We start from the raw sequence: 92,177 nt of genomic DNA on the forward strand, positions 1-92,177 counted from the left end.
AGCAATAAGCAATTGCAGCTTCCGCTTTAAATATTCAACGATAAAAAGGCAGCCCTCTCAAGTCATGAACATGTCTTGCAGAGGGCTGGCTTTCTTATGCTTTTATACGAACGATGTTCACAACGTACTAAGCCGCAGTTCATAGAAATACTGAACGACCGGATGCTTTAACTTAATCTTCTCGCTCATGTTTACCATTCGTTTTCGTCCAACGCGTCGGTCAACCAAGGCCAGAATATTTAGCAAGATATCCTTGCTCTCTAAGCTCTCCTCAATCGGACGGGACAAAAATTGAGTAGCGACCGCCATAAAGTTGGATTTACTTAATGCAGACTGTGCGGACAAAAGCTCCTTTGCAAGTACTGCTATTATTCTACCTCTTGCAATGACTTGGAGACGTTCCTCCGGAACTAGTCCCTTGGTATCACTTCTGACCGACTCAATGTCTTCCTTGCTGATCGGAATTTGGATATGCGGGTCATTCTTAATTTCCTGCTCCGTCTGATACCATCTGATTGATGTCGTTGGATCATTCATATTCATGACGTTCTTTTTATCTACGGCAATATAACATAGTCCTGCTTTGTCGGGTAAATATCGGTAGCTGGTTGCCCGGTATTCGAACTTCCCCACTAACGCAGGACAAAGAAAACTCTCCAGTTGCTGCTTCAATTTGCTCCAGGACATGCCATCCTCCTATATTCACTACTTCGAGCTCTTATTATAGCGTCACGCTATTAACCATCATACAATAACCAACACCTCAATCCTAACTTGATTTTGCGAACAAGCACATAAAACAAATAGCGGCCGACCAAGACAAAACGTCTTAGACGGCCGCTATTATGATAGTGTAGATTCCGGACTAATCGTTTAAAGCCTGATAGCGATTTCGTTTGCTTAAGTAATGGGCAAACAGATAGATACAAATTTGTATCGGAACCGAATAGGTATGCCTCCAGTGTGGGGTGGTGTAAATTCCAAGCCAGTGAATCAAAGGCTCTGCAATATAGGCTGTGCCTAATGCAAACATAAGCGCTTTGGGAAAGGGGTGAGCTTCCGGCTTGATCTGCAGCAAGAAAATAACCGCTACCGGCATCAAGGTTAGATCCCAGGGGAGATACGTGGGCAGGATTGGCAATACGTTAAATCTGTAATGCCATAACCCCCATTGATCGCCTAGGACGTCGAAGGTCAGCGAAATCGTCATGATGGAAAAAGCAATGTATAAGAGCCCTGTCGCTGCTTTCTCTCTTCCTGAACAATAGCCATAAAACCCAAGGGAGAATGGAAAGAATGACGCCAAACCACCATAGGCCGGAAAATAAAACATATTCTCTCCAGATTCGTATCTTCTCCCCGATCACCTTCTCGGCATCAGCGTAGTTCTCATCAATTAATGCAATAATTTTCTCTTTATCCAAATCGCTCCCCCCATTGCCTTAGCTACGCCGATTCATGATCTATGGACTGACCTTCGATAAGTAAATGCTCGGAGCCAGGGAACGCAGCGGATCACCGCTAAATAGTTAAGCATATATTTCCATCCGGAACCCGTATTTATTCGCGAGTAATAAAGCCCCTCTGCCCGCAGACCCGCACGCTTCGGAATAAAACAAAACCGACTTCCATCCTTAGATGGAAATCGGTTTATTTACACCCGCAACCCCCTCCGAGCGTTAAAAGCCAACCCCAGGTGGGAGAGCGTGGAGATCTCATCAACACGCCTACATCAAGTTGAAGCCGCAAATTCTCCCGAATGTTGGCGTTGATAATCGCTTAACAGCTGCTGCATTTTTTCCACCGTGCCGTCCCGATGGGGAACGTGGATGGAGACCGTCAAGCTTGGGTCCTCCAAATATTGAAACGAAACATGATCGAAATTTAAGGTCCCGAGATTCGGACAACGAAGCGCCTTTGGGGCATCAATGGCGTCGAGAACCTCATGCGACTTCCAAAATTCCTGAAATTCCGGGCTAGTCTGACAGAGCGCCTCGAACTGTTCAGACCACCAAGGGTCGTCAACGTGACGCGCATACCCCGAATGGAAATGAGCGGCAATCCGACGCGCGTGCATCTCCCATTGATCTCCCTTGATATAGCGAAATCGGGGAGAGGTGAACGTCATCCAAACCAAATTTCGCTCCTTGTCCGACATGGCGGCGAGATCCCCGTTCAATGCGCAGTAGGCCGTATTCCAGGCGATGATGTTCATGCGTGCATCCATGACATTCGCCGGAGAAGTAGGTTGGCTATCCAAAAAACTTTGAAGCGCCTGGCTCCCCTTAGCAGATCCCCTCGTTTCTGTTAAGGGGAGTTGTTTGCGTGCAAGAAGAAAAAGGTGCTTGCGTTCCGATTCATCAAGTCTAAGCACAGTGGCTATTCGCTCAAGGACCTCGGCGGATACGTTGATAGGACGGCCTTGTTCCAAATAGGTATACCAATCCAATCCTACGTCCGCGAGCAGGGCAACCTCGCCGCGGCGAAGTCCGGGCGTGCGTCTGCGTCCGGATTCCGGCAATCCTACTTGTTTAGGGGTTAGCCGTTCCCGACGCGTGCGCAAAAAACGGGCTAATTCCTCATAACGGTCCAACTTGACCGACATGATCGCATCCCTCCTATCTAACGATCAAAGTAGGATTCCCAATCCTACGATAACCAGATCTCTTCCTAGCTTTGTCGAGTCCATATACACTAGCTTAAGTCATCCTTCGGGATGAACGCAACTGCAACCCATGAATGAACATTCTCAGCAGAAACCAAGGAGGACCTAAAGATGTATGAACATATCGTATTATTGAAACTTAAGCCTAATGTTCCGATTGACGAACAAGAAGAAGCAGTGAAGCAAGTCCAAGCCTTCAAGAACAAGATCCCGGGCATTGTAGACCTTAGCGTCGGGATTAACATTACAGAAGAAGTGGAGCATACGCAAGGCTATACGTTAGGCATTCGGGTATCCTTTGCGGACCGGCAGGCTTGCCGGGATTATATCCAGCATCCGCTGCATCAGAGCCTATTGCAGAGAGTCGGCCCCTTTGTGGAAGGGATCGCTGTCGTGGACTACCCGTTTTCTTGAGCGCATCTGAAGACGCGAAGGATTCGCAGACGCTGGACGATCTCATGCCGTGGTCACCGTAGATTCCGCTGACCTGCCGCGTGTTTCGAGCATAGCAAAGCCCGCACCCTGATGGTTAGGTGCGGGCTATTGACGCTTACTATGTATTTGTGTTATCCCTTGGGCGTGTGTTTGTCTTCGTTTGGGTTGCTACTTTGCGGTTTGCAATTATGCTTTTGGTCTGGCACTCGCCGTCTTACGATATTGCATACTTCACAACAAAGATAACAACAGCTATAACGATAGGTAACAACCAGGCCAATCGAGCACGCAGGGGCGAACCTGCCTCAGGCTGTCCATGCCCCGGCCCTTCCATTGGGTTCATTCTCCCCAGTAACCATCGACATGCGAAGAAAGCGGCAACCGAAGCTGCACCAGTTAGCAGTACCGCATAAAACGTTGGCCCCTGCTCTTCTGTCAGCCCTTGCAGCATCCATAGAACAGCCGGTAATGCATTCAAAGCGATCTGGCCTACAGCCACATAGTGCAGGAACAATCCCGGGTTATCGTGATGATGGCCGCCGTTCATGGTCATATAGGCGGTCAACAAGATGCCCGTAAAATAAGAAATTAGGAAAATCCAACCGGCATCCGTTTCTTTTAAGCGAAGGCGCACGATCCCGCTCCTTTCCGATGACGCATACCATGCGCAGCAAGCGCAACTCTAGCCAAAATAGCGAGATTGAGAGATTATCGCGGTCATCTAATCATTCCATATTCTTGTTACTTCTTCTAATTCCAAGTCCTCGAATTGCATTTTATAGATATCTGGTTTCTTTAATTGATTCAAGAACTCCAAGCCAAAAGCTGGATCAAAATGATTCATCATCAACGTCATGACAAGACCATGAGTCCCGATTGCGATTTTCTTCCCTCTGTGCTCTTTTAATACGGGTTTTAGAACTGAGATTGCTCGTTGCTGACAAGCAGCGTTAGACTCTCCACCCGGCAAGGTATAATTAGGGTCATTAAAACTCTCTCTGATACTAGACATTAACGCTGCATTCTCAATAATATCAGATGCAAAATGACGTTCTCTAAGATCTTCAAATACTTTAATATCTAACTTAAAGTGCTCGGCCAACCCCTCAACACTAAGAATTGCTCGAGTATAAGGGCTTGATATAATCATGTCTATTCCTTCGCCTATAAGTAACTTTGTTACTTTTTCGATATCGCTCTTTCCTTTTGGGGTAAGCCCTCTTGTTCTTTCATTTCCTTCATTGTAGGGTGATTCTCCATGCCTAACCATATAGATGATTGTCTTCATACAGACCTCCTTTAGACGCTTTCTTTTTACAGGTAAGCGTCTATACATTTTTTCATAATGATAAGGTAGTCTGTTATCGCCGTCCTCCTTATCATTCAATTTCCAATTATAACCTAATACGCTGAAGACAACGGTATTTTGCGGTAAACTGCCCTTTAATTCAACGACGAACGGCGACCGATCGAGTGGCCGGCCGCCGCATGTCATGATTGAGCTAACGTCTCCAGTTAGCTTAACAACTCACCAGAACTTACTTTTGCAAATAGCTCTTTGTAATGAATTAATCCAAAGTCTCTTTCAAGACCATTAACTCTACTCCAGAAGTCATCTTCATTAAAGCCAACAAAATCCTCCATAATGAAGAAGCCTAAATTATGAAAAGCATGTGCAATTCGAAATACTTGATTGTAGTTATTAGCGCTGAACTCACCACTGTTTTTGATATCCAGCAATGCTTGATAATTAAGGGCTAAGTAAGCTTTCCTTCTGCTTGCCTCCACCATTAACCACTCATTTCAAAAAGATTTTGTTAGTATTATTCGCACAGATGCTATTAACCTCCTCTAAATGGCATGAGATCATTAGCGTAATTTGCCCTTTAGCTTAATGAACAGGGAGCAGCGCCGCGGCGATCTGCTCCCTGTTTTGGTTGAACTATCGTTTCCCGTTTGTTCAAGGATAAAGTTATTTTTCATTCTCAAATTGGCTAAGTGTTTCTAAAAGCAAATCGATTCTATCTTCATAATCATCAATGGACTTTTTGATTTTATTTATCAGATTTTCTGGGATTCGAATATCCAATTGCTGCAGCAAATAGTTGGCCTCATGACGAACTTCAAAATTTCCGTTAATCACAAAATCGATTAATAACTCTAGATGGGATGAATAGTCAAATGGTCTCAAGGCATACAGCAAGGAGCCCCTGCTACCTAAAGTCTTTGGGTTCTTGAGTAGATCGATAATAGGTTCCACTGCTGCCGGATCTCTAATATCGCTTAAGGCCAAAGCTATTTCATTTCTAAGTATTTTGTTTTCCGTATTTTTTAGATGGTATATTAGGATTAAGGCAACTTCTTTATTATTGCATCGGCTTACCTCAGAAATCGCTGCAGATGCTTCGTCTTGACTACCGCTCACTAGAGCCTGTTCTAAATGCATAAGATCCATTTCATTTCCTCACACCTTAGATTTAATTACCATAATAATTCTACCATTCATTGGAACTATCCTGCCCGTTACTTCAATGAAAATGGGGGCAGCGCCGCGACGACCAGCCCCCTCGCTTTATTCAACTAACGTTCTCCGTTAGTCCAAAGATCCGATTCTTCCTTTCATTTCTTTTAGGGTTTTACGTCCCATCAACTTTATCGCATTTGTCCGAATGACAGGATTCTCTTCATAAGCTAACCACTCTGCAATTTCTATCGCGGCGAGTGTTTGAACATCATTGTGCTTACTTTTCATCATTATCTCTATAAAGTCAAAAATCCGTTTTAACACTGGGCTTTGCCAATCATATTTAAGTAGTTCTTCCATTGTTGGAACAACAACAAAACCAAAGACCACATATGGCAGATAGTCGTCGAACCACAAATGCGTATTTTCAGCGTAGAGTGGTTTTAGTTCAGGGATTGTATTTAAGAGTTCTTCTATAACAGTGGTGTACACCAATTCGTTTGCCAAATTCACATTCTCCTTTTCAAACAAATCTGCCCTTTAGTTGAACGGCGGCGGAATTCTAAATGGAATCCGCCGCCATGAATTAATAAAGCTCTCTCCGACGTTCGCCGCGGAGTTGTGCGTAAATGTGTGTGGTCGATGCCTTCTCATGACCGAGCATACCTTGGATAAAATCTAAGGGGGCACCGTTATCAAGGAGCTGGCATGCATAAGTATGTCGAAAGCGATGCGGGTATTCGTTCGCTTCAATTTCTCCCCGATTTGCAAGCCGTTTTAAGGCCCATCTAATCGTAGGTATGGCCATTCGTTTTCTTGGATGCGTATCAGTAATAAATAAGGCTTTGCAGGAGTCCTCACGGCTGGCCAGGTACTTCTTTAACCATACTTTGCACTCTGTCGTAAAGTAAACTTCTCTTTGCTTCGATCCCTTGCCGTTAACGATTGCTGAGCAGTTCTCCCAGTTCAGATCCTCGATGTTGATCTTCTCCAACTCTCCAACCCGGCAGCCGGTGCTGTAGAGAAACTCCAGCAGGATGGTGTTAGGTGATGTTGCTGGCATCTTTGAATCTACTTTATATTCCTTTCAAGATTTCTAGGAGCCTTCACGTATAGTGGTTACACCATCAAATCGTAATTTCTTTAAGTCAATATCTTTAACCCAAAAATAAACCCTTCCAGTATCATCCCAATCCATATTAGTACTGTCTTCCGAATCTATTTGAAGAAGAAGCCTCCACCCTTCGCCCATATGTTCACCCTGCACAGGATCATGATGCCCAAATAGTCTATTCATCCCTACATGGAATTCTGAAGTATGTCCTTCTTTATATTTATTTGAGAAATTTTCTTGGAATACTTTCCAGTACTTTTCGTTATCTTCATCACCCCAAGATAAGCCAAGCACTTCATTTACTTCGAAAGATTCCGAATCAGGAACAGTCCATTCAAGTCTTGGTGCAACTCTCGCACTAAAAAACTGCAATTCATTCGATAGTTCTTTAGGTGGTCGAGTTCTTACTAAGTTCTTGATTTCTCCGTCGTAAAATAAAACTTTAGAGGTCTCAGGATTATTGTCATAATCGCCTTCTTCATACGCCGCTTCAGGATTTGCTGTATAAAAAAAATAAATAATGCCTCGAGTTGGGTAGATGTCATTATCTGTCTGAATGATAGGCATTTCTTGCAAATTGATTTGCGCAATAAATGACATAGGGTACTGTTTCCAATAAGGCCATTCAATATTTGGCGGCAAATCAGGTTGGCCCCCTAATTTTGTTTGACCAACTTTTGACTTTTTCTCCGACTCTCTTTCTGTTATTAAGCGGATAGATGGCTTGATCATTCTTTGAAATGTTTCTGAATAATCTTCTAGTCCAGCTTCTCGAAACATAGATAATATGTCTGATTTTGCATCCATTACTGAGCTCACCTCTTCATTACCATTATTATTTGTGTATCTTTTGCCACATCCAGATAATATCAAACAAAATATTAATAGAAAGAATTGTATACGTTTCAACTAGTTGCTCCTTAAATTTGTCTTTATTGTCCCAGCAATTTCACCTAACTTCATTTTTACGAACTTCGTAAATTCTCCACAACTTAAGTTATTCGCAACTTAATTCCACTATCCTGCCCGATAACTTAGCGACAATGGAGCAGCTCCCGTAATGGGCAAACTGCTCCCGAATGCTCTGGAGGACTACCGTTCCCAGATATCTTTAACTCGAGCCCGGCTTCCTCGAGCGAGTCCCCAATAGCGAAGATAAGCGCGCTGAAATAAGCAACGAATGGCCTAATTATAGACCCGTGCTGCTAGGCACGATCATTCTCCCTTCAAATGTCAGGCCGCCCGGTATGCGTACCTCTTGCTAGTCCAATGCTGGAATCTTCACCGTCACGGTCGTCCCATGGCCGTATCGGCTTTCGATGTGGATCCCATACCCCTGTCCGAACAGCAGCCGGAGCCTGTTATGGATGTTGGTCAGTCCGATGCTGCTCTCCGATTGCCCGTCTGGCGCACGCTTCGGATACGCCATGGCCAGCTTCGCCTGAAGGGCGGCCAGTTCCTCCGGTTCCATTCCCTTCCCCGTATCCATAATGCGGAAGCATACATCCCCATTCGCATCCATGCTCCCGCTTATTTGGAGCCGCCCCCCTTGGTCCATCCGCTCCAGCCCGTGGTAGACGGAATTCTCCACGATCGGCTGGAGGATCATCTTGGGCGATCTCATCTCCAATAGCCGCTCATCGACATCCATGCCCACGGCGAATTTATTCTCATACCGAATGGAGATGATTTTCATATAAGCCTGAATACAATCCAGCTCTTCCCGGATCTGTACAAGCTCATCTTTCTTTATGCTGTAACGGAAAATCTTAGACATGCATGACGTCATCTGCGCGATCTCTCTGCTTCCGTATTCCAATCCGATGCTGCTGATACAATTGAGCGTATTATAGAGGAAGTGGGGATTGATCTGGCTCTGCAGAGCCGAGAACTCCGCCTGCCTCTGGCTCAGCTCGGATTCGTATAATCTAGCCTGGGTATTGAACATATCCCTGGCCATCTCCTCCATCTCATCCATCATCCGGTTGATATCGCGGGCCAGCGAGCCTACTTCATTCGTAGACCGGACTTTAATTCGGAAGCCCATGTCTCGTCTCCCCACCCGCTTCATATCCATCACGAGTCCCATGACCGGACGCATCAGATTATTCATGAAGAAGCTGCCGATCAGGATCAAGCTGACAATTATCCCGAACATCACGATCAGGCTGACCTTGCGCATCGGGCTCATGTCCGCTGTCAGTTCCTGCACCGGAATCATGCTCACCACCCGCCAACCGTCCGCTTGCTCCAGCCCTTTGACCTGGACAAGAACGGATTCCCCGTCGATGGTGGTTTTGACGCCTTTCTGCAAGGTGGCCTTATCCATCGACAGCACATCCCGGATCAAGGTGCCGCGGACATTCGAATTCGTGGACGCAATGACCTCATCCCGGCTATTGAGAATGTAAAGGATCGAGTTCGGCGTCAGCTCCGTATTCTCCACCAGCCCCTGCATTCTGTCCATATTCACCATCACGGTACAATAACCCGTAATTTGAGAGAAATAGACGCCCCCGATGGATTCCACGATCGGCTCTATATAGAAGAACTGTTGCGTGTCCGTGTTGTCGTCTTTGAACAGGGTGGTGAACATCCCCTTCTCCCGAAGCGAAGGATCATCCTTATAGGCTTGGATAAAGGTTTTATAACGAGTGAGATAAAAAACATCGGCGCTTGAAGACGTAAGACTCATGCCCCGAATGTCGTTAATCACAATGCCGTCCACATACGAATTAAAGGATCTCATATATTCCATGAGATCCAGTGCATAATTACCGCTATCGAACGCCCTTTTGTAATCATCCGCCACGACGGCGAATTCCTGAATCAGCTTGCTGTTGACCGCAATACTGGTGCTGGCCCTGATATCATAAAACACGGAATCAATCTTGCGGCGTGTCTGCTCAATCATCTGGTTGCTGAAATTGGCTGCCCTATTCTGGGTTAAATTCGAGAAGCTATAGAAGAAATAAACTTCCATGACGGCGAATAGAAGAATAGAGAACAGAAAGATCAGCCATAACTGATGTTTCAATTTCAGTTTGCTTGTCCGCATCGCCCGCCGCCCCGTTTCGATCAACTTTTTCTGAATTTGGCTGGCGTCATCCCGCAATGCTTCTTGAACACTTTATTGAAATAGTAATATTCCACGTACCCGGTCTTGATCGCAATTTCCTCAATCGACAATTGCGTTTGCTTCAGGAGCTTGCGGGCTTTTTTGATTCGGAGCTCCGATATATATTCGGAGAAGGTTTTGCCCAAATTTTTCTTGAACAATTGACAACAATAGACCTGATTGATGAAGAATTGGGCGGACAAATCCTTCAGATACAATTTCTGATCAAAGTGACCGTCGATGTAGGCGATCATCCGGTTAAAGCAAGACAGGATGTCCCCTTCCTGCATGGAGCGGCTGTTCCCTTCCCTGATGGAGGCGAGGACGTCGCGCAAAAAGCTGCACAGCGATTCAAAGTGTTCGAATCGGTCCTTGATCTCGGCATAATTCAGAAATTCCAGCTCCATATCCTTCAATTCCATCGCATAGGCGTTGGTTAGGATCCCGACTGCCTGATTCCACAAATGGACGACCTCGCACATGCCCAGACGGTGATCCCGGAAGTAGTCCTGCAGCCCATTCATATACGCATCGATGTCGTCGAATTGATTCTCCTGAATGATGCGATAGATCTCGTCAATACAGGGTTTCACCAGATGGAGCTTGGGCTCGTAGAGAACGGCGCCTGCAGTTGCATCTAGGAAAGCCTGCGAGGCGGACAGATCTGCTTCTTTAATCAGCTTGCTCATCTGGTTAAGCTGGCACCCGACGCTGCTGATGCCCACGGTATGGATGCCAGATTGGACGAGCGTATCCCAATGGCCTTCCAAACAAGCGCTATGCTCGGTCATCAGCACAATCAGCCTTTTGCTGGCTCCAGCTTCGACTTCCATTGCATAAACAGGCTTTCCCTCCAATGACAGCAGCTTCCCGAAATCCTTATGCTCCCCTTCGAAATGGATGGCAAGCACCCGGTAATAGTAGACCGCCGCATCGTCGGAATGCGGTAGAAAGCGCTTTAATTCCTTCTTATCCGAACAGGTCAGCGCATCCAGAAGGAGGTGATTGCGCGCGGTCCTTCGCTGGGAGAAGTGCATGGCCAACTTCGCCATGAACTCATCCGCCGCATCGATATCAAGCGGCTTCAGGAAATAATTCAATGCCCCGTGGCGCAGCGCTTCCTGCGCGTATTCGAATTCCGCATATCCGCTAACGATGACGAACTCAATGTCGGGGTCTTGTTCTTTGGCCCGCTTCATCAGATCCAGTCCGGATATGTCCGGCATCCGGATATCCGTAAACACCAAATCGGGCTTCGTTTCTTTTATCGCATCCCATGCTTTGTAAGCGCTTGTAAACTGTCCTGTGATTTCAAAACCATGCTTATCCCAGTCAAAGGCGTTGCGGATTCCTTTAATCGCCCACGACTCATCATCTACGATCATGACCTTGTACATGGGGTTCCTCCTGAACCTATGGATTTCTCCGAATATAGCAAAGCTGCCTTGGAATAGCAAAAGAAATACGGATAAACCATGGTGAAGCGCAATCGATGGCTTATCCGTATGCGATGGATTATCTCTTGTTGGCTATAATTTCTCTGTAATTCTTGATATTCTCATCTTGGACAGCCTTACCGCCGGCGTCCATATATTCTTTCACCAGCTTGTCGTACAAGGCGTCGAATTCTGCCGGCTTAGCCACGATAAGTCGATCCGTCATTTGTTTGTTCATATCGCCTAGCGTTTTGCCGTACTTGATATTCGCTTCGTTCGGGACGCCATAATAGAAGCCGGTATAGCCGTCTGTCGTATTGATTCGGTAGGCATCGATAGCTAGTTTCTCATAGCGCTCTTCCCCAGTTGCTAACGCTGCCGCATACGTTCTGACATTCTTCTCGGTGTCGCCCAGCTCTGCGCCGTTCACAATGAGCGTATAATCCAAATTCAGATTGCTCATTTGCATATTTTCGCCGGTCTGCGCAATCCCTTGCGGGATGCCGTTCACCAGCTTGTGGTTGACGCCTTCTTCGCCGAACTGCAGGAAGAACAGCACTTCCGGGTCCGCCATCCAGTTCAGATACTTGATCGCCAATTCCGCATTTTTGCTGCTTTTCGGAATGAAGGAGAACAGCCCGTTCTCATTGTACACCTCTTTCAAATATTTCCCTTCGTAGTTTTTGAACGCATCGATCGGAACAAAGTTGGCCTCCGGCGCATTTTGCTTCAGCGGATCGCGAATTTTTTGCAGCAGCGGGTAATCCCAGTTGGCCGCGTAGAAGCCTACTTTACCGTTCGTTACATCGGCATCCGCTTGCTTGACTGTCTTGTCTAGCGCAAAGTCGGGGCTGATCAACTTCTCGGCGTACAATTTGTTCAGCCATTTGAACGCCTCCTTGTTGCCGGGCTTCAGCCAGCTGGTGGTGGTCACGAATTCCTCCTCGGACATAGGGCCCCAGAAGGATGGGAACAAGTTGCCGAAGCCGTAGTTCATGCCGGATGCCGCGGTCGCCCACGGAATGACACCGTTTACATTTCCGGGATTCTTGTCGCGGAAGGCAACCAGCGCCTCATATAATTCCTCCTGGGTCGTCGGAACAGGCAGGCCCAGCTTATCCAGCCAATCCTTGCGGATAAACATGCCGCTCCAGGCAAGCAGCGTCCGCTTGGCAGGGATGGAGACTTGTTTGCCCTCATAGGTCCCGTAAGACAGCACTTTGTCGCCCAGGTAAGCCTTCAATTGCTGGCCATGCTTCTCCAACAATTCGTCCAGCGTATAGAGGCCTTTGTTTTTGGCGAAGCGGGTTACGGTGGTGCCGTCATAGGTAAAGGAAATATCCGGAGCTTCGTTGGCCGCCATCAACACGTTCAGCTTGTCGACCTCCTGGGAACGGGGGACAGGGACAAATTTGACGATCGCGTTATTGGGCTTGCCGAAATGTTCATTGACGTATTTGGTCCACGTGTTGTTGTTCAAGTCCGGCTGTCCCTGTATTCCCCTGTCGAACACTTCCACCGTCAACGTTACAGGAGGATCGGAAGGCGCTGGCGATGTACCGCTCGTTGCCGCCGGAGCGGTGTTGTCGTTATTGCCACAGCCTGCCGCAGCACTTGCCAGAAGCACGGTACTAAGCAGAATTGCCGCTTTCTTCTTCATGCCCGTATTCACGCTTAACCACCCTCTCAACATGTATAGGATATCATCCATCCGCTTAAACCCCATGCATCGTAAGATCCATCTTCCAACAGCCCGGCGATCACCCCTTTCATCCTGATCGGGATCGGGGTCCCCATTAACCTTTGATCGCTCCGGTCATCACGCCATCGACGAAATACTTTTGCAGCTTGGGATAGATCAACAGGATCGGGATGGTCGTAAACATCACGCTGGCCGCTTTCAGCGACTCCGGCACAATGTAGGCGCCGACGCTTCCTTCGCCTCCTTGTTGGCTATCCAACTGCTGATTGGCCGATATGATCTGGTACAGCTTCATCTGCATCGGATACAAATTTTTGTCGGTAATGTAGAACAGCGCATCTTGGAATCCGTTCCACCTGTCCACCGCATAGAAGAGACTTAAGGTGGCAATCGATGGCAGCGAGAGGGGAAGCACGATCTTGAGGAGAATGCCCATATCCGAACATCCGTCAATGGCAGCCGACTCCTCCAGACTCTCCGGAAGATTGGTGAAGAACGTCTTCAGGATGATCATGTTGAACACGCTCATGGCGCCCGGCAGAACCAAACTCCACATCGTATTCATCATGCCGAGGTTCTTCACCAGCATATAGGAAGGAATGAGACCGCCGCTGAAGTACATCGTGAAGACCAACGCCGACAACATAAAGTTTCTTCCCATCAGCCGCTTCTTCGTTAACGGGTACGCTGCGCAAATGGTCAGGAACATGGCCGCCACGGTGAATACAATCGTAAGCACGATACTGTACCCCAGCGTGTACAGCATCTCCGCATCGCTCAAGATCGTTTTGTACGTTTCCACGGTGAAGTCCACCGGCCACAGCCCCACCCTCTGGGAAATAATCGCTTCGTTCGAGCTGAAGGATAGCGCGATCATGTAGAGGAACGGAACGATACAGGTGAAGGACAACGCCGCAATACATGCCATGATCACGATATCCGCTGCGCTCGTTTTGCTCTTCTTGCCCGCATTGCTCGCCATGCTTACCATATCCCATCCTCACCCAATCTCTTCGCAATATAGTTCGCCGCAACCAGCAGGATAAGGCCAACCACAGATTGAAACAGCCCTACCGCCGTTGCCTGGGAGAAGTCCCCCGAGCTAATACCAACCCTGTAGACGAACGTACTGATCACATCGGAGTAGTCGCTGACCAGGGAATTCCCCATTACGAAGGGACGATCGAACCCGATCGACACCATCCGGCCAATTTGGAGAATGAGCAAAATATTGATCGTGGCCTTAATGCCCGGCAGCGTAATATGCCACATTTTGCGCAGCCGGGTGCAGCCATCCATTTCGGAGGCTTCATACAATTCCTTATTGATTCCGGTCATGGCCGCCAGATAGATGATCGTGCCCCATCCGATATTTTGCCATACGCCAACGGTGATATAAGTGATCAACCAAGGGATTTTCTGCGATAGAAACTCGAGTTTCTCGAAACCGAGGCTCGACAGGAATGTGTTGACCATGCCGGTGGTAGAGAACATCAGATAGACCATGCCGCCAATAATGACCCAGGACAGGAAGTGAGGCAGATACAACACGGTCTGGGTGATCTTCTTGAATCGGGCCAGTCTCACTTCATTGAGCAGAATAGCCAGCAGTATAGGCGCCGGGAATCCCGCGACCAAGTCCAGCACATTCAGGAGCAGCGTATTCTTGAGCGCCCGGTAGAAGCTGTCCTGCTGGAAAATAAACTGAAACACCTCGAGTCCTACCCATTCGCTCCCCCTGATTCCTTCGAAAATGTTGTAGTCCTGGAAGGCCATAACGACGCCGTAGATGGGGGCATACCGGAAGATGAGGATATACGCAAAGGGCAGCAGCAAGAGACCGTATAACCATGCGTCTCTTTTGATATTGCGCAGAAATTTGTTATTCTTCCTTATGGCGGCGTACTCTCGAGATGGGTCTAAAACCGCTTTCATTTCTCGCATCCCTCCGGTCGTAATAAGGAGCTATCTTGTTCTCATTATATCTGCCTGCGGAATTTAGAAAATGTACTCCCTTAAATGAAATTGGTAATAACTTAAAAGAGCGGGAACGGCTTGGATATGAAAAAAAACCAAGGAGCGGGGCGGAACAAACCGCTTGGCGCCTTGGTTTACGTGTATACTATACCTAACAGCAGCGAATGTAATGTTCTCTGACAGAGCCCTGCATTCGCTTGACGCAATTGGAGGATGTCATGTCGAAAATCAAAATCTTTGCAGGTACGTCTAACCCGTCCTTGACCGCCGCGATTTGCGAAAATCTCGGCGTCGCGCAAGGACAAGTCCAACTCTCGCGGTTTAAGAGCGGCGAGATTTATGTTCGATATTTGGAGCCGCTTCGCACGTGCGACGTCTTCCTCGTCCAATCGCTCTCCCACCCGGTGAATGATCTGTTGATCGAGCTGCTGGTCATGATCGATGCGGCCAAACGCGCTTCCGCGAAAACCATCAACGTGCTCATCCCATACTTTGGCTATGCGAGACAACTGCAGAAGGTTGCGCCGCGCGATCCGATCTCCGCCAAGATGGTGGCGGACGTCTTGACCTCCGTCGGCGCAAACCGCGTCATCACGATGGATTTGCATGCGGACGCGATTCAAGGCTTCTTCAAAATTCCCGTCGACCACTTGACTACGCTCGATGTCCTTACCAAGTATCTTATGGAAGCCAACATTCCGAGCCCCGTCGTCGTTTCCCCGGACGCCGGGCGCGCCAAGATCGCGGAGAAGCTGGCGGAGAGCCTCGACGCGCCGTTCGCGATCATGCTGAAGGAACGCCATAAGGCAAGGCCCCCGGAAGAAGCGCATGTCATCGGGGATGTACGCGGCCGAACGCCGATTATCATCGAGGACATTATCGATACCGGTAGAACGGTACTCGAAGCCGTAGCGGCCTTGAAGCGGCAAGGCGCGAACGAGGCGTACGTCTGCGTGGCACACGGTCTGTTCTCCGGCGGCGCGTTGGACAAATTGCATCAAGCGCATATCCAAGAGATCGTCGTCACGAATACGATCGAGCAGACGCCGGAGCGGCATCCGAAGCTGCGCGTCCTCTCCGCTTCGCAGCTCCTTGCGAACGCGATTCGCATTATTTACGAGGGCGGATCGATCGACACCCTCATGCACAGTCCCCGTTAACCCGCCGGAACGGGCATCACGTCGGAGTCGGCTCAGCGACAGCATCAAATGGAGCTGCCGCGGGGTCAGCTCTAGCACTTGGCATTTATCCATGCTCCTTTTCATATTTATATCGTAGTACGATACAAGTTCATGGTTTCCGATCCCTTGTTGCCGCTCACATTTAATGACACGATGCCGTTGGCTTTGGCTATGCGATTTGTCTTCAACATCCTATGTAAATATGGAGTTGGTTTGATGAGAGCAGACGAGATTCTGAGAAACATTTCCTTTGGATTACTGTTTGCTATTCTTGCTATTGGTCTCTTACCTTTTTTAGTCGTCTATTGCTTTGCTGAGACCTACGGTTTAGTTGAATTCTACGAATGGGGAGGGGTATCGGCTCTCTTCGTGCTTCCCAGAATGAAAAAGAAAGAGAAGAAAGCCAAGCAGACTCTATAGCAGAGCACGGAGGCGACCGTGTGGCTGGTCGCCGCTGCCTCTGAAGAGGCTATCGCCGTAATCTATAAAACGCTACTGACATACCGGTGTCAGTAGCGTTTTTTTATACTCGGAGATCGCGACGCAAATTAAGCCGACTTCCGCCACGAGACGGGATTCGGCTTATATCCGGTGTTATCTTCCCATTCCGTTTCGACTCATTCACCTAGTTGTCATCGTCTTTGGGAATCGTTATATAGTAGGCGGGAACTAGCAATCCGACAAGCACCAAAGCAAGCATACCGAAGAAGTAAAGGTATATGGCCATTGCATCCATTATTTCACGCCTCCATTCAATGTTTGACCGCTCGGATAGGTTTTATCGATCGGTTCCATGTCCAATGCGCCCTTTACAAGAATACCCATTACAACGATCAGCGCTGCGTTGAATCCCATGATTACGAACACAACTTCCATTTCCCCCACTCCTTAGTCAAGGTTGAAATTTATTATTGCCGCCCACTTAAGCTCTTTCTAAAACTATTGTAGCCCTACCTCGACGTCAGGGATGTGATGAATATCACAATCGAAGATAATTGTAGAAACGGCGCTTTCATTGAACTGCCGTGCCCTCAATGAAAATGGAAACAGCGGCAGCCTTAGACGTAATCGTCCAAGACTGCCGCTGCTTATTAAACTAAAGTTCTCCGGGATTAAGGTCATCTCGGTCGAATCAAAATCAGCGCATAACATCCATCTGCTAATCCTTTTGAAGCGCAAGCTCGAAAAGGGATATGCAGTAACCAAATCTCCGTTCGTTGAGCGATGTGCAATTAGTTTTCACGGATATGGTTAAAATAATTCATCTTCACGACCGGAAACGGGCTGATAGTTGAACGCACGATCCTAATTATCAATACTGCTACTGCGGATACATTCGCTGTCTTAAATGAGTTCGGACGTTTGAAGCAGCCGATACATAATCGCCGCCACTTCCGCTCGCGTGATATCCTCTTTCGGCGCAAGCTGCATGCTGCTGCGGCCCGAAACGATACCGGATTGCACGCTGTCGGCCATACTGCTCAGCGCCCATTCGGACGCGCTTGCCGCGTCGTTATAGGAGTGGAGCACATCGGCATCCGATTGAACAGGGCGTTCAGCTTTTAATCCCGTCAATGCCATGGCTCTTGCGATCATAACCATCGCTTGTTCCCGGGTAATCTTGTCATTTGGCCGAAACGTCCGGTCTTCTAAGCCGCTGATCAGCTTGTATGCATAAGCCGTGTTTACTGCGCTGCTGTACCAAGCCGATTCGTTGACATCCGAGAATGCGCCCGGGCCTTGTTCGAGCTTCAACCCCAAAGCACGGACCAAGATGGCGGAGAACTCGGCGCGCGTGATATCTTGGTCAGGGCTAAACTTGCCATTATCCGTACCGTTGAGGATGAACCGCGAACCTAAATCATTAACCACGGATTTGGCCCAATGGTTCGTTACATCGCTGAATTCCACAGGGTGCGAAACGATGGCGTACGTGCTGTTCGTCAAGCTGTTCGCCGCTGCATAGTACTTGCCATCGGCCATTACAAGCTTGGTCGGTACATGACGAACCGTCCCGTCCGGTTCAATGACGACCCCCGTCGTCATTTGGTTCGGATCCACGCCTTCCGGAATCGCAATGCTGCGCTCCACGTAAGCGTCAAATTTCGATACTTCGACGGCGGCGTCTTCATAGATTGCTCTTACATTGAATTCGACCGCCGGCGCGATCAAGGTTAGACCTTCGTTCGCCGACGCTTTGTCCACGATCTTCATCGTTTGATCTGAAGGTGCCGCAATTTCAACTTGGACCTTAATATCCGCCAAGGATACCGCATTGCCAAGTTGGCTGGATACGGAACCGATATTGATTTGCTCGGCTGGCAGGGTATAGGTCGCCGACTCTGTTTTGATTTGCAGAATGGCCTCTTTGTCTTCCATGCTTTTCACCATTTGGCCGTTGAGCTCGCTGATGACGATATCGGATTTGGCGCTGACCGGAATCGTGAGCACCGCGTGCTGTCCTTCTGTGGCTAGCATGTTTTCCAGCTTTTGCTGATCAACCGCCGTCGTGATGACGGTTTGGTTATTCAGCGTGCTTGTTGTAGCTGTTCCTGCATTCTCCAGCTTGCCATTGACAAGCACATTCATCGAGGAAGTCGAGCTGCTGTTAATGCTTGTGCTTGTGCTTGTGCTGCTACTGCTGCTACCGCTACTGCCTCCCTTACCCGAACTTGGGATCACTTTATTGGATTCCGCGGAAGGCGCGCTGCTGCCAATAAGATTCACGGCTTGAACCGTAAACGTATAGCCGGTCCCGTTGTTCAAACCGGTAACGGTAATTGGACTGGATACACCCGTAACGACGGTGTTTCCTGGCGAAACGGTCACCTTATATCCGGTTATAGGGCTCCCGCCATTGTCGGTCGGGGCTGTGAATGTAATCGTTGCTTGTTTGTTGCCGGACGCTGCTTTAATATTCGTCGGCGCGGCCGGAACGGTAGCCGGCGTCGCCGCTGTTACCACTTGCGTGACGGCAAACGAAACACTCGTCATATTGTCCGCCGAAATCGTCACGGTCGCTTCATACGTTCCAGCTGGCAAGCCGTCCTTTGCCTTCACCGTGAAGCTTGTTGACGGCGTGCCGCTATTTAACGTAGACGACGTTGGCTGCATAACTTCAAAGTCAGCCGCATGAGTGCCGCTCAGCTGGGCTGACAGGTTAAGCAAATCCCCCGTACCGGTTTTCGTGACCGTAATGGTTTTCGTCTCCTGCGTTCCGGAAGCATAGCCTTCCGTAAGCGGGGCGGCCGTTTGATCCGCAAGGGATGCAATCGTATAGGTACTCCCCGACCCAGACCCGGTTCCTGCGCCTTGAGAACTCCGATTCAAGGTTACGGTATACGTCTTCAAGGTTCCGTCTGCAGCCGTAACTACGGCCTTCAGCACATTCGTCCCTGGGGATAGCGGAATATTATACTTGGTTGAAGTGACATCGTTATTACCCAAGTAGATTACGGGAAACGTTGCCAAATAAAGGTCATCATTCATTGCGTTCGCCGATAAGCTGGTCTCATTCGCAGGAATGTTTGCCGTATACTCGGTAATGTCGGGTTTAAAGGCAGGCGTTAACGTAACCACGTCCGACGGCGTTGCCATCCTGAGCGAACTCAAATACGCGTTGTGGCTTGGACCGGTCACTTGCTTGAATGAGTTGGATCCCCAACCGAAATAAGCGTTATCGCTTAGGATCGCCGCATTGTGAACAAAACCGGCAGATACTTTAGTCACGTCGGCAAGTTCGCCAGGGACTGGCATAAGCGGGCTGCCATTGCTTGACCCCCAAGTGACGACCGTGCCATCGGATTTTAATGCAACCGTGTAATCCCACTTTGAATCCACCGCGACGACGTCGCTTAATCCTGCCGGAACAGCTACGCTCTCCGGCCAGCGTCCGCGTCCCCATACGTCGACGGTACCGTCCAGCTTGACGCCGACCAAATGGGAATAACCGCCTGCGATCGCTTTGTATTTAACGCCTTGCGGCGGATTGTACTCCCCGCCGTTCGGATTCATGCCGAATACAACGACCGATCCGTCCGCTTTCAACGCCATGCTGAAGTTGCTCCCTGCATCGATTGCAACCACATCCGTCAATCCGTTCGGAACCGTGGACTGATTGTATACATTATAGCCCCATGCCACTACGGTCCCATCTTCTCTTAGGGCCAGCGTATGGTAATCTCCGGCGGAAATCGCTTTGACATGGGCTGTCGCGGGATCCTTCAATTCCGCCGGGACATTAAGCACCCCATAATCCTCGCCCCCCCATGCTACGACGGTGCCGTCTGTCTTCAATGCCACCACGTGCGTTAATCCGGTGGTGACTGCCTTCACGCCTGTCAACCCGGCTGGCGGCACCGTCACCGACTGATAAGTATAACCCCAGTAGCTGAGCGTTCCATCTTCCTTAACGCCGATCGTAAACGGGTTATAGCTGCCTCCTGCGGCTACATCGATAAATTTGTGCGTGCCTGGCATGACGATGCCCCTGACTTCTCTGGTGTAAGACAAGTCGGAGGACGAATCCTGGCCAACAGCCACGATATAGGCCGTATAATTGACATCCTGAGACAGCCCCTTGATCGTAAGCTGCGCTCTTTTGTTGACTACCGCTTGATGCCCGTGAATATCGAATCCGGTCCCTTCCACGATACTTTGGCCTGTCGGCTCCGTTTGATCGTAGGTGCCCGTCGGCACCACGCCATAATACACCTCGGACGCCACGCCGCTGTAATCGCTTAGTTCTACGGCAATATTCACGGCGTTGCTCTGCGTATAAATGCCGTCTGAAATCTCGGCTCTAGAAATGTAAGGCGCCTGGGCATACACGCTGCCGGGCAAGCTTACTTGCAGCAGCAACGCAAGCCCGATCATGCTGCCTAGCAATCTCTTTGTCTTCCTCATTCGATTACCGTCCCTCTTCCGATGTTTGTGCATTCTTAGCTGATAGTAGAGCGGTTATTGCGATCCTCCCAGATATCATTCCTTCTTTCAAGCGAATCACATCGTAACTCTATCACACTCCTAGTCCAAAAAGCTTTTGGTAAAATCGAACTTTGTCAAAAGCCGAGTCTCTGGATTATTCTAAACCTATCTAGAGCCCGTTCTTTCTAAGCGGATCTTGCAAACCAGGTCAGTCAACATGAAAACAAGAAGGAGTCAACTATGGGACTGCTCACGATCAAAAGAACAAAGAATCCGTTTTATGTATTGGTTATTGTTAGCCTCATCCTGAATGCCGCTGCCTTTAGTTCCAACGCCTATGCCGCGTCAAACACGTTCACCGGCGAACTGGTGAACGGAGATAACATGTTCAACCGGTGCGATGTGTACGGTCTGGATGAGGACACGACCAAGGTGTTCAACAGCGTGGACTTGGCCGCTTGTACGCCGAGCTCGGGTCAGTACAACTACTTTACGCGAGACATTACGCCGACCGTCACGGGGAATTATACCCTCTCGGTATCTTCAGCCACATTTGATACGGGAACAGACGGTTATGGTTATTATGATGACAATACTGGAGACGGCAGGCCGGCGTATGATGACACGACCATGTATGTGTACAGTCATTTCGATCCCGCCCGCCCCTTAGACGGCTTGCTTTGGGCGAATGATGACCGGGCATTCGTTGGAGGTTACTCGAACGATAACGACTTTAAGTCCCAGCTCCCCAATATTCCGCTTACCGCGGATACGACCTATACCGTCGTCATCACGAGCTTCGCCGCAGGGATCAACGGAACGATCAACAGCGAGGTGACCGGCGACGGTTCCGTTATCATTAGCGCTAACGCCTATTCAGCGGATGTAGCCGCATCGCCGTCCGCTAACCCTGCAGGGGGCGCCGTTGCCTCCGGTACTAGCGTCGCGTTGTCTACCGCTACGGCGGGTGCGTCCATCTACTACACGACGGATGGAAGCATGCCAACGGCAAGCAGTACGCTCTACAGCGCGCCCATCCTAGTTAACGAGGCGATGACCGTGAAAGCGATCGCCGTGAAATCGGGATTAACGAACAGCGACGTGATGACGCAAAGCTACACGATCATCGCCCCGCAGAACAGCTCGATCGCCCCGACAACGGGCGGGTTCGACAAGAACGCCTCGAACCAAGCCGATGTCGCGACTGTGATGACGCTGAACGGGAACAACCTGAGCAGGATCGCCAACAACGGGGACGATCTGGTCCTTGGCACGGATTATACGGTGTCTGCGAATACCGTCACGATCAAGAAGGAATACTTGGCCCAACTGTCGACCGGAACCGCGACGCTGACATTGAACTTCAGCGCAGGTTCCGCGCAGACGCTGACGATTACCGTAACCGATACGACGCCTGCGCCTCCGCAGAACAGCTCGATCGCCCCGACAACAGGCGGGTTCGACAAGAACGCCTTGAACCAAGCGGATGTCGCGACCGTGATGACGCTGAACGGGAACAGCCTGAGCGGGTTCGCCAACAACGGGGACGATCTGGTCCTTGGCACGGATTATACGGTGTCCGCGAATACCGTCACGATCAAGAAGGAATACTTGGCCCAATTGTCGACCGGAACCGCGACGCTGACATTGAACTTCAGCGCAGGTTCCGCGCAGACGCTGACGATTACCGTAACCGATACGACGCCTGCGCCTCCGCAGAGCGGTTCGAATTCGTCGTCATCGTCTTCTTCGCAGGGTAATGCGCAGCTGCCTGTTGTAAGTCCGGCGGGTACAACGAACACAGGCGTTAACATTCTAGTCAATGGCAAGGTTGAGCAAGCAGGTACCGCAACGACGACTCAGTCGAACAATCAAGTCGTCATTACGGTAGCCGTCGACCGAAAGAAGCTGGAAGAGAAGCTTGCGGCGGAAGGCCAAGGCGCTGTCGTCACGATTCCCGTCGATACCAAGTCCGATGTGATCGTCGGCGAGCTTAACGGTCAAATGGTGAAAAATATGGAGCAAAAGCAGGCGGTTGTGGAGATCAAGACAAAAAATGCCACCTACACGCTGCCGGCTCAGCAAATTAATATCGATTCGATCTCGGAGCAAATCGGACGTGCCGTAGAGCTTCAAGATATCAAAATCCAGATCCAAATCGCCACGCCATTGTCGAATACATTACAAATCGTCAATAGCGCGGCAGCACGGGATAAATTCGCTCTTGTCGGGCTGCCGGTCAATTTCACGGTAAACGCCGCCTATGGCGATACTCAACTTGAAGTGTCCAAGTTCAATGCTTATGTGGAGCGTACCATTGCCCTCCCGGAAGGAGCAGACGCCACGAAGATCACCACGGCGGTTGTCGTGGAACCAGACGGAACCGTTCGTCACGTGCCTACGAAAGTGGTTGTAATCGATGGCGTGTATTACGCCAAAGTGAACAGCTTAACGAATAGCACGTACTCCCTGGTATGGCATCCGCGCGAATTTGCCGATGCGAATGGGCATTGGGCGAAAGACGCCATCAATGATATGGGTTCAAGAATGATCGTGAACGGCTTGGAGGATGGTTCGTTCCGGCCGAATCAGGATATGACCCGGGCTGAGTTTGCGCAGATGATGGTTCGCGGACTTGGTCTGAAGCTTGAGAACGGCAAAGCGCCGTTCGGCGATATCAACGAATCCGACTGGTACAACGAAGCGGTTAAGACGGCTGCCGGTTACGAATTGATCAACGGGTTTAAGGACGGGACTTTCCGACCGCAGGATAAGATCACGCGCGAGCAGGCGATGACGATCCTTGCAAGGGCCATGAAGCTCAGCGGGCTTAAAGATAAGCTGCAGACAACGAACGCCGATACCCTGTTGTACCCATTCAAGGATTCGGGGGATGTCTCGGCTTGGGCGAGAAGCAGCGTAACGGAAGCGCTGCAATCCGGCATTGTTACCGGCAAAAGCAACCAAATGCTTGACCCCCAAGCCAACATAACCCGGGCAGAAGTTGCGGTCATGATTCGTAATCTGCTAAGCAAGTCCGGATTGATTTAAACGGATAACGTCCTTGCCGGGCGTACAGGAGAAGAGGGGGCCGACTCAATAGGGTTAAAGTAAATGCTCTCTAACCCCTAAGCTTCCCTAATCACAAAAAAATGGCGTTACAGGGCCTTATCCCTGTAGCGCCATTTGCCGTTTTCGGTCCACTGCCGCTTTCTTCAGCAGATTATGGGCAAGCGAAAGCCACCCGCGTAGACGATGATCTTCGTCAGCATTTTGGGATGGTAACTGTCCCGGCCCCCGCCGGGGTAGGCTTTGGTGAAGATTTTGTTTTGATATTTTACATAAGGTTACCCTGAACGGAGAGGACGCATGATTCTGGAGAAGCGTTAGCGTTCGCCTTTGTGAGCGGATTCCTACCTTCACTCATTACACTCAGGGAATCCGGGAACAACAGCGATCGGAAGAACATGCGACCGCGCAGTGGATGCAGTAACCCAAACATTGTATTTAAAAAAGGAGGTGCCCCAACGTTATCTTTTTGATGACTTTTGGGACAGCTCCCTCAGGCTGTCGAGGAAGTCTCGACAGCCTTTCTTATATCCTATCCATTTAAAACGACACCGATTTTCTCTCAAACCAACCGTATTGTTAAAGGTGCCGTACCTATTTCGCAGCCTTCAACATGGAATAAAATTGATCATTGAAATGCATTTCATTGGTATATATTTTTCTCAATAAGCCCATACACTTGTCGATCATTTCCTTGGTGAACTTTTTGGAATTGATGGCTTTAGTCGCATATATCCTTACTAACTTCCAGTCATCAATAATTTGGTCCAATAACGGGTCAATTGTAGTTTTCGTATGAATAGGAAGCGTTTTGTACTTATAGAGCATATGTAATCTATATTTCTCCGAACATTTTCTATAAATCGTACTGCTTAGTGTTTCTATAATAGTTTCATTCGTAATAATGTCTTCAAAGTGCTCCGCCAACAACAATATACTATTCAAACCTTCAACTATTTCATTTTGATACCTGAACATGTTTGCTATAAAGGCATGGATATTGGTTTGTGCAAGCTTGTTGTTATTCGAGGGATTAGGATCAGCGGGAGACTCTAGTACGTATTCCCAAAAATAGTTCGGCATTTTTTCGTGCTCCGAACTCAAGCAAGAAATTTTAAATTCCGAGAATGGCAAGGCGTATCGCGTGTATTCCGTAATATCATCAACCGTATAGATGTCCTGTTTAGTAAGATTGAAGCCATAGACAAAAACAGGATGCAGTCCATGACTTTTGTTATAGTAAAATTCCCGCCCGCGTTGATAAAATAAATCAATAAAAATGGATATCGGATTACCATTGGAAATAGAGCGTATGATTTCCTCTTGCAAGGCATCTAATTCAGGAGATTTTTTGCGAATAGAGATCCCCATTTCCTCAAGTATCGTATCCCACTCTTTGAGATCCAACACTTCCAGCTTGAAGTACCCTTTTCTTTTCGTTTTTTGTTGATCGAATCGATAAATAGTCACGACATTATTTAATATCGCCAGCTCATCTTTTTTATAATAGTTCGCAAGCGTTAATAGCAAGTTGTAGCCACAATTAAAATAAGGGAAATTATGATGAGGAAACATTTTTTTCATCCCGTCGAATGGTTGGAAGGTATCCAGAGAAACAATGTCCTCCATAAATTTCTCCTCCTATAAAAATGATTAAAGCCAGATCACCTCTTAATAAGGTTCATCATCCGGTATTGCCGCCTGCCATCCTTCATCTCTTCATATTTCCTCGAGCCGGGCAATGCGATGAAATCGTCGATGTCCCCAATATTGGCGCTCGCGTTGGCGTTGTTCGCGATCCCTTGCGCGCCCGTACGCTGCTTGGCGTTCTCGTCGCACGATAGAAGGACATTCGGGGTCACATCCTGGTTGCGGATTACGGACAGACCCGCTTCCTCCATCAGCCTCACGTTCTGCTCGACCTGTTCTTCCAGCATCAGCTCCGTATACAGGAATACGCCGCCATGTCTCAAGATCCGGTACACCTCTTCATAGAATCGCGCTCGATTCGGATAGGCATGCGCGGATTCGATATTCAACGCGACATCGAAACTATCATCCGCGAACGGGATATTTTCGGCATCGCCGACGAGGAAGGAAGCTTCCGTCAGCTTGGATTTGGCACTGCAATAGGCGATATTCGACGGGCAGATGTCAAGACCGACAAGGGAGAGCGGCTTGAAATATTTATGCAAAGCCGCTATATTCCCTCCCCTGCCGCATCCGATGTCGATGACGTCCCGCTCCCGGATCGCCGTCCCGCCCGCTACCTCGAGCAGCAGCTTGACGGAATTGCGATTCCATACCTCGTCGGGTTCGATCACGGCATGCTGCTCATTCCCTATCGGGACGTACCCATAGTTTAAAAATGTCGCGAACCGCCCTATGCCGGAAAGCGCAAGGGAATTCGCAATCTCGGAATAATCTCGAATCTCGCCCTCTTTACGCTTCCAATCGGAAGGGCGGTCAACCTGCTCGCGCCGGTCGAGCATCGATACATAACGATGCTCGATCGTATAAGCCGCTTGGCAGCGGCGGCATTGCAGAGCGGTATCCGATTGGGCCAGTTCACCCTTGCAGCTGGAGCATACCAACTTTGCAAGCAGATGCTGTAACATGGCTATCCCCCATCATCGCTTCTCATACGTCACTCACGGCCGGCTTGCCCATTTGATTCAACGCGTACACATTGTAGTAATCCGGGATGTTCAAGTCTTCGTAGTAATCGATCAAGACATGGAAGCCGTTGGTTCGGAATATGTTCTCGAGCCTGCCGATCTGCTCCCCGTCCAGTCCGTGTACCTCCATCACAATTTGCTTGATTTTCCCCCAATCTTCCGGATGGATGCCTTCCAGCACCTCGAACTCGCTTTTTTCCACATCGATTTTGAGCAGATCAATCTGGTTCAGATCGTATTCGCGGATCATTTCGGAGATCGTCGTTAGCTTGCATGAGTAGATCTGTTCATTAAGGAACTTCGGCGTCATCAAATGATCGACAAACCGGTTCAGCACGCGCGGATCGGCAAAATCGTCCCGGTAATGGTTGATTAATCCGTATCGGAGATCTTGATCGTGGTTCTCCCGGTATTTGATCTGGACGGAATCCGTCGACATCGTAGGGAAATAGGCAAACTCCGCTTCCTTGATCTCGTTGGAAAGCCCGACGTTAACCGTCGTTACGCCAGGCAGCGAGCTCGTATTCATCCTCAAGAGATTAAATGTCGGAGGGAGCGGCTCAAAGGCATATACCCTGCAGTTGCTCTTGCTGCTGACGAACAGGGTAAACATGCCGATATTAGCCCCGACGTCCAGGACCGTGCCGTTATCCGGGAGCGTAATGCCGTGCTTGAAATACATCTCCTTGCGGAAAATCTCGTTGTAGAGGAACTCGGTCTCGCCTTCGTTGTTTTGATAGATTTCGATCCCGTTGGGCAGCCGTTTCTTTGCGATAGCCCTTGTCTGCGACAGATGGCGCTCATGCTCCGTTCTGCTCATTCGAATCCCCTTCTCCTCGATCTGTTTATTGGGCATTTCGCTAACTGCTGGCGCTTTCATAGCGTTTGACGGCCAGCTTCCAGAACAGCCTAACCGCGATAAGCGATAAGACCGGAGCTGCAAAAATCCATATACCGAGGAACACATTCAATCGCTCGATCAAATAAACCGACGGCATGTTGACCATGAACAAGATCGGCACGACATACAGCCCGATTCTCCGCAGCCATTTGGGATAGATGTACATGGGCATATTGTTCAAGTCCCAGCATTTGTCGAGCATGTCGAAAATCGCGCCGGATTTCACCGTCCAGAAGGCCAGCAGCTGCGGAACCAGAAGCACCGCATACATCACGACCGTGCCGCTCAAGATCGCGCCGATATAACCGGCCAGGTGGATAAAGCTGGGTTCGATGTCCAGACGCCGCCACGCCAGCACGACCATCGTAATTCCGGCGATCAGGTTCGGAATCGGAAACGCGTAGTTGACATGGCGGAATGATATCATGAACTGCAGCGAAAGCGGCTTCGTCATATACAAGTCCAGCGTCCCGTTGCGGATATGGCCGGCGAATCGATAGAAATTATCCATGAACAGCCCCGTATAGATCGCGATCATGATCGTATAGGTCCCGGTGAAGATCATCATTTCGTCCGGGGAGATCCCGTTGATTTCGATCCCGAGATGGAACACAAAGAAGATATAGATCAGCTTGGAAAACAGAAATACGGTCTCCATGATCAAGCCGGAGTAGAAATTCGCTCTGTATTCCATGTAACCGACCAAGCTGTTCTTGGCGAAAATAAAAAACATGCGCACATGCTTCCGGATCTCCGTTAAGCTGACAATCACCGACCTAACCTCCAACGGCTACATATTTCCTCATCCCGGCATCCCACGAGAACTTGGAAATGATCATAAGCACAATCACCCAGACCGCCTGTACGAGAAGCCCGCGCACGATCTCATGATCCGTCAAACTCCCGTTGATGATGTTAACCGGGAAGAACACGACATATTGAAACGGCAAATAGCTCGAGATGCTAGACACCGTATCTCCGAAAATAGTAAGCGGAAAGATGGCGCCGCTGAGCAGATAGACGCCTTGTCCGAACGCGATAAAAACGCCCCAAACCTCTGTAATGATGAACGCGAGAGCGCTAATCGAATAGAAAAGGAGGAAGTTGATAAGCAGTCCGAACAAAATGCCAACCATGAACAGCACGATCTGCTCCCCTCTAAGATGAAACTCCCAAATCCGGCTAAAGACGATCATCAAGATCACGAATAGAATAAGGACGACCCCGGTTTGAACCGTTTTCCCCCCGAAAAAATTACAAATCCGATAGCTGAAATAATGGATGGGCTGAGCAATAAATTTGCTCAGTCCGCCCGTCTTGATATCATTCGCGATTTCCCCTTCGAAGCCGGCAGAAACCAGCTTGGAGACGACGCCGGACAGCACGGAATACATCATCATCTGGGAATAGGTATAACCGTTGATGATCTCATGCGGCGAGCTGTTGTACACGGCCGTCCAAAGGAAGCATTGGACGAGAATGATAAAGCTCGCGCTGACGAGGCTCAGCAGGAAATCGGTCCGATACTCCATCGCGCTCTGAAGAGCCAGGATGTACGTCCTTTTATACTTCCGCAAAGCTTTCATGGCTGACCCCATCCTTCTGATACAAGCTTTCGATCCCTTGCTCGACCGGGATATCCTCAATCGTGAAGTCCAGGATCGGGAACCGGTCCAGCATCATCTTGGAAAGCCGCTGGAGGTCTTGCTTATCGATCTCCATGACGGCATTCATGCCGTCATGCTGCATGATCGTGCCATAATCGAGCAGCGCTTGCCTCGGCACCTCGTCCGTAAATTGCAGCTTGATGATCTTCTTGGCATGAAACAACTCGTTCACGCGCCGCAGATCGCCGTCGTATACGATCTTCCCTTGATTGATGATGATCGTTCGTTTGCACAGATCCTCGATATCCGCCATGTAGTGGCTCGTCAGAATAACCGTTGCTTTCGTCTGCTGGTTATAATGCCTCAGGAACTCCCGAATGCGCTTCTGCGAAATCAGATCGAGTCCGATTGTCGGCTCATCCAGGAAAATGACCTTGGGCCGGTGGATCAGCGACGCGATCAGCTCCATCTTCATCCTCTCGCCAAGCGAGAGCCTCCGCACCTGGATATTGAGCAGGTCCTTTACGTCAAGCATCTCCGTAAGTTCTTCCAGGACAAGGTTATATGGCTTATCCTCGACCTCATAGATGCATTTATTCAGATACAACGATTCGTTCGCCGGCAGATCCCACCACAACTGCGATTTCTGCCCCATCACGATCGAGAACCGCATCTTGAATTCTTTCTTGCGTTCCCAAGGGACATAGCCGAACACCTTCGCCTGGCCGCTTGTCGGATACAAGATGCCGGAGAGCATCTTCAGCGTAGTCGTTTTGCCGGAACCGTTCGGCCCCAGGAATCCGACCATCTCGCCAGGCTCGATCGCGAACGATATGTCGCTGACCGCTTCTTTGATCAGCGTATTTCGCTTCACTAAATTTTTCAGGGATTTTTTGAACCCCAATTCTTTTTCATAGTAGTTGAAGCTCTTGGATAAGCGTTCGACTTGGATGATGCTCACCGGTGCACCCCATTCATGTTGATCTGGAATAACTAAACACCGTGCAAATGCAAGACGCTGCACTTGGAACATGCCGGTGTCAGTCGTTCGTCCATCAGTTCCCTTATCCTTGTGTAGGTCAGGCTATGCCATAATTCTTGCACGGAGGCTTCCTGTAATCGGCCGATCTCGAATTCCTTGAAAAATTTACACGCGATAACCGTTCCATCGGGCGTAATGTCCATCCGGTTCGACAGCGCAAGACACTTCTTGTTCATCGTGCCTTTGCCCACGACCTCTTTGCCGAGCACGAAATCTTCGATCTGGTCCTGATCCAGATTCGGCTGGTAACGCAACCGCATCTTCCAGACCCGGTTGTTCACCCGATCCAACTCGCTCATCAAAGCAGGTATGCGCTCCGGGTCCAGCTTGTAGTTAAAGGCGTGCCAGCTTCGTTCATCCTTGTGCTCGCTCGCCGGAAGGAAGTCGAACGTCCGGTCGAAGTAATCGTCCATCCCCTGCGTGCATTCATCCGAGATATACCACGGGAAGCAGACCATGACCAGATCTACGCCGACGCCCTCCAGGAAGTCTAACAGATCGTAAAGCTTGTCGGTCATGGCATCGTTCACGACGGTATGGATCGAAATTTTGCCCCTGAACCGGTTTTCCTTACGCAGCTCGATGAGCATCCGGATGGCGTCTATCGCCTTGTTGAACACCCCTTTGCCGCGAAGCGCATCATTCTCCTCTTCGAATCCGTCAAGCGCAATGAGCAGCTCCAAGTTGTCGGAAATACGCAGCAAAGCGTCCAGTTTTCGCTCGATCAGCATCGCGTTCGTGCAGATCGTCGTTTCGCGCGGGTAGGTTTCAAGCAAGGCGGCCAAACGGTCGAAATGGCTGTATACGAGCGGCTCGCCGCCCCAGATGTAGAGCCTCGACTTGGCCGGTTCCGTCTCGAGAATCAGCTTCTCCAGCAGCCCGTAATCGAGCTGTTCCCGCTGCTGCTCCGGCGTCATGAAGTGGTGGTAGCCGGTGTCGTTCCATTGATAGCAATGCTTGCAGCGCAAGTTGCATTGGTTGGTCAGTTTAATCCCGACCGACTCCGGCAACGGCGTCGCGTAACCCTTCACTTTCTCCATGTTCCGCTTGGTTTCCACGGTATTCTTGAGGGTACGTTTCAAGATTTGCAAGTCCTTGGGTGAATGTTTAATCTCCGACTTCGGATTCATAGGAACACACCCTTCCAATAAGTATGGGGTCGCTTACTCGATCAGTAGATATAATACCGTGAACAAGCCGTACAAATCGGAAGCATATTTTTTTTCATATACGCGCGATAATCCTTGTACTTGCCGCTATTCCAGATATCGAGCAGATTCTCGTCGTTCACGTTGCCAAAGGTCAGGTCATAGAAGGCATGGCAGGGCGAAACGTCGCCCCTTGCCGTAATCTCCGCATACACCCATGGCAGCGAGCACCGGTTTCGTTTATCGGCCATCTGATCGAATTGCCCGGAGAAATAGTTGCGCAAATTCGGTTCATCAATCGTCTTTGGATAGGTAATGACATGAATGCTATTCTTCAAGCAATACTCCTTCACCGTATGGAGCTGTCTCGTCAATTCCGGGATATCGATCTGGCTGAACGAACTGATGTCCCGCCATACCATCCCCTTGGCATAAGGAGCGCCATGAACATCGAATTCCTCTCGCAGAACCTCTACATATTGGGCATACTGCTCTTCCGTTGCATAGAGCTGTACTTCCATGCTGATATGGTCCAGCATCGACAAGTCGAGATGCTTGAAGAAGAACTCCTCGATGTACATATAATTCAGTGGCGTAATGATGAACGAAACGCCCATCTTCGGGAACTGCTTGCCTTTGCTTTCCCGAAGCTCATAGAGCTTCTCGATCCCCTTGATCACTTTCTTGAACACGCCTTTGCCCCGCTGCCGGTCGTTGATTTCCTCGGGGCCGTCGAGCGACATCCAGATTTTATTGGGGGCCGTCTCGACGAGCATCTCGGCATGCTGCTCGAGCAAGGTGCCGTTCGTGGGGAAGTCCGCGACGCTTCCATAGTGCTTGATCATGGCCAGAATGTCGCTTAGCCACGGGTACATCAGCGGCTCGCCGCCGAAGAAATCGTAATACGGCTTGCCCGGGCTGCACGCGACGATGATCTTCTTGATCACCTCCGGATCGAGCTGCGCTAACGTTTTCTTGCTTTTGTAGGGCCCTTCGAGTCCCCACTCATAGCACATCTTGCATCGTAGATTGCATTCCTCCAGCAGCTGCAAGACGATCCATCTCGGGTAGCTTGTGGTTTCTTGGGCAACGCTTAATTGGTTTGCGCTCATCGTATGATCCCTTCCGCCATGGCAATCTTATCCGTTCGTTAACGCGACTCTCGAACAATAATGATCCACGTAATTCGTCCGTCCTCCGGGTCTGTTCATGATCGCATGATGCATCTCCTTCAGGACCTCTACGGCAAAATCCATCTCCCGCCACTTCTCGTAGCGTATCCCGAACCCCAGCGACTCCCACAATTCCAAATTGCGCTGCTCGTGACTTCCGAACGGCTCCAGCAGAATAAGCGGGGTAGCGGAGGCAAGCGAATCAATCAATGTGCCCGCCCCCGGCTTGGCCACGATGGCCATCGCCTCCGAAGCGACGTCGAATAGCCAATGATGATCGGCCTTTGCGGCGTATGCGTTCGTCTCTTCTCCCGATATCTCGATGTAAGGCGGAAACCCGTGCAGGCCGTTCGCGCTCTTCACCCATGCGCACCACTTCGGATCGTTCATCCAATACCGGTGATCGGGATCGGGCTTCGCTTCCTTCCAATCGTAAGCGACGATATCAAGCCCGTAGTTTCTGCCCGCAAGCTCCGGCACTTTACTTTGATAAGTGCCCATCCCCCAGCCGCCGCCATGGACGACGAGCCTCTGCTTCCTCGAATCGAAGGGCAGCGGCGCGTCATGGGTGACCGGGATTTCGCATCGAATCTCCATCTTGTCGGTATCGTAGAGGCATGCGTCGTCATAAAACTCGTTATAACGAGGATGAAACTTCTTCAGGCTCTTCCAAGAAGGGGCCAGGTCCGAATCGACGTAGAGCAGGTCGACATGAATGGGTTTGGGCAGCATCTTCTCCCGATACAGGTCCAGAATATAGACCCAATGTCCGGATAGCGAGATGAATTCGCGCCGGTCTTCCGCTTTCCACGCGTCCAGCAATAGCTCGACTCGGGCATCATCCATGCTGCCCCGGATATCCATCGGCATGCGGGCCGATACATTCGCCAGCGCGAAATTATGGTGGTAAGCGTTCCTGCTGTCCGCAATATGATCCATCTTGTCTGGTTCCAAATAGCTCTCGAACACCAGCACTTCCGTCGCGATATCCCTTATGTTGAACGCGTTCGCAGCTAACAGACCGGGGATATAGAAGCCCAAACCGAAACCCGAGCATAGGATCGTTATTTTCCGCCCGCCCATAAGCTTTCTTCCTCCATTCGTGGTTTCCATCGCTTCGGACTGCATCAGCCGACGATTTTGAAGGATAGCGACGCCAGCACGTCCTTGACCTTAGCAGACAATCGTTCGTTATCCTGTTCCCCCTCAACCAATGAATAATACAATCTGCCTTTCACCTGCTTATTCCGGACCCCCTTGCCTTCGCTGACGATTTTGTTAATAAGGAGCGTATTCGCGCTTAACGGCAAGATGCCGAACCCTCGATCAGGCTTGTATAGCACTCCTTCGCGATCCAGCGTTTCCAGTAATTGCTCGAACGTCGCCTCGCATGCGAACTGTACCGTCACATGCGTCATGCTCCCGGCGGCAGCGTGTTTCTCCAAGTAACGGTCTACGTAATGCTTGATCAGACTCATCGATCTTCTCGCATTCACCTCGACGATCGGAACGATGCGGCCGTCTGTCAACAGCATGGAATCGACGCATACGTCGCCGTAATAACCAGCCCGGTAAAGCTCGCGAGCCGCCAGTTTCATTACTTCAAAATACTCCGCTTCCCGCAACACCTGAAGCAGCGTATCGTCGGCCGTAAAGGAGCCTTGGTAAGCAAAATTGCGATTGACCAATTGCTGCACCGAGATAAATCGGTATGTACCGTCCTCCTCGATGTGGAATTGACAGGAGAAATCCAGTTCCTTGCGGAGGAACGGCTCTACAATAAACCGGACCGTTCTTCCCTTGCCGTACTGTTCGCCCAGATAGGAGGTCACGCGTCTCAATATCGCTTCCGACTCGATCAGCAAATTCCCTTTCCCGGAAACGCCGAACTCATCTTTGATCAAGAAGGGTCCCTGACGCAGCAGCGTCAAGCCGGTTGCCAGCAGCTCTTCATGCGAATAGATTGTCTGGCTGTCGGACCGAAGACCGAGGCGACGGTTCAATTCCGTTGAATACAGCTTCGAATTTACCGTTCGAACCGTCTCGATAGCTGCAAAATTCTGTTTCAAACCGTAACGCGCGGCAGTACGATCCGCTCCCGGAATAACGGCAAAAGGGGACAACCGGGCGCCATCCAGCCATTGCGGATCCATGTCGCCCATACGATCGGCTGATGTGATCAGGTCGAATACATTGGCCGTTCTGGCCGCGCTTCCTCCTTCAGGACTCTCGAGATCGGTTGAGTTGGAATGAAACTCAAACCCGATCGCATGCAAATACGCTTTATGGCTGGCGTTCATTCGATAGCGAGTAATGAGCCTATCCTGCGCCTCGCAAAAGGGGAAGAGCAGCTCATCCATGGCCATCACGACATTCTCCATTTCGGGATCGTGAAACGCCGGCAGCCTGGCTAGATTAGGATCGCGCCAGAAGCGTTCCGCGTCGAACGTTCCGATGATGAGTTCGCGCTGGCGTCTATCGTTCATACCGATGCCGTCTTCTTCAGCTCGGAGATATAGCGGGAGAAGGTCGCCACCGATTCCATAAGCGTGAAGTCGAATTGTTCAAAATCGATTTCAATACCGAACTGCTCTTCCACTTTCAGAATGAGCGTTATGAGCTGCAGGGAGTCCAGTCCCCCGTCTTCCATCATGTTGGAATGCTCGTTCAAGCTTAGCGCCAGCTCAGCGTCGTCCTTGATTTCGCTTATCATCGCAATGATCTGTTGTTCCATAGGTATCCCCCATTTAATGGATATATTGGCTTTGGTAATAATGGATCGTTCGAGCGAGGGCCTCACGCAAACCGATCGTTGGTTCCCAGTCCATAATCGTCCGCGAAACGGTAATATCCGGCTTCCTTCTCCGGGGATCGTCTTCCGGCAGCGGGAGAAACTCGATCTGCGCGTTGGACTTCATGAGTTCCTTTAAGAGTTGAGCGACCTCAAGTACGGTGACCTCCTCCGGATTCCCCAAATTGACGGGCTGTTCGTACGCGGTACGCATCAATCGCACAATCCCTTCCAGCAGATCGTCGATATACTGAAAACTTCTCGTCTGTCTGCCGTCGCCATAAATCGTGAGGTTTTGCTTGGCCAGGATTTGATTAATGAAATTGGTAATGACCCGTCCGTCATTCAAATCCATCTTCGGGCCGAATGTGTTGAAAATCCGAATGACCCTTACCGGTATGCCGTATTTCCTGTTCATCCAGTAGGTGATCGCTTCCGCATACCGCTTCGCTTCGTTGTAGCAGCTTCTTGCTCCAACCGAATTCACGTTGCCATAGTAGCTCTCCGGCTGCGGGTGAACGCTTGGGTTTCCATAGATCTCGCTGGTTGAAGCCAGGAAGAAACCGGCCTGCTTTTCTTTGGCCAGATGCAGCAGATGCAGCGTTCCTTCGCTGCCTACCCGCATCGTTTCGATCGGAAAGGCCAAATATTTGGGCGGGCTGGCCGGACTTGCGAAATGCATGACCCAATCGACAGGTCCTTCAACACCGAACGGAACAATAACGTCATGCTCGATGAACTTGAAATTTGGCGACTGCAAGAGATTGTCCATGTTGGCGGTCGACCCGGTCAGAAAATTATCGACCCCGATAACGGTATGGCCTTCCCGCAACAACCTCTCGGCAAGATTCGATCCGATGAACCCTGCGACTCCTGTTAATACAATGATTATTATTATTCCCCCTTGTGCTTGAGGTGTCGTGAAACCGTTATCCATGCCATCGATGTACCAGCCAGATGATTGGATCACTCCAAATGTAGAGGTGTTCTATAGTAGTTGAGACACGGGAGCGCGATAAATAAGTTATGATGAGACGAAGGAGAAAGGAACTGCGCAGAGGGATATCGAGGAAGCTTTTTTATTCCTCTTACGCTTATCTTAGCGTGGGCGACTCACGTTCAATACCCACTGGATTCTTGAAAATCGCCTTACAAATTATAGGTTTTAATCAATAAACTAGAGAAGACAATAGGGGGGCGGTCGATGTTGGGGCTTACTGAATGTCTACCTCTTTCAGGAATCGATCAAGGAATATCGATTCTTCATTTTCTATACGAATGATCATCGCATGCAGCCTTTCTAATATGTGCCTATCCCTAGTCAGGTTATATTTAAGCACGACATTCACCATAATCTTGGCCTGAACTTCAATGGATAAGAATTTTTCTATATGTTCATGACTGAAATGATTTAAAAGCCGATTATCGTACAAGTACCTAAGTCTTAATGTCATGATTTTCTTATGGTCATAAAGTAGATGAAAGGGTCTTATGTCGAGTTTGGACTCATGATTACAGGTGTCCTTCACATAGTTCCCTAATGTAGTGTATATCTGCATACCGAAGTCGAGTTTATCCCGATCTCCTCCATAGTTGAACATATCCCAGTACTCAGGTGGTTTGTTCGTGAAATAATGCCTTATCGAATTTAATAGGGTATCTACGCTGAAATGATCCTGAACCCGATGATTAAATTGATACAAATAAACCATTTCGTTCAGATAATCATGATTTGTAGTTAAATGATTCATGGAGAAAGCAAGACTGAAATCCGAAAATGATAGTTCAGCTTGACTATAAACCCCATTCTTAAAAAAATCTGAAACATACAATATTTCTCTATTGAGATCATACCCATAAACAAATATGTCATGATGCAAATGGAGTCTATTATATCGTTCGCTTAAAGGGACGTAGAAGTAATTCACCATGGTGTGGACATAAGTATTTAAATTAATATTTTCTATAATAAAACTGATGATTGAGCCCCATTTACTTGTCACATGATCTCTATGCATCTTTTGAGTAATAATCCATTTGCATGCATCGGAAGGCCGCAACTCATAAGGTAATGGGAAATAAAAATCTCCCCATTTATGTTTGTAATCCTTGTTAATATATAATTGAATGTAATTATTGAATATCCATGGATATGCGCGCTCGTAATGGGTAAGGATGGACAGAAGATGAGCATGTTGGGTATAGGTTGTAATCATTGGATACCTTACCGGTAATACTTTTCCCCCTAGTTGAATGGTATTTTCCAATATTCAGTTCACCCCTCGTCATCTATTCGATTAGCGCTTATACGCCTAACTCATTTAGCAGTAATCGCTTCGTACTTGCCCTGTCCAGTTTTCCTGTTTTTGTTTTTGGGATTTCAGCAACAATCCTCCATTGTCTAGGCACTTTATACGACGACAAATGCAAGCGGCAATGTTTTTTCAGCGCATCGATATCAAGCAGACATCCTTCTACCCCTTTCAGAAATGCGATGGGTACTTCGCCTAATAGATCATCGTGCACGCCTACAACGATGACTTCCTCAATTTCTCTCATTCCATATAAAAACGCTTCGATTTCTTCCGGATAGATATTGATACCGCCGGAAATAATGATATTCTTCTTCCTGCCTGTAAGGATCAAACAACCGGATTCATTCCAATATCCCAAATCTCCCGTCTTTAACCAACCATCGACAAGGGTTTCGTTTGTTAACGTTGGGTTTTTGTAATAACCGAGCATCACATTGGGGCCCTTGACCCAAATTTCTCCGGCAGCCGTTCCCTCAACCTCCTTCTCTTCTTCGTCCACGATTCGAATCGAAACATCACGGATAGGCGATCCACAGGATATTCGGCGATCTCCCCGTTCCATCATGCTCACCCGTGGAGAAGCTTCGGTCAATCCATAGGTCTGAATAAGGTCTGCTTTAGGAAATACAGTCCGAATCTTGTCTACTAGTTTGGCCGGAACCGCCGCGCCGCTAACTACAATGAATTCAATTGAATCAAAGACGCCCCGGTTTGGGGTCTGATGAAAATCCGAAATGAAGTGCATCAATTGCGTAGGCACGGCCGAAAAGCCCGTCACCGCCTTACGCTCAAACAGCTTAAACGCCGTGCGCGGCAGCATGGGCAGGCTGATAAGCGTCATGCGGGTTCCGCAAAGCATACAAGAAATCAATTGCGTGACAATCGTAGAACTGAAATGAACGGGCATCGTGACCAGAAACGAATCTTGGTCCGTATAACCTAATTTTTGGCCATGTGCCAGCGCATTCGTCCATACATTCCGATGGGATAACATTACGATTTTAGATTTACCGGTTGTGCCCGATGTAGGCAACAGAATGGCGCAATGATCGGGATCAGGCTGATTGGTTACTGTGATCGATTCAAATGAAGACAACGATTCTTGGGATAAATCCTGAGCGGTAACCCACGGGATGTCGCACTTTAAGCGTGCAGGCTGTGCATATTTGCTAATAACCAGTTTGGTATCGGTGGCAATTAAGTTCTGTTCAATTTCGGTTGTGGATGCTGAGTAGGGGATCGGTACGAGTACATAGCCGCAGAACTGAATGCCGAGCGCCGCGAAAATGAAAAACGGCTCATTATTTGTGTATAAGGCGAGATGGCTGCCTGCCTCCAGATCAAAGTTCTTCTTCATATAGGAAGCAATCAAATAGGCTTCTGTCATCACCTCCGCGTAAGTCCAATTTTGCTTGATATCTTGAAGGATAATTTGTTCTTTACGCTCGCAAGCTTCCTTCCATAAGCACTCAATGATAGTCATATTCTCCTCCTTTATAGGATCTATCCGACTTCGCCGCAGGTTTAGGACATCGTTTTCTCGGTCAAATAATGAATGATTAATCCAGCCGTGGAGAAGTTTTCGAACAATAGATCCTCATCGGGGACGGCGATGTTGAATTTCGATTCCATTAAAACAACAAGCTTGAGGAAGCCAGCCGAATCCATCCCTTGCTCCAACAAATTCGTATTGCGGTCATCGGGATACTCGATTTCAAGTTCAGTAAAAATTTCGTCTCTCAGGATAACTTCAATTGCTCTAGACATCCTATCTCCTCCGTTCGATGATCTTGAATTTCCAGACAACCCGCAGCTTTGTGACAAGACGAACAGCAATACCATTTAGATAACGCACGCGTTATGGTATCATTTTCCTGCTGTTTTTTTAACCCGGCAAAATATAGTTTTTATACCCCGCGACATGCTGGTTCCCCTCCTTCGGTTTTCATTATAGATGCGGGCGTGGCCGCGGAAAGATCGCCCTGAACATCGATCGGGTCGTGCAGTAACGGAACAAAAATAAACCGATCTCCGCTTCGAGACGGAAATCGGTTTATACCCGCTTATTATTTCTAATGTTAATCGAGGCTAGTGTTATTGGGTGGCTCGCGTAACTAAACGTATACTTGAAATAAGCAATCCGTTATTTAATGGTTTTTATTACGAATTCGTTTCACCACTAGCCTTGTTAATGCAGCCAGCGACAAACCGATTACAAAGGTGTAGGCGTTAAAATAAATTCTGTTGGTATATTGATTCAACCAACCGAAATTGTAAATAACAGAGTCGGGATTTCCTGGGCCTCCCCTTAAGTGGCGAATAAGATTATCAACATATACATATTCGCCAAGGATGCATAGCAGTATGACTAGCGGTAATCCCATAGCACCCCATAGCATAGTTTTTGCGCCATCGAGCAAAGGCCCGACAATTCGATATGTAAAGATCAACGCAATAAGATATAGGGGAATAGCCGGAATAATGAACAGAATACCTAGGTTGCCATTACCTGAAGCGCCGTGGCCATCCCCCCTATAGGTTAGCGTGAAAATATAAACTAGTAAGAAAAAAACTATACTTAGACTGACAGAAACCGCAAAGGCGATAAGGTCTATTTTGAGTCTTGACACAATGTGTTTCCTCCTTCACCGTTGCTTGTAAGTTCTTGGTTTAGAATCGGGCTAGCTCTGTTTAAACAGATTAAGGAATCCTATATCTTGATCATTGTCACTCCATAAAAGATAGGTTGTTGCCGAAGACTCGTCGGGATCTTTAATGCCGAAATAGTTTTGCGTATACATAACATAGCCGACCCCGAGCACAAAATGATAGTCCCGGTAAGTATTACCCGAGACGAAATAATCGAATCGTATACCGACTGGCAGGCTTGAATTTATTGCCGAAGTGTAAGTACCCCAAGCGACATTGTCAGTGCCTCGATGCTCGGTTCCAACCCATTTCTCTCCGTTATGACGTAAATGAGTCAGCAACCCCTCTGAATACTTTGCGAGACTCGTTCCGGCTATGGTCGTCCCCATTTCGGAATAAAGATGATTTACAAGTTGAGCGTTACCTCCATAATATGCACCGCCTCTTACTTGATGTCCATTGGCAGCCAGGTAATTTGCCGTCATAGCCCCCGTAGCAGGTCCGCAGGCGGAATCTTGATTGGTCACGCCCGTTGCACGTTGGGAAATATGAGTAACACTTATTTCTTTTGATATGGGATTTGCTAACGCTACGACATTGGAGTTTAAGCGCGCCCAATCCGTGTTGCTAATGTCTGGGTTTGAGGCCATCGGTTTCAAATTGATGTTCTTAGCTTCAGCCTTTTCTTTGACCGCAGAAGCATTTTGAGCGCGAATAAGGCCATGGTTGTAATAGCTCTTTAATTTCAATTTGTTTGTTTCAGCCATGCCGTCTCCGTATTCAAGAACTGGTCCTTTATCTGTCGATGAGGAGACAATAATATGCCCAATAGCTTCGCCTTCATTACGAACGATAAAATAATAGCCCAGCTGACTTTCGTCGATATCATACAGTACTTCCGAGAATGTCAATTGGGTCTGGTACCATTTTTCAGCGAAATTTGACCCTTTAATGAACTGCTCCGCTACTTTTTTTGCTTCCGCGACAGACACTATCTTAGATACACGCGATACACTTGCATCCTCTACTGCGCCGGCCACTGCTGCGTTTGACGACACGAGGAAAGTTGCGAGAACGAGTAAAGCAGCTCCCTGGGATACCTTTATTTTCATCATGCACCATCTTTCTTTTAATTAATATAGGGTTTTACAACTTATTTATACTAAATTTCCATCATTTTATATATCTTTTTTTAATATATATATTAGGCACGTATTGATTTACTCGTTAGGGCTATTTGTAATAGATCACTCCGTTTTTGTCCCCGGTTAGCGTAATGTATGTACTTAGATCTTATGGAAAGTCACCCTTGACCATCAACTTCCAGATTCTGTTCTTTCCATGACTGTACACGCAATAAAACAGACGCACCGATAGGATACGTCTGTCTCTGCCTGATGCCATCCATCACTTCTTCTGCTTATAAAACTCATGATACAGCTTCATCAACGCCCTCTTCTCAATCCTCGACATATATCCTTTGAAATCTCCCGCTACGTCCGCTATTCCCCGCCTGTTATCAATCCGAACCCGTCAACCACGACTTCCTTCTCCCGGTCATTCAAAATATCCAGATTCTTATAGATCTTGCTCTACTCTATCTTCATCTGTACCCAAAAGTTTTCGCAGAAAACTTACTTCGGAAGCATACGCTCGGCCACATCGTCGGCTTCCGAACCGAGGATGTCGATGAGCGTGATTTCGTTCCCCTCTTTGTCTGTCCCGATCGGGTCGTGCAGCGAAACGTCCTTTTTCGTTTTCTTCAAACTCCGCAAATGCATCAGGAGTTCGTTCTCGATACAACGAGCCGCGAACGCCGCCAGCTTCGTCCCTTTGCCGAAGCTCTCGATCGCGTGATCAGACCGATGGTGCCGATGGAGATCAAATCCTCCAGATCTTCCCCGGTGTTATCGAATTTTGATGCATACGCTCGGGAAATACCAACTCCATCGTTTCTCCTTGATAAGACACCGTACAGCTACCTCGACCCACTCATACATGATTAAGCGGTTTACTCATTCACTGATAGAACGCAAATATATATCACCTGAAATAGAAAAGTCCCGATGTATCGGTATACTTTGGAACTCGCTTTGTTGTTTCAAACCTGCTTGTATGGATGCAGTTCTTTAAGGAAGGCCGGCGCCAACTTATCACTATTAGATGAAGCAAGCTCATACTTACTTAGTCAGAAGTCACCCGACCTACTTGCGCACCACTTCATAGCCAGTATATTCTTCAACGTAAATTCTCGAGGATGGATCTCTAGAGGTCAAATAATAAGCCCAAATGATATTATGGTGACGGAGAGGGAATAATTGTTCTATAATTTAAATTCGGTTGAATCACTTGTAGGCCTCAGGAGGAAAGAACATGCAACTCATCGACAAAACGAAAGTTCAGCAGTATTTAGATATCCTGATCGATTGCGATATATATATCCATCTCGAGATGACGACGGGTGCTTACGCAGCGCATCTGGATCGTTCGAAACATCCAGCCGCGACCTTTATTACGAACGCCGTTATTCGTTATTCCCACGGTTCGATTTCCGGGGATGGCCCCTATCGTGTCGGTTTGAAAACGGAGCAAGGCTGGGTTTATTCCGAAGGGCTTACCCACTATGAAGAGACGGATTCCGATAGGCTCATCCTGGCGGGTCACGATCCTGCAGGCAAACTCGTCGTGGCGTTGCAATTGAGTCGGGAACCATTCTAACGTAAAGGGGAATTGAACATTGATGAAACAGCACATCCTAGTTGTGCTTCCGCATCCGGACGACGAAGCGTTCGGCGTGTCAGGAACGCTTGCCATGCATCTCGACCAAGGAACGGCGGAAGTCACTTATGCTTGTTTGACTTTAGGCGAAATGGGCCGCAACATGGGAATACCGCCTTTCGCCAACCGGGTCACGCTGCCCGCCATACGCAAGCAGGAACTGGAGGCTTCTTGCCGTGCCATTGGCATTCGGGATCTCAGAATGCTTGGATTTCACGATAAAATGATCGAATTCGAGGATAAAGCGAAGTTAGACGGAAGCATCGAGGCGCTCATGAAAGAGCTGAATCCTTCGTTGGTCATTACGTTCCACCCGACGCTGAGCGTTCATCCCGATCACAACGCATGCGGTGCGGCGGTCATCCGAACGATCGGCAGAATGCCTGCAGATCGTAGGCCGACCGTGCATTGCATGGCATTCGCCAACAATCACGAACAAGAGATCGGCAAACCGGATATCATGAATGACGTTAGAGGTTACCTGAAACAGAAAATGGCCTCTATTCAAGCCCATAAGTCCCAATTTCAAGCAGCTGAATTGTTAGGCAACAAAAAATTATCGGATGCGGAAATCCAGGCCCGCTTCGGAACGGAACGATTCTGGACGTATCGGTTCTAATAGAAGACAATTCTCATGCTTAAAACAACCCCTGGTCGCCGGTCAAGTTTCCGCAACCGGTCGTCAGCCAGTCATCCAGGCCGCCCATCCAGAGCGGCCCCTCATTCACTTCTTCTGCTTATCAAACTCATGATACAGCTTCATCAGAATAATTTCCCTTTGCTCTTTTAGCGTCTTTTTGTAGCTTCTATCTCAAATCAGATAGACCGTGGTTCTTCATCACAGCCGGCAAACCACTCGCTGACCAGCGTTGTCGTTTTACCAACGATCGCAGCCAGCCGCAGACAACAAAGAGAGGTGCAAGATTCACTCTATCCCTGCTATATATAGCAATACAATTCGTGTATTGTATTTGGCGTTATAAAAAAACTTATATCTTCCTGTCGTTTTTGTAATTTGTTTTATTAATCATGTCGTATTACGCTATAGGAAGCTGTGATTAGGAGGGAATACGAATGAGCCAACTAAAAGTATCCACATATAAAGAGGCTGTTCAGCTTATTAATGAAGTGGGCATCTTGCCACTGGCACCGCTTATTCCAAACCATCCCTCACTTTACGAAATCACTTCTGGCGAGCAATGGTTAACGGGGACCGAAACTGATCCTTGGCTTTGGCGAACACGACTTCCCAGTGATGGCGCAGCGGCTTACGGTAAATTCATGAAGAAGAAACCGGTTCTCATTTCGCGCGAATTATTCCCATGGGTTAAAGTCATTCTAGGAAGCAATCTATCGATTGAAGTTCGTTATCAACAAGGTTTGATTTCTAAGGATGCCTTAGTGCTGTATCGACAAATCAGAGAGGAAGAAGGCATCGAAACGAGGTCATTAAGATTAAAAGCGAGCATGCATGGCAAAGAAATGAAGAAAACATTCGAAAGGTCCCTTTTGGACTTACAAGAAACGGTGGATATTGTTATTTCCGGTGCCAACGAAAGCAGGATCCTTTTAGATGTGAATAGCGCGTGGAAGAGTACTTCATTCGAGTCAACCGACCATTGGATGGAGAACGTCGGCATCCTTCAATCTGATATTCATGCGGAGCTTGCTAAGAAGGAACTGAAGAACTGCTTAACCGAGAAATGCAGTGTTGAGGCATTCGGATTTCTCAATAAATTTTTTAAACTTGATTCCTAAATCTCTGATAATAAAACAGAAAGGAACTGCTGAATGCAGCTCCTATTAATCACCTCAATTTGAATCCTTCGATCCCATTCTCTCATCTGTTTATCACACTCATATTCGTTCTGCTAACGATTCTTTTGCTTCCAAACGTTCAAGCAAGGCTTTACCTAGATCTGATGAAGCTTGCGGATTCTGACCTGTAATCAAGTTCCCATCCGTAATGACATGGTCACTAAAAATCGGAGCGGATATGAAGTTCGCACCTAATTCACGCAACCGGTCTTCCAACAAGAAAGGCATAAGACGATCAAGTTGAACCGTTTGCTCTTCCAGATTCGTGAACGACGTTAGCGTTTTCCCCTTCACAAACGATTCTCCATTGGATAACGTAACACCCACCAACCCCGACAAACCATGACATACAGCAGCAACAATTCGATCTGACTCAGCAAATTCTCGAACCATGTCCTGCAATGGAACATCATTGGCGAGGTCAAACATCGTTCCATGACCTCCCGGTAGATAAATGGCATCGAAATCGTCAGAGCTTACTTCTTTCAGTAATACCGTATTTTGCAACTGTTCATGGTCACGGATCCGTTGGGCGTTTCCTTCCTGAGGCACGCTGTTTGGATCTATCGGCGTTTTACCTCCTTTCATGCTAGCTACTGTTACTTGATGACCTGCATTTATTAATAAATCGTAAACCTCGACAAATTCGGATAACCATAGACCCGTTGGAAGCCCCTGCTGAATCTCTTCGTGACTAGTTACGACAATTAAAATTTTTTTGGTGTTCATCGATTATCCCACTCTCGCTAATAATTTCACTAAGAAAAAAGATTCCCATGTGATTTATTTCCATTTTAATTTCGCACAAGCTATAATACAAATTATAAAAACAGCATGGAGGCATAAGAAAATTTATGGCTGACTTTGAATGGTATCGTTCATTTGTATCCATTTATCGCTTACGATCAATATCTGCCGCTGCTAAATTCCGCTATATGACACAGCCTGCTTTGACTCACCATGTAACTGCGCTTGAAGCCGAAGTTGGTGAAGTCTTGTTTCAGCGAACATCGCGTCAAACGTTACCCACCGAACAAGGAAAAAAGTTGTATCGCCAAATTTCGCGTGCCGTTGATCAGTTAGAACGGATAACGGCTGGATTTCAGAGTCAGTCTGAGCATCCTGTTATTCGACTCGGCGGCCCAAGAGAATTCGTGTATGAATCCATCCTGAATCGAATAGATGGATCACCTCAACATCTGAGTATTAGTTTTAATGAAACAACAGAGATCATTGAATCGTTAAAAACGGGTCATTTGGATGTAGCTATTATGACATCGTACATAGACATACCTGGAATCGTATTCGTCCGCTTGCTGAAGGAATCGCTACGTCTTGTAGGCCCGGCGAATACGAAGTTCCCAACAGAACTCGGCGAATCTTCAACTGTAAAAGAATCATTGGAACATTTGGACTGGATCAGCTATAGTTCCGAGCTTCCATTCATACGAAAATTTTGGATCGAAGCATTTGGAGAATGTCCACCTTTGCTTCCACGCGTAATCATACCTGATATTCGGATTATTAAATCGATGCTAGTGCAAGGAAAAGGCGTGAGTGTAATGACTGATGATATGATCAAGGATGAATTATCCGAGGGCTCTTTGAAGGAATTATGGGTGCCAACTAACCCCATTACGAATGAAGTTTGGTTAGCTTATCGTACGATTGACCAAATCAATCCTACGATCATGAAATTTGTAGAGCGGTGTACTTGTACTCCTTTCTCTCGCTAAAATCGCAATCTGCTCGCTCATTCGCCAGAGATACTTACGGAGATTAATAAACCCGCCTAAATGGAATTCACTCCACTCCGACGGGCTTTTTTGCATCCTGCTAATTGGGGAGCCGGTTCATCAACGACTTGCCATTGAACCATTTCGTCTTTGAAAAGAAATACGATTCATTCTAACTTCTACACCTCATCGTGGTTAAATTAGTTGCCATCTATGTATACAACGTGAAAAACGGGCGTACCGAATGATACGTCCGTCTACAAAAGTAAGATTCATTTCTTCTGCTTATAAAACTCATGATACAGCTTCATCAGCGCCCGCTTCTCTATCCGCGACACGTAGGAGCGGCTAATCCCCAACTCCTTCGCAATCTCCCGCTGCGTCCGCTCTTCCCCACCGGTGATCAGCTCGAACCGCCCCACCACGACTTCCTTCTCCCGGTCATCCAAAATATCCAGGTTCTTATAAATCTTACTCTTCTCTATTTTAAGTTGAACTTATGAGTTTTCACAGAAAACTTGCTTCGGAAGCATATGCTCCGCCCCATCGTCGGCTTCCGATCCAAGGATGTCGATCAGCGTAATTTCGTTCCCCTCTGTGTCCGTCCCGATCGGGTCGTGCAGCGAAACGTCCTTCTTCGTTTTCTTAAACGAACGCAGGTGTATCAGGATTTCGTTCTCGATACAACGGGCCGCGAACGTCGCGAGCTTCGTCCCTTTGCCCTGCTGGAAGCTCTCGATCGCTTTGATAAGACCGATCGTCCCGATGCTAATTAAATCTTCCAAATCCTCGCCCGTGTTATCGAATTTTTTGACGTTGTGAACACGACCCTATGTAATTTCGGAACAAAAATAAACCGATCTCCGCCTCGAGACGGAAATCGGTCTATCCCCGCTTATTATTTCTTTCCTGCAAACGGTCATCAATGACTTTCACCCATTCTGGTAACGGTGTTACAAAATGTTTGATTGTGGTCTGATCCGCTTCAAGTACAATTTCACCTTCATTACTGTTGTTGTCAATGACGATGAGGGAGTCAATCAAGTTCAGGTGTTCAAGCAGATTTCTCAAGGAGGTCTGATGGCGCCTAAGGATATCTTCCGTATCGATATGATGGCCACCATTTCGAACTCGCAGAGCAACACGTTCAATGTTAAGACGCACGTCTCCTAATCCAACATAAAACATGATGACTTCGAAACCATTCGACTTCGCTTCCTGCATTTGTCGGATCACGTTGCCGCCTGCAAGCGTAGTTTCAACTGTAAAATCACGCTTATGCAAAATGCATTCCCTTACAAGCTTGATGGCTTCTTTACCCGCAGAAACTTTGCGACGGTCAGGATTTTCTCGATCAATGCCACGAGCCAAGGCATCGGGATCAATAATAACACTAACACCAAGCCGTTCAATAATCAGATTGCGAATCGTACTTTTGCCGCTACCGTTATTACCGGCGAATACAAACATGGTGGCAATGGGATCATTCATGATAGAGATCCTGTTCATTTATTCGCTCGATAACGCCATCGCTGTACTCTTTAACAAATTCACCTTCACGTGTTTTGTATACGATATAAGTTCCGTTCGCTTTCGCATCCAATTTTGCTCGATCCCCGGTTAGCTTAATATACTTGCTTAGGTCCTGTATACGGTTCATTCCTTTTCACCATCCACATTCAATTGTATAGCTGAAGTATATCATATCGGAATTCTTAAAGCAGATATCAGCGGCAAAGAACGAACAAAACAGACGTATCGAAATCATACGTCTGTTTTACGGTTTGCAATCAACTCTAATCTCAACGAAGACTTACGCAACTGTAGACTCACCAGTAGCCACCCGTCACTTCTTCTGCTTATAAAACTCATGATACAGCTTCATCAGCGCCCGCTTCTCAATCCGTGACACATAACTCCGCGACTCCCATGTGTCTTATATACAATATAAGTTGACCACCAACCCCCAAAACATATACCCGTTTAGGCGACAAAAGTGAAAATTTTGTCGATTTTTGTACAAAAATATTCAAATTCACGGTATCTCGACCGATATACCTTAAGTAAAACTGCTTTCGTTCACAGTATACAGCTTAGAGGGGAAAAGACAGATGAAAAAAAAGACATTTACGACATGGTTGATGGCAACCAGTGTAGCGGCGGCGGCCATGACGCCGTCCGGCCCGGTATCTGCATCCCCGGAGTTGGCCAAGACATCGGAAGCTTTGTTTAGCGACTGGGGACAGATCGATTCATCTCTCCAGGAAGCCGTTATTCAAGCTTCGGAGTTGGGCTTGATAAGCGGCGATCCTTCCGGTAAATTCCGCCCTTTAGATACGCTTACCAGACAGGAACTTGCGGTTCTGCTGGCGAGGTTTTTGCATATTGACCCCGTGAATACAAAATACTCTTCTTTTCATGACGTTGCGGTCATCGCTTGGGCGCATCCTTATATCGAAGCCGTAAAGGCAGCGGGAATCATGCAGGGTGACGGGAAAAGTTTCCGACCCGGCGAACGCGTCACCCGCGAGGAATTGGCCGCGGCCCTCATGAAAAGCATTCGACAAGATAAGACGGCCGTCGCAGCCGATTCGGCGACGTTCGCGGACCGTTCACAGGTCAGCGCGTGGGCCGGACAGGCCGTTCAAGACGCGTTGACGCTTGGCATGATGGAACTGAAAGACGGACATTTTGCTCCAAAGCAAGCTGTACAGCGTCAAGAAGCCGCTGCTTCGCTTGTGCACGCCTTCCACGAGCAGACGGCTGTATTGGATTGGACCGATGGGCAGCGTATTTCGATCGGCGGCAAAACGTATCTGATCGGCGATTCGCTGAAAGGGCTGCTGCGTATCGAAAATAACCCCATCCTCAAAGGCGCAAAAATTCGTTTTGCCGCGGCGGGCAGCACATTGAATCGGATCGACTACCTGGAGATCGTGCAAAGCGGAGAAAACCCGGCAGCCGGCGAAGCGGAATTTTCGCGAAATATCGTGCTTGACGCTCAAGGAGACCGAATCGAAGGCAGCGTCGTCATCTCCGGTGATTTCGTGACCGTAAAGCATTTGACGGTCGCCGGCGATTTCGAGATTTCGCGGGCTTTGTATCACGACTTTTATGGCTACGACGTCACGGTATCGGGCAAAACGGTCATCAACGGCGGCGATACCAATACCGTTGTTTTTGAAAATGCCAAGCTGCAAACCGTCGACATTAACAAAAAGGACGTGCGGGTTGATGCCTCCGGCACAACGACGGTCAAGGAGTTTCAGATTTATTCCAGTACGACGCTAATCGGAGAAAAAGGTTCGACTATCGAACGCGTTACGTTGAAGGACGGCGCGGAGAACGTTGATATCTCGGCTTCGATCGATTCCCTGATCGTAAGCTCGGGCGCAAGCGTAAATCTGGCGACGGGCAGCCGCATTCAACGGATTGAAGTTACCGACCGGGCGGCTCAGTTGAAGATTCAACCGGGCGCGAACGTAGACGATATCAAGCTGCCGACTAACGTCGATATTTCCGCGATTGTTTCGAATTACGAGCAAGTCCGAAGCCAGATCGGGAACGTGAACGGCACGAAACCTGCGTCTCCGACTGTTCAGCTTCCGCCAGCATCGTCGCAAACTCCGACGCCGAATCCAAGCACGCCGCAGGACCCGACGCCGAATCCGGACCCAACGACGCCGCAGGACCCGACGCCTAATCCGGACCCAACGACGCCGCAGGACCCGACGCCTAATCCGGACCCAACGACGCCGCAGGACCCGACGCCTAACCCGGACACAACGACGCCGCAGGACCCGACGCCTAATCCGGACCCAACGACGCCGCAGGACCCGACGCCTAATCCGGACACAACGACGCCGCAGGACCCGACGCCGAATCCAGGCCCAACGACGCCGCAGGACCCGACGCCGAATCCGGACCCAACGACGCCGCAGGACCCGACGCCTAATCCGGACCCAACGACGCCGCAGGACCCGACGCCTAATCCGGACCCAACGACGCCGCAGGACCCGACGCCGAATCCGGATACAACGACGCCGAATCATGCGCCTACGGTTGCGAATCCGATCAGCGACATGACGGTTCAGGACGGACAACCGGCGGATGATCTTGATCTGAGCGCCGTATTCGCGGACGAGGACGGCGATGCTTTGACGCTGTCGGCCGTATCTTCGAACGAGAACGCGGCGACGGTCAGCGTCACGCAGGACAACAAGCTGCAAATCGCGCCGGTTGGCGGCGGATCTGCCCTCATTACCGTAACGGCGAATGATGGCAAAGGCGGTACGCAGACCGCAACCTTCACGCTCACCGTAAACCGCGCGCCGTATACAGTCAATGCCGTGGCGGATCAAAATGCTAGGGTGGGAGAGGGCGACGTAACGGTCGGCTTGTCCGGCATCTTCGCGGACGATGACGGAGATCAATTGGACGTCTCGCCCGTGTCGGAAAATCCAGGCGTGGCCGAGGTCAGAAAGTCCGACGACGGCAGTCAGCTGATCATCACCCCAGTAGCTGCGGGATCCGTGAAAATCGTGCTTACCGCAGCGGACCCGACGGGCAGAGAAGTTAAAGACGAGTTTATGGTTAGCGTAGCTCCCGCTTATGCAAAAACGCCGTTCTTCTCCGAAGTCGATTGGGGCAGCGATTGGAATCAATATTTTGAAATCTACAATCCGACGGGCAGCCCGATCGACCTGGATCGGATTTCCATCGAATGGGGAAATACAGGAAGGATGTCCCTTTCGGATGCGGATGCCGGCGTAAGCGGCGTAAACAATCTGCCTGCAGGCGATGCGATTATAATCTCGGATATGCTTTCCGGCGATTTGCAGAACCCTCAGCTGCAGTACGGCTTCGATATCGCTTCCGAGTATTCTGACTCGATTGTCGTTAAGCTTATCGTCGATGATGTCGTCGTGGACAGCATCGTCTTCAAGCCGAACGTATCCGCCTTCCGTCAGAGCGGTACCTTGGCGGGCAGCGAAATCTACGACCCAAGCAAATGGAGCGAGCAATCTTACGATTCTTCTCTGCAGGATCTTGGCACATATACAAACAACTAGATCGCCTGAAAAATTCCAACGACAACTAAGAAGATAGCTAAAGGGGATATGCAGGTGAAGGATCGTGTATTCAAATTGCTGGTTGCGACCAGCGTGCTTGCCACTGCGATCGGACCGAACCCGGAATTTGCTTTTGCGGCAAAAGAATTCGGAGCTTCGAATCGGGAATCGGCATTCCTTGACCTCGTGCAGGTTCCGGCTGCGCAGCGGCAGGCTATTCTCGCAGCGGCCGGGCTTGGCTTGCTGACCAGTGGATCGGACGGGCGTTTTCGCCCCCAATCTCCGCTGACTCGGCAGGAGCTGGCCATCGTGCTGACGAGAATCCTCAAGCTCGAAGTGAAAGAAACGAGCCGTTCATCTTTCAAAGACGTTACGTCTCAAACATGGGGACGCAACTATATCGAGGCAGCCGCCAAGGCCGGTCTGATGAAGGGAGACGCGCAGAAGAATTTCCGCGCCGATGCGCCTGTCACCCGGCAGGAACTGGCTGCTATCCTGGTTCAAGCCGCCAAGGTCGCTCAAACGAAAACGAACGAAAAGACCGTGCTTCAAGACGAGAAAGCAGTCGGCGCATGGGCGAAAAACGCCGTGCAATCTGTACTGGAGAACGGATGGATGGAAGCGCAAAACGGTTATTTCCTTCCGAAGCAGGCCGTGACGCGGCAGGAGATCGCAAGTTTTCTCATGGAAGCTTTTTACCCTGACCAGCTGTCCGGCGTCACTCGTACTATTCAGAACGTTTCCGAACAGGGCGTGACGATCAACGGGTATACCTATGCTGTCTCCGATCGGACGAAAGGGATTCTGAGCCAGTCGAACAGCGCGATTTTGCAGGGAGCGAAGATCCGATTCGAAGCCCGGGGACGCAATCTGGACAAGATTACGTACCTGGAACTTCGGCGCGGCGGAACGGCCGCTTCGAAAGGCGCCAAAGAATTCAGCGCCAATCTGCTGCTCGATGGGAAGCTGGGCATTGTCGACGGTGACGTTAAAGTCGCGGACGACTATATTTCGATGGCCAACCTGACGATTGCGGGCGACCTGGAGATTGGCAAAGAGCTGGAGAACGACTTTTACGGCAGCGGGATCGAAGTGCAAGGAAATACGATCGTCAACGGGGGCGACGCCAACACCGTCGTCTTCGAAGGCTCGAATCTGGCGGCCGTCGACGTTAACAAAACGAACGTGAGAGTCGAAGCGCTCGGTCAGACTTTCGTACAGGAGATGAACGTGAACGTCGATTCGACGATCGTTGGAACCTCCAAGGCGTCGATCGATCAGATTAACGTGACGGGAGCGGCACGGCAGGTGGACCTTCAGGGAACGGTCGGTTCGGTCACCGTTAGTACCGCTTCCACGATTACCGGGACGGCAAATATCGCTCAGATGACGGTCCAGACGGCGGCTCCTGTAACGCTAGACACAACGGGAAACATCGCCAAACTGAACGTCACCCAATCTTCGGCGGCGATCACCGTAGGGTCGAACCTGACGATTAGCAGCCTTTCGGCCCCGTCCGGCGTGTCAGCAGGCTCGGTGATCACCAATTATTCCGCCGTCCAATCTCAGATCGGCAGTTCGGCACCTGTCAACAGCGCGCCGATCGTTCGTAATGCGATCAAGGACTTTACGATGACCGTCGGCGAGAAGAAGACGATCGATCTTTCTAAAGTGTTCGACGATGTCGACGGCAACCTGTCGTATTATAAAGCGCTGCTGGTTAAAGCGGCTTCTGCGCCCGAACTCGTCACGGTAACGATAGACGGCAACAATTTAACGATCGAAGCGAAGCTGGCGGGCAAAATCACGGTGCGTACGCAGGCTTACGATACCAACAATGCTCGTACTAATCACGATTTCGCGGTAACGGTGAACCGGAATCCGGTCGCGGCGGATGTTCCCGAGCAGATGGCGACGCTCGATGCAGCGGCAAGCACGTTGGACCTGAGCGCATACTTTACGGATCCGGACGGGGATACGCTGACTTACAAAGCCGTATCTGGCGACAATAATGTCATTACCGCATCCGTATCCGGCACGCTGCTGCAGCTGCAGGCAATCGCGCTGGGGCAAACGACGGTTACCGTGACGGCCGAGGACGGTCGAGGCGGTACGGTCGTCAAGGATATCATCGCTCGCGTCAATCGTTCGCCGCAGACCCTGATCCCCCTTCCGGACCGCAAAGCTTCGATCGGAACGGATCTACAGGTCGACCTGTCGAACGCTTTCCAAGATCTGGACGGGGATACGCTGACTTTTGAAGCTTCTTCGCAAAGCGCGTCTTCGGCAACTGCGGTCGCAAGCGGCAGCGCGCTGACCATCACGCCTCTGGCGGAAGGTCCGGTGTCCGTCACCGTCACGGCCAAAGACGGCAAAGGCGGAACGGCGAGCCAAACGTTCACCGTCAACGTGAACCACGGCCCCAAGCTGGATCGGTCCCCGGGCGTGCAGGAAACGATGGTTGGGCAAGGCGACGTCTTCGTGGAATTGGACGGCATGTTCAGCGATGTGGACGGCGACCCGCTGACCTATGAGGTTCAGTCGGCGTCAGCCGCCGTCGCAACCGCGGAGCTTGTTTCGAACAACCGGGTTCGCTTGTCTCCCGTATCGGGCGGCGTTACGACGGTAACCGTAACAGCAAACGACGGCCGCGGGGGAACGACGAGCGGAACCTTCGACGTTCGGGTCAACGAGGCGCCGACGGTTAAGCAGCCGGCCAGTGACCGCTCTATCCAATTGACGGGCGGGGACGTGACCGTCGATCTTGCGAACGTCTTCCAGGACGTAAACGCCGACAATCTTACGTTGGTGGCGGAATCCGTCGATCCGGCAATTGTGACGGTTGAAGTAAGCGGTACGCTGCTGAAGCTGACGCCGGTTAGCGCGGGCATCTCGACCGTAAAGGTAACGGCCGACGACGGCCGCGGGGGCCAGATCAGCGACAGCTTTGCTGTTCGGGTTAATCGGGCTCCTCTGGCAGCAGGTTCGCTTGCCGATCAACTGCTAACGATAGGCAACGGCGACAAAAAAATCGATGTAACCGGCGCGTTCTCCGATCTGGACGGCGATGCCTTGACCTACCAAGCGGTATCTGCCGACGACTCCATCGCCGCGGTATCCGTGTCGGGCGGCGAAATCGCGGTCGATCCTCTCGCTGCCGGAACGGTGACGATCACCGTGACGGCCAACGACGGGTACGACGGAGTAACGAGCAAAACGTTCGACGTGACCGTTAACCGTGCTCCGATCGACGACCAAGCCGTATCGGATCAGCTGATCACGCTCGGCGCAGCAGACGCTACCGTCGATTTGAGTCAAGCGTTCCGTGACGAAGACGGCGACGCTCTGACGCTGACCGCTTCTTCGCTCTCCGAGAGTCTGGCATCCGTATCGTTGGACGCTGTTTCCAATCTGCTTACGATTCATCCGCTTGCCGGAGGAACCGCATCGATCCTCATCCGGGCGGAAGACGGCCGCGGCGGTACGAAGACGCAGACGTTCGAGGTTAAAGTCAACCGGGCTCCTCAGGCTGGGAATCTGGCCGATCGGACCCTGTCGCTCGGAAGCGCGGATCAAAAGCTCGACTTAAGCGGCATCTTTACGGATGCGGACGGTGACGCGTTGTCGTTCAGCGCAGCTTCCGCCAATTCTGCCGTAGCAGCTGTCGTGCTGAATGGCCAGCAGCTGTCACTGATCGCGGTTGCCCTGGGCAAGACGAACGTGACCGTTACCGCGTCCGATTCGCGCGGCGGCTCGGTGTCGAGCACGATCGCAGTCGAAGTGCGGCCGAATCGGACGCCGGTTGTGAACCAAACGATCAACGCACGAACCGTTCAACCGGGCAAAGAAATCGAGCTTGATCTTACAAACGCGTTCAGCGATCCGGACGATGATGCGTTGAGCTATCACGCCGTATCCGCCGATACGCCTTTTGCCTCGGTATCGGTAGCGGATCATCGGTTGACCGTAAGCGGCATTGCGGACGGAGCCACCGTGATCACAGTGACGGCGACGGACGTGGCGGGAAATCAGGTGGATACTTCGTTCCAGGTCAACGTATCATCCAACGAGTCGCCGGAAGTTGTCGGCTCCGCTCCAGAACAGATGGTTGTGCCGGGATTCGCGACTCAAGTTGCACTCGATTCGCTATTCCGGGATACCGATGGCGACCCATTAACGTATAGCGCGGTCGCTGCTGCGGGGGGAATGATCGTTCCGAGCGTCGACGGCAATATGCTGAAGCTGGCTTCCGGAACCGGCAGCGGCCAAACGCTGGTGACTGTAACGGCCGACGACGGACGTGGCGGGAAGACAAGCACGACGATTCAGGTCACCGCGGTCGAGATCATCCATCAGAAGTCCATTACGACCAAGGTTGGCGTTGCGGACGTCTCTTATAGCCTGGCGCCTTACTTCCAGGCGCAGCAGCCGCTTACCGTCTATCGCGCGGAGAACGGCTCGCTCGTCAAAGAAAACGCACCGCTCATGAACGGTACCACATTGAAGATGGTTCCGGGCAATTCGAGCGGCATCATTTCTTACTTTGTCATCGCTGCAGACGGCAAAGCCGCATCCGTTCAGTTGAACGTGCAGCAGCAGCTGGGAGCCGGGGCGTTCTTCTCGGAATATACGCGGGAAAATCAAATGAATATCGTGCTTGAAATGTACAATTTGAATGAAGATGCCATCAACTATCAAGTAATCGGGTACCGTTACAATACGCAGACCAAACAGATGGAGAGAATGCTCGATCGAGACTATCAACCGAATCTTTATGCGAACGTGTACAATATTAATAAAGGAACTATCGGTCTCGTGATCAATAACGTATTCTATGAATTTATGGATCGCACCCAGGTTCCGGGCTATCACGACGAGCTCGTCATGAACCTGGATTGGAATTACAAATTCGACGGCTATGTCGTCTGCGCGTTCGAATTGGTCCGAAACGGCCAGGTCATCGACGTGCTCGGCGACAAGAACTGGACGCCGGCTTCGGGCTCCGAACCGCTGCCGACAACCGGCACGCTGATCCGCAAAAAAGGCGTCGCTACCGGCTCGGACTCCTTTAGTCTAGACGGCGAATGGGATCTCCTGCCATTCACGCTTGAGAATGTCAACAAACACTTGCCTTAATTTCACGCAAACCGCAGTGGAAGGAAAACAAGCTTTCCTGATGGTCTGCCCCCCGTCAAGTAGTCCGTACAAATAATAATAGTCATTTAAATGGCCTCAGTTCTGAATTCTATCAGACTGAGGCCGTTTAATTTCCTCGCCCGTGTTATCGAATTTTTTGTCAATGTGAACACGATCCAATGTAAATTCGGAACAAAAATAAACCGACTACCATCTCGAGACGGAAATCGGCTTACATCTTTTCATTATTTGAATCGCTCTATCTCTCCCATCGTAGGCAGTGAATCGATCGCTCCGGTTCGCGTTACGGTTATGGCCGCGGCTTTATTGGCGAAAGCCAGCATTTCGCGAGCGGATGCCTCATCAATACCTCGGGCAAATGCCGGCTCTTCCGCGAGCCGGGATAACAACGAGCCAACAAAGGCGTCGCCCGCCCCTGTCGTATCGATTGCTGCCACCCGTTGTCCCGGAACCGAAACGCTGAAATCTCGTGCGTACCAGACCGCACCTTCCGGACCGCGCGTGTATACGACATGCTGCACGTCGCCGACGAACAGCGAGTCGATCGCAGTCTGCTCGTCCGCATGACCTGTGATGTATGCAAGCTCCTCATCGCTAATTTTCACGATATGACTATGCGGTAGGAATTCCAGGATCGTCTGCCTGCACGATTCCCGATCCGGCCAGAGCGCAAGCCGCACGTTAGGGTCGAAGCTGACGACAGCGCCGGCAGCCTTCGCCAACGCAATCGCTTTGCGGTGCGCGTATTTGACCGGGGCCTCGATTAAATCGACGGAGCAGAAATGCAGAATGTCGCCCTCGCCAAACCATTCGCCCGCGATCTCCGATTCCTCCAGCAGCATGTCGGCGCTCGGATTGCGGTAGAAGGAGAATTCCCGATTCCCATCCGCTTTTAGGCTAACGAAGGCTAGTGCCGTATTCGCCTCGCTCGTCCGGAATACATAGCGCGTATCCACGCCGGCTTGCTCCATCGTCTCCACGAGAAAGTCTCCGAATGCGTCAGCGCCAAGCTTGCCGATAAACGAACTGCGTCCGCCGAGCTTCGCGACCGCGCATGCCACATTCGCCGGCGCGCCGCCTGCGGCTTTACGGAAGCTGTCCACTTCCTTCAGCCCTCCCCCCTTCTGATGAGGGATGAAATCGATTAACGCTTCTCCAATCGTAAATACTGTCCGCACCTTCATGCTCCCTTCTTGACGTTGATCAGGCTAATCAGCGGCCCAACTCCTTACTCGATATCCCACTTCCGAAGCGACGCCACCCGGCAGGATCCGGTCGAAAACAAACGTAAGCCCGTGGACGCCGCACCCGGATAGATCCGTCCGGTCATGACGATCTCGCCATCGCCGACAAAGACCTCCACCGAGCTTTTGTCCACGAAAATGCGCAAGCCAAGCTTCCCTTCCACAAGCCTCGTCATGGCACGGCGCTCGCCGCCGGGGCCAATACCGGACCGGTCGCGGTTGAATCGGAATAGCTGATCATCCGACCGATAGGTCAATACCGTCTCCTCGCCGTCGCCGACGCGCAGCTTCAGTCCGAACTGCTCGGCTTGGAGCGCTTCGAATACGACTTCGAGCTCGTAACAATCGCCGCCGACCGGCAGCTCGCGTTCCCCGTCCAGCCAAATATCCGCTTCCGAATAGGCGTTACACCGGTAGTTCTCCAGTTCTGTAACCGGTCGGTAAATAATTCGGTTTTCCTGCCGTACTGCTTCCCTTGGCAAGCTCATCGCGCCCGCCCAATGATGACCGCTCTGCGTCGGAATGTCCGTTTCCCACATATCCATCCAGCCGATGACGATGCGCCGCCCTTTCTCGTCCAACGTAGATTGCGGCGCATAGAAGTCGAAGCCGTGGTCTACCTGAGCATGCCGCTCCATTTCGAACCGGCCTGTCTTCGAATCGAATGCGCCGATGACCGCCATCGTGGAATGCAGGTTGCGGTACTGCTCGCCCTGTGCCGGCATCCGCTGCGGCGACAGCATGAACACGTCCTTGCCGCCAAGCTCGAACAGATCCGGACATTCCCAGTTATCGCCGAATTGGCCGTCGCTGCGCGCCAGCTCCCCGATGAACGTCCAGTTCATCAAGTCGTCCGACCGGTAAACGAGCGCAAGTCCGTTGCCCGCACCGTCATTGGAGCCGAGCAAGACGTAATAACGTCCATGCCGCTCAAATACTTTCGGATCGCGAAAATCTTTCTGGCTCGCCCATTCCGGGATCTGGTCATAGCCGATGACCGGATTGCGCGCATGCTTCTCAAAGGTCACCCCGTCCTCCGATACCGCGATGCCCTGCGATTGCTTGTAATCCCGGTCCTTATCCGGACCGGTCACGACATGGCCGGTGTACATCAAATAGAGCTTGCCGTCCTTGCCGATCGCACTGCCGGAGAAACATCCGCCTCGGTCGAATTCCGTATCCGGCGCAAGCGCGACCGGCAGGTATTCCCACTTGATCAAATCTCTGCTTCGGGCATGACCCCAATGCATCGGTCCCCATACCGGCTTATAGGGATAATGTTGATAGAACAGATGGTATTGGCCATCGTGATGGACAAAGCCGTTAGGATCGTTCATCCAGCCGAACTCCGCCATCAGATGGTAATTCAGCCTGTAATCCGGTCTCAACAGATGCTTCGATTCCCGGATGAAGCGATCAGCTTGCTCTCTCGTATACTCTCTAGTCTGTGTCATAAGCCATCCTACCCTTAGCGTTAATTTTATTTGATCGAGCCTTGCATGACCCCTTGAATGATGTACTTCTGGGCAAACAGATATACCACGATGATCGGAAGAATCGTCAGGACAAGGGCTGCCATCAGCGGTCCGTAATCCGACGTGTAGGTGCCCTGGAAGCTGTACGTCGAGAGAGGGAGCGTCCGCTGCTCCGGGTCAACCAGAATAAGAGAGGGCAGCAGGTAATCGTTCCAAATCCAGAGGACGTTCAAAATCGCGATCGTCGCCGTCGTCGGGGTGAGCACCGGAAATACGATCCGGAAGAAGGTCTGCGTCCGCGTACAGCCATCGATCATGGCCGCCTCTTCCAGCTCCGCCGGAATGCTCTTCACGAATCCATGATAGATAAAGACGGCCAGCGAGCTGCCAAACCCGAGATACATGTAAATAAGCGACCATTTATTGTCCAGCATCCCGAGCGATCCGTAAATTTTCACGAGCGGAATCATGATCGCCTGAAACGGAATAATCATCGAGGCGACCATAATCATAAACGCATACTGATTGAACTTCGTGTTATTCCGGACAAAATAGTGTGCCGTCATCGCGGCGAACATCGAAATAAGCAGCACGCTGACGACCGTGATGACAAGCGTGTTCGAGAACGCGGTCAAGTAGTTCATCTGCTCGAACGCGTTCTTGTAGTTGGTGAAATCCAGGTGTTCGGGAAGCGACAACGGATTGGACGTAATGGCTTTGTTTTCTTTGAACGAGTTCAGGATCAGCACGACGAACGGAACGATAAACAGAATGAGGCCAGCCGTTAGCAAGACGGTCTTCAGCCACGGAATAGCGGATTTGCTGCCAACCATTATGCCTCCACCTCCATTCTTTTGCTGAAATACACTTGAAGCAGCGTAATCGCGGCGACAAGCAGGAACAGTACGAACGCCTCTGCCTGACCGACCCCGTAATCGCGGGATAGGAACGCCTTCTCGTAGACATGCATCGATACCATCTCCGTGCTTTTGAACGGTCCGCCTTTTGTCAGGGTAAGGTTCAGATCATACACCATGAAGCACCGCTGCAGAGAAAGGAAGATGGTAACGATGAACGACGGAATCATGAGCGGAAGAATCATCTTGCGCATTTTCGTCCAGCCGTTGGCACCATCGATGCTTGCCGCCTCCAAAATATCGCCGGGCACACTCATCAGTCCGGCGACGAAAATGACCATCATGTAACCGGCATACTGCCATACCGTGACGATAACAAGCGACCAAAATGCTTTATTCGGATCAGCTAGCCAAGAAGCGCCAAGGAAGGGGATCCCCGCCTTGGTTCCGAAATAAACGAGCACGTTAGAGAAAATAAACTGCCATATAAACCCGAGCACGATTCCGCCAACTAGGTTCGGCACGAAAAAACCGGCTCTGAAAATGCTTTGTCCTTTCATGCCCCTGGACAGCATATATGCCAGCGCAAATGCGATCGCGTTAATAAGTATGACCGAGAGAAAGACATACTTCAGCGTAAGGCCGAATGACTTCCAGAATACGCCGTCCTTGAATACTTCGCCGTAATTGCTGAGTCCAACGAGCGAATGCGACGTGGAAATACCGTCCCAGTTGGTGAAGGTCAAATAAATGCCGTATAGAAACGGAACGATCATGACGGTAATAAATGCAAACAAGGTGGGGCCGGTAAACAGCAGCCTTGAGCGCAGTTTGTTCCATACTCCTTTTTCCGCAATCATAACGATACCTCTCGATCTGTAGGGGATAATGGGGAATGACTTGAAGAAAACAATGGATAAGACACGGTTGTCTTATCCATTGCTCCATGCTATCTGTGCGCTTGAACAGAACTTATTTCACGTTCTTCCAATAGTCCTCGATTTCTGCCGCCAGCGCGGCGCGGTCGCCCGCTTTCGCCAAGTATTTCTGCATGGATGCGCCGACTTTCGACCAGTGATCCGCCGGAAGCGCGCTCATGGACTGCTCGGATTTCCCCTTCGCAATATACGCTTGAATCGATTGTCCAAGCGGGTCGGCCGCTGGAAGCGTAATGTTCTTGAACGCCGGAATAATGCTTGCTTTGTTCACGAGGAAATCCTGTCCCTTTTGCTCATAGACGATCCAGTTCAGGAACTTCTTCGCCGCCTCCTGCTGCGCAGGCGAGCTCTTTTCTTTGTCGAGCACGATCCGCTTGGAGACCGCTGACGAAATTTCCTGGTTGCCGTAATCGTCCGGATTGTTGCTGATTGGCACCGGCAGGAAGCCATACTGCCCGTTTGCCGTATCGAAGCTGCTGATTTGCGGCCATGCCCAATTGCCCATGAACCAGATGCCGACTTCGCCCTTGCCGAGCACTTCCGGACCGCGCTCATAGACGCCGGACAGCGGCGATTTTTGGTCCACGTTGTATTTCATCATCACATCGAACGAATCCATTAGGCCATTGAACACCTTATTGTTCGCCAGATCAGCGGTGCCGGCTTTCAGCGAATCCATAAATTTGTTCACTTCTGCCATATCCTTGTTCTGGCCGGCATAGGCAAGCGGCAAATAGTGCGCGCCAAGCGACCAGTCCATAGGCGAGATGACAAGAGCCTTCTTGCCCGATGCTTCGATCTGCTTGAACAGATTTTCCAGATCAGCCGTCGTCTTAATCGTGGACGGATCGAAGCTGCCGCCTACCGCCTTGTCGACGACCGCTTTATTATAGATGAAACCGTAGCCTTCAATCGCAAGCGGGAACGCGAAGTTCTTGCCGTCGAAGTTCGTCAGGTCAGTGGCATTCGCTACGGCATCGGCATTCCATTTCTCGCCGCTCAGGTCAAGAATGCGGTCTTTGAACTTCTCGACGTCTCCGGTATCCAGCATGATCATCGTCGGCGGATTGCCGGATGCATACATCGTAGATGCCCGTTCGAACGGCGAGGTGCCGCCAGGAACGGTCTGAATTTCAAGCGTGATCGCCGGATTGTCTTCATGGAACGCCTTGGCAGCGTCTTCAAGCTGGGATTGAATTTCGCCTTTGGAGTTCAGAAGGGTAATCTTCACCTCATCGCCGACAGCGCTTTCACTGCCTGACGAATTTGCCTTTTCCGCAGTATTCGAAGCGCTGCTGCCGCTATTCGACGCGTTGCCGCCGCACGCCGTGACTGCCATAACGAAAATAAGTGCAAGCATAGATAGTTGAAACCCCTTGATTCTCTTCACGTTTCTTCCCCCAATTTGATTAATAGTTGGTGTGGTAGTAAATTTGAATCGCTTACATGAAACAGTATATGTCAACCGTTTAACATATGTCAATCGTTTGACATGTCAAACGATTGACATAGCAGATAAAAAGAGCATTCTAGGTTGTAGAACGCTCTACTAACTGAACCGGCAGCACATTCTCCACCTCGAATGGTTCCCCCTCCAGCTGCTTGCGGATGAGCTCAACGGCCATACGGCCCATCTCCCCAATCGGCTGCCGGATCGACGTGATCTCGGGGTTCAGCCAGGAGGCGGCGTTAACATCATCATAGCCGATGATTCGAACATCCTGCGGCACCCGTTTACCCACCCGAATGCATCCCTTGACGGCAAAAGCCGCTATAATGTCGCTCGTCGCGAAAATCCCGTCCGTATCCGGATGCTCCTCCAGCAGCGTATCAATTATACGCTCGTATTGCTTTTGGTCGAAGACGTTCATGTCCGTCTGAATCGTAATATGCTGAACGCCTTGTTTGCGCGCGGTTTCGTGAAAAGCGTTCGTGCGCAAATTCGATAGCATATGCAGCTCCTGGTTGCCGCATATGTGCGCGATTTTGCGGCACCCCTTCCGAACGAGCAGCTCCGTGGCCATCTCGCCTCCCCGGTAATTGTCAGAAGATATGGATGGGATTTCATCATCAATCTGTCGGTCGATCGTCACGATCGGGGAGTGCAAATGGCGGTACTCCTCCACATCAAGCGTATGGCTGCCCATGATAATGCCGTCAACCCGGTTCCTCTTCAGCATTTCGATGTAATCCCGCTCTTTCGCCGGATCGAGCTGGGAGTTGCATAGCATCACCTTAAAGCCAGCTTGATAGGCATAGTATTCCACATAGTTCGCCAGCTCGCTGAAGAACGGATGGGAGACCGTCGGAATGATCAGACCAATTACGTTTGACTGCTTTCGGAGCAAAGAACGGGCAATTTCGTTCGGCTGGTAATTCAATTCCGCCATGATATCGAATACTTTCTTGCGCGTCTTCTCGCTAATATAACCCCGGTTGTTCAGCACCCGCGATACCGTCGTGACCGATACGCCAGCTTTCGTTGCGACATCATGTATCGTAGCCATTTCTGTCCCTCTTCTTTTCTTACAAAATTATGTTCACACTATAACCGATTCTTCCCCGAATAGACAAGTTCAATATCCATCGGGGTTCCTGTTTCCTTTTAAAGAGACCACGCAAGGGACTCCCTGCTAATAATACACCATTCACCTGCCACAATCTTAAAATAAACACAAAAGCCACTCCCTCTCGGAGCGGCCCTGAACTCACTTCTTCTGCTTATAAAACTCATGATACAGCTTCATCAACGCCCGCTTCTCAATCCGTGACACGTAACTCCGCGAGATCCCGAGTTCCTTCGCAATCTCCCGCTGCGTCCGCTCTTCCCCGCCAGAAATCAAGCCAAACCTTCCAACCACGACTTCCTTCTCCCGGTCATCGAGGATATCCAGGTTCTTATAGATCTTGCTCTTCTCTATTTTAAGCTGCACTTTATCGGCCACATCGTCGGCTTTCGAACCGAGGATGTCGATGAGCGTGATTTCGTTCCCCTCTTTGTCCGTCCCGATCGGGTCGTGCAGGGACACGTCCTTCTTGGTCTTCTTCAACGAACGCAAATGCATAAGGATCTCGTTCTCGATACAACGGGCTGCGAACGTCGCGAGCTTCGTCCCTTGGCCCTGCTGGAAGCTCTCGATTGCTTTGATCAGACCGATCGTCCCGATGGAGATCAAATCCTCTAAATCTTCCCCGGTATTATCGAGTTTTTTGACATTGTGAACACGACCTGATGTAATTTCGAACAAAAAATAAGCCGGTTTCCGTCTCGTGACGGAAACCGGCTTACACCTCCTCATTACTTCCTTCTTGGAACTGGTGATTGATGATGTTCACCCGTCTGTATGATGCTTGGTGGTCCATCCACTTCCAGTTAAACCTCGCCAGCGGAACTACATTGTCAATGAAAATAAGATCAATACTGCTGTCCATTCAAGTTAAGTTAAGCTGAAAGTGTCTCCTCTTCCTCAAAACTTAAGCTTTGGCGATACTCTGCCGCAGTCATAGTTTTAATAAATTCAACCGTCGGATCTATCTCCTGAACAATTTGTTGCAGCCCATCAACCGTTGCATAGAAGAACTCTTTGCGCAGGTTGATCTTGTTCACTCGTTGTTTCTCTAGAACAGTATGTAATTTCTGCTCTAAACCCACCGCATCGTCACTGAATACGAGTGCGTGCACATCGAATTTGAACGGAACCGACGCATCACCAAGTTCCTCAACCCGATCCATTGGATCAAGACGTCGAGTCATACCGACTTTAAACATCTGCTCTCCGAAAGACCCAAGGTTAGATATTACATATACATAACCCGCCTTGCCATTGGCCCGTTTGATGATTTCTTCCTTGGCATCTTCCAGTTTTTCGACCTGTTCCTTCAGTTCCTTAAGGCGTGCCTCTAGAGCAGCTATTTTAGATGTATCCGTTTCGGTAGCAAGAAGTGCCTTATTCCGCTCAATTTCTTGGATGTACTTCTCTTCCTCCTTCTCGATCTTTTTTCGTTCCTCTTCAAGAAGTCTCTTCTCTTCTGCCTCTTGACGCATAATTTCACGAATTTTTCGTTGTTCTTCTTTTTCAAGTTCCTTTTGAACATAGTACTTGAACTCAATTCGAATAGCCATCTCAAACAACGGAGCAAGTTCTGTAAGGAAGCGTGTGACCGTTGGTAAGATATTTGCATTACCGTTCGCGCAGATTCCCAAATACTTGTTTATCAATGTTTTCGAGTTTTCGATTGCTTTATCAAGATTACTGTAACTCAATGTATAGAGGATATTTTGCAATTCTGCCTGAAGACCAATTACCATTAATTCATAAATAGTGGCATTAGCCTTTGTTGTATATCGGGAACGGTAAGACTCGAGTAGATTCCGAATATCCTTATTATTGGCGTTCATTTCTGCTCGAAGTGCTTTCGAATCCTTGTAATGCAGATTCAAGTGAACAATGGTGTCAAGAACCTCCCCGTCATTCATTGCAGACTCTAGGAGCTTAATTTGCTCTCCAATGGCGTTGAAATCAACAGCATTAGGAAACTGTTCGATCAGTCTTTGAACCCCTAATACGTCAGCTTTGAACTTTCTAGCTGTCTTCTCCTGTTTAGATATCTCCTTCGTAAGTTTGAGATTGCTCTCTTCTAATTGTTTATTTTCATTCGTAAGTTTTTCTTTTTCAGATAATACAGCCACAATATCTTGTTTGGCTGACTCAACGATTACAGTTGCCTCTTCATTAGCAGCCCTAATCAGTTGAATAGCCCTTTCTTCGCCTGCCAATCGAACTGGAGCAATTGTCTCCTCGATAAGTCGTTCCATGTTATTAATTTTCACTTCGATCTCGGCAAGTTGTTTCTTTTTTTCCTCTAGTGATTTATCAAGACGGAATAATTCAAACACTTTCCTTAACATCTGACGCCTCCAAAAAACGGTTAATTTAAGAAGAACTTACTACTTTATTCGACATACCTAGCAGATGTCCTCCAATAAATTAAGTGATAACTCTGCAATTACAACTATATTGCTAGTTTCTTTGTCTTTTCAGTATAGTGATTGAATTCTCCGCCTTTTTCGCTGGCATAAAGAATACATCTATTAGGAATTTCATCGGATCCTCACTGTCGCTTCATAATGAAAAAATACGGTTCCATGCAACAAAAAAAAGACATTTAACAAATGTCAAATGTCCTATAAAGCTACGTATTAATCGAACGCGATAAAGTAAATCACAACTCATGATACTGCTTCATCAACGCCTGCTTCTCTATCCGAGACACATAACTCCGCGAGATCCCCAATTCCTTCGCAATCTCCCGCTGCGTCCGCTCTTCCCCACCTGTAATGAGCCCGACCCGGCCCACAACGACTTCCTTCTCCCGGTCATCGAGGATATCTAGGTTCTTATAGATCTTGCTCTTCTCTAACTTCAGCTGTACTTAAAATTTTCGCAGTAAACTTACTTCGGAAGCATATGCTCGGCCACATCGTCGGCTTCCGAACCGAGGATGTCGGTCAGCGTAATTTCGTTCCCCTCTTTGTCCGTCCCGATCGGGTCGTGTAGGGAGACTTCCTTCTCACCTTAACCTTCTATGCATCATCTTGCCAAACACTTCATCAATTTCAGTTGAGCAGTAATAAGAAATAAAGGTTCTAAATTATACCGCATTCCCTTATATCCATTTTAAGAAGAGATAAATGTGATGTGATGCCAACTATCTATTGAAAATACTTCTTCAAATTGGGGAGGCCAACTATGAACAAAAACAACCAAGATTATTGGAGTGAGATCCGCTGGCAATCAAAACTAACCAGTGTATTAAAAAATATAAATCCAACAACATTGGAATCTTTCGCAAAACGCCTTCAATATTCCTTAGGAATACCTGTTGTACATTCTGTTGTTAGCAATGACTCGGAAAGATGGACGGTTTCATATTATGGGGGAAAGAATAACGTTAGCGTTCACCTCATCCTTTATCTTCATGACCCAAAAACTAAAACTGTAGGGGTATCCTGGCTCGAAATATACCAACCAACCGTTGAAATCGTTGATTTCATTGTGCACCCAAAGGGGCAAGGGATAGGGACAAAAACAATGCAGGTATTCTTCGACTATATTGAGGAATCAAACTTGGGCTTCGAAATTATGATGTTAAGAGCTCAAGATAAAACTGCTGCACGGTTCTGGCGTAAAAACGGTTTTATAAGCTGGAATGGACCAACTAATCAATCTTTAAGCATGACACGTCCCATCAATCTGAAACATAAAAAATCCAAGACTCTGGTTAAACTCTCATATACCGATTCATTAAGCAAGAAAAGTAAAATCATTAACAGCTACCATATTACTAGCATGGAATAGCACTCCAGAAGAAAACCCGCTCCTTAGGTGCGGGTTTCATTACGCTTCATTCGTTTCCTCTTGCTTTTCGATGATACATTAACGATAAACCGTTTGCTGCGCGGCGGTCTATAGCTACTCAAAATCGCATTGATATCATTCTGCCAAGTGGATTCTAAGATAGCTTGGAATTCTGTAGCTCGCTTCATTAGTTTTAATTGATCATCAATATCTAGACTAGTGAAACCAGGGGCTTCAACCATCTGCTCCACTTGGGTTAACTGGTCATGTTTTAAGCGATAACTGTTTCCACTGAATAATGAAGCTCTTTCGTAAAGATACTTACTAAGTGGTTCACCCAGATACAGCTTAGCAATTCTGTTTAGAATTCCATGGTGTTCCCCTTTCTGATTGGCTGTATCTATGTAACACGATGGAACATCTTTATGAAATTCAAATTTCTTTAATTTGCTTTCGGCAACGCCGGATCTCCGCTCTATATCCGATAGAGTCATCTCTTCTTTCAGTTCGCTAATCAACTCATGCTGGTCGATCCATTTGGTTGTCCGCGGCATATTCATGGTTTTTAATTTTTCTATTTTCCGCTCGGTTTCATTTAAAGCAGGTCGAACATTGCAATAAACCGAATCTCTTCCTGCAGTGCGACAATACGCCAAATAGTCTTCATCATCATGAATTAGCCAATAAAAATCTCCCTTTGTATCTTTTTGAACGGTCAGAGCGATAAAACATTGATCGCTCTTCTCAATAATTCTTTTCCGTGTTTCAATTGTTTTCTCTGCGACTTTTTTTAACCTGTAGGGTTTAATCTTCTTCAGTTCAATGAGCTGTATATCCACTTTGATCATGGTCGATCACCCCCACTATCAAGATACACAGTCATCATTTTGTCCTATTCTCCAATATAAAACAAAAACCGCCTAGCAAAGTAGACGGAGCTGTCGATATCCGTTATGTAGTACCTTCACTGGGTCTCGAACCGAGTTGTTCTGGGAAGATATTAATATGCCGCTCCGATAGTTTTATCTCCTTCAAGTAGACACTCACAAAACCTGAATTCATTATGTACTTTGTAGTTTGAAATTGTAGAGGTCCTTCCATTATAACTTCACTTGATAAGACCTTCAGCAATCGATGAGTCTCCGCGTTTGACTTTTGCTTCCTCTTCCCGCCTTACTTTTGCAAGATTTGACCTAAGTAGACAAAAAAGACGATCGCTCTTATACAGTGCGATCGCCCCTTATTGAATAGTTACCATCCTTTTTCACTTCTTCTGCTTATAAAACTCATGATACAGCTTCATCAGCGCCCTTTTTTCGATCCTCGAAACGTAACTCCGGCTAATCCCCAATTCCTTCGCAATCTCCCGCTGCGTTCGCTCTTCCCCACCCGAGATCAATCCGAACCTTCCAACCACGACTTCCTTCTCCCGGTCATCCAAAATATCCAGGTTCTTATAAATCTTGCTCTTCTCTATCTTCAGCTGCACCTTATCCGCCACATCGTCGGCTTCCGATCCAAGGATGTCGATCAGCGTAATTTCGTTCCCCTCTTTGTCCGTCCCGATCGGGTCGTGCAGCGAAACATCTTTCTTCGTTTTCTTCAACGAACGCAGGTGCATAAGGATTTCGTTCTCGATACAACGGGCCGCGAACGTCGCGAGCTTCGTACCCTTGCCCTGCTGGAAGCTCTCGATCGCTTTGATCAGGCCGATGGTGCCGATGCTGATCAAATCTTCCAGGTCTTCCCCGGTGTTATCGAATTTTTTCACAATGTGCGCGACAAGCCGCAAGTTGTGCTCGATGAGCAGGTTGCGGGAATGCGGGTTGCCCTCCGCCATAAGCTGCAGGTGCTTGAGTTCCTCTTCTTCTTGCAGCGGCTGTGGGAAGGCGTTGTTTTTGACATACGAGACGAGCAGGGTCAGCTGCTTAATAAACAGTGCGATCGCCGCGAATAATCCAGGCATTGTACCGGCCACCTCCATGCTGATTTGACGCGTAGGAACGCTGCGGTTCCGCGCTTTTCTCGGAAGACTGTTCTATAGTGTATGTGGGCGAAGGCCCAAGCGTGCCTGTACGGCCGACGATGAGAAAAATGATTCGTCCCCCTCTCCTCCGGGTATATGAGCAGCCCTGACGTGCTTGAATCTTTCCTCCACTCCATCACGCCCACAACAAACCAACACACGGCAAGCTGCCTATCATCGCGGCCGCCATTCCGCCAGTCTCGGATGTGCAAGGCGATCTGCTGAAGCTGCGCTTCCTCGACACGCAAGTGTAACTTTCTGCTCTAGCCCTTTATCGCATCCTTTCATTAAATATCGCAAAAAAGCGACCGCGCCTCCGATATTCGGAAGGCGCGGTCGCTTTCGTTTGCCTATTCGATATTCGCTCTCTTCTTGGTCTAATCCTTCTCCAGCTGGTGATACAAATCGACGACGCATTCAGAGAAATCCCAGGAGACCTTCTCGGCACTCTCGGCAATTGTGCCAACCCGCTCTTCGAATTCAACCAGCCGCGCCTTCTTCCTATTCCTTCAACTCATACCCGTTCAGCTTCAGATGGGCCTTGAACATCTCCATCGTCGATGGCAGCGTCTCCTTGTCCGGCCACGTCTCGCCGCTCCAGATGCCGGATTGCTTGAGCGCGCGCGGACAATGGACGAACGCCTCTTCGACCTCCACGATGACGGCCAAGCCGGTCGTCTTGCCCCTCCATTGCTGCGCCGCGATCAGTTCCTCGCTCCGCGTTACATACGCGCGGCCGTTAATCCGCAGCACTTCATTCAGGCCCGGGATGAGGAAAATGAGGCCCACTTGCGGGTTGTCCGCGATATTGAGCAGCGAATCGATCCGCCGGTTGCCCATACGGTCCGGGAAGATGAGATGCCGCTCGTCGAGCACCTTGACGAAGCCCGGCTCATCGCCGCGCGGCGAGACGTCTGCCCGGCCCCCGGCCCCCGACGAAGCGAGGAAGAAGATTGGCGACATCGCGAGATATCGCTCGATTCCCGCATCGAGGACGCCGACCGTCTTGCTCACCACCGCGTCATGCGGCTGACCCACGATCGACTGCATCTCCTCCGCCGACGTGATGATTCCTTGTTGCCACTTGCTATCCAGCATGTTCGTCTCCTCTTGGCTGCTGCCGTTCTCGTAGTCGTATTCCCTTGAATCTTCATTGTATCGTCCGGACTGCGAGTGAAGCAACCACGCGACCGCCTCGCTTGACCATCGCTAGCAGCTAACCCGCTCTACCGCGCCCGAACGCCGATCGCCTCCAGCCACGCCTTCGCGATTAGCGATTGCCCCGCCGCAGAAGGGTGGACCCCGTCGCCTGCCCAGTAAGCCGGCCCCGTCTTCATGCTCGCCTGCGCGAACAGCCCGTCGAGCGGGACGTACGCCGTCTTGAACTCCTGCGCCAGCTCGCGGACGGCCGCGATTTTCGGATCGAGATCCTCGCGCCAGCCTTTGCGATCTTCCGGTACCGGCAGCACGAACGGCTCGATGAGCACCAGTCTCGCGTCCAGCCGGTCCAGCGTGCTCGTGATGAGCCGCCGGTAACCATCGTAATACTGCTCCGTGCTCGTCGGATCGTTATTATCGTAACGCCGCCACGTGTCATTAATGCCAATATAAATCGAGACGACCGTCGGATTCAGCGCCAGACAATCCTGCTCCCACCGCTGCTCCAGATCGACAACCCGGTTGCCGCTGATGCCCCGGTTATAGAACGTCAAGTTCAGCTCCGGATAGAGCCGTCCCAGCTCGGCCGCGATGAAATACGGGTAGCCGACGCCCAAACTAGCCGCTTCCTTATAATTGCGCCCACAATCGGTAATGCTGTCCCCTTGAAACAAAATGACGCCGTTCGCCGTAAGCGCTGCCATTTTCCTCATCTCCTCTTCCGCCCTTGCGGGCGTACCCTTGTTTTCCTTCACCTTACCAGAAACGCCGCCGCCGCGTAACCCGAACTTTTTGTCCTTTTTCCATGGTCCTATTGCAGGTACAAGTGCTCATTTCCTTCAACATCCACACTTGTCCCCCTTCATCCCCACGTCGTCCAACATATTATGATTACAACTATCATAAGGAGGGACGATACTATGGCAGTCGTTCACGATCATACCGTATCTAATCGGATTTTGTTGGCAACCTTTGATAAAAACTGGATAAGAAAAAAGGTGAAGGATGGGCATGTCGTTTACCTTTCAACAGCGAACAAAGCAACCATTGAGCTCCTTGTCAGTGGTGAGAAACAAACAATAAAAAGAAGGTTCACGAAAGGTTCTAAGGTAGTTGTCGTAAATGGGACATTCCACTTTCCGCCCCATATACGACTATAGCGAACGGCTTCTTTGAGCGAATTCATTAAGTTCGCGGTAATCAATTGCCAGCTCCCATTCGCCAAGAATGGAGTAGCTGGCTGTTGTGTGTTCCGCTATGCTTCCCGTTACTTCAATGACGAACGGCAGCTGATCGTGCGCCGGGTGCCGTCGTGTCATATAGGTAACTAGCTATTTTTGTTTCCCGAACCGAAGCCGATCACATAACCGTCCGGATCTTGAACAGAAAACTCCTTCCAGACGCCCCAATCATGCTCGGTTACAACGGGTTCTGAGGCTACTAGTGCTCCGTTTGCCTTAAGTTCTTCATATAGACAGTCAAGTTCCTGATGTGTTTTTGCATAGGCATACGTATTCCACACACCCTTGTTAGGTCTGACATCGGAGATGTCTGCTGCTTGAATTAATTTGAATCCTAACCCGAAGTTATCTCTAATGGCCCAGTGCTCGTTAACTTCACATCCCAAAGCCTTTTCATAATAAGATTGGGACTTAGCCAAGTTTGAAACCAATAATACGGTAAGAGAATTTTCTACCTTCGCTTTGGTAATATCCATTAAAGATTGCCTCCACTCAAATGGTATTTTCACCCATTTATGATAATAGCGAATGTATGTTCGTTTGTAAACATCATTTATACTAAAAAAGACCCTCGCCCGCGCCGGATGCGCAAGCAAAGGTCCTTGATACTGCCCTGATACCGCCATGAGTAATATTGCGTACTCGCTGCCCGAAGGCAGTAACAGACTACTTGTTACCCTTTGACGCCCGAGATCGCGACCGACTCGATGATCTGCTTCTGGAAGACGACGAAGACGATCAGCATCGGCAGGAGCGCGATGACCGATGCGGCCATGATGAGCGGATAGTCCGTCTGAATCGCGTACATGGCGTTGAAGCTCGCGATAACCAATTGAAGCGTCTGCTTCTCCGGCGAGTTCAAGTAGATGATCGGCGCCAGGTAGTCATTCCAGATGCCCATGAACCACAGAATGAACTGCGCCGCGATCGCCGGCTTGATGAGCGGGAAGATGACCCGGCCGTAGATGCCGAAGTACGAGCTGCCGTCGATCTTCGCCGCTTCGATGATCGCATTCGGCACGCTCGACAGGTACTGGCGCAGGAAGAAGATCATGACGATGTTGCCGAACAACCCCGGCACGATGAGCGGCTTCAGCGAGTCCGTCCAGCCCAGCTCCGAGAACATGACGAACTGCGGAATCATGATGGATGGGTACGGAATCATCAGCGACGAGAGCAGAATGAGGAAGATCGTATCCTTATACGGCACCTTCAGCTTCGCGAACGCGAAAGCCGCAAGCGACGACGTGAACGTGCCGACGACCGTGACGGACACGGCGATAATGACGCTGTTTTGAATACCGGAGAGCAGCGGACCCGCGCTCCAAATTTCCGAATATTTGCTCCAAATGAACGGGTCCGGAATCCATTTCGGCGGAAGGGCGAATACTGCCATCTTGTCTTTCACCGACGTCGAGACCATCCAGATTAATGGAGCGATCATGACAATCGCGCCGATGGCGAGGAGGACGAAAATAATGCCGTCCCCGATGATTTTGCTGCGTGTACGCATAGGTCAGTTCGCTCCTTTCTAGTCGTTTTGGCTCGATTTGTCGAGTTTGAATTGCAGCAGCGTGACGATGAAGATGAACAGACCGAGCACGACGGACATCGCGGACGCGTAACCCATCTGCAAGTTGCCGAACGCCTTCTGCCAGATGTAGAACACGACGGAGGCCGAGCTGAACTCCGGACCGCCCGTGGACGTCATGATGTTGATCTCGGTGAAAATCTGCGACCCTCCGATGATGTTCGTCACGACGAGGAAGAACGTAACCGGCTTCACCATTGGCCACGTGATGTTCCAGAATGCCTGCCAACCGTTGGCCCCGTCGAGCTCGGCCGCTTCGTAGTAGTCCTTCGGCACGCTCTGAATGGCCGCCAAGTACAGCAGCATCGTGTAGCCAAGACCTTTCCAGATGGCCATCAGCATAATGGCCGGTTTGACCGTATTTTTATCGGCAAGCCAGTTCGGACCTTCGATGCCGAACAGATCGAGGAACTGGTTTACCAAGCCGTAGTCGCCGTTATAGGCCCATTGCCACAGAATCGAGATCGCGGCGAGCGAAGAAATGACGGGAATGTAATAAATGACGCGGAATGCGGTCGTTCCCCAGATCCCCCGGTTGAGACCCAGAGCGAGCAGCAGCGCCAGAATAAGACCGATCGGAATGCCGATCATCATGAAGACGGTATTGAACATCGATTTGTGGAACAACTCGTCGCTCCACAGTTCCTTATAGTTATCCAGACCGATAAAATTCATCTGTCCCAAGCCGTCCATGTCGGTGAACGAGCTGTAGACGGAATAGAGCGTCGGATACAAGCCGAAGATGATGAATCCAAGCACAGGCGGAAGGATAAAGAGCAGACCGTAATATTTTTCTTTGCGGTACAGATTGGACTTCGTCTCCATAAGTCACCCCTGAGTGCGGACGTACTCGGCGATGACGCCTTGCGCTTTCGCCTTCGGAAAGGAAAGCCGCTTGTCGTCATCGCCGGAACGTCTTGACTATTTCTTTATTTAGGTAGGATTATTTCTTGGATTTCGCTTCTTGCTCAAGCGCTTTGTCAAGCAGCTTCTGCATCTTCGGCTGTTCGGATTTGACATAATCCGCCGCCGTTACTTTGCCGTCGAGGACAGGCTGGATATCCGTGAAGAACAGGTTATACCACTCTGCGTTGTATGTGCGCTCGCCTGGCAGGGAACGGCCGTAGTCGTTGACGATATCCATGAACTCTTGCTTGTTCGCCGGCTTCGTCGTCGTGTCGGCTGCCCAAGTGGCCGCCATGTCCTTCAAGTTCGGGATTTGCACCTTCGCGTCAACCAGCATTTGCATGCCTTCTTGGGAGCCTGTCAGGTAGGCAACCAGCTCAGCTGCTTCTTGCGGATATTTCGTTTTGGACGATACGCCGATACCCAGGGAGCCGACCCATGTTGCCGATTTGCCCGTGGAGCCAGCTGGGTAAGGGATCAGGTCATAGTCGAATGGAAGCTTCTCGTAAGTCGGCATATCCCAAGGACCGACCGGGAAGAACGCCAGCTCGCCTTTCATCCAACGTTGGTACGTGTCAAGCGTTTGCGCGTCTTCGATCGACGGCGTGATTTTGTGCACGTTCTGCATATCGGCGAAGTATTGCAGCGCTTCGGCGAACTTCGGATCGTCGATCGTGACTTTCGTGCCGTCTTCGCTGATCCAGTCTGCGCCGTTGCTCCATACGAACGCCTGCAGCGCCCAGTTGACGTTGAAGCCCGTGCCGTATTGGTCCGGTTTGCCGTCGCCGTTGTTGTCCTTCGTCAGCTGCTTGTTGACTTCGATGAACTCATCCCATGTATACGGCTTGTCTTTGTCCGGCAGCGGTACGCCCGCTTTCTCGAACATCGTCTTGTTGTAGCCGAGCGAGAATGGACCAAGGTCTTTCGGCAGGCCGTACAGCTTGCCTTGGCCGACCACGTTGCCGTCGTAACGGTACAGGTTCACGCCTTTATCCCAAATGTTCGCGATATCGATATTGGAGTTGCCTTCGATTTGCTCCGTGATGTCAGCCAGGACGCCGCTGTTCACGTAAGCGCGGAGGTCGCCGTAGTTGAAGTAGAAGACGTCCGGCACTTTTTTGCCCGTGATCGCCGCTTTCAGCTTCGTGGCGTATTGATCGGCTGCCGTTACCGTGATTTTGACTTTCACGCCCGGATGGTCGGCTTCGAATTTCTCGATAACCTTCGTGTAGGCTTTCTGCTCGTCCGTGCCGCCGCGGAACATGAACGACAATTCTTTCGTTTCGACTTTGCCGCTGTTGCTGCTCGTGCCCGCATTGCCGGCGCTCTCGCCGGTTGCGCCGTTGTTACCGCTCTCATTATTGCCGCCGCAACCGCTCAGAACAAGCACGGTAGCCATCGAGAGTGCTGCTACAGACAGAAGACCTTTCTTTTTTGCCACGTTGAACCCCTCCATTATTTATATCATGATTGCTCGCGCGTCTCGGGTGTGATGTCCGCGCATTCATTGAAACCGCATTCATTCGTCTGTGCGATCGGCTCGCCAGCTCTCGGCCATAAGAAAACGGGTGCCGCTTGCTCATGCACGCCTTTTCTTATTTTCGATCAAATTAGTTAATTTATTAACGTCTTTGCTTTTATGTTAGTAATATTATTATAGAGCGCTTTCAAAGTCAATATTTTCTTTCTAAATTTGCTACCCGCTCCTACTAACGCCCCGTAAATACTGAATTTCACAAAAACATTAACGATAACAATAAGGTTAAAACGTCGTCTTCCCGTCCGGTACCGGCTGGCCGAAGTTCGGCGTGCCGTCGGCGTTCCAGCCGAACAACTGCACCCGCGTATGACGGTTCGGATCGTACAACGGATCGCCTGTAATCTCTTTATAATTGCGCGCATGATACACGATCACGTCGCGTCCGTCCTCCGTCACGGTGAAGCTGTTATGGCCCGGTCCGTACTGGCTGTTCGCTTCATTCGTACCGAATACCGGCGTCTCCGACTTGATCCACGATGTCGGATCGAGCAGGTCCGACGTCTCCGCTGCCCAGATAATGCCCATGCAGTAATTATAATCGGTCGCGCTGGCCGAATAGGTAATGAAAATCTTACCATTTCGCTTCAGCACCGCTGCGCCTTCATTAACAAGGAAGCCAATTCGCTCCCAATCATACTCCGGCGTTGTAATCATGACCTGACGTTCGATATCGATTTCCCAAGGACTCGTCATCGGCGCGATATACAGGTTGGAGTTTCCTTTGATGGCCGGATCCTTCTGCGCCCACACGAGATAACGCACGCCTTCATGCTCGAACGTAGTCGCATCCAGAGCGAACGATTCCCATTTCGTGCGAAGCTGCCCCTTCTCGACCCACTCGCCTTCGAGCGGATTGGCGGAAGCGTTCTCAAGCACGAACATCCGGTGGTCGAACAAGCCGTCGTTCGTCTCGACCGTGCGCGCCGCCGCGAAGTAGATATACCATTTGCCGTCCACGTAATGGATTTCCGGCGCCCAAATATTCGCGCTCATCATGCCGGTTTCATATTTGCGCCATGCGACTGCCGGTTCCGCTTGCGCAAGACCCGCGAGCGTCTGAGAACGTCTAACTTCGATCCGGTCGTACTCCGGCACGGAAGCCGTGAAGTAATAGAAGCCGTCGGTGTGGCGGTAAATCCAAGGATCCGCGCGCTGCTCGATAAGCGGATTGGAGATTTCGCGTGCTGCCGAGATGTTGGTCATGCCTGCTTTCACCTTCTCAATAAAAGTTAATATGATCATTAATAATTCATGTTTTTATTATATTTATAACATGAAGTTTAATCAACATCTTTTTTGAGAATGTTTGCGTTTGCAGGCACCCTCAACAGCCGAATCATTCATCCAATCGAGCTGTTTCGCGCCTTTTCGCGCGTTTTACCGACGTTCGAATCAGCTACATCTCGCTATCATTCGCGATTACATTAACCATTTGCGCTTGAGCTATGAACTGATTTGCAAATTCGTGAATGATTGCAGATGTTTAAAGTAAGAATCCATGCGCCTATTGTCCGATCATTCGCAATCCGCTAATCATATCGACGTCAGTTGCCACCGCACGTCTTGTTGCATCATACAATCAACTATTCGCGTCCACCTATGCATTTCATCCCTTTCACGTATGCATTTCATCCCTTTAATGAACATTTTTTTGTCAACCCATTTCTTTCCGACGCAATTCATGCTATTATGAAAGCGCTAACAAATTCATCGTTTAGGGGGCGCATGTTGATGAATCTAGCGAAAGAGGAACGCAATGTGTACGAGAACTTCGAGATCGATACCGACATCCTATACTTCAAGGTGAGCCGGCTGGGGCTCGTCAGCTTTCACGGACGCAACTACAATATAAAGAAAAGCGTGCCGTCCGAACAACTGAACAGCTACATTGCCAGCGGCCTATTCGTCAAAGCCAACGCCAACTGTTACGTCAACGTCCGCAAAGTCATTGCGGTGGAGGACGGCATGGCGCGCTTCGACCGCAACTCGGAATCCAAGCTCGTTCCGGTTTCCAAATGGCATCAGTCCCATTTGCGAAGCCTTTTGTCTTGAACCGGCCATTGTAGGAGCGCGCCGCGCGTAGAACGCGGCCGCGCCCAATGCGCTTAAGCCTTGTTCTCCCTCGCGGGCAACAGGGCTTTTTTGCGTTCGTTTTCCCACTCTCTCCCTCTCATAAGACTGTGCTCGCCGATTAACACTATATCCCATGTGCATACGAAGGGAGGGGTCACCATGGCGAAGCAGCAAGGGCACGGCAAGCAAAACACGACGTCCCGCGATTCCAAGTCCGGCAACAGCAAACCAAACAACAGCAGCGAATAATCCAGTCCATGCCTCCGCTTGACAAACGAGGAGCGGATCTCGTCCACGAGGCAGAGACTTGATCCGCGGCTATGCGGGCGGTCCTTTGCCTGCAGGGATGAGCCGCGCCGTCAGCCTATCCCGGCTGGCGCGCGAACGAGCGAAGAGCCAGAGGAGTGGAACGCGAATGCATTCCCTCCATCTGGCTCTTCGTCTATTCGGCCTCTTCGCGCCGTCCCGCATTGGCCTCGTCGATATTCAGGCTTATCCGGTTCAGCAGACGCGTCAGCTCGCGAATGTCCACCGCGGACAAGCCGGAGAACATTTTGGTCGTGATCACCATGCGCTTCTCCTTCAGCGTCTTGACGATCGACCTGCCCTCTTCCGTTACGGACAGGAAGACGACGCGCCGGTCATCCTGCGCGCGTTCCCGCTCCAGGAGGCCCATCTCGATCAACTTGTCCGCGATGCCCGTTACCGCGCCTGGCGTAATGAACAGCTTCTCTGCCAACACCGATGCCTTCAACGCCCCCTCCTCGGTCAACCGCACCAAGATTCGGGCCTGCATCGGGTTCAGTCCGAACGCGTTCATGCGCGTCCATTCGGCATCCATTCGCCTGCGAAGCTGAATAAACGCCTGATCCAGCTCCATCCATTCCTCGTGCCCATTATCGGTCATTGCGCCATGCCCACTCCTTGCCGCACCTTCGTTCTTTCCCTTAACTTTAGAGGAACAGCAGAGCAAAGTAAAGCGCACAGGAGGCAGTTGTGGTACGGTTTGGTGAACTTCCCCGCCTCCAGGCCAAGAAGCGCTTTCATTTCAACCGCGCTTGTGTGTCGGCGCACCTCCCGCCGCGCGGTGCCATCGCGGCACGTTGTGCCATCGCGGCACGCGGTGATCGGTCACACGTCGGCGGCCAAACCTCGTGCGATGCCCGCGTCTTGCCAATTTAAGAGGCCGTCCCAAGCAACCCGAAGGGTAACAAGGAGCAGCCATCGATTTAGCCTCAAATCTATCCGCGATAACCACCGTTCACCTCGGTCGCAGAGCTTTCTCGGCGAGGCTCCCGCGTTGGATCCTCTACTTCCGGAATGCCAAGGGCGCCACACCCGGCACCGATGCCCGCAGCGCCCGTCGCGCTTCATGGAGCAACTCCTCCAGCACCCAGGCCGACGTCCCCGCAGCCAGTACGGCCATTCCGTGCTTGTGCGTCAGCGATACGCCCGCCGCCCATCGCTGTCCTTCCCGCTCCGGCCATACCGCTAGCGCCTCGCGCACAGCCTCCATCTGCCGCGCGCCGATCGCATCCGAGAACGCATAGAACGTTCCTGTATGCGTCAGATCGCCGAAGCAGCCCGGCGCGTCCAGCAGCTGGCTCGCAGGGTCGATGCGTTGGTTCTGCGCGAAGATGAGCTCTCCGCCCAGCCTCACCCGCATCCGGTTCCGGTACAGCCGGTAGTGGAACAGCTCCCCGCGAAGCGTTCGTCCCGGACACAACACTTCAGCGCCCATCCACAGCGCTCCTGGTGCCAGGTCCACCTCCGTCTCCATGAGCAGCGAAGCATCCTTATAGAGCATGACCGGCTCCGGCATCGACTCCGCGACCGCGCCCGGCGCGAGCGCGAACCGCTGCAGCAGCTCGCTGCCCAAGCCGTCGCTCGGATGCACCTTCGTGTACGACTGATTCGTGATATACACGTGCGCATCCTCGCCGATCGTCCAATCCATCTCATACCGGTCGCCCTCGAGCAATCCCGGCGATACGTCCATCATGATGACCGCTAGCGGCCCTCCGAGCGGGAACGACTTGGCGATCTTGATCGGCGCGTCATGGTACTTCGCGTCCACCCTGGTATGGCCGCCATGGCTGCCGAACGATGCGCGAAGGCGCGACACGCGATGTGCCGCGCCTTCCGAATTAGGCGTGGTTGTGAGTATGCGCATGGCTGTGCGAATGGCCGTGGTCATGGTCGTGGGAATGCGCGGCGCCTTGCGCGTGGGCCAGCTCGTGCGTCAGCCAGGCGACGATCCGATCGGTACCGATTCCCCCGTGCAAATTGGAGAAGACGTACGGACGATCGCCGCGCATCCGCTTCGTATCCGCCTCCATCACTTCCAGGCTTGCGCCGACATGCGGGGCGAGGTCGATTTTGTTGACGATGAGCAGGTCGGAGCGCATGATGCCCGGGCCGCCCTTGCGCGGAATTTTCTCGCCTTGCGCCACGTCGATAATATAGATGAAGCGGTCGACCAGCTCCGGGCTGAACGCCGCCGCCAGATTGTCCCCGCCGCTCTCGATGAAAATCATGTCCAGTCCCTCGAACCGGCTCGTCAGTTCATCCACCGCCTCGAAGTTCATCGACGCATCCTCGCGAATCGCCGTATGCGGGCAACCGCCCGTCTCGACGCCGATGATGCGCTCCTCCGGCAGCACGCCGGTCGCCGCTAGAATACGCGCGTCTTCCTTCGTATAGATATCGTTCGTGATGACAGCCAGATTATATTGATCCTTCAGCGCCGCCGCCAGCTTCTCGACGAGCGCGGTCTTGCCGGAGCCGACCGGCCCGCCGATGCCGATCCGAATCGGGCGCTTCTCCGCGACGATCGGTTTCTCCCACTCCACATGCGTATGTCCTTGTCCTTGGCACATAACGATCCCTCCCGATTGATGATGCGAACCTTAGTCGAACCTATGCGAACCTATGACATAAACAACCGCGAATACAGCGTCTCATGCCGGATCATCGCGATATCCGCGAGCGGCATGTTCGCGTACGCGTCTTCCGGCTCCATCTCCCGCACGGCGTCCCACGCTTCGGCCGCCGCCGGCATCAGCCGGGCGATGAGCGCCTGACCCTCCGTCTGGCCGATCGACATGAGCCGCAGCGCGCTGTTGACGCACGTGACGACGCACATATATAAGTAACCTTCCGCCGCCTGGCGCTCGGGAATGCCGAGCTCCCGGCACGCGAGGCCGAACACGAGCGGATGCGTCGCTAGCGCGCGTCCTTCGCGCGCCGCCTCCGCGAGCGGACGCAAATTCAACTGCGGATAAATATTGCCGAGCAGCTGCAGCAGCCGCCGTCCCATCTTCTCGATGCCTGACCGCGTCTCGGCCGCCGCCCGCTGCACGTGCACGAGCCGTTCGAGCGCGAATAACCGGTCCCAATCCTCCCCCGGCACATCGCGGTAGACGGCCTTGATGACCATCGCATCCGACGTCGCCCAGGCTTGCCGAAGCATCGCCAGCGTATAGGCTTCGAGTTGAGCGCTCGACGCGACGCGCCCCTCTTGTACAAGCGTCTCCAGGCCGAACGAATGCGAGAAGCCGCCGATCGGCAAGGCCGAGTCGAGCAGCTGCTGCAGCGCCAGCCAAGGCACGACGTCCCGCTGAGCGGCAGCCGCCGTTTGCCCTTCCTGTCCCTTCACCCTGCCGCCACCGCCCTTCGTCTCTAGAACAGAAAATATCGCTGGGCCATCGGCAGTACGTCTGCCGGCTCGCAGACGGCGGGTACACCGTCCGCCTTCACCTCGTACGTCTCCGGATCCACTTCGATCTTCGGCGTGGCGTCGTTATGAATCATATCTTTCTTCGTAATCGTCCGGCAGCCGCGGATCGGCTCCACCCGCTTGAAGAGGCCCAGCTTCTCCTTCACGCCAAGATCATAGGCCGCCTGCGAGACGAAGGTGATCGAGCTTGCGCCAATCGCTTTGCCGAAGGCGCCGAACATCGGACGGCCGAACACCGGCTGCGGCGTCGGGATCGAGGCGTTCGGGTCGCCCATCTGCGCGAAGGCGATCATGCCGCCCTTGAGCACGAGCTCCGGCTTGACGCCGAAGAAGGCCGGACTCCATATCGCCAGATCGGCGAACTTGCCCGGTTCGATCGATCCAACCAGATGCGAGATGCCGTGCGTAATCGCCGGATTGATCGTATATTTCGCCACATAGCGCTTGATGCGGAAATTGTCCCCCTCTACATCGTCCGTCTCGAGCGGTCCGCGCTGCCGCTTCATTTTGTCCGCGGTCTGCCATGTCCGGATGATGACCTCACCTACACGACCCATCGCCTGGGAATCCGAGCTCAGCATGCTGAAGACGCCCATGTCGTGCAAAATATCCTCGGCCGCGATCGTCTCCGGACGTATCCGCGAATCCGCGAATGCCACGTCCTCCGGGATGCTGCTGTCCAGATGGTGGCACACCATGAGCATATCGAGATGCTCCTCGATCGTGTTAATCGTGAACGGACGGGTCGGATTCGTCGACGACGGCAGCACGTTCAGCTCGCCCGCGGCGCGGATAATGTCCGGCGCATGGCCGCCGCCCGCGCCTTCCGTATGGTACGTATGGATGGTACGGCCTTTGAACGACGCAAGCGTGTCTTCGAGGAAACCCGCTTCGTTCAGCGTGTCGGTATGGATGGCGACCTGCACGTCGTACTTGTCGGCCACGCTCAGGCACGCGTCGATCGCCGCCGGGGTCGTCCCCCAATCCTCGTGCAGCTTCAGCCCGATCGCGCCGGCCTCGACCTGCTCGATCAGCGGTCCTTCGAACGACGCGTTGCCTTTGCCGGTGAAGCCGATGTTCATCGGGAACGCTTCGGCCGCTTCCAGCATGCGCGCCATATGCCACGCGCCCGGCGTAACGGTCGTTGCATTCGTCCCCGTTGCCGGCCCCGTACCGCCGCCGATCATCGTCGTGACGCCCGAGGAGAGCGCCGTCTCGATCTGCTGCGGACAGATGAAATGGATATGCGCGTCGACGCCGCCGGCGGTGACGATTTTGCCTTCGCCGGCGATGACCTCGGTGCTCGCGCCTGCGATCATGTTCGGCGATACACCATCCATGATGTCCGGGTTGCCGGCTTTGCCGATGCCGACGATGACCCCGTCCTTGATTCCGATATCGGCCTTTACGATGCCCCAATGGTCGATGATGACGGCGTTCGTGATGAGCGTATCCAGCACGCCCTCATCCCGCAGCGCGCCGCTCGATTGGCCCATGCCGTCGCGGATAACCTTACCCCCGCCGAACTTGCACTCGTCGCCGTAGACGGTATAATCGCGCTCGATACGCGCCCACAGCTCGGTGTCGGCCAGCCGCACCGCGTCGCCGGTCGTCGGCCCGAACATATTCGCGTAGCTTTCGCGGCTCATCCGGCTCATGGCTGCCCCCCTCTCCATGCCGCAAGTCGCGCACGAACCTCATCCGACATCCGTCCGTGCACCGCTTCGCCACCGCTTAGTCCATTCAAGCCATAGGAGCGCTTCGCGCCGCCAAGCTCCACCAGCTGCACCGGCTTCTCTTCCCCGGGCTCGAAGCGGACGGCCGTCCCGGCCGGAATATCGAGGCGCATGCCGAACGCCGCTTCGCGGTCGAACGCCAGCCCCCGGTTCACCTCGAAGAAATGAAAATGCGAGCCGACCTGCACGGGACGGTCGCCTGTATTCACGACGATGAGCGGGATCGTCGCCCGGCCCGCATTCAGCTCGATCTCCCCGGGCTGGGTACGGTATTCTCCTGGTATCATCTATGTCCCCATCCTTCCTAGCCTGAAAATGAATCGCTTCTGCTAATGCGAGATCGGGTGGTGAATCGTCACCAGCTTGGTCCCGTCCGGGAACGTGGCTTCGACCTGCACCTCGTGGATCATCTCGGCAATGCCGCTCATCACCTGATCGCGCCGCAGAATCGTCGTGCCGAATTCCATCAGCTGAGCCACCGTCATCCCGTCGCGCGCCCCTTCCATGATTTCGGAGGTGATCAGCGCCACGCTCTCCGGGTAGTTCAGCTTCACCCCGCGCGCCAGTCGCCGGCGGGCCAAATCGGCCGCCACAGTAATCAGCAGTTTTTCTTTCTCCCGTTCGGTCAGTTGCATTCGACTTCAGCTCCGTTTTGGTTGGACTCCACAAAAAAAATTTATCGCGGTGGTCCGCTAAATTACGACAAATTACCTCACATAAACATCACTCAATTACAAAGGGGATGGACTTTTCACGGAGGCCCTCAAGTAAAAACGCTACTTTTTTCCGCTTTAGACCCATTATAACGACCGCCGCATTCCAAGTAAATATGTTTATGTTAGTTTTTGTGACATAAGCACAACTGGAAGCGGTTGTTTTCGGCACCCTTGCCCCTTGCGCCAGCGTTCCTCCAAGAGGGGACGATGTAGCCATTTGCCAAGCGTTGTGATAGACTATCAAATATTAAACTTTCTTGCAGGACCGCTATTTAGGCGGGTTTGCGCCCGCAATAATTAGAAAAAACACAGTTGTCAGACAACGAACAGGAGGAACACATATGGCGGCAAAAAGAATGCGCTCCGACATGATCAAGAAGGGCTTTGACCGCGCTCCTCACCGCAGCTTGCTGCGCGCGGCAGGCGTCAAGGAAGAAGATTTCGACAAACCGTTCATCGCGGTCTGCAACTCGTACATCGACATCATCCCAGGTCACGTGCATCTGCAGGAATTCGGCAAGCTTGTTAAGGAAGCGATTCGCGAAGCTGGCGGCGTTCCGTTCGAATTCAACACAATCGGCGTCGACGACGGCATCGCAATGGGCCACATCGGCATGCGCTACTCGCTGGCAAGCCGCGAGATCATCGCCGACTCGGTCGAGACGGTCGTCAACGCACACTGGTTCGACGGCATGGTCTGCATCCCGAACTGCGACAAAATCACGCCGGGCATGATGATGGGCGCGCTGCGCGTCAACATCCCGACGATCATGGTATCCGGCGGCCCGATGAAAGCCGGCAAAACGTCCGACGGCCGTTCGATCTCGCTCTCCAGCGTATTCGAAGGCGTAGGCGCCTACCAAGCGGGCAAGCTCGACGACAAAGGCCTGCAAGAGCTCGAACAGTTCGGCTGTCCGACCTGCGGCTCCTGCTCCGGCATGTTCACGGCCAACTCGATGAACTGTCTGGCGGAAGGCCTCGGTCTCGCGCTTCCGGGCAACGGCACGATCCTCGCCGTCTCCGAAGATCGCAAGGAATTCGTCAAACGCTCGGCACGCCAGCTGATGGAACTGATCAAGCTTGGCATCAAACCGCGCGACATCGTCACGAAAGAAGCGATCGACAACGCGTTCGCCCTCGACATGGCGCTCGGCGGTTCCACGAACACCGTTCTCCATACGCTCGCCCTGGCGCACGAAGCGGAGATCGAATACCCGATCTCGCGCATCAACGAGATCGCCAGCCGCGTGCCGCATTTGGCGAAGATCGCTCCGGCGTCCGACTGGCACATCGAGGACGTGCACGATGCCGGCGGCGTTAGCGCCGTCATCAACGAGCTGTTCAAGAAGGAAGGCGCGCTGAACGGCGACGTCATCACCGTAACAGGCAAAACGCTGCGCGAGAACGTGGCTGGCTGCGAGATTCTGAACCATGAAGTCATCCGTCCGATCGATAACCCGCACTCCGAGCAGGGCGGTCTGGCCGTATTGTTCGGTAACATGGCTCCCGAAGGCGCGATCATCAAGGTCGGCGCGGTGGACAAGTCCGTCGGCGGCTACCACAAAGGTCCGGCCATCTGCTTCGATTCCCAAGACGCGGCGCTTGCCGGCATCGCGAACGGACAGATCAAAGAAGGCCATGTCGTCATTATCCGTTACGAAGGTCCGAAAGGCGGACCGGGCATGCCGGAAATGCTCGCTCCGACGTCCCAGATCGTCGGCATGGGTCTCGGCGCGAAGGTCGGCCTGATCACCGATGGCCGGTTCTCGGGCGCATCCCGCGGCATCAGCATCGGCCACGTCTCGCCTGAAGCGGCCGAGGGCGGACCGCTCGCGTTCGTGAACGACGGCGACATCGTCGAGCTCGACATGAACAACCGCACGATGAACGTGCTCATCAGCGACGAAGAGATGGCAGTCCGCCGCGCGGCATGGACCGGCTTCGAGCCGAAGATCCGCAAAGGCTACCTGGCCCGCTACTCCCACCTCGTCACGAACGCCAGCATGGGCGGCGTCATGAAAATCTAATCGCGCTCGCGCGTCTAACGACAACAAGGACCTCAGCTGCCACGACATCGTGGCGGCCTGAGGTCCTTGTCTATTGGTATTGACGCTTACGCGCCAGCCGATATCGCCGACCCGTATTCGACCTTATGCTCCCCATCTCATTTGGCCTCACACCTCCCGGACCATCCGAAGCGCATAAAAAAATGCCGCCTAGGGCGTGACGCCCCCGGCAGCATTATGTCCTTCGAAATCGTTATGGGATAATGGCGTTGTACCTGCAGATGCATGTTTGCCATCCTTGTCCTCAAGCCCGGCCGCGGAGCTGCGCCAAGCTTGGTCCGATGGATCACCGCCGTAGCGGTGCCAGAAATATTCCATGGACATCGCCATGGCCCGCGGATTCAGCTTCTCCTTGTGATCCTTCAGTCTGGATTTGCCTGCCGGATTGAGTACCCGCAGCATAAGCCTCAGATACATTCTCGTCATGGTATCGAACAAGCCTTTCGGCAGGTCGCTGACCGTAAAGCCGAACTTCTCCACGCCTCGGTTAATCATGCTGATTCCATAGATGGCCTGCACATCCTGGTACTCCTTGCGCCCGGCGATCTGAGCGGCGATTCGAGGCAGCGTGCTCTCGACTTCCCGGATCATGCGAATAGCCAAATGCATCAGCGATCTGGACTCCATCATGAAACGGTGCAGCTTCCCATTATCCAGGTGCAGCTCAATTACTTTATCCTTGTCATGCAAATTACGGCCATCGCCCAGCTTCATCGTCTTCCCGTGATATTGGGTCACCCGGATATGGAAGATGCTGTCGCTGCCGATCGATTCCAGCCGGAACACTTTATGGAACAACTTCTCCCACGCCAGCCAAGCCGCTACAACACCCCGCTTCAATAGGCTCGGCGTGCTCTTGGCGGCTTCCTTATGCTTATCCGTGATCGCGATCATCTCCGTGATGTGAACGAAGCGTAAACCGCGTTTGGTCCCTTCCTCCATGTAATGCTCCAGCGCCTTCAGCATATTCGCGGGCGCGTCGTGATCCGCGCCGAACGTATCGCCGCAGTCGTGCAGCAGCAGGACCTGCCCAGGCTTCAACTTCTTCATCATCCGCTCTGTCAGCCGCTCCGCGCCTACCCGCTTGCGCCAATCGCCGAACAGCGACGTCCAGAGGATAATTTGCAGATAGCCGAGATTGGAGAAATCGAATAAGTTGACGATGCCCCAAGGCGGCCGATAATAATGTACCCGCTCGCCCGTAGCGCCCTTAATGATGTCGTACGTTTTCTGAATTTGTTTCTTCACCGTCGCCGGACGCATGAGCCAGTTGCTCTTGTGAACGTAGTTATGAATGCCGATGACATGTCCTTCCTCATGCATCCGCTTCAGCAGCTCCGGATGCTGCTGCGCATGGACGCCGACAACGAAGAATGTCGCCTTGGCGTTGTATTTCTTCAGCAAATCCAGCAGCTGCGGCGTATACACCGGATCCGGACCGTCATCGAACGTAAGCGCAATCTCTTTCTCTGCACGCCCTTTCTTAAATACGCGAAAACCGAACGTTCGGCTGACAAGCCCTGGCAAAAAAGCGTAAAAAGTCAAAAAATAAAAGACCCACAACAATATATTCTCCATGTCCGTTCCCCACCATCCTAGTCTCGATCCCCGTCCGTATGGAAGGCGGTGCTCCTGGTAGTCCTTCACTATTGTAACATACACGCGGCGAAAACGGCTATGGTTGCGAATCCCTTGCAAAGCGTGTGTTTCCCGATTTTCACAGGCCGAAATCCATTAGGAAATCCTGTAAAACTATAGTACAATCTTGATATTACTTAGAGCATACGAGAAAAGGAGTCAGATCATGCTTTCCTTCTACCGAAAATATTGGCGGACCGCGTTCGATATCGCGCTCATCGTGCTTACCGTCTGGCTGATTTTGTTCACCTTCAGCTATCTGTACCGGATCGCCACGCCGATTTTCCTCTCGTTCATTATTTTCATGATTATTGAACCTCCAGCCAGGTGGCTGACACGGCTCGGACTCAAGAAGTCGATCGCCGCGGGCATCTCCATCTTGCTGTTCACGATCGTCATCGTCGGCGCCTTCCTCGGCGTTTCAGTCATCATCGCGAAACAGGTGGACAATTTGGGCGACAACCTCGGCGCCTACCAGGATCTGTTAACCACTGAGTTTACGAGCAACACCTCGTATCTGAAGCAGAAGTACGAAGGCCTTAATTTACCCGATAACGTCATCAATGGCATTACCGAAGCGCTGGATTCGGTGACCCAATGGGGCACGAACGTCGCGAAGAGCTTCCTGTTTTCCCTGGGGGGGTATTTGACCTCCTTCTCCACCTTTATTTTTAATTTCGCGATCGGGATTATACTGGCGTATTTCCTGAGCGTGGAGATTAAAGACTGGAAGCGCACCGCGAGCGAGAAGACGCCGCGCACGTTCAAGAATGCCTTCTTCTTCCTGAAGGATAACGTATTCCGCGGCATCGCGATTTATTTGAAGGCTCAGATGAAGTTGATCGCCATCACGTTCATCGTCATCTTCGCCGCCCTGCTGGCGCTTGGCGTGAACAACGCGCTGGCGATCTCCACGCTGGCCGCCGTGTTCGACGTACTGCCGTTGCTTGGCGTCGGCACCGTGTTCGTGCCTTGGATCATCTACCTGTTCATTGTCGGCAACACGACGCTGGCCATTTGGCTCACCGTGCTATTCCTGTTCGTCGTGCTAACTAGGCAAATTCTCGAGCCGAAGATTACAGGCGATACGCTCGGCGTCTCGGCGTTCACGATGCTGGCGTTCATGATCATCTCGTTGTCGCTGTTCGGCATCGCGGGGGCGATCCTCTCTCCGATTCTGATGATTCTCATCAAAGCGTTGTACGATCAGCGTTATTTTCACCGCTGGATCCGAGCGCCCAAGGGGGAATACGGCCCTGCCGTCGCGGAAGCAAGCCCCCGAGAAGAGGATCTATCGTAGTATTGAAAAGGCTGGAGCCGGGACGTATCCCGATCCAGCCTTTTATTATTCGGCCAATCCGCCGACTTTCGCCGCTCGCCCCAGCGCCCGTAAGACGACTTCAACATGCCGTGGCGCCCCTCCAGTAAACGAGCGCCATTCTCCTCCTGTTGAAGCGCTTGGACCAAACCGCCGAGATCCGGACCAGATCCCGCACGATCCCTTAGCCCCGCGCCTGGATTGCATTCCCCCGGCATGGACGAACGCGGGTCGTCAAACACCGCGCGCTTCTTCCGCCTTCGGCTCCTCCCTTACTTCGCGCCTTTCGCCGTTTCCGCGGCCAACATATTCATCACCCCGCGGAACAACGCCGTTGCCTGATTAGCCGTGTTCGGCAGCCGATTCTCGACCAGCACGGCGACGGCGTAGCGCGGCGAGTCCACCGGTCCATAGCCGGCGAACCATTGGTTATTGCGCGGATTCCCCGCTCTGACCGTCTCCGCCGTACCCGATTTGCCCGCAACCTGCCATACGCCGGCCTTGATCGATCTGCCCGTACCGAAATCAACCACCGCCCGCATGCCTTCCAACAGCTGACGCGCCGTACTCGGTGACACCTGGCCGTATACGGACGGCGTGGCCTGCACCGGAAGCTCCGTAACGAGCTGGCCATTCGCATATCGGATCTCGCGCACGATTCTCGGCTGGAGCACACGTCCATGATTGAGCAGCGTGACGATCATGTTCGCCGCTTGCAGCGGCGACAACCTCGCGTCTCGCTGGCCGATGCCCGTTTGCGCTAGGACGCCGCCATCCACCGCCATCCCTTTCGCAAACACGGTCCCGCCCTCTTCCTCCGGCAGCAGACGGACTGCCCGGCCGAGCGGCAGCAGATTCTCCTCGCTCACCCAACCGATCCGTCGGCCGATCCCCAGCTTGTCCGCCGTCTGCGCAAGCTGTCCCGGCGTTAACCGCTCGGCAATGGACGCGAATGCGATATTGCATGAATTCGCGAAGGCCCCCTTCAGATCGAGCGTCCCATGGCCGTTCTTCTTCCAGCAATGCAGGCCGTATTTGCCATAAGAACCGCCGCAGGCGAACGTCTCGCCCGCGTGTACGGCGCGCGACTCGAGCGCAGCCGCCTCGGTGACGACCTTGAACACTGAACCCGGCACCGCCGCGCGAATCGCATGATTGGCTTGGTCAGTGCCAGCTTGTCCGAGACGGGATGGGTCGAGCTTCGGACGGGAGGCCATCGCCAGGATATCCCCATTCTCCGCGTCGAGTACGACGACCGCCCCCTCCTTCAGTCCGCTTCGGTCGAGATAGTCTTCGATTCGCCGTTCGATGCCCCGATCCAGGGTCGTGACGACGCGAAGGGGATAATACGGATTATGCGACCCTCTAAGACGCATATCCAGACCCGGCAGCGGCTCCGACTTCGCGTCCGTATAGAACGAGACGCCGGTCGGTCCCGCTCCGCGCAGAAGCGGATCGAGCGCCCGTTCGAGCCCCGCTCCGCCGAGCAGCGTCGTCTCGCGCATGCTCCCATCTTCCAGCGCTTCACCATAATTCGAACGGATATATTCTGGATGTTGGCTAACATAGCCTAGTGCTTGGGCGGCCATATAATGATCCGGGTAACGATTGCGATAGGGCAGCACCCGGACGCCGTTCAGCCTTAAGCTAGCGAGTACGGCTGCTTGCGCTTGGGTCAGCCGCGCAGGCGCGCGTCCGCCTGGCGAGATCCAGAAGGCCGGTTCACGCAGCCCGTTCATCCAGCGGGACAGCTCGGACTCGGATACGCCGAGCGCCGCCGCCAGCCGAATCAGCGCGTTGTACCGGGCGGCGGCATCCTTCTGGCGCGCCTCTGCCCGCATTGGGAACACCGCCAGCGCTTGATATGACTCTCCGGTCAGCGCCAACCCGTTCCGGTCGTAGAAGTCCCCTCTGCCCGAGTCGAGCATGAGTGAACGCTCCCGCTGCATGACCGCCTCGCTGCGCCAATCCTCCCGCAGCCCCGCGGCCTGGCGCGAAGGCGCGATTTGCAGCCAAGCGAGCCGGACGAGCAGAAGTACGAGCAAGCCGCTAATTCCAATCAGCATGCGAAAGATGCGTCCATTTCGTTGTCCGCGAAGCCCATTGCCTTTCATGCGATTCCCTCCGGAAGCTAACCTTTTGCTCCCCAGTATCTCCTTGGGGTGCCTCCCCCAAACCCCCTAGATGCCCCCTCCTCCGAGATTGTCCCTCCTCCGAAATTCTCCCTCCTCCCACCTCCTCCGCCGAGGAGGCCCCAAAGGGCGCTGCCCTCTGGACTCCCTTTTCGTGCTGGCACACTGGGTTGGTGGTTGGCGGGTGCTTTCGAGCGAGGCACGCTTTTGCCCTGACGGGCAAAGCTAATTGTGCGGCATCTCCTCCCGCCTCCTCCGCCGAGGAGGCCCCAAGCATATGCTTCCGAAGCGCGCTTTCCGTTGGAAATCGCTCAAGATCCGCCCTTTGGACACCCTTTTCGTGATGGCACATTGGGTTGGTGGTTGGCGGGTGCTTTCGAGTGAGGCACGCTCCCTCCCCCTTCCCCTCCGCTCAATGCTGTTAGGTTAAGCTTTACAGGCTGCGCCGTTTGATGGAGGAGTACCTATTTGCG

Annotated in this window: 77 protein-coding genes and 4 pseudogenes (1 of these 81 only partly in view); 16 read left to right on the forward strand and 65 right to left on the reverse strand. The window is 51.2% G+C overall.

Translation table 11 applies throughout. The features are described 5' to 3' along the window. Positions 1-8: the 3' end of a hypothetical protein gene (locus ACFFSY_RS33460; RefSeq protein WP_377502682.1), read on the forward strand. It extends 259 nt beyond the left edge of the window; 8 of the gene's 267 nt are visible here — the last part of the coding sequence; its start codon lies off the left edge, out of view; it ends in the stop codon at positions 6-8. Between the two features lie 109 nt (positions 9-117). On the opposite strand, the gene ACFFSY_RS33465 is transcribed toward ACFFSY_RS33460, so the two are convergent. The 3 genes from ACFFSY_RS33465 to ACFFSY_RS33475 form a co-directional block, all read right to left on the reverse strand. Beyond that, positions 118-687 (reverse strand): SF0329 family protein, encoded by a 570-nt coding sequence (locus tag ACFFSY_RS33465; protein ID WP_377502684.1) that lies wholly within the window; start codon positions 685-687, stop codon positions 118-120. Positions 688-865: 178 nt separating this feature from the next. Beyond that, complete coding sequence (locus tag ACFFSY_RS33470; RefSeq protein ID WP_377502686.1) at positions 866-1,333, reverse strand: CBO0543 family protein; 468 nt, start codon at positions 1,331-1,333, stop codon at positions 866-868. 399 nt (positions 1,334-1,732) lie between these two features. After that, positions 1,733-2,605: a helix-turn-helix transcriptional regulator gene (locus ACFFSY_RS33475; protein WP_377502688.1), complete on the reverse strand. Its 873-nt coding sequence runs from the start codon at positions 2,603-2,605 to the stop codon at positions 1,733-1,735. Positions 2,606-2,776: 171 nt separating this feature from the next. Here ACFFSY_RS33475 and ACFFSY_RS33480 point away from each other — a divergent pair, with 171 nt between their 5' ends. Next, positions 2,777-3,079 carry a Dabb family protein gene (locus tag ACFFSY_RS33480; protein WP_377502690.1) on the forward strand — a complete coding sequence of 101 codons (303 nt, stop codon included), beginning with the start codon at positions 2,777-2,779 and terminating at the stop codon, positions 3,077-3,079. Between the two features lie 235 nt (positions 3,080-3,314). Here ACFFSY_RS33480 and ACFFSY_RS33485 read toward each other — a convergent pair whose 3' ends face one another. The 12 genes from ACFFSY_RS33485 to ACFFSY_RS33540 form a co-directional block, all read right to left on the reverse strand. Beyond that, positions 3,315-3,734 (reverse strand): hypothetical protein, encoded by a 420-nt coding sequence (locus tag ACFFSY_RS33485; RefSeq protein WP_377502691.1) that lies wholly within the window; start codon positions 3,732-3,734, stop codon positions 3,315-3,317. 87 nt (positions 3,735-3,821) lie between these two features. Continuing rightward, on the reverse strand, positions 3,822-4,388 hold the full coding sequence (locus tag ACFFSY_RS33490; RefSeq protein ID WP_377502693.1) for a histidine phosphatase family protein: 567 nt from the start codon (positions 4,386-4,388) through the stop codon (positions 3,822-3,824). A 227-nt stretch (positions 4,389-4,615) separates the two neighbouring features. After that, positions 4,616-4,891, reverse strand: coding sequence for a hypothetical protein (locus tag ACFFSY_RS33495; protein ID WP_377502695.1), 276 nt, complete (start codon positions 4,889-4,891; stop codon positions 4,616-4,618). Between the two features lie 181 nt (positions 4,892-5,072). After that, positions 5,073-5,555, reverse strand: a complete 483-nt coding sequence (locus tag ACFFSY_RS33500; RefSeq protein WP_377502696.1) for a HEAT repeat domain-containing protein — start codon at positions 5,553-5,555, stop codon at positions 5,073-5,075. A 138-nt stretch (positions 5,556-5,693) separates the two neighbouring features. Further along, the gene (locus tag ACFFSY_RS33505; RefSeq protein WP_377502698.1) at positions 5,694-6,071 is read right to left on the reverse strand and encodes a DUF7674 family protein; all 378 of its coding nucleotides are present in this window, start codon (positions 6,069-6,071) and stop codon (positions 5,694-5,696) included. Positions 6,072-6,150: 79 nt separating this feature from the next. After that, on the reverse strand, positions 6,151-6,627 hold the full coding sequence (locus tag ACFFSY_RS33510) for a tyrosine-type recombinase/integrase (RefSeq protein WP_377502700.1): 477 nt from the start codon (positions 6,625-6,627) through the stop codon (positions 6,151-6,153). Between the two features lie 33 nt (positions 6,628-6,660). After that, positions 6,661-7,587 carry a YwqG family protein gene (locus ACFFSY_RS33515; RefSeq protein WP_377502702.1) on the reverse strand — a complete coding sequence of 309 codons (927 nt, stop codon included), beginning with the start codon at positions 7,585-7,587 and terminating at the stop codon, positions 6,661-6,663. 352 nt (positions 7,588-7,939) lie between these two features. Continuing rightward, positions 7,940-9,736, reverse strand: coding sequence for a cache domain-containing sensor histidine kinase (locus ACFFSY_RS33520; protein ID WP_377502704.1), 1,797 nt, complete (start codon positions 9,734-9,736; stop codon positions 7,940-7,942). A 20-nt stretch (positions 9,737-9,756) separates the two neighbouring features. Further along, positions 9,757-11,193 (reverse strand): response regulator, encoded by a 1,437-nt coding sequence (locus ACFFSY_RS33525; protein ID WP_377502706.1) that lies wholly within the window; start codon positions 11,191-11,193, stop codon positions 9,757-9,759. A 118-nt stretch (positions 11,194-11,311) separates the two neighbouring features. After that, positions 11,312-12,925 (reverse strand): extracellular solute-binding protein, encoded by a 1,614-nt coding sequence (locus ACFFSY_RS33530; RefSeq protein ID WP_377502708.1) that lies wholly within the window; start codon positions 12,923-12,925, stop codon positions 11,312-11,314. Positions 12,926-13,028: 103 nt separating this feature from the next. Then, a complete protein-coding gene (locus ACFFSY_RS33535; protein ID WP_377502710.1) occupies positions 13,029-13,925 on the reverse strand; it encodes a carbohydrate ABC transporter permease in 897 nt (298 codons plus the stop codon). Next, complete coding sequence (locus tag ACFFSY_RS33540; RefSeq protein ID WP_377502712.1) at positions 13,919-14,869, reverse strand: ABC transporter permease; 951 nt, start codon at positions 14,867-14,869, stop codon at positions 13,919-13,921. Before ACFFSY_RS33540 ends, ACFFSY_RS33535 begins: the two co-directional genes overlap by 7 nt. A gap of 260 nt (positions 14,870-15,129) precedes the next feature. On the opposite strand from ACFFSY_RS33540, the gene ACFFSY_RS33545 reads away from it, so the two are divergent. Together ACFFSY_RS33545 and ACFFSY_RS33550 are read left to right on the forward strand one after the other, a co-directional pair. Then, positions 15,130-16,071 carry a ribose-phosphate diphosphokinase gene (locus ACFFSY_RS33545; RefSeq protein WP_377502714.1) on the forward strand — a complete coding sequence of 314 codons (942 nt, stop codon included), beginning with the start codon at positions 15,130-15,132 and terminating at the stop codon, positions 16,069-16,071. A 237-nt stretch (positions 16,072-16,308) separates the two neighbouring features. Further along, complete coding sequence (locus ACFFSY_RS33550) at positions 16,309-16,512, forward strand: hypothetical protein (protein WP_377502716.1); 204 nt, start codon at positions 16,309-16,311, stop codon at positions 16,510-16,512. Between the two features lie 315 nt (positions 16,513-16,827). Here the strand turns inward: ACFFSY_RS33550 and ACFFSY_RS33555 are convergent, their stop codons facing one another. Beyond that, positions 16,828-16,968, reverse strand: a complete 141-nt coding sequence (locus ACFFSY_RS33555) for a hypothetical protein (RefSeq protein WP_377502717.1) — start codon at positions 16,966-16,968, stop codon at positions 16,828-16,830. A gap of 468 nt (positions 16,969-17,436) precedes the next feature. Then, positions 17,437-20,997 (reverse strand): S-layer homology domain-containing protein, encoded by a 3,561-nt coding sequence (locus tag ACFFSY_RS33560; RefSeq protein ID WP_377502719.1) that lies wholly within the window; start codon positions 20,995-20,997, stop codon positions 17,437-17,439. Between the two features lie 261 nt (positions 20,998-21,258). On the opposite strand from ACFFSY_RS33560, the gene ACFFSY_RS33565 reads away from it, so the two are divergent. After that, positions 21,259-24,069, forward strand: a complete 2,811-nt coding sequence (locus ACFFSY_RS33565) for a X2-like carbohydrate binding domain-containing protein (protein WP_377502721.1) — start codon at positions 21,259-21,261, stop codon at positions 24,067-24,069. 612 nt (positions 24,070-24,681) lie between these two features. Here ACFFSY_RS33565 and ACFFSY_RS33570 read toward each other — a convergent pair. The 17 genes and pseudogenes from ACFFSY_RS33570 to ACFFSY_RS33650 form a co-directional block, all read right to left on the reverse strand. After that, entirely contained in the window at positions 24,682-25,716 is a 1,035-nt protein-coding gene (locus tag ACFFSY_RS33570; RefSeq protein ID WP_377502723.1) for a hypothetical protein, read from the reverse strand. Between the two features lie 35 nt (positions 25,717-25,751). Beyond that, positions 25,752-26,705: a methyltransferase domain-containing protein gene (locus ACFFSY_RS33575; protein WP_377502724.1), complete on the reverse strand. Its 954-nt coding sequence runs from the start codon at positions 26,703-26,705 to the stop codon at positions 25,752-25,754. Between the two features lie 22 nt (positions 26,706-26,727). Next, positions 26,728-27,585, reverse strand: coding sequence for an FkbM family methyltransferase (locus ACFFSY_RS33580; RefSeq protein ID WP_377502726.1), 858 nt, complete (start codon positions 27,583-27,585; stop codon positions 26,728-26,730). Positions 27,586-27,625: 40 nt separating this feature from the next. Further along, on the reverse strand, positions 27,626-28,438 hold the full coding sequence (locus tag ACFFSY_RS33585; protein ID WP_377502728.1) for an ABC transporter permease: 813 nt from the start codon (positions 28,436-28,438) through the stop codon (positions 27,626-27,628). A gap of 4 nt (positions 28,439-28,442) precedes the next feature. Next, the gene (locus tag ACFFSY_RS33590; protein ID WP_377502729.1) at positions 28,443-29,252 is read right to left on the reverse strand and encodes an ABC transporter permease; all 810 of its coding nucleotides are present in this window, start codon (positions 29,250-29,252) and stop codon (positions 28,443-28,445) included. Continuing rightward, positions 29,230-30,234, reverse strand: a complete 1,005-nt coding sequence (locus ACFFSY_RS33595) for an ABC transporter ATP-binding protein (protein WP_377502731.1) — start codon at positions 30,232-30,234, stop codon at positions 29,230-29,232. Before ACFFSY_RS33595 ends, ACFFSY_RS33590 begins: the two co-directional genes overlap by 23 nt. Before the next feature lie 32 nt (positions 30,235-30,266). Continuing rightward, positions 30,267-31,397 carry a radical SAM protein gene (locus ACFFSY_RS33600; RefSeq protein WP_377502733.1) on the reverse strand — a complete coding sequence of 377 codons (1,131 nt, stop codon included), beginning with the start codon at positions 31,395-31,397 and terminating at the stop codon, positions 30,267-30,269. A gap of 89 nt (positions 31,398-31,486) precedes the next feature. Next, positions 31,487-32,575, reverse strand: a complete 1,089-nt coding sequence (locus tag ACFFSY_RS33605) for a radical SAM protein (RefSeq protein WP_377502735.1) — start codon at positions 32,573-32,575, stop codon at positions 31,487-31,489. Between the two features lie 27 nt (positions 32,576-32,602). Beyond that, complete coding sequence (locus tag ACFFSY_RS33610) at positions 32,603-33,718, reverse strand: UDP-glucuronosyltransferase (RefSeq protein ID WP_377502736.1); 1,116 nt, start codon at positions 33,716-33,718, stop codon at positions 32,603-32,605. Positions 33,719-33,762: 44 nt separating this feature from the next. Continuing rightward, positions 33,763-35,121 carry an ATP-grasp domain-containing protein gene (locus ACFFSY_RS33615; RefSeq protein ID WP_377502738.1) on the reverse strand — a complete coding sequence of 453 codons (1,359 nt, stop codon included), beginning with the start codon at positions 35,119-35,121 and terminating at the stop codon, positions 33,763-33,765. Then, complete coding sequence (locus ACFFSY_RS33620; RefSeq protein WP_377502740.1) at positions 35,118-35,369, reverse strand: acyl carrier protein; 252 nt, start codon at positions 35,367-35,369, stop codon at positions 35,118-35,120. The genes ACFFSY_RS33615 and ACFFSY_RS33620 overlap by 4 nt, the downstream gene beginning before the upstream one ends. Positions 35,370-35,382: 13 nt before the next feature. Further along, positions 35,383-36,363: an NAD-dependent epimerase/dehydratase family protein gene (locus ACFFSY_RS33625; RefSeq protein ID WP_377502742.1), complete on the reverse strand. Its 981-nt coding sequence runs from the start codon at positions 36,361-36,363 to the stop codon at positions 35,383-35,385. A gap of 1,367 nt (positions 36,364-37,730) precedes the next feature. Further along, entirely contained in the window at positions 37,731-39,224 is a 1,494-nt protein-coding gene (locus tag ACFFSY_RS33630; protein ID WP_377502744.1) for a class I adenylate-forming enzyme family protein, read from the reverse strand. A gap of 41 nt (positions 39,225-39,265) precedes the next feature. Continuing rightward, positions 39,266-39,508, reverse strand: a complete 243-nt coding sequence (locus tag ACFFSY_RS33635) for an acyl carrier protein (RefSeq protein WP_377502746.1) — start codon at positions 39,506-39,508, stop codon at positions 39,266-39,268. 380 nt (positions 39,509-39,888) lie between these two features. After that, positions 39,889-40,371 carry a hypothetical protein gene (locus ACFFSY_RS33640; RefSeq protein ID WP_377502748.1) on the reverse strand — a complete coding sequence of 161 codons (483 nt, stop codon included), beginning with the start codon at positions 40,369-40,371 and terminating at the stop codon, positions 39,889-39,891. Positions 40,372-40,422: 51 nt separating this feature from the next. Next, positions 40,423-41,505, reverse strand: coding sequence for a C39 family peptidase (locus ACFFSY_RS33645; protein ID WP_377502749.1), 1,083 nt, complete (start codon positions 41,503-41,505; stop codon positions 40,423-40,425). A gap of 292 nt (positions 41,506-41,797) precedes the next feature. Further along, positions 41,798-42,308 (reverse strand): annotated as a pseudogene (locus tag ACFFSY_RS33650) (sigma factor); the annotation flags it as partial. Between the two features lie 455 nt (positions 42,309-42,763). On the opposite strand from ACFFSY_RS33650, the gene ACFFSY_RS33655 reads away from it, so the two are divergent. From ACFFSY_RS33655 to ACFFSY_RS33665, 3 genes are all read left to right on the forward strand, one after another. Continuing rightward, complete coding sequence (locus ACFFSY_RS33655) at positions 42,764-43,108, forward strand: YojF family protein (protein ID WP_377502751.1); 345 nt, start codon at positions 42,764-42,766, stop codon at positions 43,106-43,108. Positions 43,109-43,130: 22 nt separating this feature from the next. After that, on the forward strand, positions 43,131-43,787 hold the full coding sequence (bshB2, locus tag ACFFSY_RS33660; protein WP_377502753.1) for a bacillithiol biosynthesis deacetylase BshB2: 657 nt from the start codon (positions 43,131-43,133) through the stop codon (positions 43,785-43,787). A gap of 455 nt (positions 43,788-44,242) precedes the next feature. After that, the gene (locus ACFFSY_RS33665) at positions 44,243-44,926 is read left to right on the forward strand and encodes an AlkZ-related protein (protein ID WP_377502755.1); all 684 of its coding nucleotides are present in this window, start codon (positions 44,243-44,245) and stop codon (positions 44,924-44,926) included. Between the two features lie 99 nt (positions 44,927-45,025). Here the strand turns inward: ACFFSY_RS33665 and ACFFSY_RS33670 are convergent, their stop codons facing one another. After that, complete coding sequence (locus ACFFSY_RS33670; protein ID WP_377502756.1) at positions 45,026-45,715, reverse strand: type 1 glutamine amidotransferase domain-containing protein; 690 nt, start codon at positions 45,713-45,715, stop codon at positions 45,026-45,028. Between the two features lie 125 nt (positions 45,716-45,840). On the opposite strand from ACFFSY_RS33670, the gene ACFFSY_RS33675 reads away from it, so the two are divergent. Then, on the forward strand, positions 45,841-46,722 hold the full coding sequence (locus tag ACFFSY_RS33675) for a LysR family transcriptional regulator (RefSeq protein ID WP_377502758.1): 882 nt from the start codon (positions 45,841-45,843) through the stop codon (positions 46,720-46,722). A 272-nt stretch (positions 46,723-46,994) separates the two neighbouring features. Here the strand turns inward: ACFFSY_RS33675 and sigK (ACFFSY_RS33680) are convergent. The 3 genes and pseudogenes from sigK (ACFFSY_RS33680) to ACFFSY_RS33690 all read right to left on the reverse strand — a co-directional run. Then, positions 46,995-47,543, reverse strand: a pseudogene (gene sigK / locus ACFFSY_RS33680) (RNA polymerase sporulation sigma factor SigK); the annotation flags it as partial. 64 nt (positions 47,544-47,607) lie between these two features. Continuing rightward, positions 47,608-48,213 carry an ATPase gene (locus tag ACFFSY_RS33685; RefSeq protein ID WP_377502760.1) on the reverse strand — a complete coding sequence of 202 codons (606 nt, stop codon included), beginning with the start codon at positions 48,211-48,213 and terminating at the stop codon, positions 47,608-47,610. Between the two features lie 355 nt (positions 48,214-48,568). Continuing rightward, positions 48,569-48,646 (reverse strand): annotated as a pseudogene (locus ACFFSY_RS33690) (RNA polymerase subunit sigma-70); the annotation flags it as partial. A gap of 187 nt (positions 48,647-48,833) precedes the next feature. Between ACFFSY_RS33690 and ACFFSY_RS33695 the strand changes: the two are divergent. Both ACFFSY_RS33695 and ACFFSY_RS33700 read left to right on the forward strand, forming a co-directional pair. Then, positions 48,834-51,794: an S-layer homology domain-containing protein gene (locus tag ACFFSY_RS33695; protein ID WP_377502762.1), complete on the forward strand. Its 2,961-nt coding sequence runs from the start codon at positions 48,834-48,836 to the stop codon at positions 51,792-51,794. 54 nt (positions 51,795-51,848) lie between these two features. Beyond that, entirely contained in the window at positions 51,849-56,930 is a 5,082-nt protein-coding gene (locus ACFFSY_RS33700) for an Ig-like domain-containing protein (RefSeq protein WP_377502764.1), read from the forward strand. A gap of 245 nt (positions 56,931-57,175) precedes the next feature. On the opposite strand, the gene ACFFSY_RS33705 is transcribed toward ACFFSY_RS33700, so the two are convergent. The 9 genes and pseudogenes from ACFFSY_RS33705 to ACFFSY_RS33745 form a co-directional block, all read right to left on the reverse strand. After that, entirely contained in the window at positions 57,176-58,129 is a 954-nt protein-coding gene (locus ACFFSY_RS33705) for a carbohydrate kinase family protein (protein ID WP_377502765.1), read from the reverse strand. 50 nt (positions 58,130-58,179) lie between these two features. Then, positions 58,180-59,649, reverse strand: a complete 1,470-nt coding sequence (locus ACFFSY_RS33710) for a glycoside hydrolase family 32 protein (protein WP_377502767.1) — start codon at positions 59,647-59,649, stop codon at positions 58,180-58,182. A gap of 26 nt (positions 59,650-59,675) precedes the next feature. Continuing rightward, a complete protein-coding gene (locus tag ACFFSY_RS33715) occupies positions 59,676-60,503 on the reverse strand; it encodes a carbohydrate ABC transporter permease (protein ID WP_377502769.1) in 828 nt (275 codons plus the stop codon). Then, complete coding sequence (locus ACFFSY_RS33720; protein ID WP_377502771.1) at positions 60,503-61,387, reverse strand: carbohydrate ABC transporter permease; 885 nt, start codon at positions 61,385-61,387, stop codon at positions 60,503-60,505. The genes ACFFSY_RS33715 and ACFFSY_RS33720 overlap by 1 nt, the downstream gene beginning before the upstream one ends. Before the next feature lie 112 nt (positions 61,388-61,499). Further along, a complete protein-coding gene (locus tag ACFFSY_RS33725; protein ID WP_377502835.1) occupies positions 61,500-62,825 on the reverse strand; it encodes an ABC transporter substrate-binding protein in 1,326 nt (441 codons plus the stop codon). Positions 62,826-62,994: 169 nt separating this feature from the next. Further along, entirely contained in the window at positions 62,995-63,972 is a 978-nt protein-coding gene (locus ACFFSY_RS33730) for a LacI family DNA-binding transcriptional regulator (protein ID WP_377502773.1), read from the reverse strand. Positions 63,973-64,173: 201 nt separating this feature from the next. Continuing rightward, positions 64,174-64,764, reverse strand: a complete 591-nt coding sequence (sigK, locus tag ACFFSY_RS33735; RefSeq protein ID WP_377502775.1) for an RNA polymerase sporulation sigma factor SigK — start codon at positions 64,762-64,764, stop codon at positions 64,174-64,176. A gap of 143 nt (positions 64,765-64,907) precedes the next feature. Continuing rightward, positions 64,908-66,374, reverse strand: a complete 1,467-nt coding sequence (locus tag ACFFSY_RS33740; protein WP_377502777.1) for a GIY-YIG nuclease family protein — start codon at positions 66,372-66,374, stop codon at positions 64,908-64,910. A gap of 314 nt (positions 66,375-66,688) precedes the next feature. Beyond that, a pseudogene (locus ACFFSY_RS33745) lies at positions 66,689-67,035 on the reverse strand (sigma factor-like helix-turn-helix DNA-binding protein); the annotation flags it as partial. 180 nt (positions 67,036-67,215) lie between these two features. Here ACFFSY_RS33745 and ACFFSY_RS33750 point away from each other — a divergent pair. After that, positions 67,216-67,824, forward strand: coding sequence for a GNAT family N-acetyltransferase (locus ACFFSY_RS33750; protein WP_377502779.1), 609 nt, complete (start codon positions 67,216-67,218; stop codon positions 67,822-67,824). 23 nt (positions 67,825-67,847) lie between these two features. On the opposite strand, the gene ACFFSY_RS33755 is transcribed toward ACFFSY_RS33750, so the two are convergent. The 4 genes from ACFFSY_RS33755 to ACFFSY_RS33770 form a co-directional block, all read right to left on the reverse strand. Further along, positions 67,848-68,672 carry a hypothetical protein gene (locus ACFFSY_RS33755; protein WP_377502781.1) on the reverse strand — a complete coding sequence of 275 codons (825 nt, stop codon included), beginning with the start codon at positions 68,670-68,672 and terminating at the stop codon, positions 67,848-67,850. A gap of 416 nt (positions 68,673-69,088) precedes the next feature. Continuing rightward, positions 69,089-69,790 (reverse strand): RNA polymerase sporulation sigma factor SigK, encoded by a 702-nt coding sequence (sigK, locus tag ACFFSY_RS33760; protein ID WP_377502782.1) that lies wholly within the window; start codon positions 69,788-69,790, stop codon positions 69,089-69,091. Between the two features lie 561 nt (positions 69,791-70,351). Beyond that, entirely contained in the window at positions 70,352-71,032 is a 681-nt protein-coding gene (locus tag ACFFSY_RS33765; protein WP_377502784.1) for an MSMEG_1061 family FMN-dependent PPOX-type flavoprotein, read from the reverse strand. Positions 71,033-71,076: 44 nt separating this feature from the next. After that, positions 71,077-71,712 (reverse strand): SGNH/GDSL hydrolase family protein, encoded by a 636-nt coding sequence (locus tag ACFFSY_RS33770; protein WP_377502786.1) that lies wholly within the window; start codon positions 71,710-71,712, stop codon positions 71,077-71,079. 216 nt (positions 71,713-71,928) lie between these two features. On the opposite strand from ACFFSY_RS33770, the gene ACFFSY_RS33775 reads away from it, so the two are divergent. Further along, positions 71,929-72,168 carry a hypothetical protein gene (locus ACFFSY_RS33775; RefSeq protein WP_377502788.1) on the forward strand — a complete coding sequence of 80 codons (240 nt, stop codon included), beginning with the start codon at positions 71,929-71,931 and terminating at the stop codon, positions 72,166-72,168. A 167-nt stretch (positions 72,169-72,335) separates the two neighbouring features. On the opposite strand, the gene ACFFSY_RS33780 is transcribed toward ACFFSY_RS33775, so the two are convergent. From ACFFSY_RS33780 to ACFFSY_RS33800, 5 genes are all read right to left on the reverse strand, one after another. After that, a complete protein-coding gene (locus tag ACFFSY_RS33780; RefSeq protein WP_377502790.1) occupies positions 72,336-72,725 on the reverse strand; it encodes a VOC family protein in 390 nt (129 codons plus the stop codon). 197 nt (positions 72,726-72,922) lie between these two features. Next, the gene (locus ACFFSY_RS33785) at positions 72,923-73,762 is read right to left on the reverse strand and encodes a carbohydrate ABC transporter permease (protein ID WP_377502792.1); all 840 of its coding nucleotides are present in this window, start codon (positions 73,760-73,762) and stop codon (positions 72,923-72,925) included. 18 nt (positions 73,763-73,780) lie between these two features. Continuing rightward, complete coding sequence (locus ACFFSY_RS33790; RefSeq protein WP_377502794.1) at positions 73,781-74,665, reverse strand: carbohydrate ABC transporter permease; 885 nt, start codon at positions 74,663-74,665, stop codon at positions 73,781-73,783. Positions 74,666-74,783: 118 nt separating this feature from the next. Next, positions 74,784-76,187, reverse strand: a complete 1,404-nt coding sequence (locus tag ACFFSY_RS33795) for an ABC transporter substrate-binding protein (RefSeq protein WP_377502796.1) — start codon at positions 76,185-76,187, stop codon at positions 74,784-74,786. 321 nt (positions 76,188-76,508) lie between these two features. Further along, entirely contained in the window at positions 76,509-77,489 is a 981-nt protein-coding gene (locus ACFFSY_RS33800) for a glycoside hydrolase family 43 protein (protein WP_377502798.1), read from the reverse strand. A gap of 528 nt (positions 77,490-78,017) precedes the next feature. On the opposite strand from ACFFSY_RS33800, the gene ACFFSY_RS33805 reads away from it, so the two are divergent. Then, positions 78,018-78,338: a hypothetical protein gene (locus tag ACFFSY_RS33805; protein WP_377502800.1), complete on the forward strand. Its 321-nt coding sequence runs from the start codon at positions 78,018-78,020 to the stop codon at positions 78,336-78,338. A gap of 463 nt (positions 78,339-78,801) precedes the next feature. Here the strand turns inward: ACFFSY_RS33805 and ACFFSY_RS33810 are convergent, their stop codons facing one another. The 7 genes from ACFFSY_RS33810 to ACFFSY_RS33840 form a co-directional block, all read right to left on the reverse strand. Beyond that, positions 78,802-79,266, reverse strand: coding sequence for a MarR family winged helix-turn-helix transcriptional regulator (locus ACFFSY_RS33810; protein ID WP_377502802.1), 465 nt, complete (start codon positions 79,264-79,266; stop codon positions 78,802-78,804). 402 nt (positions 79,267-79,668) lie between these two features. After that, complete coding sequence (locus ACFFSY_RS33815) at positions 79,669-80,484, reverse strand: urease accessory protein UreD (protein ID WP_377502804.1); 816 nt, start codon at positions 80,482-80,484, stop codon at positions 79,669-79,671. 22 nt (positions 80,485-80,506) lie between these two features. Next, positions 80,507-81,238 (reverse strand): urease accessory protein UreG, encoded by a 732-nt coding sequence (gene ureG, locus ACFFSY_RS33820; protein WP_377502806.1) that lies wholly within the window; start codon positions 81,236-81,238, stop codon positions 80,507-80,509. Positions 81,239-81,288: 50 nt separating this feature from the next. Beyond that, positions 81,289-82,017: an urease accessory protein UreF gene (locus ACFFSY_RS33825; protein ID WP_377502808.1), complete on the reverse strand. Its 729-nt coding sequence runs from the start codon at positions 82,015-82,017 to the stop codon at positions 81,289-81,291. Between the two features lie 23 nt (positions 82,018-82,040). Further along, entirely contained in the window at positions 82,041-83,756 is a 1,716-nt protein-coding gene (gene ureC / locus ACFFSY_RS33830) for an urease subunit alpha (RefSeq protein ID WP_377502809.1), read from the reverse strand. After that, positions 83,753-84,121 (reverse strand): urease subunit beta, encoded by a 369-nt coding sequence (locus ACFFSY_RS33835; RefSeq protein ID WP_377502811.1) that lies wholly within the window; start codon positions 84,119-84,121, stop codon positions 83,753-83,755. The genes ureC and ACFFSY_RS33835 overlap by 4 nt, the downstream gene beginning before the upstream one ends. A 42-nt stretch (positions 84,122-84,163) precedes the next feature. After that, positions 84,164-84,469 (reverse strand): urease subunit gamma, encoded by a 306-nt coding sequence (locus tag ACFFSY_RS33840; protein ID WP_377502813.1) that lies wholly within the window; start codon positions 84,467-84,469, stop codon positions 84,164-84,166. A gap of 422 nt (positions 84,470-84,891) precedes the next feature. Here ACFFSY_RS33840 and ilvD point away from each other — a divergent pair, with 422 nt between their 5' ends. Beyond that, on the forward strand, positions 84,892-86,577 hold the full coding sequence (ilvD, locus tag ACFFSY_RS33845; RefSeq protein WP_377502815.1) for a dihydroxy-acid dehydratase: 1,686 nt from the start codon (positions 84,892-84,894) through the stop codon (positions 86,575-86,577). A 189-nt stretch (positions 86,578-86,766) separates the two neighbouring features. Here ilvD and ACFFSY_RS33850 read toward each other — a convergent pair whose 3' ends face one another. After that, on the reverse strand, positions 86,767-88,194 hold the full coding sequence (locus ACFFSY_RS33850) for a polysaccharide deacetylase family protein (protein ID WP_377502817.1): 1,428 nt from the start codon (positions 88,192-88,194) through the stop codon (positions 86,767-86,769). Positions 88,195-88,420: 226 nt separating this feature from the next. Here ACFFSY_RS33850 and ACFFSY_RS33855 point away from each other — a divergent pair, with 226 nt between their 5' ends. Then, on the forward strand, positions 88,421-89,554 hold the full coding sequence (locus ACFFSY_RS33855) for an AI-2E family transporter (protein ID WP_377502818.1): 1,134 nt from the start codon (positions 88,421-88,423) through the stop codon (positions 89,552-89,554). A gap of 290 nt (positions 89,555-89,844) precedes the next feature. On the opposite strand, the gene ACFFSY_RS33860 is transcribed toward ACFFSY_RS33855, so the two are convergent. Beyond that, positions 89,845-91,686: a peptidoglycan D,D-transpeptidase FtsI family protein gene (locus ACFFSY_RS33860; protein WP_377502820.1), complete on the reverse strand. Its 1,842-nt coding sequence runs from the start codon at positions 91,684-91,686 to the stop codon at positions 89,845-89,847. Positions 91,687-92,177: the final 491 nt, after the last annotated feature.

Source organism: Paenibacillus aurantiacus (assembly GCF_042431225.1).
In the GTDB taxonomy this organism is placed as follows: Bacteria; Bacillota; Bacilli; order Paenibacillales; family Paenibacillaceae; genus Paenibacillus_Z; species Paenibacillus_Z aurantiacus.

Excerpts from the sequence above, each read along its gene's own strand:
- ACFFSY_RS33465 (WP_377502684.1), bottom strand. The coding sequence starts at position 687 with ATGTCCTGGAGCAAATTGAAGCAGCAACTGGAGAGTTTTCTTTGTCCT.
- ACFFSY_RS33470 (WP_377502686.1), bottom strand. The coding sequence starts at position 1,333 with ATGTTTTATTTTCCGGCCTATGGTGGTTTGGCGTCATTCTTTCCATTC.
- ACFFSY_RS33475 (WP_377502688.1), bottom strand. The coding sequence starts at position 2,605 with ATGTCGGTCAAGTTGGACCGTTATGAGGAATTAGCCCGTTTTTTGCGC.
- ACFFSY_RS33480 (WP_377502690.1), top strand. The coding sequence starts at position 2,777 with ATGTATGAACATATCGTATTATTGAAACTTAAGCCTAATGTTCCGATT.
- ACFFSY_RS33490 (WP_377502693.1), bottom strand. The coding sequence starts at position 4,388 with ATGAAGACAATCATCTATATGGTTAGGCATGGAGAATCACCCTACAAT.
- ACFFSY_RS33495 (WP_377502695.1), bottom strand. The coding sequence starts at position 4,891 with ATGGTGGAGGCAAGCAGAAGGAAAGCTTACTTAGCCCTTAATTATCAA.
- ACFFSY_RS33500 (WP_377502696.1), bottom strand. The coding sequence starts at position 5,555 with ATGGATCTTATGCATTTAGAACAGGCTCTAGTGAGCGGTAGTCAAGAC.
- ACFFSY_RS33510 (WP_377502700.1), bottom strand. The coding sequence starts at position 6,627 with ATGCCAGCAACATCACCTAACACCATCCTGCTGGAGTTTCTCTACAGC.
- ACFFSY_RS33520 (WP_377502704.1), bottom strand. The coding sequence starts at position 9,736 with ATGCGGACAAGCAAACTGAAATTGAAACATCAGTTATGGCTGATCTTT.
- ACFFSY_RS33525 (WP_377502706.1), bottom strand. The coding sequence starts at position 11,193 with ATGTACAAGGTCATGATCGTAGATGATGAGTCGTGGGCGATTAAAGGA.
- ACFFSY_RS33530 (WP_377502708.1), bottom strand. The coding sequence starts at position 12,925 with ATGTTGAGAGGGTGGTTAAGCGTGAATACGGGCATGAAGAAGAAAGCG.
- ACFFSY_RS33535 (WP_377502710.1), bottom strand. The coding sequence starts at position 13,925 with ATGGTAAGCATGGCGAGCAATGCGGGCAAGAAGAGCAAAACGAGCGCA.
- ACFFSY_RS33540 (WP_377502712.1), bottom strand. The coding sequence starts at position 14,869 with ATGAAAGCGGTTTTAGACCCATCTCGAGAGTACGCCGCCATAAGGAAG.
- ACFFSY_RS33545 (WP_377502714.1), top strand. The coding sequence starts at position 15,130 with ATGTCGAAAATCAAAATCTTTGCAGGTACGTCTAACCCGTCCTTGACC.
- ACFFSY_RS33550 (WP_377502716.1), top strand. The coding sequence starts at position 16,309 with ATGAGAGCAGACGAGATTCTGAGAAACATTTCCTTTGGATTACTGTTT.
- ACFFSY_RS33555 (WP_377502717.1), bottom strand. The coding sequence starts at position 16,968 with ATGGAAGTTGTGTTCGTAATCATGGGATTCAACGCAGCGCTGATCGTT.
- ACFFSY_RS33560 (WP_377502719.1), bottom strand. The coding sequence starts at position 20,997 with ATGAGGAAGACAAAGAGATTGCTAGGCAGCATGATCGGGCTTGCGTTG.
- ACFFSY_RS33565 (WP_377502721.1), top strand. The coding sequence starts at position 21,259 with ATGGGACTGCTCACGATCAAAAGAACAAAGAATCCGTTTTATGTATTG.
- ACFFSY_RS33570 (WP_377502723.1), bottom strand. The coding sequence starts at position 25,716 with ATGGAGGACATTGTTTCTCTGGATACCTTCCAACCATTCGACGGGATG.
- ACFFSY_RS33575 (WP_377502724.1), bottom strand. The coding sequence starts at position 26,705 with ATGTTACAGCATCTGCTTGCAAAGTTGGTATGCTCCAGCTGCAAGGGT.
- ACFFSY_RS33580 (WP_377502726.1), bottom strand. The coding sequence starts at position 27,585 with ATGAGCAGAACGGAGCATGAGCGCCATCTGTCGCAGACAAGGGCTATC.
- ACFFSY_RS33590 (WP_377502729.1), bottom strand. The coding sequence starts at position 29,252 with ATGAAAGCTTTGCGGAAGTATAAAAGGACGTACATCCTGGCTCTTCAG.
- ACFFSY_RS33605 (WP_377502735.1), bottom strand. The coding sequence starts at position 32,575 with ATGAGCGCAAACCAATTAAGCGTTGCCCAAGAAACCACAAGCTACCCG.
- ACFFSY_RS33610 (WP_377502736.1), bottom strand. The coding sequence starts at position 33,718 with ATGGGCGGGCGGAAAATAACGATCCTATGCTCGGGTTTCGGTTTGGGC.
- ACFFSY_RS33615 (WP_377502738.1), bottom strand. The coding sequence starts at position 35,121 with ATGAACGATAGACGCCAGCGCGAACTCATCATCGGAACGTTCGACGCG.
- ACFFSY_RS33620 (WP_377502740.1), bottom strand. The coding sequence starts at position 35,369 with ATGGAACAACAGATCATTGCGATGATAAGCGAAATCAAGGACGACGCT.
- ACFFSY_RS33625 (WP_377502742.1), bottom strand. The coding sequence starts at position 36,363 with ATGGATAACGGTTTCACGACACCTCAAGCACAAGGGGGAATAATAATA.
- ACFFSY_RS33630 (WP_377502744.1), bottom strand. The coding sequence starts at position 39,224 with ATGACTATCATTGAGTGCTTATGGAAGGAAGCTTGCGAGCGTAAAGAA.
- ACFFSY_RS33635 (WP_377502746.1), bottom strand. The coding sequence starts at position 39,508 with ATGTCTAGAGCAATTGAAGTTATCCTGAGAGACGAAATTTTTACTGAA.
- ACFFSY_RS33645 (WP_377502749.1), bottom strand. The coding sequence starts at position 41,505 with ATGATGAAAATAAAGGTATCCCAGGGAGCTGCTTTACTCGTTCTCGCA.
- ACFFSY_RS33655 (WP_377502751.1), top strand. The coding sequence starts at position 42,764 with ATGCAACTCATCGACAAAACGAAAGTTCAGCAGTATTTAGATATCCTG.
- bshB2 (WP_377502753.1), top strand. The coding sequence starts at position 43,131 with ATGAAACAGCACATCCTAGTTGTGCTTCCGCATCCGGACGACGAAGCG.
- ACFFSY_RS33665 (WP_377502755.1), top strand. The coding sequence starts at position 44,243 with ATGAGCCAACTAAAAGTATCCACATATAAAGAGGCTGTTCAGCTTATT.
- ACFFSY_RS33670 (WP_377502756.1), bottom strand. The coding sequence starts at position 45,715 with ATGAACACCAAAAAAATTTTAATTGTCGTAACTAGTCACGAAGAGATT.
- ACFFSY_RS33675 (WP_377502758.1), top strand. The coding sequence starts at position 45,841 with ATGGCTGACTTTGAATGGTATCGTTCATTTGTATCCATTTATCGCTTA.
- ACFFSY_RS33685 (WP_377502760.1), bottom strand. The coding sequence starts at position 48,213 with ATGAATGATCCCATTGCCACCATGTTTGTATTCGCCGGTAATAACGGT.
- ACFFSY_RS33695 (WP_377502762.1), top strand. The coding sequence starts at position 48,834 with ATGAAAAAAAAGACATTTACGACATGGTTGATGGCAACCAGTGTAGCG.
- ACFFSY_RS33710 (WP_377502767.1), bottom strand. The coding sequence starts at position 59,649 with ATGACACAGACTAGAGAGTATACGAGAGAGCAAGCTGATCGCTTCATC.
- ACFFSY_RS33715 (WP_377502769.1), bottom strand. The coding sequence starts at position 60,503 with ATGGTTGGCAGCAAATCCGCTATTCCGTGGCTGAAGACCGTCTTGCTA.
- ACFFSY_RS33720 (WP_377502771.1), bottom strand. The coding sequence starts at position 61,387 with ATGATTGCGGAAAAAGGAGTATGGAACAAACTGCGCTCAAGGCTGCTG.
- ACFFSY_RS33725 (WP_377502835.1), bottom strand. The coding sequence starts at position 62,825 with ATGCTTGCACTTATTTTCGTTATGGCAGTCACGGCGTGCGGCGGCAAC.
- ACFFSY_RS33730 (WP_377502773.1), bottom strand. The coding sequence starts at position 63,972 with ATGGCTACGATACATGATGTCGCAACGAAAGCTGGCGTATCGGTCACG.
- sigK (WP_377502775.1), bottom strand. The coding sequence starts at position 64,764 with ATGAGGAGGTGTAAGCCGGTTTCCGTCACGAGACGGAAACCGGCTTAT.
- ACFFSY_RS33740 (WP_377502777.1), bottom strand. The coding sequence starts at position 66,374 with ATGTTAAGGAAAGTGTTTGAATTATTCCGTCTTGATAAATCACTAGAG.
- ACFFSY_RS33750 (WP_377502779.1), top strand. The coding sequence starts at position 67,216 with ATGAACAAAAACAACCAAGATTATTGGAGTGAGATCCGCTGGCAATCA.
- ACFFSY_RS33755 (WP_377502781.1), bottom strand. The coding sequence starts at position 68,672 with ATGATCAAAGTGGATATACAGCTCATTGAACTGAAGAAGATTAAACCC.
- sigK (WP_377502782.1), bottom strand. The coding sequence starts at position 69,790 with ATGCCTGGATTATTCGCGGCGATCGCACTGTTTATTAAGCAGCTGACC.
- ACFFSY_RS33770 (WP_377502786.1), bottom strand. The coding sequence starts at position 71,712 with ATGGCAGCGCTTACGGCGAACGGCGTCATTTTGTTTCAAGGGGACAGC.
- ACFFSY_RS33775 (WP_377502788.1), top strand. The coding sequence starts at position 71,929 with ATGGCAGTCGTTCACGATCATACCGTATCTAATCGGATTTTGTTGGCA.
- ACFFSY_RS33780 (WP_377502790.1), bottom strand. The coding sequence starts at position 72,725 with ATGGATATTACCAAAGCGAAGGTAGAAAATTCTCTTACCGTATTATTG.
- ACFFSY_RS33785 (WP_377502792.1), bottom strand. The coding sequence starts at position 73,762 with ATGCGTACACGCAGCAAAATCATCGGGGACGGCATTATTTTCGTCCTC.
- ACFFSY_RS33790 (WP_377502794.1), bottom strand. The coding sequence starts at position 74,665 with ATGGAGACGAAGTCCAATCTGTACCGCAAAGAAAAATATTACGGTCTG.
- ACFFSY_RS33800 (WP_377502798.1), bottom strand. The coding sequence starts at position 77,489 with ATGACCAACATCTCGGCAGCACGCGAAATCTCCAATCCGCTTATCGAG.
- ACFFSY_RS33805 (WP_377502800.1), top strand. The coding sequence starts at position 78,018 with ATGAATCTAGCGAAAGAGGAACGCAATGTGTACGAGAACTTCGAGATC.
- ACFFSY_RS33810 (WP_377502802.1), bottom strand. The coding sequence starts at position 79,266 with ATGACCGATAATGGGCACGAGGAATGGATGGAGCTGGATCAGGCGTTT.
- ureG (WP_377502806.1), bottom strand. The coding sequence starts at position 81,238 with ATGTGCCAAGGACAAGGACATACGCATGTGGAGTGGGAGAAACCGATC.
- ureC (WP_377502809.1), bottom strand. The coding sequence starts at position 83,756 with ATGAGCCGGATGAGCCGCGAAAGCTACGCGAATATGTTCGGGCCGACG.
- ACFFSY_RS33835 (WP_377502811.1), bottom strand. The coding sequence starts at position 84,121 with ATGATACCAGGAGAATACCGTACCCAGCCCGGGGAGATCGAGCTGAAT.
- ACFFSY_RS33840 (WP_377502813.1), bottom strand. The coding sequence starts at position 84,469 with ATGCAACTGACCGAACGGGAGAAAGAAAAACTGCTGATTACTGTGGCG.
- ilvD (WP_377502815.1), top strand. The coding sequence starts at position 84,892 with ATGGCGGCAAAAAGAATGCGCTCCGACATGATCAAGAAGGGCTTTGAC.
- ACFFSY_RS33850 (WP_377502817.1), bottom strand. The coding sequence starts at position 88,194 with ATGGAGAATATATTGTTGTGGGTCTTTTATTTTTTGACTTTTTACGCT.
- ACFFSY_RS33855 (WP_377502818.1), top strand. The coding sequence starts at position 88,421 with ATGCTTTCCTTCTACCGAAAATATTGGCGGACCGCGTTCGATATCGCG.
- ACFFSY_RS33860 (WP_377502820.1), bottom strand. The coding sequence starts at position 91,686 with ATGAAAGGCAATGGGCTTCGCGGACAACGAAATGGACGCATCTTTCGC.